This is a genomic window from Flavobacterium sp. HJJ, from assembly GCF_015351475.1.
In the GTDB taxonomy this organism is placed as follows: Bacteria; Bacteroidota; Bacteroidia; order Flavobacteriales; family Flavobacteriaceae; genus Flavobacterium; species Flavobacterium marginilacus.
Genome location: NZ_JADKPR010000007.1, coordinates 57,672 through 173,014, shown reverse-complemented (window position 1 = coordinate 173,014; position 115,343 = coordinate 57,672). Strand labels below are relative to the sequence as shown.

Here is a 115,343-nt window from a genome sequence, read left to right as displayed (position 1 = left end):
GGAGCACATGCTTTAGGACAATTCCCAGGCGGTGACGAAGTAACTTATAAAGAAGGAATTTTTGTCGGGTACCGCTGGGCTGAAAAGCAAAAGATAAAACCATTGTTCCCTTTTGGCCACGGCTTAAGTTACACGACTTTTGAGTATGGTAAAGTAACTGCAGATAAAAAGCAATTGTCAAGCGGAGACCAGATTACATTTTCGGTTAAAGTAAAAAATACAGGAAACCGCGATGGGGCTGAAATTGTTCAGCTTTATATCAGTGATTTAAAATCGTCTTTGGTTCGTCCGATAAAAGAATTAAAAGGTTTTGAGAAAATTTCGCTTAAAGCGGGCGAAGAAAAAACGGTAACTTTTACTGTTGACAAAACTGCCCTAAGTTTCTTTGACGATAAAAAACACGAGTGGGTTGCCGAGCCTGGAGCTTTTGAAGCTTTAATTGGAGCATCATCTGCAGATATAAAATCTAAAGTGAGTTTTTCACTTCAATAGATTCATTTATTTCTAAGGTGGTTGGTTGCAAAGCTGTAATTGTAAAAGTTGCAGCTTTTTAAAATTAAATTTTTATTTTTTACCATTAAGGTATTAAGTATCATTAAGTCATAAAGGCTTTATTTCCTTAATCTCTTAATGGTTTAAAAAGAAAACACTTTTATTGTTTTAAAATTTAAATAACATGAAAAAAATAGTATTATTTGCAGTTGTCTGTTTGTCATTGCAAAATCTTTCTGCTCAAAGTTTAAACAAAATGCAATGGTTTAACGAACCTGAAAAGTGGGAAATAAAAAACAATGCATTGATTATGAATGTTACTGCCAACAGTGATTACTGGCGGATTTCACATTATGGATTTACCGTTGATGATGCCCCTTTTTATTATGCAGATTATGGTGGAGAGTTTGAAGCAAAAGTGAAATTAACAGGAGATTATAAAGCTCGTTTTGATCAAATGGGATTAATGATTCGGGTTGATGAAAAAAACTATATTAAAACCGGAGTTGAATTTGTAGACGGAAAATTTAACATCAGTACTGTCGTAACGCATGATAAAAGCGATTGGAGCGTAACAGCTCTGGAAAAAGCACCGCCTTTTGTTTGGATTAAAGTCGTAAGAAGATTAGATGCTGTTGAAGTCTTTTTTTCGTATGACGATAAAACATATATCATGACGAGAAATTCTCCGTTACAAGATAACAAGCCTGTAATGGTCGGTTTAATGGCAGCTTCACCCGACGGAAAAGGTTTTGAAGCCAAGTTCGAAAACTTCTCTGTAAAACATTTGCCAGACCAGCGCAGGACGGAATGGCTTAAAAATCACCAAGAGTAATTTTAATTATTGATTGTTAATGATATAATGAAATGTTTGTATTTTGCAGTTACCATTAATCATTAACAATCAATTATCAACAATCAACTATTTTATGACAGATATTAAACCCAAAAAACATTATGAAATTCTAGACGGTTTACGTGGAGTAGCCGCAATTTTAGTCGTTGCTTTTCATATTTTTGAAGCGTTTAACGGCGGAAACCGTTTCAAACAGATTATCAATCATGGCTATCTGGCTGTGGATTTCTTTTTTCTTTTATCAGGATTTGTTGTTGCGTATGCATACGATGACCGCTGGGGAAAAATGACACAATGGGAGTTTTATAAACGGCGTTTGATCCGCTTGCAGCCGATGGTTATTATGGGAATGATTATCGGAGCCATTTTCTATTATTTTCAGGCTTCGGATATTTTGTTCCCGATGATTGCCAAAATGGAAGTCTGGAAATTGATTCTGACGATGGTTATTGGTTTCACATTGCTTCCAATTCCGCCGTCTCTGGAGATCAGGGGCTGGGGCGAAATGCATCCGCTGGATGGTCCTGCGTGGTCGCTGTTTTTTGAATATATAGCCAATATTTTATACGCATTAATTTTTAGAAAATTCTCTAACAAAGTGCTTTCTGTTTTTGTTTTGATTTTTGCCGGAATACTTGTCAATTATACTGTTTTTGGTCCAAAAGGCGATGTAATCGGCGGATGGTCATTGAATTTAGAACAGATGAATATTGGGTTTACCCGTTTGTTGTATCCGTTTTTTGCAGGAATTCTGCTTTCCCGTTTAGGAAAACTAATTCATGTAAAGGGGGCTTTCTGGGTCTGCAGTTTATTGATTGCAATTGGTCTTAGTGTGCCAAGAATTGGAGACGAAAACAGTTTATGGATGAATGGATTATATGAATCTTTCTGTATTATTCTTGTTTTTCCTCTAATTGTTTCAATTGGTGCAGGAGGCGAAATTAAAAACCCGTTTTCCCTTAAAATATGCAAGCTGTTAGGAGATATTTCATATCCAATTTATATCACGCATTATCCGCTCGTTTATTGGTATACCGCTTGGGTTGTAGACAATAAAGTTTCGCTGGAAAATGGTTATGTATTAGGTATAGGAGTTTTAATTGCCAGTATTCTAATAGCTTATTTGTGTTTGAAATTATACGATGAACCTGTACGCAATTGGCTTCAGAACAAATTTCAAAAGAAGAAACCTGTTGCAGTAGAATAAATGGATGCAGATATAATTTAAAAACAAATAGCCTTTGATTTCAAAGGCTATTTGTTTTTAATGACGTAACTCGCAATTGGCAAGGACTGGACTATTTTATTTTAGGCTTTGAGCCCATATAGAAGGTTATTTTGGAACCATTAGTTATATCAGCATGATTGATAGATAAACTATGGATAAGCTGTCCGTTCAAAAGCACTTTTTGAACATAGACATTTTTGGCACTTTGATTAATGGCTTCAACTGTAAAAGTTTTACCGTTATCCAATGTGAGTTCTGCTTTATTCACAAGAGGCGATCCCAATGCATATTGATCAGATCCCGGAGCAACAGGATAGAATCCCAGTGAAGAGAAAATATACCAGGCACTCATTTGTCCGCAATCGTCATTTCCGCCCAATCCATCGGGAGCTGGTTTGTACTGCATATTTAAAATTTTTCGGACCTGCGCTTGTGTTTTCCAAGGCTGGTCTGTCCAATTATAAAAATAAGCAACGTGGTGCGCAGGCTCATTGCCATGAACGTACCCGCCAATGATTCCTTCTCGGGTAATATCTTCTGTTTCGGCAAAAAACGAATCAGGTAAATGCATTGTAAATAAAGTGTCTAATCGAGAAGCAAACAGTTTTTTTCCGCCCATTAAATTAATTAAGGCTTCTGGATTATGCGGTGCAAAAAAGCTGTAATTCCAGCTGTTGCCTTCAATAAATCCCTGACCATTGGTACTCAAAGCATCAAATTCTTTTTTGAAAGTACCGTCTGCCAGTTTAGGCTGCATAAAACCGGTTTTTGATTCAAAATTATTTTTCCAGTTTTCAGAGCGTTTTATAAACTCGTTGTAAATTTCAGGCTGATTCAGTTTTTTGGCTAGCTGGGCGATGCACCAGTCATCGTATGCATATTCCAAAGTATTTGATACCGAGACACCGCTTTTTTCGGCAGGAATATATCCTAAGTCCATATAATAGCCAATACCTTCATAATCCCGATGTTTTGCAGTAGTAACGCAGGCTTGTAAAGCTTCATTTGGATCTCCGTTATAAACTCCTTTTATAACCGCATCGGCAATTACAGATACACTGTGATAACCGCTCATACACCAGTTATCATTGGCATAATGTGACCAGATAGGCAGCATGTGAAGACTGCTTTGGGCATAATGTGCCAGCATTGATTTTACCATATCATTGTTTCGCGAAGGCTGAATAATATTGAAAAAAGGATGCAGTGCTCTATAAGTATCCCACAGTGAAAAAGTGCTGTAATTGGTAAAACCGTCAGTTTTATGCGTGCCTTGATCCAGGCCTTTATATTCACCGTTTACATCAGTATAAACTGTAGGATTTATAAAAGTATGATACATGGCGGTATAAAAATTAACTTTGACATCATCGGGAGCAGTGATTTTAATTTTATTCAGTTCTTTGTTCCAAATGGCTTGTGCTTGGGTTTTTACTTTTTCGAAATCCCAGTCTTTTATTTCTGCCTTCATATTTTGCAGCGCGTTTTCCTGGCTTACTGGAGATATTGCAAATTTTATTTTAATTTTTTCAGCTTCATTGGTTTTAAAATCAAAATACATTCTGATTTGTTTTCCGGCTATTTCAGGGAAGTTTTTATTCTGATCAAATTTTCCCCAAAAACCTCTGTACGCTTGTTTGGCCTCATAATTCTTCTGACCGTATTGAGTGAAAGGTTTGGAAAAAGCCATAGCAAAATAAACGGTTTTTGTTCTTGCCCAACCGTTCGTCTGCCTGTAGCCTGTAACCAGAGTGTCGTTTACAACTCTAACATACGTCCAGACATTTTTATCATTATAATTATAAATTCCAGCCATTAAATCCAATATAATATGGCTTTCATCTGATTTTTGGAAAGTATACTGATGCATGCCAACTCGGGTTGTGGCGGTTATTTCGGCTAAAATATTTTCATCGTCTAATTTTACTTTATAATAGCCGGCTTCGGCAGTTTCATTAGCATGAGAAAATCCCGAACGGTAGCCATTTTTGGGGTTAGAAGCTGTTCCTGGATTTAACTGCAGTTTTCCCTGCGTTGGCATTATCAAAAAATCACCAAGATCCGAATGTCCGGTTCCGCTTAAATGTGTGTGGCTAAAACCGACTATGGTCTTATCTTCATAGCGGTATCCGGCACAGTATTTATAAACTTCGCCGTTGTATTTTCCATTCAATTCATAAGAGATTGTATCGGTTTCCGGGCTGAGCTGAATGGCTCCAAATGGTACTGTTGCACCGGGATAAGTGTGTCCCATTTTTTCAGTGCCGATAATTGGTTTTACATATTGAACCAGATTCTGCTGTGCATTGGTATGAAAGAAACTTAAGAATATGACAGAGAGAAAGAATTTTTTCATTGGATACTTATTGATAGATAAGAAAATACTTTTAAGCGTAAAAATAAAGAATAATTTTCTTTGCTGATTATTATTTTAGTTAAGCTTAAAGTGGTCATGAATAACTTCAAAGTGATTTCAATTGGCGTTAAATTCTGTCATGATTTGTTCTGAAGCATTTATTATAGCAATTTGTCAGTTTTATATCTATCTTTAGATTTTATGAATATTGAATTTTTAGGGATTAATTGATTTTCTTCAAAAAATAGTAAACAATAAATAAATATGATTTTTCAAAAGAATTATTTTCAAAGAATTGGGCTGTATGTGTTTTTATTTCTTTTTTCGAATTTAATAAATGCACAAAAGCAGTTTAAAGTTTTATTAATAACCGAAACAGCCGGCTGGTATCATGAATCGATTGAAGCGGGTGTTGTTGCAATTAATGAATTAGCGGCAACGCATAATTTTGAAGTTAACCGGCAGCAAAATTCAGAAAAGATCACGGAGAATAAATTAAAGAACTATGATGCTGTAATTTTTTTGAGCACAACTTATAATATTTTTGATGAAAGTGAAAAAACTGCATTTCAAAAATTTATTCAGTCTGGTAAAGGATTTGTTGGAATACACGCCGCATCCGATACAGAATACGATTGGGAATGGTATACCAAGCTTGTTGGAAGAATGTTTTACATACACCCAAGACAGCAGACTGCAAAACTTGTCATATTGAATCATGATTTTCCCGGATTGGAAAGTTTTCCAAAGTCTCTTTTATGGACAGATGAATGGTACGAATTTGGTCCGGAAAAAGTATCAGAGCTTAAATATCTAATTGCTGTTGATGAAAAAACATATGATCCTGCTGTAGTTTGGAAAAGAGGTTCAAATGATCTGGTTGGAAAAGGAATGGGTAATTTCCACCCCATTTCATGGTATCATGAATTTGATGGCGGGAGATCATTCTATACTGCTTTGGGACATATAGATAATGTATATAAAAATCATTGGTTTTTAGAGCATTTGTATGGCGGAATTTACTACGCAGCTACTGGAAAAGGATTATAGAAATAGAATTAAAAAAGGCTGTCCTTACTTTTAGACTGCCTCTTTTTTTGTTTCTCATTTTGAGATAAAAAAAAACAAAGCATACTATATATCTTTAATGATTTATATATTAGCATACAATATCTTTTTATGTTTATCAGCCTTGTGCTTTTTTGTGATAGATAAGCTTGGTTCTTTTTAGGTGTATAAATAAAAATGGCAGTAAAGAAAAGAAAATATCGTAATAAAAAGAACATGATGAAAATTATTCAAAAGGAAAGCTATTTCGAATATGTCAATAAGGTTTTAAAAACTTTTTTTACTAGTTCAACTAGTCTAATTTATACCAGCTTAGTATTTCTTGTAATTGCTGTTTATTGGTACGAAGATGGATTTGAAAAAATGCTTAGAGTTTTCTTTCTGTTGATAAATGCATCGTCAATAATGTTTTTTTTAGGAGAAATTTTAGCTTCAATAATTTCAAAAGAAATTAACAAATACAATGTGATTAGTCAATTGATCGTAATTTTAATTTTGACTTTTATAAGTTTTTTTTTCTACGATGAAAATTTCAGATATTGGTCATTTACTTTAGGTCTAATACTATTCATTCCAATAATTCTAAATACTGCGTTTATCAAAATCCGAATATGGCTAAATTTATAAATGGGAATCACTATTTCCAACAGCTGCAACAGATTTAAGCAATACTTTAACGGAAAGCTGTTTTTGCATATGAAATGTTTTTGTAAATCGAATAATGAGCTTAATTTAATCCCAACTCCATTAGAATAGGGGCTGATCAATAGACAATGTTAAAAAACCTAAATGAAAAGCACAATAATTTTTACGGTTATATTTCTAAATACTCTACTAAGTTATGGACAAAAACAACATCTGGAACCTGCCACATTTTATGTCGGCGGAGGCTTAGAAAATTATTATAGAAACTTAAACACATTATGTTATGAAGGTATGTCTGGTTATCCATATGCTAGATTTATTGCTATCCCTTCATTTTCAAAAGAGTATGTGTTTTCAATCGAAAAAAACAATAAAGAATATTTTGTAATTTCCATTACATTAACTGAAAGCTATTGGCGGGCTAAAAAGAAAGACAGCGTAAAGTTTGAAAGTAAAAAAAATAAAATAGATGAAAATATTTACACAAAAATTGGTTGTTTATTTCAGCTGTTAGCAAGACAAACAAAAAGTTATAGTGATGAATATCATGGTTTAGATGGCGAATCATATTATTTTTTAATTACTGATAATAATGGAGAGATCAAAATTGGAAAAACTTGGTCACCTGATGATAATTCTCTTATGGGAAGATTAATAAAAATATCAAATGATTTATATTCATTTGGGAATGGAAATAAAGTTTCAATAGCTGAAATTAACAACGAAATTGACAAATTAATAATTGATTTCGAAAAATAGGTATTCCTGATAAATGTTGTTGCAACGGTTTTGGATAACTGACTCATATTTCTTATCAAATGGTAATTGTAATCTCTTCTATGTTTTTGTCCTTTGTAAAAAAAACATAGGAACGATGAATAACAAAAGAATTTTACTCACAGGGATTACAGGATTTTTGGGTTCCCACACCGCTATTCAGCTTTTAAACAAAGGGTATGAAGTAGTAGGAACTCTGCAAAGCAAAGACCGGATAAATTCCATTCGGGAAATTATTGGCAAAAAAACGGCGAATATTGACAAACTGACTTTTGCAGTAGCGAATCTTAATGACAGTGCTATTTGGTTCGAACTGACTAAAAATATTGATTGTGTGCATCATATCGCATCGCCTTTTCCGAGAGAACTTCCCAAACACGAAAACGACTTGATTATTCCCGCAAAACAGGGAACGCTGAATGTTTTGAAAGCTGCAAGTGCCAATAATGTAAAACGGGTGGTTATGGTTTCGTCAATTGCTGCCATAGTTTACGGAAAGTCAAGAGAAGAACTGAATAAAGTCTTTGACGAAAACGACTGGACAGATGAAACCTGCAGTAATGACACTACGCCTTATTTTAAAAGTAAAGCAATTGCCGAAAAAGCGGCTTGGGAATTTATAAGACAAAACAGCACAAATCTGGAATTGGTAACGGTTTGTCCCGGAGCTATTTTAGGGCCTGTTTTGGAAAATGATTTTGGAACCTCGGCAAATATCGTCATTAAAATTTTAGACGGAAGTTCGCCGGCCCTGCCAAAAATTGGGTTTGATATTATAGATGTCCGTTCGGCAGCAGATTTGCTGATCAAAGCGATGGAAAAGCCACAGGCTGCAGGAAACCGTTATATTGCTTCTTCGGGTTATATGACATTCAAGGAAGTGGCTATGATATTAAAAGAGCAGTATCCCGGCAAAAAAATCCCTACAGCTGAACTTCCCAATTTTGCAGCACGATTATTTTCTATCTTTGAAAAATCACTGAAACCAATCTTAATTGAATTGGGAATAAAAAGAAAAACGGAAATCACCAAAGCACAGAAAGAACTTCAGTGGCAGCCTTTGTCATCGAAAGCGGCTGTACTGGCCTGTGCAGAAAGTGTTTTTGAAAACGGAATATTAACATAAATGGAAAAATTAAAATCGGTTTTGGGTTTTGGCGGTATTCTTTCGGCTGAAGACATTGATTATATCGTATCAAATTACAAAAGCAGAGCACTGAAAGCCGGAGAACATTTTCAGGAGTTTCATAAAATTTGCAATGAAATAGCTTTTATCGAAAACGGAATTGTAAGAGTGTATGCAGCTGATAAAAACGGCAATGAAGTGACTAAATATTTCGTAAGAGAGAATCAGTTTTTTGTCGATTTAGAAAGTTATTATACTGCAAAACCTTCTACAGACGCTTTTCAGGCGATGACGGATTGTGAAACCTATACCATTTCCAAATCGGTTCTTGAAAAACTGTGTGATGAGGTTCCTAATCTGTTTATTTTTATAAAAAGCCTGACCGAAACTGCTTTGCTCAATAAAATCAAGGACAATGATTTTTTGAATTTTGGCGATGCAAAAACAAAATATCTTGAATTTGTCAGACGTTATCCCGCATTGGCACGGCAGGTACCGCAGCAGTATATTGCCTCCTATTTGAAAATCACGCCACAGTCACTAAGCCGGTTGCGGAAAGAACTTGTAAAGGGGAACAATCGGTAATTCTGATCTATATCATAATTATTTTGAACTATAAACTTCTTAAGAAATTAAGGAGTTTTTTAATGGTAATAACTTCAAAAGCTAAATTTCATTTTAGATTCATTCCAAATAATTTTTTTAGGATAAAAATAAAAATCCTATTTTTACAATCGTGAAACTTACAAGCATCATATTATCACTCATTTTTCTATTGCTTTCATGCATGCCCTGCGCAGATATGGGAGCAGATGGTTCTGCACATTCGAAATCCGGATTAGTTACAGCTGATAATCATTCCCACACTGCAGGAAATGATTTATGTTCTCCGTTTTGCGTTTGCAGCTGCTGCGGTTCACAAATGACCGATTATCCAAAATTTACAGTTATTGATTTCCCTATTGCTTTCAAAAGCATTAAAAAACAATTGCCTGCTTACAAATCCATTTTTGCTTCCAATTTCTACGGAAGTATCTGGCAGCCGCCACAATTAGTATAATGAGGCCCGTCCCGATAGATATTGGGATTCGGGTTAGAAAGCTGTGCTTTGGCACGAATAAAGGCAGCTAATATACTGTCTATTTCTAATTCATTATACATTTTAAATGTTAGACAAGATTATACAATTTAGCATAAAGAACAAGTTCGTTATACTGCTCTTTACCCTCGTGCTTTTGGCATGGGGCAGTTATTCTATCAAGCAGTTACCGCTTGATGCTTTACCTGATATTACCAATAATCAGGTGCAGATTATTACCACGGCACCTACACTTGCCAGTCAGGAAGTGGAACAGTTAATTACCTATCCGTTGGAACAGGCCGTAAAAACCATTCCGAAAGTAATAGAACTGCGGAGTATTTCGCGCTTTGGGCTTTCGGTTGTAACAGTTGTTTTCAAAGAAGATGCGGATATTTATTGGGCGCGGGAACAGATTTTTCAAAGAATAAAAGCGGCGGAGGAAAATATTCCAAAGTATGCTGGTTCACCGGAATTAGCACCAATATCTACAGGACTTGGCGAGATATTTCAATATGATGTTTATGCCAAAAAGGGTTATGAAGATAAGTACGATGCCGTAAAACTGCGGACTATTCAGGACTGGATTATCATTCCGCAGTTACAGGGCGTTGAAGGTGTCGCCGATGTAGGAAGCTGGGGCGGAAAACTAAAACAATACGAAATAGCCGTTGACCCTAACATGCTCAACAGTCTGGGAGTAACTATTACAGAGATTTTTGATGCTTTAGAAAAAAACAATCAAAATACGGGCGGGGCTTATATCGAAAAAGATGAGTACGCCTATTTCATTCGCGGAGTCGGGATGGCATCAGGAATCACCGATCTGCAGAATGTGGTAATCAAAAACAGAAACGGCGCGCCGGTGTTGGTTCGTGATGTGGCCACTGTGCGCGAAGGAATTGCACTGCGTTACGGAGCATCGACAAAAGATGGTAAAGGCGAAATTGTCTGCGGATTGGTATTAATGCTGAAAGGCGAAAACTCTAGTGCTGTTGTTAAAAGAGTTAAAGAAAGAATGGAGCAGATCAACAAATCCTTACCCGAAGGAGTTGTTGCCGAGCCATTCATTGACAGAGGAAAACTAGTCAATAACGCCATCGGAACGGTGACCAAAAATTTAGTTGAAGGAGCTTTAATCGTAATCTTTGTTCTGATATTATTTCTCGGAAATCTTCGGGCCGGATTGATCGTTGCTTCAGTAATTCCGCTGTCGATGCTTTTCGCCGTGATACTGATGAATTACTTTGGCGTAAGCGGGAATCTAATGAGTTTAGGAGCGATTGATTTCGGAATCATAGTCGATGGTGCCGTAATCATTGTAGAAGCTACAATGCATCATTTGGCAAAAATCAAGAGAAAGAACGAACTGACTCAGGAAGAAATGGACAGCGAAGTCTATTTATCAGCTTCCAAAATCAGGAACAGTGCGGCCTTTGGAGAAATCATCATTCTGATTGTATATCTGCCAATTTTGGCACTGGTAGGAACAGAAGGGAAAATGTTTCAGCCAATGGCTCTGACCGTTGGATTTGCCATTATTGGAGCTTTCGTTTTGTCATTGACCTATGTGCCAATGATGACTTCTTTGTTTTTATCCAAAAAAACAGAACACAAAACCAATTTCAGTGACCGAATGATGAAGTGGTTTGAAAGTAAATATACCCCGATTCTGAATAAAGCGTTGGGAATGAAAAAAACGGTTCTATTTGTTTCAATAGGTTTGTTCGCTGTCGCCTTATTTACTTTCCAGAATATTGGAGGCGAATTTATACCGACGATTGAAGAAGGTGATCTGGCTTTTGAAACCAGAATAATGACCGGAAGTTCGTTAACGTCAATGATAAAAACGACGACCGAATGTGAAAAAATATTAAAGGCAAAATTCCCGGAAATAAAAACTATTGTGACAAAAATAGGAAGTGGTGAAATCCCAACCGATCCTATGCCTATTGAAAATGGGGATATTATTATTGTTCTAAAAGACAAAAGCGAATGGAGCAATTATGAAAACTGGGAAGAAATTGGAGAAGCAATGAAAAAGGAGATTCAGGATAATTTACCTTTTGTCAATATTGAAGTTTCCCAGCCTATCCAGATGCGTTTCAATGAACTGATGACGGGAAGCCGAAGCGATATTGCGATTAAAATCTTCGGAGACGATCTGGAAGTTTTAGACACCAAAGCCAAAGAATTAATTTCAAAAATAAAAAAAATTGAAGGTATCGGTGATTTAAAAGCGGATAAAGTAACTGGTTTACCGCAAATAACTGTCAAATACAATTATCATAAAATCGCTTTGTACGGATTGAACATCAGTGACATCAATCAGATTATCCGCTCGTCATTTGCAGGAGAAAGTGCCGGCAGAATATATGAAGAAAGCAAACGTTTTGACATTGTAGTCCGGCTGAATCAGGACAATCGTACGGATATTTCGGATGTCAGTAACTTGTTTATTCCATTGCCAAACGGACAGCAGATTCCGCTTTCACAGGTGGCGACAATCAGTTACGAGCAGGGTCCGGTTCAGGTAGCCCGTGAAGACGGAAAACGACGAATCACCGTCGGCTTAAACGTTCGCGGACGCGATATCAAAAGCGTAGTTGAAGAAATACAGGAGAAACTAGAAACCAACTTTAAGCTTCCTGCCGGTTATTATGTGACGTATGGCGGGCAGTTTGAAAATCTTATCGAGGCCAACAAAAGGCTTTCGGTAGCACTTCCTATCGCATTAGGATTAATTATGGTTTTGCTGTATTTCACTTTTAACAGTATCAAGCAGTCCTTATTGATTTTTACGGCCATTCCGCTTTCTGCAATTGGTGGTGTCTTTGCGCTTTGGTTACGCGGAATGCCGTTTAGTATTTCGGCAGGAATTGGTTTTATTGCGTTGTTTGGTATTGCAGTTTTAAACGGAATCGTACTGATTTCCTATTTCAATCAGCTTAAATCGGAAGGTATTACCGATCCGCTGCAGCGCGTTTTAATCGGAACCAAAACGCGATTGCGTCCCGTTTTAATGACGGCAGCCGTGGCTTCTTTAGGATTTATGCCAATGGCGTTATCCAACAGCGGCGGTGCCGAAGTACAAAAGCCTCTGGCAACCGTGGTTATCGGCGGACTGATTTCAGCAGCATTGCTTACGCTGATTGTATTACCGATACTTTATCTTTTATTTGAACGTGGAATTAAAAGAAAAAACAAAATGAAAACTCCAATAATTACAGTAATTATTTTACTGATAAGCGCTTTTTCTTTTGCCCAAAATACCCAGACGGTAACTTTGGAGCAGGCAGTTTCATTGGCAAAAAACAATAATGCCACTTTGAAAATAGCTGATAAGGAAATCGAAAAGCAGAACGCTTTGAAGAAAACCGCTTTTCAGCCGGATCCTCTGCAGATTCAGTATCAGGGAGGGCAGTTCAACAGTGCTGCTTACGATCATAATGTATCGGTACAGCAGTATTTCCCTATTGGAAAAATAACGAAAGCCAACAGACAGCTGCAGGAAGAACTCGCAAAATTGGCCGAAAAAAATAAAGCGATATCCGAATATGAAATTGAAAAAGCGGTGACTCTGGCCTATTATCAATATTTATACGGCATTGAACTGCAAAAACTGAACAACGAACTGAATACGATTTATACCAAATTTCTTAAGAATGCAGAACTGCGTTTCAAAACCGGAGAAAGCGGTAATATCGAAGTCATCAGTGCCAAAGCCAAAGTGAAGGAAATTGAAACCATCAAAGCGCAGATAGAATATGATTTGGTTATTTACCAAAAGCAATTGCAGTATTTTGTGCAGAGTGATAATGTTGTTATTCCCGACTCAGTTTCTTCATTACAGTACAAAAAGGCAATAAAAACTGAAGCTTCTGCAGCAGAAAATCTAGTAGACGATTATTATTCGCAGCAGATTCTGGTCAGCCAAAAAGAAACAGATGTTTTTAAGGCACAGAAAATGCCTAAACTTGGATTGGGTTATTTTGCTCAAACTATTGATACCAAATCATTGTTTCAGGGATTTACGGCGGGTTTGCAGATTCCGCTTTTTGGAGGTGTAAATTCGGCCAGAGCCAAAGCATCTGAAATCAGTGTTTTGCAGTCACAAATGGAACTCGATCGAAATAAAGCAGCGCTAAAACTGAAAAAAGAAGAACTGCAGAATGAGTTTGACAAACAGCAAAAGACACTGCAGTATTATCAAAAAGAAGGTTTGGAATACGCAGACCAGATTATCAATACAGCGCAAAAAAGCTATGCTAATGGCGATATGAGTTATTGGTCGTACATCAGTTTTCTGAATCAGGCGATTGACATCAAAAAGCAAAATGCCGAAGCGGTTAATTTGTACAATCAAAGTGCTATCGAACTGCAATTCCCATCCATTCCTAACAATTAATATATTCATTATGAAAAATATAATAATCAATAAAATATTTCTGCTCTCCATTTCTTTTTTCCTGCTGGTTTCCTGCGGTCAAAAGAAAACAGAAGATGAACATGAAGAAGAACAATCCGAAACGGAAGTTGCATTAACCAAAAAACAAGTCGAAACCATCGGGATTGAAACAGGCAGTCTTGAAATGAAAAATCTCAATACCGTCATCAAAGCCAATGGTTATACGGCCGTTCCGCCACAAAACCGAGCAGATGTTTCGACACTGATTGGCGGTGTTGTAAAAGATATTTTTGTTTTGGAAGGAACCTATGTCACCAAAGGTAAAACACTGGCAACCCTTCAAAATCTGGAAGTTTCCGGAATGCAGGAAGAATATCAGTCGGCAGCAGCAAATATTGAATACTTGGAGCAGGAATTCATACGTCAAAAAACACTGAGCGAAGAAAATGTCAATCCGCGAAAAACGTTTCAGGAAGTAAAATCAAAACTTGCTTCTGAAAAAGCCAAAGCACAGGCGGCCAAAAATAAACTGCAGGCACTGAATGTAAATCCGAAAGGCAGTACGTCTTTGGTTCCAATTGTCGCTCCAATCAGCGGTTATGTGGGTAAAATCAGCATCACCAAAGGCGCATTTGCAGACACTGGGATCACGCTTTTTGAAGTGGTCGACAACAGCCAGATGCACCTTGATCTGAATGTATTTGAAAAGGATTTGGGCAAAATCTCCATCGGTCAGGAAGTCGATTTTATATTGACGAATCAATCGAATAAATCCATCAAAGGAAAAATATTTGGCATCAATAAATCATTTTCCAATGAAAGTAAGACAGTTGATGTACACGCTAAAATCAATCCGGGTAATACTAAAGATTTGATTCCTGGAATGTATGTGGCAGCGAACATCAATATTTCGAACCAGACTGTTCCTGCACTGCCTAAAGATGCAGTTGTAAAAAACGGAGATAAGTATTTCATCTACATTCAGGAAGACCAGCACGAAGAAGTTTCTAAAAAGGAAGGTAATCGCAAAGAAGAAGCTCATAATGAAATTCATTTCAAAGCAGTTGAAGTTGCTGTAGGAACAACCGATTTGGGCTATACCGAAGTAAAACTGATTGAAGAAATTTCATCTGATGCTAAAATCGTAGTTAAAGGTGCTTATTATTTATTGGCACAATCAAAAGGCAGCGGCGAACACGCAGATTAAAAACTGGAAAAGATAATGGAAGGCATAAAATATTCGTGTCTTACATGTATTTTCACATACAGCTCTCATGATTTTATTTACAACCTGAGTTCGATTATTAATACGCTGATTTTATTGATGTTTATAATCCTGCAAGGTTTTTTTAACCTTGTAGGTATTGCTATTAATAAGTTATACCTATATGGTCATGAAAAAGACCTTGCAGGATGAATCGAAAAGAACATAAGTTATTGATTGTCTGTTTTATAGCGATAAAATATTAATCGAACTCAGGTTTACATAAAGTCTGTAAAAAATCATTGTCATTAAAGTAGTTTGAATTTCTTAACTTTGCAGAATGAAAGACAATAAAACACGAATAGTTTCCGAGTTTAACGATCAGTTAAAACTGAAAGGTTTTAAAGCATTTCAGATTGAAGATGACAGCGAAGCCACACGAAACTACAGCAGAAAAGACTTCTTTAAAATATGCCTGACAACCGGTAAAAGCAAAATTCATTATTCAGATAAAACTTTTGAACAGGACGGGACTATTTTATTCTTTGGAAATCCTCATATTCCCTATTCGTGGGAAACGCTGACTACCGAATATATTGGTTATACCTGTCTGTTTTCAGAGGATTTTTTAAAACAGATTGACCGCTCGGAAAGTCTGCACCAATCCGCATTTTTTAAAATTGACGGAACGCCGGTATTAAAAATTTCCGAAGAACAGCGTTTGTTTCTCAATACTATTTTTCAAAAAATGATCGATGAACAAAAAAGCAGCTATGTTTTTAAGGATGAACTCATTCGCAGCTACATCAGCTTGATCATACACGAAGCTTTAAAGTTACAGCCTTCGGAAAATTACAATCAAAATAAAAATGCATCTTCCAGAATAACAGCTGTTTTCCTCGAATTGTTAGAGAGACAATTTCCTGTCGAAACCAGCGAAAATCCGTTGCAGCTAAAAACCGCACAGGACTATGCACAAAATCTTAATGTGCATGTCAATTATCTGAATCGTGTGGTCAAAGAAGTTACCGGAAAGTCCACTACGACCCATATCACCGAAAGAATTGTGGCAGAAGCAAAAGCTCTGTTACAGCATACCGATTGGAATATCGCAGAGATAGCCTACGCACTCGGCTTTGAATATCCTACTTACTTCAATAATTTCTTCAAAAAAATAACGGGTACAAATCCAAAATCAATTCGCGAAGCGATGGTTTGATTATCTTAATTTTTGGTTTGATAATCTTTAGCCCGGCCATAATTTCCCGACATACCTTTGCCTTAGATTATAAAACCAAAAATCGAGAAAAAATGAAAACAGATAATAACGAATCCATTTTTCCAAAAGGAGAAAAATTACCCGGCGATTGGTTCTCCGGAAATGCCTTTTTATCGCCATTGATAAGTCAGGACAAAAATAACAATTTTTCTGCCGGAGCAGTAACTTTTGAACCTAACGCAAGAACAGTCTGGCATACGCACCCAAAAGGTCAGGTATTGCTCGTCATTGAAGGCACTGGATTGTATCAGGAAAAAGGAAAATCGGCGCAATTTATAAAAAAAGGCGATGTCATAAACATTCCCGAAAACACCGAACATTGGCACGGAGCAACAGCAGCGACTAAAATGGTTCACATCGCCATCACCAATTTTAAAGATGAAAAGCAAGTAACCTGGCTTCAGCCCGTATCAGATGATGATTTTGCAGAAGCAAACACAGCGGCATCTGAAAAATAATTAAAAACAGTCCAATTTGTTAGTTTAAGTACAGTCGGGAACTCTTAGTATATCCCGACTACGTCAATAATGGCATCTTTTGACATCCCAATATCCGCAGACTTGTGTCATTACCCCTGTGTGGGAATAACAATGTTGGGTGTACTTGCTGAGTGAAATATTGGTGCTGGCTATGATTGGACTATTTTGAATTCACTTTTGGCATAAAAATCATTAAATTTTACTATCAATGAAAAAGACATTTCTAATGGCAATGATGTTCTTGATAATCGGACAATCTTTTGCACAAAATAAAAAAACGAAAACAAATTCAAAAAAAATGAGCACAACAGAACATTATACTTTTCAGTTAAGCGAAAAAGTAACAAGAACAGCAGTAACGTTTAAAACTCGTTACGGTATTACACTTTCAGGCGATTTATATCTGCCTAAAAACGCAGAAAACATACAGTTGCCGGCATTGGCAATAAGCGGTCCTTTTGGCGCGGTAAAAGAGCAGTCATCAGGTTTATATGCAAATCAAATGGCGGAAAGAGGTTTTGCAGTTGTAACATTTGATCCTTCCTATACGGGCGAAAGCGGAGGTGAGCCACGTAATATCGCATCACCAGATATCAACACCGAAGATTTTAGCGCTGCTGTCGATTTTCTGGGACTCCAAAAAAATGTAGACAGAAATAAAATTGGCATCATCGGAATTTGCGGTTTTGGCGGTTTTGCGTTAAATGCTGCAATTGTTGACAAGCGTGTCAAAGCAGTTGCCACTACCAGTATGTACGATATGTCGAGAGTGCTTGCCAAAGGCTATTACGATAAAATGACCGCAGAAGAACGCACAAAAGCATTTGAAAAAATGAGTTTTCAGCGCTGGACCGATGCCGAAAATGGTACGCCGGCTTTTCCTGCAGTACATCTGCCAGCAAAATTAAACGGTGATGAACCACAATTTATAAAAGAGTATTTCGACTATTACAAAACATCAAGAGGCTACCACGAACGTTCATTAAACTCCAACAAAGGCTGGACAATTACCAATGCTCTGTCTTTTATGAATATGCCGCTGCTGACATACATCAAAGAAATTTCTCCGCGTCCGATGCTTTTAATTGCGGGTGAAAATGCACACTCCCGTTATTTCAGTGAAGATGTCTATAAAATGGCATCCGAACCCAAGGAACTAATGATAATTCCTAATGCAGTTCACGTAGATTTGTATGATAAAGCGGATATTATTCCATTTGATAAATTAGACACTTTCTTTAAAACAAATCTGAAGTGATAAAAACTTTTTTAATGGTCACATATACAACTAATGCTGTATATCAACATTGAAATTTTAATTCAAAAACTAAAGCCTGCAAATTGAATGATCTGCAGGCTTTTGTCTTGGTTAAACTTAAATAGTACTGTCTAATATAAGCAAGAAGAGGCTGCCTAAAAAGACAGCCTCCGCTTCGGTATTGAATTCTAAAATTAAAAGTTCAAGTTTACTGTTAATTCAAATTCATCATAGATAGCTTTGTCTCCAATGCTTTCGAAGAATGATTTAGAATTGTATTTAATGTCATATTTAGTACGGTCTACATTGAAAGCAGTAGTTGCAGTGTTTCCTTTTACAGTGATGTCAAAAGTAACTGGTTTAGTGATTCCTTTTATTGTTAAATCAGCATTTACAGTGTAAACATCTTTTCCTTTTGGAGCGATAGTTTTGAAAACTAAAGTTGAAGTTGGGAATTTATCAGTTCCAAAAAAGTCATCAGCTTTTAAGTGACCGTTTAATTTTCCTTGGTATTCACCTGTAAGATCTGTAGCTGTCAATGAAGTCATATCAACAGTAAAAGAACCTCCTGATAATACATTTTTCTTGAATACTAGAGCACCGCTTTTGAATCCTACAGTTCCTGAGTGCTGACCTGTTACTTTTTTTCCAACCCAGTTGATGTTACTTTTTGCTGCATCAATTTTTTTAGTTTGTGCAGTTACTGCTACAGTAGATAATGCTACTACGAATGCTAAGGCGATAGTTTTTAAATTTTTCATGTTTTAATTGTTTAAAATGATTGAATTCGAATTAGTAATTATTGTTATTATAAAGTGATAAATAATTCTTCTTGTGATTTTCTAACTTTTTTGTAGAATTGAGTACCGTCTTCCTCATGACGGTAGCCAATAGTTGCGATAAGCGAAGCATTTAAATTTAGTTTGTCTAAGCCTAATATTTCGTTTACCTGTGCAGGTACAAAACCTTCCATTGGAGTTACGTCAATTTTTAGCTCGGCAGCAGCGTTTAGTAAGTTGCCTAATGCTAAATACGTTTGTTTTGATGTCCAGATGTTTTTAAGTGATGGTTCCAAAGTAGAAATTTTAGATTTCATAAATTCCCCATATCCAGCCAATGCTTCAAGAGGAGTCTCTCTTTCAACACTGATGGCATTCAAAAACTCATCAATTGCTTCATCACCAATGTTTGTGTCATTTGCAAAAATGAATAAATGTGAAGCATCTACTATTTGTGTCTGTCCCCAAGCTGCTGGCTGGAGCTGCGCTCTTAATTCTGGATTTTCTACGATGATTACTTTATAAGGCTGTAATCCGTATGAAGAAGAACTCAATCGAATTGCTTCTTTTAATGTGTTTAAATCCTCTGCTGATACTTTTTTTGTTGCATCAAATTTCTTTGTTGCGTATCTCCAATTCTGATTATTCAAAAAATTGCTCATATTTATTTATTTTATTTAGTTCGGTATTTTTCTAGTAAGCTGTTCAGCTGTTCTAATTCTTCTGTGTTTAAATTTTTAGCAAAAAACTCTTCGTGTTCCTGTACTTTTGGATCTAATTCGGCCAATAAATCAAGACCTTTTTGAGTAATCAGAACTTCAATTTTTCTTCGGTTATCTGGGCATACGTTGCGGGTAACCAAATCTTTCAATAATAATTTATCTACTAATCTCGTTGTATTGCTTGTTTTGGCGAGCATTCGTTCCTGTATAATGCACATATTGGCAGGGCATCCTTTTTGTCCTCTTAATATTCGTAATACATTGAATTGTTCTCCTGATATGTCATAAGGTTTTATGATATCATTAAAGCGTTCTGTAATTACGTTTACAGTATACATGATATTCAAAACAATTTGTTTTGCTTTACTGTATTCAACCGTGCTTTTTAATTCATCTTCAATCTTCATGGCTTCATATCTTATTTGTTGGTACAAATGTAACATTATTTATATTTGTATATACAAATGTTTGAGTTAATTTTTTGTTAAGAAAATACAATGAAATCTTTTTGGAATAATTAAAATGCAGTAATAATAAGGGGAGAAGCTAGTGAAAACAAGGGTTGTGGTGTCTTTTCAAAAAAATAAAAATACATTTTTTTAGAGAAAAGATGTTTCTGTTATCTGGTTTCCTGAGCCATTATTTTTAATTTATTTTCAAGTCTGTCAAAGTTCTCTTCGTTTTTATCGACCACAAAAGGCTTTAATTTATTGCATTCTTCTGCAGAATTAAAAAGCATTTTAAAAACAATTTTTGTTTTTTCGCTAGATACTTCTTCAAACGCGGCCAATATTTGAAACAGTGGTTTGGAATGACGTTTCCATGCTATTAATGAAGGTACTTCAATTTTAATAAATTCACATTCATTAGGGTAGTTTCCCTTGTCAGGGCCATGCATGATGAAACTCCATTTTCCGCCTACCCGGAAATCAAATTCATGAAAAGTATTTGTAAAGCCGGCTGGTCCCCACCATTTTTTTAAATGTTCAGGTTCTGTCCAGGCACGAAAAACAAGTTCTCTCGATGCATTTACAATTCTGGAACTGACTATTTCACTGTCTGGAGTTGTTGTTAGGATTTCTGTTGTCATTTGCCGCTGTTTATAGTTATTACGTCAGTTAAATTAGATTGTATAAATCGGTCATTAAGCTGACACAATTTTTTTTGATGATACTAAGTTATAAAATAAGTGATGATTTTGCTAAAGCCAGTTTGTTTTTTGAATTAGTATTGGTTTTATTGAACTGACGGGGTAAATAAATCTCAAAATGTCAGTTTGTCATACTGTTTTATGCCAAATTTATTATAAACTGACAATTTACTTTGTTTTTTATAATGGCACAGTGATTGCTTTTGAGTCTTCGAGTTATGAAACTAAGTATATAATAAAAATTAAATATATTAAAAATGGGTAAAATAATCGGAATTGATTTAGGTACTACAAACTCTTGTGTTTCTGTAATGGAAGGTAATGAAGCAGTTGTTATCCCTAACGCGGAAGGAAAAAGAACTACACCATCTATCATCGCTTTTGTTGAAGGTGGAGAAATTAAAGTGGGAGATCCTGCTAAAAGACAAGCAGTAACTAATCCAACTAAGACTATTGCTTCTGTTAAACGTTTTATGGGACATACTTTTGCTGAAATCACTGAAGAAGCAAAAAGAGTACCTTATTCTGTAGTGAAAGGTGACAACAATACACCACGTGTTGATATTGACGGCCGTTTATACACTGCACAGGAATTGTCAGCAATGACTCTTCAAAAAATGAAAAAAACTGCTGAAGACTATTTAGGTCAAACTGTAACTGAAGCGGTTATTACTGTTCCTGCTTACTTTAACGATGCACAGCGTCAGGCTACAAAAGAAGCTGGTGAAATCGCTGGTCTTAAAGTTATGCGTATCATCAATGAGCCAACTGCAGCTGCACTTGCTTATGGATTGGACAAAAAAGGAACTGATCAAAAAATTGCTGTTTACGATTTGGGTGGAGGTACTTTTGATATCTCTGTTCTTGAATTAGGAGACGGTGTATTCGAAGTATTGTCAACTGACGGTGATACTCACTTAGGAGGTGATGATTTTGACCACGAAATCATTGACTGGTTAGCTGACGAATTTAAAGCTGAAGAAGGTATCGATTTGCGTCTGGACCCAATGTCATTACAGCGTATTAAAGAAGCTGCTGAGAAAGCAAAAATTGAATTGTCTTCTGGTGCTGAAACTGAAATCAACTTACCATACGTAACAGCTACTGCTTCTGGACCAAAACACTTAGTAAAAAAATTATCAAGAGCTAAATTTGAGCAATTGACAGATTCATTAGTAAAACGTTCTATGGCACCAGTTGCTAAAGCGTTGAAAAATGCTGGTTTATCTGTTTCTGATATCGACGAAGTTATCTTGGTTGGTGGTTCTACACGTATCCCAAAAATCGTTGAAGAAGTTGAAAAATTCTTCGGTAAAAAAGCATCTAAAGGTGTTAACCCTGATGAAGTTGTTGCAATTGGAGCAGCTATTCAAGGTGGAGTTCTTTCTGGAGATGTAAAAGATGTATTGTTGCTTGACGTTACTCCATTATCTTTAGGTATCGAAACTATGGGTGGTGTAATGACTGTTCTTATCGAAGCTAACACTACTATCCCAACTAAAAAATCTCAGGTATTCTCTACTGCTTCTGATTCTCAGCCATCTGTTGAGCTTCACGTATTACAGGGAGCTAGAGCGATGGCTGCTGATAACAAAACTATCGGTCGTTTCCACTTAGACGGTATTCCGCCAGCACCAAGAGGAGTTCCTCAAATCGAAGTTGCTTTTGATATTGATGCTAATGGTATCATCAAAGTAACTGCTACTGACAAAGGAACTGGTAAATCTCACGATATCCGTATCGAGGCTTCTTCTGGATTAACTGCTGAAGAAATCGAAAGAATGAAACAAGATGCTGAAGCTAACGCTGAGTCTGATAAATTAGCTAAAGAAAGAGCTGAAAAATTGAATGAAGCTGATAGTACTATTTTCCAAACTGAAAGTCAATTGAAAGAATTGGGAGATAAAATTTCAGACCAAAACAAAACAGCTATCGAGTACGCTTTAACAGAATTGAGAATGGCTCACCAATCTCAAGATCTTGAGGCTATCCAAAAAGGATTAGACAATGTGAACGCAGCTTGGAAAACAGCTACTGAAGCAATGTATGCTCAAGGAGAACAAGGTCAGGCTGCTGAGCCACAAGCACAGTCGCAAGGTGACAATGTTGAAGACGTTGAATTCGAAGAAGTAAAATAATCTTTTTTAGATAAAAGAGAATAGACTTTTAGATTATAGATAAAAACCGAGCTAAAAATGGCTCGGTTTTTTGTTTATATTTACATTGTAATTAGAAAAACAAAAGATGGAAAAGTTAATAGTTAAAAATTTTGGACCAATAAAAGAAGCTGAAATAGATTTGACTAAATATGTTGTGTTTATTGGAGATACTTCTACTGGAAAAAGTGTTTTGGCGAAGTTGATTTCTATTTTTAGGGATTTTTCTAATCTATTAAAAAATAAGTACGAGAAAGCGAATTATGAAAAAGACTTAGATTTAAATAATCAATTAAATAACTATAATATTGATTTTGATATTGATGATTCTTTTTTTGAATATTCTAATCCTGAATTGTTAGTAGTAATTGAAAAGAAGAAAATATTAAATATTAGAAATGATTTCGAAAAAAATAATTCATCTAATAAAGATTTCTTTAAAGATTTTCCAGATGAGGAAATAAAAAATGTTTTTGCACAAATTTATAATTTAAGAAGTACAGTTTATTTTCCTCCCGAAAGAATGTTAATTTCTTCAGTGGAGTCTTCAATTTATGGTTTATTGGCTAACAATGTTGCGCTCCCTATCTGTTTTAAGAATTTTGCAGCAAGGTATCAGTTAGCAAAAAATGAAAAACAAAATATGTTATTTGAAGATTTTGGTTTTGGTTATGCTAATGTAAACAATGAAGTTTTAATATATAATCTAACAGGTGAATTTCAATTAAATAAAGCTTCGAGTGGAATTCAGTCACTATTACCGCTTCTTTTGGTCTTGAAGTATGAATTAAGGTTAGAAGTTTTAAAACCAGAATTAAATTTTTTAGTAGAGGAGCCAGAGTTAAATTTGTTTCCGATAAAGCAAAAAAAACTAATTGATTATTTGATACAAAATATAAATAATACAAAACATAAATTAATAATTACAACTCATAGCCCTTATGTTCTTTCAGCGTTAGATACTTTGATGTTAGCAAAAAATACTTTTAATGAGCATAAAGAACTAAAAGATGATATAAGTAAAATAGTTTATGAAGGAAGATGGATAGATTACAATGATATTTCAGTTTATGAAGTTCGAAATGATGGAAAAGTATATTCCATCAAAAATGAAGAATTTCGTAGTATTGATACAAATGCAATTGACAGGGTTTCGGATATTATTTCGGAAGAGTTTGATAAACTAACAGAGTTACGATATGCACATTAATTTTGATGAGTTGATTGCAGCACTTCAAGATTGTTGTTCAAGAAGTAAAATAGCATTTGAGAATGGAATGAAATTCGAGATTGATTCACGTGAAGTTTTTACGCGAATTAAGATTGATAATTGTTTAATCGCTTCGCAACAAGTTCAGAAGTGTGACTTTGGATTTGTAAGGCATTCAAATGATGAGTTTTACTTTGTTGAATTAAAAGGTAAAAATATTGAAACTGCGGTTGATCAAATTATTAGTACTATTAAAATTTTTGATTCTGATTTGATTAAAATTCCACAAGGGAAAAGATTTGGATTTATTGTTAGTTCACGAAATCCTTTGTCAGATCAGAAAATTCGAAATTTAAAACAAGACTTCGCAAAAAAATATGGTCATTTTTTAGTTATAAAAAATAAATATTGTCCATATGTTCCAAAAAAACTGAGCCAGTAATTGCTCGGTTTTTTTGTTAATATGACCAGCTAAGCTTAATCCTCTTTCATTATGACAATTTCTCCCAGCATCATTAAAGTTGGTTTTATTGTGATAGTAATTTCAGGATTATTTTTAATCTTAAATTCTACAGTATTATAACCAATATAAGAGAATATTAAAACATCTCCTTTTTTTGCACTTATTGAAAATTTTCCATCGAAGTCAGTTTGTGTTATAATTTTGGTTCCTTTAACCATAACATTTGCTCCTGGTATTGGATTTTTATTTTCGTCATAAACAATTCCATGATACATTGATTTTTCTTTAGCTTCAATGACTGTAGTGGAATCATCCAATTGTTTTTTGTCTGTTTGTTCTGTTTTAATAGATTCTTGTGCCTTTGCGGTTTGGCTTCCTAATCCTAAGAAAGCAATTATTGACGCGGTTGCCAACATCCAAATTGAACTTTTTTCTTTTGGAATGAAGATAGTGTGATTAAGTTGACTGCTTGTAAATCGGCCGCATATTTTCGAATTTTGATTATAATAGTTCAATATTTCCCTGTCGGAAGCAGTAGTAAAGTCAATAACATCCTTTTGGCAGGAAGCACAAAATTTTCCTTTTTGTGAAGATGTCATTTCGTTCCAATTTTCTTTACAGGGTTTTGGAATGGAAATATTAATTTTATTAGCCATACTTTTTTGGTGTAATTTTATTCAAATGATCAATCTTATAAAAATAACTATTTTTTGTAAATGAAATCATTTTTAAATAAACTTGGGGAAATAGTTTTGTTATTTTAATGAATGATTGGTTAGTAAAATAATTCTCATTTTAAAAGATTTTTGTAATATTACTACACAAATTATTTTATGAGAAAGATTAAATACAAGAAAGGAAGACGACTGCAGCCATATAATCTTGAATATACTGGTTTACATAGAAACAAAGAAATCGAAATGCAATTGTTCGTTTATAACGATTGTTCTGTGGATGAATATGAGAATGGTACTATTGCTAATTTGGAAAAGCATATTGATTTAACTAAAATAAATTGGTTAAATATTCACGGATTAAATGATGTTGATCTGCTTAAAGATGTAGCAGCTTATTTCAAAATTGACAATTTTATGCTGGCAGATATTTTGAATACCAGTAAAAGAACCAAACTGGAAGAAGAGAAAGATGTTTTGTTTTTTAATATCAAATCGATGTTACCTTCGGAAAGCTCTGATGATATAAGGGTTGAACAAATTAGTTTCTTGTTAAAAAAAGGAATTTTGATTTCATTTCAAGAGAAGAGAAGCGATTTTTTTACACATATACGCGAACGCATTCGAACCAATTCTGGAATTGTGCGCACTAAGAAAGCCGATTATCTATTGTATATTCTGCTGGATGCCATTATTGGGAATTTCTATATAACAATTGAAGATGAAGAGGATAAAATTGAAGATCTAATTAATTGTACTAAAAATAGTGCAGATCCTGTCATTTTGGAAAAAATTGAAAAGCATAGGGATAATTTTAATTTCTTAAAAAGGTCTATTATACCGCTCAGGGATTCTTTGTATGATATTAAAAGCATCAAAGAGGATAATGTCTTTGATGAAATTGAATCGGATAATTTTAGTTTTTTTACCCGTCTGCATCAAAAATGTTTAGAACTTTTGGAGCAGATTGAATCGGATATGGGGTCATTGGAAAGTGCCTCTAATTTCTTTTTTGCAGCACAGGCTCACAAGATGAATGAAATTATGAAAACACTAACAGTTATTTCAGTTGTATTCATTCCGCTTACTTTTATTGTAGGAGTATATGGAATGAATTTTGAAAATATGCCCGAATTGCGGGAACCAAACGGTTATTATTTTGTAATCGGTTTTATGGTTTTGACAGTAGCCGGAATGGTTTTTTATTTTAAAAAAAGGAATTGGTTTTAATCCTATAAGATAAATAACTTTATTATTTAAACCTGATTTTGGTCATATTTAGAAGGAAATTAAAGATATAATTTTGCATAAGTGTTTAAAAGAATAAAAATTTTAAAAGGGTGAACATGAAAAAAGCTATATATATCGCAACGATTGAAGAAAATTGCGGTAAAACAATAATTACCTTGGGGTTATTGAGAATGCTGTTGGGGAAAACTGCAAAAGTGGGTTATTTCAGACCAGTTATTGAAGATTATGAAGAAGGAAAAAAAGATACGCATATCGAGATGGTTATATCCTATTTCGATTTGGATATTCAATATGAAGATGCTTATGCTATCACAAAAAGTAAATTAATCAAGAAAAAAAATAACGGGAAATTAGGTGATGTTGTTGATTTAATTATTGAAAAATATAAAAAACTCGAAGACCGTTTTGATTTTATTTTAGTCGAAGGGACCAGTTTTACAGGCGAAGGGACAGTTATTGAGCTGGACATGAATGTGCTGATTGCTAAAAATCTTGGCGTCCCAACTATTATTGTAGGTTCGGGAAAAGGAAAAACTCTGGAGGAATTAGTTGATAATTTGAATTTAGCTTATAATTCATTTAAAATAAAAGAAGTTGAAGTTTTGGCAGTTATTGCGAATAAAGTGCAACCTCAGAATTTAGAATTGGTTTCAACGGCACTGCAGAAAAGTTTACCGCCCTCAGTTCTTATCAATTCCATCCCATTAATTGGCAGTTTGAGCAATCCTACAATACAGGAAATTGTTGAAGCATTGGATGCCAAAGTATTGTTTGGTCAAGAGTATTTAAACAATCAGATTGGTAATTATAGTATTGGAGCAATGCAGTTACGTAATTACTTGCTGCATCTAAAAGAGAATGCACTTGTTATCGTTCCGGGAGACAGAGCCGATATTATTCTTGGAGCATTGCAGGCAAATGAATCGGCTAATTACCCTACAGTTTCGGGGATTGTTCTGACAGGAAATATAATACCCGAAGACAGTATTTTGAAATTGATAGAAGGTCTTTCATCTATAGTGCCAATTATAACAGTAGAAAGAGGTACTTATCATATTGCCAATGAAATAGGGAATATTAAGCCAAAGATTTATGCTAAAAATATTCAAAAAATAGAAACTTCGATAAATACATTTGACAAATATGTTGATTTAGATACGTTAATCGATAAATTTAATGCTTTCAAATCAGAAGGAATGACACCAAAAATGTTCCAATACAACATGGTGAAAAGAGCCAAAGCACATAGAAAGCATATCGTTCTGCCTGAAGGAAGTGATGAAAGAATTATTATTGCCGCTTCTCGTCTGTTAGCAATGGATGTTGTTGATATTTCTATTATTGGAAATAAAAAACAAATAGAAAGTAAAGTGGCAGAATTAGGTTTAGATTTTGACTTTACCAAAGTACCGATCATCAATCCAATCGAGTCTGAAAATTATGATGATTATGTAAATACGTATTATGAATTGCGTAAAGCCAAAAACGTTACCCTTGGAATGGCTAGGGACTTAATGGAAGATGTTTCCTATTTTGGAACCATGATGGTGTATAAAGGACATGCAGACGGAATGGTTTCGGGTGCTGCACATACGACACAGCATACCATTTTACCAGCGTTACAGTTTATTAAAACCAAACCAAATTCTTCGGTAGTATCATCAGTATTTTTCATGTGTCTGGAAGACCGCGTTTCTGTTTTTGGAGACTGCGCAATCAATCCAAATCCTACTGCTGAACAATTAGCTGAAATTGCTATTTCATCCGCAGATTCAAGTATCGGTTTTGGAATAGAGCCAAAAATAGCGATGCTGTCTTATTCATCTGGTTCATCAGGAAAAGGGGATGAAGTAGAAAAAGTAAGAACTGCGACTGAGATTGTAAAACAAAAACGTCCAGATCTAAAAATTGAAGGACCAATACAATACGATGCAGCTGTCGATTTGGAAGTAGGACAAAGCAAAATGCCAAATTCTGAAGTAGCAGGTCACGCCAGTGTATTGATTTTTCCTGATTTGAATACAGGAAACAATACTTACAAAGCCGTACAGAGAGAAACTGGAGCATTGGCAATCGGTCCAATGTTGCAAGGGTTAAATAAGCCGGTAAATGATTTGAGCCGTGGCTGTACCATTGACGATATCATAAATACAGTTGTTATAACAGCTATTCAGGCACAGGGATTGTAAATAAAAGTTTAATCGTTTAAATCGTTTAATCGATTAAACAAATAAACGATTAACCGTTAACCATCAAAATATAAACATGAAAGTAGTAATAATAAACTCAGGGAGTTCTTCTATAAAATATCAATTAATTGAAATGCCAGCCGGCGAAGTAATCTGCTCTGGAATGATTGACAGAATTGGTTTGGAAACTTCTAATTTTAGTTATGTAACCAAAGCTGATAAAGTAGAAGAAATCCTGCCAATCCCTAATCATAAAATTGGACTTAATAAAATAGCTCAATTGCTTATGGATGACGAAAAAGGAGTTATAAAAAGTACAAAAGAGATTGAAGCAGTAGGACACAGAGTGGTGCATGGCGGCAGTTCTTTTTCGAATACAGCCTTGATTACACCAGAAGTTAAGGAAGAAATAAAAAATTTATGCGACATAGCTCCGTTGCACAATCCTGCGCATTTACAAGGAATCATTGTTGCTGAGGAAATTTTTGCCGAAGCAAAACAAATCGCTGTTTTTGATACTGCTTTTCATCAGACAATGCCTGAGATTGCCTATAAATATGCCATTCCTTCGCATTTTTTAAAAGAGAACAAAATCAGAGCTTATGGCTTTCATGGAACATCGCACAAGTATGTGTCTGAAAAAGCAATAGAATACCTAAAAGCAGCAAATAAAGCGCACAAAAATATAATTACAGTCCATTTGGGTAACGGCTGCAGTATTACTGCTGTGAAAGACGGGAAATGTATTGATACTTCTATGGGCTTTACTCCAATCAGCGGATTGATTATGGGAACCCGAAGCGGTGATATCGATTCATCGGTTTTATTTTATATGATGAAAGCGCTCAATTATACTGTAGATGAAGTTAGTACTTTATTGCAAAAACAAAGCGGTATGCTTGGTTTGACAGGATATAGCGATTTAAGAGATATTGAATCGAATGCTGAGCAGGGAAATAAAGACTGTCAGCTGGCATTGGCAATGAATGCGTATCGAATCAAAAAATATATTGGTTCCTATACAGCGGCTTTGAATGGCTTGGATGCCATTGTTTTTACTGCAGGAATCGGCGAAAATTCTGCAAATATGAGAAAGCTGGTTTGTACCGATATGGAATTTTTTGGCATTGAATTGGATGTTGACAAAAATGAAATCCGTTCCAAAGATATCCGAGAAATTAATCTGCCGCAATCGAAAGCTAAAGTTTTGGTTATACCTACTGATGAGGAAATTGAAATTGCCAATCAGGTTTATAAATTACTGCAGAATTAAAAAAAATAATAGTAAAGGTTCAAAAAGCTTCTGTATTCAGAGGCTTTTTTTTTGTGTTTTTAATTGAATAAATGTAATTATATTTGATAAAAAACTCTACATTTTGAAAGCTAAACTATTCCTTATATACATTTTTGGGTTTATCTCACTGCAGATTTCGGCTCAGGAACTGCTGCCTTTTGTTGAAAATTACAGCAAATCAAATTATCAGGGAGATAATCAGATCTGGAGCGCTGTACAGGGTAATGACAATGCGATGTATTTTGCCAATAATAATTATTTGCTGCGGTATGATGGCGTAAAATGGGAGAAATATAAACTGCCGAATAAAACAATAATCCGATCCATAATGGTTGAAGAGGACAAGATTTATTCGGGTTCTTATCAGGAGTTTGGTTATTGGTACCGAAAAGATGCCAAGATGCATTATGTTTCTATTTCCAAAGGGAAGAAAGTCTTTGATGAAAAGAATAATAATGACGAAATATGGAAGATATTTAAGTTTAATGGTAAAATTTATTTTCAATCCTTTAACGGTCTTTTCATTTATGACGGAAAAGTCATTAAAGAGAAAAAAATTCCTTTTTTAATATCCTATTGTTTTGTTGTTGGGAATGAATTACTGATTGCTTCGGTAGAAAAAGGAATTTACAGACTGATTAATGGAGAAATAAAAAAAGTAAACGGGCTGTCGCTTTTAGAAAATAATGTAATTCATTCCATTCAGAAATATCAGGCGAAAACTTATTTTTTTACCAAAAAGCACGGAGTTTATGTGTTTGAAAATAATGTTTTGAGCCCTTGGAAAAATGATTTGAATGAAATTTTAAAATCGGCCAATATTAATGCTGCTCAATTTATTAAAAAGAATAAACTGATTATTGGTACAGCAAATAATGGCGTTTATATTCTAGATCTGACTGATGGTACTTATAAGAACATTAATAGAAATAATGTTCTTATGAACAATTCTATTTTGAGCATTGGTCAGGACAAAGAAAATGATCTATGGCTAGGTCTGGATAACGGAATTGCCCATATTGAGGTAAACTCTCCGATTTCAATATTTTATGATAATTCAGGGATTCTGGGCTCGGTCTATTCGGTGGCAAGTACTCCGGAAGGCTATCTGATGGCTTCCAATCATGGTGTCTTTAAATACGAAAACAAACATCTTTCTTTGATTCCCGGTACGCAGGGACAGGCCTGGGTTATAAGTAAAATAAACGATCAATACCTCATTGGACATAACGAAGGCACATTTATTTATAAAAATGGCTTATTCAGCAGATTGAGTGATATTAACGGAGGATGGAATCTTGCCAAAAGCGGCATTAATAATTCCTATCTGCAGGCTACTTACAGCGGTGTTGTTGTTTATAATGATGCCAATAATCTAAAGGAAAAGCAAGCTGTAAAAGGATTGCTGAAGCCAATTAAATATCTTGCTCAAAACAGGAAGAATGAAATTTGGGCAGCAGATATTAATAGAGGTTTATATCGTATTTTATATAATGATGCCTATGAAACCAAACCTGATAATGTTACCCAGCGCAGTAAAATAAGCAATGACTTTGGGGTTAAAATATTTGAGTTTAGAAATGAAATTCTCTTTTTGATTAATAATTCCTGGTATACATTCAATTCTATAACTAATCAATTGGAAGCAAATCAATTGTTTAATGATAATTTCAAAAATGTTTCAAATATTGTTTCCATCGATGAAAACCATTTTATGGTACTGCAGGATGGACTTTTGTATCATATTTATGCTAAAGGATCTAAGTTTATCAGAAACAGTATTCAGGAGAAATATTATAAAGGAAAAATTATTAATGATAATCTCAATATTTTTAAAGATAAAAATAACTACCTGCTGAATCTCGATGACGGTTTTATTTCTTTGGATTTAAAGGACAATACTAATGAAAATCCTGATGTAAAGCTTGAAGCTTTTAATAATGGCATTTTAGTTGAAAATAATTCGAAAATTAGACACAATTCAGAGTTGAGAATTGATGTGATTTCAGGTGTTTATGGTGCTTCGAAACCAGATTTGTTTTACAGACTAAATGGCACAAAGGAGTATGTGCCAATAAAAGAAGGTCTGATACTTTTGAACAATCTCACCAGCGGTTCCCATGAAGTAACGGTTTATAATAATGATGGACTGCATTATAATAAAGTTGCTGATTTTCAATTTTCGGTAGCCAATGCCTGGTATTATTCATTTTGGATGATTTGTGTTTATCTTATCGTGGCTGGACTCATTTTATATCTTTATTATAAATGGAATAAGATGAAATATATTCAGAAGCTTAAACTGCAGAAAGAAGAATTAAAGCATCAAAGAGAAATTCTTGAAATGGAATTGAAAGCCGAGAATGAGTTAAACAGACAGGAATATGAAAAACACATTCTGGAGCTTGAACTTCAGTCTAAATCTTCTGAAGTAGCTGGTAAATCGCTTTCTATTGCTAAGCAGAGTGAAATGATTGAGAATATTCAGAATATATTGGATTCCGAATCCGATTTCAATAAGTTAAAAAGCGAAATTAAAAAAGCCATAAAGATTAATGCCGTTAATAAGCATGAATGGGAGACTTTTGAAACGAATCTAAATCAGATTAATAATGAATTCATAATCAATCTTTCAAAAAAATATCCAAACCTAACTTCCAAAGATATTAAGCTCTGCGTATACTTGAAAATGAATCTTTCTTCCAAAGAAATTGCTCCTATGATGAATATTTCTTTCAGAGGGGTAGAGCTTCATCGCTATCGTTTAAGAAAAAAATTGGAGCTAAATCAGGACGAAGTACTTTCAAAATTTCTATTATCAATATAAAAAGGGATATTTATTTATTAATAATATACTTTTTCTGTGTTTTCATTATGTAATAACAACACATCATTACTACATCATTGCTCTTGGATGTAGTACTTCTTGATCTTTGTTAACTACTTAAAAACAAGGGTTTATAAAAATAAAAATACAGTTTGATGTATTCATGTAGTACCTGTGTTACGGTCACTACAACGTTGTAATTGGTTAATTTAGCTCAACTAACTAAAACGTTTGATAAACCTATGAGAAATTTTATTTTTAGCTTCTTAGCTCTTATTCTGCTTCCAGGATATATGTCTGGCCAAGCTGTAAAAGGAAAAGTATTGGATCAGAACGGACTTGCTATTCCCGGCGCATTTATTGTTGCAGGAAATGTGTCCACTGATACCGATTTTGATGGAAAATTTAGTATAAATGCCAAAGAAGGCGATATATTAAAAATTAGTTTAGTCGGTTTCGAATCTGTCTCAGTCACAGCAGTTTTGACACCAATGACTATCACTTTAAAGGAATCCCAGGACACCGCGCTGAAAGAGGTTGTTGTCATTGGTTATGGTACGAGAAAGAAGATAGACAATACTACAGCTATCTCTTCCATAAAAGCTGAGGAAATTACCAAAACCAAAGTATTGAATGCTTCGCAGGCCATTCAAGGTAAAGCGGCTGGTGTACAGGTAATTTCATCTGATTTACCGGGCAGTACGCCTTCGGTAATTATTAGAGGTATGGGAACTGCTTTAGGAGGACGGACTCCCTTATATGTTGTTGATGGAATGCAGACAGAAAACATCAATAACATTAATGCAAATGATATTACTTCTTATGAAATTTTAAAAGATGCGTCTGCGCTTGCAATTTATGGTACAAGGGCAGCTAATGGAGTAATCATTATTACGACTAAAAAAGGTAAAGGAGAGAAAATATCTGTTGAAATTGAAAGCTTTGCAGGTATGAGAGAACCTTTGAAAAAGGTTAAAATGGCTGGTAGTAATAAATTTGCTCACTATACGAATGCGGCATTACAATCGACAGTATTTTCGCAGGATCAGCCTGTAAATACAGATTGGTTTGACGAAATTACAAGAACAGGAACTTATATTCAAAATAACATTTCTGTTTCTGGAGCATCAGAAAATATAAAATACTTTTTCAGTTTAGGAAACTACCAAGAAAAAGCAGTTTTAGATGGTTTAGATTATGGACGTACAACTTTTAGAAATAATAATGAATTTAAAATTTCTAAAAAACTGACTGTAAATCAAACTTTCAGTTTTACATCTGCAAAATCTGCACCAAAACCATTGAGTGCTTTTACAAATGCATACAAACAATCACCAATTGTGCCGGTTTATTTTGCTGATGGTAAATATGGTGTTTCCCGTGTAGGAGATGATGGTTTTGCCAGCGAATCCGGATCTTCATTTAATAATGTTGGAAATCCAGTGGCTCAACTAAATTTTTATGATGAACAGCAGAGAAGTGTAACCCTGCAGGGTGGTTTAAAATTAGATTATGAAATTTTAAAGTCATTGAAATTTACTTCACAATTTAATGGTGAATATTATACTTGGAAACAGTATAATTATGATGATACTAAAAATATATGGTTAGCAGCAAACCCTAACAAGGTATCTGGTGATTATGAGAAAGAATTTCCAAATGCTAATATCAATTTATTGACAAAAGGCAGAGAGGAATATTTTAATTGGAATTTATCTAACTATTTGACTTATAATAAAATTTTTGGAAAAATTCATGATGTGGAGCTTACAGCTGGTATCGAGACTTCAGTAAGGGGTCCTAGAGAAAAGCTGACAATAGCTAGAAAAAATGTTAATTCAAATTCTAATTATTGGTCTTTGAAAGGAGATAATGATTATGAAACAAATATTACAAGTTACCAGGATGAGGTTTTTAATGAAACTAAATTGGCATCTTATTTTGGCCGATTCCAGTATAAATTAATGGAGAAATATTTGTTAACTGGAACCATTAGACGTGACGGATCTTCAAATTTTGGAAAAGATTACCGCTGGGGTAATTTCCCTGCCTTTGGTTTAGGCTGGGTTATGTCCAAAGAAAGCTTTATGCAGGATGTGAAAGTAATAAACATGCTGAAATTAAGAGGCGGCTGGGGTAGATTAGGTAACCAGAACGTACCGCTTAACAATCAATCGTATACTTCTGGTCCTAATGCTTATTTAGGAGGTTCAATTTTAAATCAGGGAACAACTATCAGCTCTCAGATAGATCCTAGCTTATCTTGGGAAATAACTGAAGAATCTTCAGTTGGTTTAGATTTTGAACTATTAGACAGCAGATTAAAAGGAACTTTTGATGTATATGATAAAAATACTTCAAATGTAATTTTAAATACTAAACCCTATTTTACTTCTGGAATCACAGCAGCTTCACCAGCACATGTTGGAGAAGTTTCCAACAAAGGATATGAGATTTCTTTGCGCTGGGATGACAAAATTACAGATGATTTCAGTTATTGGATCGGCGGTAATTTTTCGAACAATAAAAATGAGCTTACAGGTTTAAAAGATGTTATATTAACGCAGCTTATTGGAGGAGGATTAGGTAATGGACAAGATACTAAATTACTTGATAACACTACAGTTGGTCAGCCGTTAGGAAGTTTTTACATTTATGAATATGCAGGTTTTGACAGCACAAATGGTAAAATGTTATACTATAATGCAGCAGGAGATAAAGTAACTCAAGATGCTTTAAGTGCTAGTACTGATAAAAAGTATGTTGGATCCAGTCTGCCAAAATCGAATTACGGTGTTTCTTTAGGATTCAATTACAAAAACTTTGATTTCTCTGTTGATGGATACGGAACTGCAGGTGCTAAAGTTTATAATGGTAAAAAAGCACAGCGTTTTTCTGGAGAAAATATTGAAAATGCTATCGCTTCAGATTTTTGGACACCAAATAATTTAACAGCTTCAAATCCTGCACCATTCAATCAGGTGCCTGTAGCTTCTACTTATTATTTAGAGTCTGGTGATTTCTTTAGAATCAACAATATTACATTAGGATATAAACTGCCAATTCAGGGGAATAATTTTATTAGTTCCTGCAGAATTTATGTGAACGCAATAAACCCATTTATTACACAAAAATTCTCTGGTTTCTCACCAGAATTAAACGGAGATGCTAATCCTTATGGAACCCAAGGTGTCGAACTTGATGCTTATCCAACATTAAGATCATTTGTAATTGGTGCTAATTTAAAATTTTAATACAATGAAAAAGATATATATAGCAGCGTTTGTATTTTCAGCGTTCTTTTTTGCGGGTTGTGCAGACGATTATTTAGATGTAGACCAAACAGAGTCTATTTCTACAAAAGACACAGAATTGTATAACAATGATGCTGGTGCAGCTCAGTTTGTAACCGCCATTTATAATAAATTCCTGAATTGGGATATGACCTCATTTGGATGGATAGGTCTTTCAAGCATTACCTCTGATGATGCCGATAAAGGTTCTTCACCTGGAGATACCGGTACAGATAAAGATGTATTGGATGCATTGACTTATAATGCTTCAAACCCATCTGCTGAAAGTACTTTTATTGCAAATTATGATGGAATTAACAGATGTAATCAAGCCTTAAATATTATTCCAAAATTAGATAAGGCTGATCCAAATTTAAGAGCTAGATTAATTGGCGAAGCTAAATTTTTAAGGGCTTTTATGTATTTTACACTGGTAAAATGTTACGGAGGAGTTCCAATTGTAGATCATTTACCGGTTCCTGGTTCAGATTCTGATAGAATCATGCAGCTGACTCGTAAAACAGCTGCAGAGGTTTATACTTTTATCGAAAATGATTTGAATGATGCAATTGCTGCGTTACCAGATAAATCAGCGTATTCAGCAAATGAAAGATCAAGAGCTTCAAAAGGTGCTGCTTATGCATTATTAGCAAAAGTCAGTTTGTATCAAAAGAAATGGCAGCAGGTAGTTGATAATGCTAATAAGGTTACAGGGTATTCAATTGTTAGTGATTATGCTTCTATGTTTAAAGCATCAGGAAAATTTGATTCTGAATCTATTTTCGAAATTTATGCGCAGGGAGCTGCACCAGCCAAAGGAATTGAAGGTTATTCTAACACACAAGGTGCCCGCGGTGCCGGTGGCTGGGGATGGGGTTTCAACACGCCATCACAAAGTTTAGTAAATGCTTATGAGTTTGGAGATGTTAGAAAAGCTGCTACAATCATTTTTAGAGGATCGACTTTATATGATGGAAGAGTTGTTCCAAATACAGTAGAAAACGAAAGATACAATTATAAAGCGTATTCGTCAGCTTATACCGATGCTTGGGAAACAGATGTTGATATTAAATACTTAAGATACGCCGAAGTTTTATTAATGAAAGCCGAAGCTTTAAATGAATTGGGACAGACCTCTGCTGCAATTCCGCTGTTAAACCAAATCAGAAACAGAGCAGGATTAGGAAACACAGTTTTTAGTTCACAGGCAGATATTAGAACTGCAATATGGAGAGAAAGAAGAGTAGAGATGGCTTTTGAACATGACAGATTCTTTGATTTAGTGAGAACAGGTCAGGCCAAAGCAGCTTTTGCCATAGACAATAAAGTCTTTACCGAAGGAAAAAACGAATTGTTTCCAATTCCAGCTTCATTTATTAAACAGTCTGGTGGGTTATCCAAACAAAATCCAGGTTATAATTAATTTTAAAGAAAAGTAAAATGAAAAAACATACATATATTTTATTATTTGCTTCGGTTATAACCACGCAGCTTTTTGTAAGCTGTAACGAGGAAAGTATTGATAAAGTAAACGCTCCAATTCCTTATGAGTCCATTGGAGGTTATGAAAACTCAGATGAAATTGCAAAAGATCATTTATTGGCTAAATTTAGTTTTGATGGTAATATTCAAGATTCCAAAAATGCTATAACTGGCGGCGTTGGAACAGATGTTACGTATGAAACTGGGGTAAAAGGTAACGCTTATAAAGGATCTGCAAGTTCATTTATTGCATATAATACTGTTTCTAACGCTATAATTAATTTAAAAAATATTTCAGTTTCAATGTGGATAAAAACGGAAACACATACAGGAGGCGCACAATCATTATTTATGTTGCCTAAAAAAACAGATTTCTGGGGAAATATTTTTTCTTTGATTGAAGCGAATGATTCAAATACTTCGATGTTTCTAAAAAATCATATTCAGAAAGATGTAACGCCTAGTATTCCTTGGTCAGGACAATTTATTGAGCATAAAGATGATAATATTTTAAAGAATATGTATGGAGCATGGAAACATGTGGTTTGGACTTACAACGGAACAAGTTCTACTTATAGCATATATATCGATGGTGTAAAATTAGATTTACCAGCTACAATCTCGAAAAGATACGCAAGTGATCCTTCAACTGGCGGTGGACCTTATGGAGAATTGTCTAATTCTGAAGTTTCGAAATTTATTATCGGTGGTTATCAGCAGCATTTAGGAGCTCCATGGGGTAATCCTGATGGATGGATGCTTCATTATACAGGTTTAATGGATGAGTTCAGAATTTATGATACTGCACTTGCTGATAATGAAGTTACAGCTTTATACAAATTAGAGAAAGATAACAGATAAGAATTCATTTTGCACACCTGATTTGTTCAAAAATCAGGTGTGTATTTTTTTACCCATTAAAATTTATAAAAATGAAAAGTCATTTATTCATATTGATTTTTTTGAATTTCTTTAATTCATGTTCCTCATCACCTTCTGATGGAAATGGTAATAGCGGAGGTACTCCATTACCAACAACTCCAACAGCACCAATCATCGCTTTGACAGATGAACAAGCCATGGATCAGGTTCAGAAAGATGCCATAAAGTACTTTTGGGATTATGCAGAACCCAACTCGAAATTAGGGAGGGAACGCTATCATACCGATAATCCAGGATTCGAAGCTAATAAAGTAACCACTGGCGGTTCAGGTTTTGGATTAATGTCTTTGATTGTTGGAATAGAAAGAGGCTTTATTCCAAGAGCCGAAGCCGTTACCCGCATGACCACAGCAATGGATTTTCTCGATAAAGCAGATCGTTTTCATGGAGCTTGGTCGCATTGGATAGATGGATCTACAGGAAAAGCTATTTCATTTGGTAATAAAGATGACGGCGGTGATATCGTTGAAACCGCTTTTTTGTGCCAAGGATTGATTGCGGTGCGTGAGTATTTTAAAAATGGAAATACTGCTGAAAAAGAATTGGCAGCCAAAGCAGACAAACTTTGGAAAGGAGTAGAATGGAGCTGGTACACGAACGGCGAAAATGCAATGTACTGGCATTGGTCTCCGACGTATCAATGGGAAATGAAATTCAAATTAGAAGGTTATAATGAGTGTTTGATTGCTTATATTTTGGGAGTTGCTTCAACAACGCACCCAATTCCTGTAGCTGCTTATCATGAAGGCTGGACTCGAAACGGAACCATTGCAACTGGGAAAACGCAGTATGGAATCCCATTAGTATTCAAATACAATACTGTCAGCGGAAATGCAGGACCTCTGTTTTGGGCACAGTATTCGTATTTAGGATTAGATCCTTCGCAATTGTCTGATAAATATGCCAATTATTGGGAATTAACACAAAATCAGGCAAAAATTATTTACAGCCACTGCGTTGCAAATCCAAAAAATTGGAACGGTTATTCTGAAAAATGCTGGGGACTTACAGCTAGTTATTCCCGAAATGCAGATGGAACAACAGGATATGCTGCTCATGATACTGACAACGATTTGGGCGTAATTACGCCAACGGCCGCGTTGTCTTCTTTTCCATATACCCCAAAAGAGAGCATGAAATTTTTGCATTATCTATATGATGAAAATAAAGCAAAATATATTGGAATTGCAGGACCTTATGATGCTTTTTCGCCACAGTATAATTGGGTAACTCCTCGCTATTTAGCAATTGACCAAGGAACAATAGCGCCAATGATCGAAAATCACAGGACAGGTTTATTATGGAAATTATTCATGAATGCTCCCGAAGTAAAACAAGGTTTGACAAATCTTGGATTTCATTCTGGAAAATATGGATTTTAGATGAAAATAAAAGTAACGCTATTGATGCTGATGTTCTCTGTATTTGGCTTTTCACAAAGTGAAACTACAGGAAAGATAAAAACGGTTATTGAAACAAAGTATGAACTAGGTTATGTACTGCATAAACCGGCGAATATAAAAGATAAAAAACCATTGATTGTTTTTATTTCTGGAGATGGTGAAAAAGGAACTGATCTTGAAAAAGTGAAAATCCACGGACCTTTAAAGTATTTGAAAACTCACGAATTAGATGCTTATGTCTTAGCACCGCAGTGCAAAGAAGATGAAAATTGGAATATCGAATCTATTTATCAATTGATTGAAAAAATCCAGAAAGAAAACAATATTGATTCGGATCGAATTTATATTACAGGTTTGAGTTCTGGAGGATGGGCAGCTTGGAATCTGGCACTTTCATATCCTGATAAATTTGCAGCAATTGTACCAATTTCAGGATTTGTAGATCTGATTCAGCTGGAAGGCATTTGTAAAATTGCCAATATTCCAACCCGGATTTTTCATGGTCTGCTGGACGATGTTGTAAAGATAGATTATGCTGTTTCGGTTTACAAAGAACTAAAAAAATGCAGTGCCAGAGATGTACAATTAACCATTTTTGATGATGCTGGCCACGATAGCTGGACAAGAGTTTACGACAGTCCGGAGATTTATAACTGGATGTTTAAACAGATAAAAAACAAATAAATAAAAATTTCAGAATGAAAAATACATTAGTCGTACTTTTTTTAGGATGTGCTGTTTTGGGTTATGCTCAAAAAAAGAGCACCAAAAATGCGGTAAAAATTAAACCTAAAACCGAATTTGTTGCCGAGCTATTATCCAAAATGACTTTGGAGGAAAAGCTGGGCCAATTAAATTTGCCAACTTCGGGAGATATAACCACCGGTCAGGCCAATAGCTCTGATGTTGCAAAAAAAATCGAAGAAGGCAAGGTCGGTGGATTATTTAATATCAAATCGGTACAGAAAATTAAAGAAGTGCAAAAGATAGCTGTTGAAAAAAGCCGTTTGAAAATTCCTTTGATTTTTGGTATGGATGTCATTCACGGATACGAAACTACTTTCCCGATTCCGCTTGGATTGTCTTGCACTTGGGACATGAATTTAATTGAAAGAAGCGCCCAGATTGCAGCTCAGGAAGCGAGTGCTGACGGAATCAATTGGACTTTTTCGCCTATGGTTGATATTTCCCGCGATCCGCGCTGGGGAAGAATTTCCGAAGGTTCCGGTGAAGATCCATATTTAGGAAGTCAAATTGCCAAAGCGATGGTAAATGGATATCAGCAGCATGACCTTTCGAAGAACAATACAATCTTGGCATGTGTGAAGCATTTTGCATTGTATGGCGCGCCCGAAGCAGGACGTGACTACAATACAGTTGATATGAGCCATATTCGGATGTTCAATGATTATTTTCCTCCTTACAAGGCTGCTGTCGATGCTGGAGTAGGATCGGTTATGGCATCTTTCAATGAAGTGGATGGAATTCCTGCAACCGGAAATAAATGGTTAATGACAGATGTTTTAAGAAAACAATGGGGCTTCAAAGGTTTTGTCGTGACTGATTTTACAGGTATTCCCGAAATGATAGCGCATGGTATGGGCGATCTGCAGACTGTATCGGCTATGTCTTTGAATGCTGGAGTCGAAATGGATATGGTAGGCGAAGGATTCCTGACTACTCTGAAAAAATCTTTGGACGAAAAGAAAGTTACTATAGAGCAGATCAATAATGCGGTAACCTTAATTCTGAATGCAAAATACGATTTAGGATTATTTGAAGATCCTTATAGATATTGTGATGACAAAAGAGCAAAAACTGAAATTTTTACCGCTTCAAGCAGAGATGAAGCTCGAAAAACAGCAGCGCAGTCATTGGTTCTGCTAAAAAACCAAAATCAGTTACTGCCTCTGAAAAAATCGGGAACTATTGCGCTTATTGGTCCATTGGCGGATGCCAAAAACAATATGTCAGGAACTTGGAGTGTGGCGACAAACGGCGACAAATGCATTTCATTATTAGCAGGAATCCAGGAAGTGGCTGGGAAATCTGCTAAAGTGTTATATGCCAAAGGAAGCAATCTCGATTATGATGAAACTTTTGAGACCAATGCAACGATGTTTGGCAAAACCTTAAACAGAGATAAACGTTCCAAAGAAGAAATGTTAGCGGAGGCTCTAAAGGCTGCAAACCAAGCCGATGTCATTGTGGCAGCATTAGGAGAATCTGCAGAGATGAGCGGCGAAAGCAGCAGCCGAACCAATCTGGAAATTCCGCAGGCGCAGAAAGATTTATTGAATGAATTACTGAAAACAGGAAAGCCTGTAGTACTTGTTTTGTTTGATGGACGACCATTAGTTTTAAATGATGAAAATGCCACAGTTCCAGCAATTTTGAATGTTTGGTTCGCTGGCAGTGAAGCTGGTTATGCCATCGCCGATGTTTTATTTGGTGATGTAAATCCTTCGGGAAAATTAACTGCAACTTTTCCAAGAAGCGTTGGTCAGGTGCCAATTTATTATGCGCATAAAAATACAGGAAGACCTTTATCGAATACAGAGGGCAAATTCGAAAAATTCAGATCGAATTATTTAGATGAAAGAAACGAACCTTTATTCTCTTTTGGTTACGGATTAAGTTATACCAATTTTGAGTATTCAAACCCGAAAATTTCATCGGATAAAATGAATGCTGACGGAAAAGTAACTGTGAGTATAGAAGTTGCCAATACTGGAAATTATGATGGGAAAGAAACGGTTCAATTGTACATTAGAGATGTTGTAGGATCGGTAACAAGACCCGTTAGAGAACTTAAAGCATTCCAGAAAATAACTCTTAAAAAAGGAGAAAAACAAACCGTATCATTTGATATCACTATAGAAGATTTAAAATTCTATAATTCGGATTTAAAATTTGCTGCTGAACCTGGACAGTTTGAAGTTTTCGTTGGAGGAAACTCAAATGCAGATCATAAGGTAAGTTTTAATTTAGTTAATTAAGTTGGTTAGTAGTTTGGTCTGCCCTTCGTTTTTGGTTAGACGAAGGGCTTTTTTTTCAATTATTATTTAGGATAAAATATTTTAAATTCTTCCAAACTTGATTGTTTCAGATTGATTGCCGTGTGAGGATAATGTCATTAATAAGGCTTTAATTTATTCTCGCAGAGACGCGAACGCGCAAAGTTAAGATGGTTTTTTGAGTCTTAGCGTCTTTGCGAGAATATATTTGGACAAATTTTAGTTTCAAAAGAAAAATTATCTAAACCTTAAATCATTTAATATAAATAGAACAAAAATGTATAAACTGTATTCGATAACGCTTTTGTTTTTTTTGATTGGTTTTACAGCCAGTACAGAAGCTCAAAATAATGCCGTTGGCGGAAAAACAGACTGGTTTGATCCTAGTAAACCGGCTACAACTTATTGTAATCCGATAAATATTGGTTACAATTATACCACTCAAAATCACAATGGTATTCCGGAGTCCCGCCGTTCAAGCGCCGATCCTGTGATCATTACTTACAAGGGAGATTATTATCTGTTTGCCACCAATCAGGCTGGATTTTTCTGGAGTAAAGACATGTCAGACTGGAAATTTGTCTATGGCAGTTTTCAGCGGAATCCGGGTGATGATGACCAGTGCGCACCTGCCGCCTGGGTTGTAAATGATACGTTATTCTATGTAGGTTCGACCTGGAAAAAAGATCATCCGGTTTGGAAAACAGCAGATCCAAAATCAGGACGATGGACAAGACATGTAAACACGGCAATGCTGCCAACATGGGATCCTGCAATTTTTCAGGATGATGATAAAAAAGTCTACATGTATTATGGATCCAGCGGAAAACTGCCTCTTGTTGGTGTTGAGGTAGATTATAAAACCTGGCTTCCAAAAGGAAATCAGGCGGATTATGCAAAATTATATACCGCAACTGAAGTCGAAGATATTCAGAAACCGTATGGACAGGCAAAAGCAGTTGTAGGTCTAGATCCGGCAATGCATGGCTGGGAACGTTTTGGTCCTAATAATGATATGGAGCCAGCACCTTGGGGAAATTTTATTGAAGGTGCGTGGATGACCAAACACAATGGAAAATATTATATGCAGTATGGCGCTCCCGCAACTGAATTTAAAGGCTATGCCAATGGTGTTCATGTAGGAGATAATCCTTTGGGGCCATTTATTTACCAAAAACATAATCCGATGTCGTATAAGCCTGGAGGTTTTGTAATTGGTGCCGGACACGGAAATACTTTTGCCGATAATTATGGGAATTACTGGAATACGGGAACTTGTAAAATCTCTATAAAAGACCGTTTCGAACGCAGAATTGATATGTTCCCAGCTGGATTTGACAAAGATGATGTTATGTATTCTATAACATCCTATGGTGATTTTCCAATCGTACTCCCCACAGGACAGCGTGACCATACAAAGGGAGCTTCTTCGGGCTGGATGCTGCTTTCGTACAAAAAGCCGGTGACAGTTTCTTCTTCAGAAGAATGTAAGGAGGTCGAAACACATCGAATGGATAATGGAGATAAAAAAGTATTTGAAAAAATCTGTTACGACGCTTCGAATGTTACCGATGAAAATATCCAGACCTATTGGTCGGCTATGACAGCGAATACGGGTGAGTGGCTACAGCTAGATTTTGGCAGAAAAATGGAAATCAACGCGCTGCAGATCAATTATGCTGATCATAAAGCGACTCAGTATAATAAAGCGATGGATATTTACTATCAGTATAAAATCTATATGTCTGATGATGCACAAAACTGGACATTGGTAATTGATAAATCAAGAAACGATAAAGATGTTCCTCACGATTATGTAGAACTGACAAAATCGATTACCGCACGTTATATCAAAATGGTCAATATTCATAATGCTTCAGGACTGTTTGCAGTTTCGGATTTTAGAGTTTTTGGAAATGGATTGCAGGAAAAACCAAAACCTGTCTCTGATTTTAAAGTAAAAAGAAATAAAACCGATTCCCGCAACGCTATCATTTCATGGAAAAAACAGACTGATGCCGTTGGTTATACTATCTATTACGGAATTGCCCCTGATAAATTATACAACAGTATTATGGTTTATGATGATAGCACTTATGATTTTAGAGGACTAGATAAAGGGACGCGTTATTATTTTTCGATTGAAGCTTTTAATGAAAATGGTATTGGATTAAAAAATAAGATTATTGAGATTAAATAATTTCTGATTTAGAGAAAAGTCTTGGAGAAATTCCTTTTGGTTGTTTAGAATTTTGTTTCTTTGCTTTAAGTCAGGAAATGATTTTTAATAACTTAAAAGAGGAATAATTACCATGAAAAAAACAATTCTTTTAACTGCTTTAGTTTTAAATGGGTTGATGTCATTTGCACAGTCAAATGATGAAAAAAACATTAAGCTATTTTATAAAAAAGCCTTAACCGAATCCAAATGTTATTCTTGGCTGAAGTATTTATCTAATGATATTGGAAGCCGTTTGTCTGGATCTTCCAATGCTGCAGCAGCTGTTGAATATACAAAATCACAATTAGAAGGACTTGGGCTAGATAAAGTTTATCTGCAGGAAGTAATGGTGCCTCATTGGGTACGCGGTGAAAAAGAAACTGCATACATTTTAGATAATAAAATTAAAACTGCTGTTCCAATATGTGCTTTAGGCGGTTCTATTGCAACGGCAAAGACTGGTCTTACTACTGAGATTGTTGAAGTGCAGGGTATTAAAGATCTAGAGGCATTAGGAGATAAAATAAAAGGCAAAATTGTGTTTTTTAACAGACCGATGAATCCTGAAAATATTGAAACTTTTATGTCATATGGAGCATGTGTGGATCAAAGATTTGCCGGCGCAAAAGAAGCTGCAAAATTTGGTGCAGTAGGTGCAATCGTGCGTTCAATGAATCTACGTTTAGATGATTTTCCGCATACTGGAGCTCAAAGTTATGGTGACCTGCCAAAAGAAAAATACATTCCTACAGCAGCAATAAGTACAAACGGAGCTGAATTATTGAGTGAGTCATTAAAAAAAAATCCAGCATTAAAGTTTTATTTCAAACAATCATGCGAGACATTGCCTGATGTGTTGTCATATAACGTAATTGGAGAATTGACAGGAACAGAGCATCCAGAAAATATTATGGTTGTTGGCGGACATCTTGATTCTTGGGACTTGGCAGATGGCTCTCATGATGATGGTGCAGGAGTGGTGCAGAGTATGGAGGTAATCGGTATTCTGAAAAACATAAATTATAAGCCAAAAAACACCATTCGTGTAGTGCTGTTTATGAATGAAGAAAATGGTGGAAAAGGCGGTGCCAAATATGAAGAAGCGGCTAAGCAAAAGAATGAAAATCATATTTTCGCTCTAGAAAGTGATTCTGGCGGTTTTACTCCAAGAGGTTTTTCTATTGAGTCTGATGAGGCTAATGTGAAAAAGATACAGGGATTTAAAGAACTGTTTGAACCTTATTTGGTACATAGCTTTACAATTGGCCACGCTGGATCAGATATCGGGCATTTAACATCTAAAAAAATTGTCAAAGCAGGATTAAAGCCAGATTCTCAGCGTTATTTTGATTACCATCATGCTGCAAATGATAAGTTTGATGCAATTAATAAACGAGAGTTAGAACTTGGTGCAGCGACTATGACATCACTTATTTATTTGATAGATCAAAAAGGTATAGAATAATTTTAATGATTATAATTTAATGACAGCCTGCACAGAATTAATTCTTGCAGGTTTTTTGTTTAAAGTTACTATTAGAGATACTGGAATAGTTAATAATTAAAATACTAATTTTGTCATAAATAAATGTAAAAACCCAAATTTTTCAGACATACTTACTTTTTATTGCACAAAATAAATCCTATTTTAGCGTTCCATTAAAAAAGTAAAAAGATGATTACTGAAGAGCAGTTTCAAAACGAACTGAAAGTATTGATTGCAAATGCTATTAGAGAAGATGTAGGACCTGGAGATTATAGTTCATTGGCCTGTATTCCAGAAAGTGCAATGGGCAAAGCCAAATTACTGGTGAAAGAAGACGGTATTATTGCCGGCGTAGCTTTTGCAAAAATGATATTTGAATATGTGGATCCAAATATGCAGATTGAAACCTTCATTCAGGATGGAACTCCAGTCAAAAAAGGTGACGTGGTTTTTCATGTTTCAGGAAGTTCGCAGTCGATTTTAAAGTCCGAGAGAGTGGTGCTGAATTCGATGCAGAGAATGAGTGCCATTGCTACCAAAACAAATAGTTATGTACAGCTGTTAGAAGGAACAGATACCAAAATATTGGATACAAGAAAAACCACTCCTGGATTTCGTGTTGCCGAGAAATGGGCAGTAACAATCGGAGGCGGAGAAAATCATCGATTTGCTTTGTATGATATGGTAATGCTAAAGGATAATCACATTGATTTTGCCGGAGGAATTACATTGGCAATAGCCAAAACAAAAGCTTATTTAAAAGAAAACAACTTAGACTTAAAAATTATCGTTGAAGCCAGAGATCTTTCTGAAATTGAAGAAATTTTAAAAAGTGACGGCGTACACAGAATCTTGATCGATAATTTCAATTATGAAGATACCCGCACTGCTGTAGCTTTAATTGGTAACAAATGCCAAACGGAATCTTCTGGAAATATCAATGAAACAACAATGCGCAATTACGCAGAATGCGGTGTGAATTATATTTCTTCGGGTGCATTGACACATTCTGTTTATAATATGGATTTAAGTTTGAAAGCGATTTAGGGTTATGACGTTTAAGATCGAGGCAAAAATCGAAAAAATCCCAATTATCAGAAATCTGATGCATATCTTGAAGAAGATTAAAATGCCTGGTTTGGGAGGCTTTTCTTTTTATGATTTATTAGAATTGTATTTTGAAGGAATCATCGATGGAGCATTTTCTTATCATGCCAGTGCGGTTGCTTTTAGCTTTTTTATGGCGCTGTTTCCATTTGCCTTATTTATTTTAAACTTAATACCTTACATTCCTATTGAAGGTTTTCAGGAGGATTTTCTACAATTTGTTAAGGAAGGAGTGCCTCCAAATACCTTTGATGCAATAGCTAATATTGTAAACGATATTCTTAATAACAGTCATACAGGATTAGTGTCTTCGGGATTTTTTCTATCTATTTTCCTGATGGCTAATGGTATAAATGGAATTCTTGGCGGATTCGAATCTTCCCGTCATGTTTTGGAAAAAAGAGGTTTTCTGAACCAGTATTTTGTTGCCTTAGGAATTTCATTACTGCTTTCTATTCTCTTGCTTTTAACAGTCGCAATTATTGTGGTTTTTGAGGTTCTAATTCAAAGTACAGCGATACAGGATGTGTTGAGTGACCGCATTCCGCTGATTATTTTAGGAAGATATATTTTTGTAATATTAATGATATTGATCACATCTTCTGTTTTATTGCGATACGGAACCAAGCAGTCACATAAACCGCCATTCATTAGTGTTGGCTCGGTTTTTACTACAGTGCTTATAGTTATTTCATCCTATTTTTTCGGAATCTGGGTGCTGCGGTTTTCAAAATATAATGAATTGTACGGTTCGATCGGGACATTGTTGATTATGATGTTTTATATCTGGATTAACTGTATGATTTTATTATTAGGGTTTGAATTGAATGCAACGATTCGTAAATTAAAAAAGAGCAGATCGGAGAATTAAAGTTGGAGTATAACTGTTATTGTTTAAATGTAATTTTGTATTCTTGCGAAGAGTAATTCGAGGAGTTAATTTCGAATAATAAAATTTTTGCTTCAATAATTTAATAAAAAATGAAAAAAAGTATCGTATTTGGTTTGGTTTTGTGTTTTTTAATGATTTTTAATGCTCAGGGACAGACGGTTTTAGGGAAATGGAAAACTATCGATGACGAGACAGGTCAGGCCAAATCAATTGTTGAAATTTACGAAAAATCAGGAAAAATCTACGGAAAAATTATTGACATAATAAATCCGCAAAAGAGAAAAGACCTTTGCTTAAAATGTTCCGGTGAAGATAAAAATGCTCCAATTTTAGGATTGATAATTATAAAAGGCCTTGTGAAAGATGGGGATGAATATAATGACGGAAAAATTTTGGATCCTTTAAAAGGGGAAGAGTATAAATGTTTCATTACACTTGAAGGAAAAGATAAACTAAAAGTTAGAGGTTTTATTGGTGTTTCTTTATTTGGAAGAACTCAATATTGGACGAGAGTTAAGAATTAATTTTAAATATATAGAATGCGAATAGCAACATCAATAATTGTATTCTTCAGCATACTGTCGCATAGTTTTGGACAAGCTAAAAATTCGCCATTGCAAATAAGTCATCTCACAGGTGACTTTTATGTTTATAAAACTTTTCATGACTATAAGGGAACTCTGATTTCTGCAAATGCAATGTATCTGGTTACAGATAAAGGTGTTGTTTTATTTGATGCTCCTTGGGATCCAGCCCAGTTTCAGCCTTTGTTGGATAGTATAAAATCAAGATATAAAAAAGAGGTTGTAATGTATTTTGCAACGCATTCTCATGAAGATCGTGCAGGTGGTTTTGAGTTTTACAGGAAAAAAGGAATCAAAACATATTCAATTAAAGCAACTGATGAAATTCTTAAAAAGGAGAATAAAATAAGAGCCGAATTTGTGATTCCGAATGACAGTATTTTTGAAGTCGGAGAATATAAATTTGAAGTGTATTTTCCTGGCAAGGGTCATGCCCCAGATAATATTGTAGTCTGGTTTGACAAAGAAAAAGTGCTTTATGGTGGATGTTTTGTTAAAAGCACTGAAGCAAAAGATTTAGGCTATTTGGGAGATGCTGATGTTAATGAGTGGGAAAACTCCATTAAAAAAGCACAATCAAAATTTAGCGCTCCAAAATATAGTATTCCAGGACATGATGATTGGACAGATATAGAGTCTTTGAACCATACCCTGAAAATGGTTCAGGAATATAAAAATAAAAAAACATCTGATAAATTAAATAAAAAGTAAATTTACAGACTATAAAATCTTTACATGCATTTCGTAGAAGTTGTTTTACCGCTTTCTCTTGCCAAGACTTTTACATACAGAGTTTCGGAGGCTGAATTTCTTTTCATAAAAAAGGGGATGAGGGTTACGGTACCTTTTGGAAAAAACAAAATCTACACGGCTTTGGTTATTGAAATTCACAATAACACACCGGCTTTATACGAGGCCAAGGAAATTCATCAGATTTTAGATACTGCACCTTTAGTTACAGAATTTCAAATCAATCATTGGCTGTGGATTGCTGATTATTATATGTGTGCCATAGGTGATGTGTATCGCAATGCCATGCCAAGCGCCTTGTTATTGGAAAGTGAAACACTGATAACAAGTAAAAGTGATTCTATTGTTGATGAAACCCAGCTTTCCGATGATGAATATTTAATCTATGAAGCCTTACAGCAACAGAGTTCACTAAAAATACAGGATATTATTTCGATTTTGAATAAGAAGAATATTTTTCCTGTTATTCAAAAACTGATTGATAAAAATGTTCTGGTGCTTCAGGAAGAACTGCAGGAAACATACAAGCCAAAATTGGTTCGATATGTGAGATTACATTCGAAATACGATTCTAATGACGGGTTAAAAGACCTGCTTGAAATTTTAAAAAGTGCCAATAAACAAAAGGAAATAGTTCTAAATTATTTCCAATTAAGCGCTTCCGAAAAAAAGCCGATTACTGTTAAAAAATTGGTAGAAACTGCTCAATCTTCTCCCGCAATTGTAAAGGCATTGGTCGAAAAAGAAATTTTGGAAGAGTATTACCTGCAGGAAGACCGAATCAATTTTTCTGGTAAAGGGAGGGAAGATGAACTGCAGTTGAGTTCAGACCAGCAAAAAGCTTTTGAATCCATAAAAGAAAATTTTAAAGAAAAAGCAGTCTGCCTTTTGCACGGAATTACTTCTAGCGGGAAAACTGAGATTTATATCAAGCTTATAGAAGAATATTTAGCAACAGGAAAACAGGTACTTTATTTGTTGCCGGAAATTGTTTTGACAGCTCAATTGGTTTCCAGAATCAGAGCTCATTTTGGAAATAAAGTGGCTGTTTTTCATTCGAAATATAGTAATAACGAAAGGGTAGAAGTCTGGAATCAGGTTTTATTGAATGCACCAAAAGCTCAGATTGTAATTGGTGCCAGATCAGCCTTGTTTCTGCCTTTTTATGATTTAGGATTTATAATTATAGACGAAGAGCATGAGCAGACTTTTAAACAGTCAGATCCTGCGCCTCGTTTTCATGCCCGTGATTCTGCCATTGTTTTGGCAAATGCTCACAAGGCGAAAGTACTTTTAGGTTCGGCGACACCAAGTCTTGAGACGTATTATAATGCTAAATCGGGTAAGTTTGGATTTGTCGAAATAATGAAGCGTTTTGGAAATTCAAGTCTGCCTGAAGTTTTGCTGGTAGATTTGAAAGATAAGTATTTCCGAAAAAAAATGAACGGTCATTTTAGTGATCTTTTGATAGAAGAAATTATAACGTCTTTGTCTTTTGGGGAGCAGGTAATTTTGTTTCAAAACAGAAGGGGGTATTCACCTATTATAGAATGCATTACCTGCGGACATGTTCCTCATTGTCAGTCCTGCGATGTGAGTTTGACCTATCATAAACATAAAAATCAATTGCGTTGTCATTATTGCGGGTATTCAATCGCAAATCCAACGCATTGTCACGCTTGCCATAGTGTAGATTTAACTACAAAAGGTTTAGGAACTGAACAGATAGAACAGGAACTGATTACTATTTTTCCAAATGCCAAAATCGGAAGAATGGATCAGGATACAACGCGTGGGAAATTTGGTTTCGAAAAAATAATTGACAGCTTTAAGAATCGGGAGTTTGATATTTTGGTAGGAACCCAAATGCTTGCCAAAGGTCTGGATTTTGATAATGTGAATTTGGTTGGAATCATGAATGCAGATACAATGCTGTATCATCCGGATTTCAGGGCTTTCGAAAGAAGTTTCCAAATGATGACCCAAGTGGCGGGACGTGCTGGACGCTCTGATAAAAAAGGGAAAGTTATTATTCAGACCTATAATCCAAATCATAATACTATTCAGCAGGTTACGCACTCCAATTATATAGGAATGTATAATGAGCAATTGTATGACAGGCAGATATATAAGTATCCGCCATATTTCAGAATTATAAAACTGACTTTGAAGCAGCGTGATTTTGATAAACTGAAAGAAGGATCTATGTGGCTGTATCAAGTAATTAGTCAAAACCTTGCGATGCCTGTTTTAGGTCCCGAAGAACCGGCAATCAACAGAATCCGAAACGAATATATAAGGACTATAATTATAAAAATACCTCAAAATACTTCTATTGTAGGTACAAAAAAAACTATTCAGAAAATACTAAATAGTTTTGAAGCGGTTTCACAATACAGGTCTATTAAAGTAACCGTAAATGTGGATTTTTATTAAGGTATGGTTTTATGAATAAGCAAGAGCTTTTACTAGATCTTCTTTCTTATTTCTGCTCAAAGGAATTTTTGTAACTCCAATTTCTGCAAATTTGCTGTTGAAACGGTCAATTTTGTCAATGTTTACAATATAAGATTTGTGTACCCTGATAAATTTGTCCTTTGATAAATCATTTTCAAAAGATTTCATTGTAGAAAGTACCAGATTGCTGTCATCTTCGGTCACTACTTTTACATAATCGCCAAAAGCTTCAATCCATTTGATTTTGGAAGTGAATATCTTTAGTTTTTTTAGATTACTTTTAATAAAAATATGCTCTCCTTCATCCTCTTTGTTTTCTTTTTTAAGAAGAAAGTGGTCAATTGCTCTGCGGACAGAAGCGTTAAAGCGTTCAATAGAAATTGGCTTTTGCAGATAATCAGTAGCATCATAATCAAATGCCTTCATTGCGTATTCTGCTTTTGAAGTAATGAAAATAATCTGAGGCTTGGTTTTTAAACCATCAAGAAAATCAAAACCGCTGATTACAGGCATTTCAATATCAAGAAATATCAAATCTACAGTATGAACGGTCATGCAGCTTTTGGCTTCAATTGCATTCGAAAAATCTCCGATTAGGTTTAAGTTGGTATGATTATTAACTAGTTTTGCAATAATCATTCTTTGTATTGAACTATCATCAACAACAACACAGTTTAGTTTCATAGTATTAAGTTTTTGATTCGGTGGAGTAAAAATAGTTTTTTTTTTCAATTAATTTTAAAAATTCAATTTTTTTTTCTCCGTTCATCGATTATAGTTAATTTGTGCTTGCTAGTTCGAAAAAAAAGATTACTTTTGCACCCAATTTAACAAATAAATAAATTTTTTATGAATCATTATGAAACTGTTTTCATTTTAAATCCCGTTTTATCTGAGGTTCAGGTAAAGGAAACAGTAAGCAAATTTGAAGATTTTCTTACTAGTAGAGGAGCTGAAATGGTATCTAAAGAAGACTGGGGTCTTAAAAAGATGGCTTACGAAATCCAAAACAAGAAAAGCGGATTTTATCATTTATTCGAATTCAAAGTTGCTGGAGAAGTTCTTGTTGCTTTTGAAACTGAATTCAGACGTGACGAAAGAGTTATGCGTTTCTTAACTGTAAGTCTTGACAAACATGCTATCTCTTGGGCTGAAAGAAGAAGAGCAAAACTTAAATCTCAAAAAGCTTAATTATCATGGCAACATTACAACAATCTGCTTCAGGAAAAAAAGACGGGGATATCAGATATCTTACGCCTTTGAACATAGAAACGAACAAAACTAAAAAGTATTGCCGTTTCAAAAAATCAGGTATCAAATATATCGATTATAAAGATGCTGATTTCTTATTGAAATTCGTTAATGAGCAAGGAAAAATTCTTCCTCGCCGTTTAACAGGAACTTCATTAAAATACCAAAGAAAAGTGTCTGTAGCTGTAAAAAGAGCTCGTCACTTAGCTTTAATGCCATACGTGGCCGATTTATTAAAATAATTAAAAATTAATAGTTGTTGGTTTTCATTATAATGGAACCTAACTTCTCAAACAAAGGACAACAACATGGAACTTATTTTAAGAAAAGACGTTCAGAATTTAGGATTTAAAGATGATGTAGTAACTGTAAAAAACGGATACGGTCGTAACTTTTTAATCCCACAAGGATTTGCTCATTTAGCTACTTCTTCTGCAAAGAAAGTATTGGCTGAAAACCTTAAACAAAGAGCTCACAAAGAAGCTAAAATCGTTGCTGATGCAAAAGCATTAGCTGAAGCTTTGAAAGCTATCGAAATTAAAATTTCTGCAAAAGCAGGTGGTGAAAAATTATTTGGATCTATCACAAACATTGATATCGCTGCAGCTTTAGCTAACGCAGGTCAAGAAATTGATAGAAAGTTTATCACTTCCGGTATTGTTAAACGTACTGGTAAATATACTGCTTCTGTAAGATTACACAGAGATGTAATCGTTGAATTAGCATATGAAATTGTTGCTGAAAAAGCATAATTTTTAAATGTATATATTGAAATCCCGATGAAAGTCGGGATTTTTTTGTTTGATGTCATTGCGAGGAACGAAGCAATCTCATCTTTAATTCTTAATAAATAGGAACGAGATTGCTTCGTTTCTCGCAATGACTATGAAATACACGAGACTTACAAAAGAACAATTTGAAGAGTTAACGCAGGAGTTTACTAATTTTTTAGCGGCTCAGGCAATTGATAAGGCTGAATGGGATCAAATCAAAACGGATAAACCAGAAGTTGCTGAGCAGGAACTGGATGTTTTTTCAGATTTGGTTTGGGAAGGCGTTTTGACCAGGGCAACTTATTTGGAGTTTTTCTCTAAAAATCATATTTTCTTGTTTCATTGTTTTGATACCTATGTAAAATCAATTGTTTTAAAATCTTTGGTTCCTGATGTAGATTTCTTGACCAAAGAAGGTTTGCAGTGGTTGAGTGATAATATGTTCACGGAAACTATCGAAATGAAAGTAGGTAGAAAAGAATTTACTGAAGAACGTAATCTTTCTATTTTTCAATTAATTCAGCAGGGATCTATTTTGAGTGACGGACAATTATATAATCAAATTAATACAATTATTGAATCATAAATTTGATTTTTAAACTTTAAAATGGTTATTTTGGTAGATTATTAAATCGACTAGAATAGCCATTTTTTTTGTTTATGAATATACAGGATACCATTCAAACGCTCAGGGAAGAACTCAATCTTCACAATCATAATTATTATGTGCTGGATAATCCAACATTATCTGATTATGAGTTTGATATGAAATTAAAACAACTTCAGGATTTAGAAAATAAACATCCTGAATTTTTTGACGAAAACTCGCCAACACAGAGAATTGGAGGTGCAATTACTAAAAATTTTAAGACTGTAAAACACGAACATAGAATGTATTCTTTGGATAACTCGTATTCTAAAGAAGATTTGCTTGATTGGGAAAATCGAGTCCAAAAAGTTTTGGGAAATGTTCCGCTTGAATATACATGCGAACTAAAATATGATGGAGCTTCAATCAGTATTACTTATGAAAATGGAAAATTAAAGCGTGCTGTTACCCGAGGCGACGGTTTTCAGGGAGATGATGTTACCAATAATATTAAAACTATTAAAGCGATTCCTTTGCAGTTGAAAGGTGAAGGATATCCTTCTAAATTTGATATTCGTGGTGAAATTATTTTACCATTGGCTGAATTTGAAAAGATGAATCAAGAACTGATAGAAATTGGCGAAACTCCTTATTCTAACCCGAGAAATACTGCTTCTGGAAGTTTAAAATTACAAGATAGTGCTGAAGTTGATAAAAGACGATTAAGTTGTTTGTTGTATTTTTTAGCTGGAGCTAGTAATATGTGCTGGTCTTCTCAACATGAAGCTTTAGAATGTGCTAAAAATTGGGGGTTTAAAGTTCCTGATAAAGAGAAGTATCAGTATAAATTTGCTTCTGGAATGGAGGAGGTTTTTGAGTTTATAGATTATTGGGATACTCATCGTCATAATTTACCGTATGAAACGGATGGAGTTGTAATAAAAGTTGATAAATGTTATTATCAAGATGAATTAGGCTATACTGCAAAATCTCCACGCTGGGCCATTGCTTATAAATTTAAGTCAGAACAAGTTTCAACAAAATTAAATTCCATTTCTTACCAAGTGGGTAGAACTGGTTCCATTACGCCAGTTGCGAATCTTGAGCCGGTACAATTGGCAGGGACAATTGTAAAGCGTGCTTCACTGCACAATGCAGATCAAATTGAAAAATTAGACATCAGAATAAATGATACTGTTTTTGTAGAAAAAGGCGGAGAAATTATTCCGAAAATTATTGCGGTAGATTTAGATATGCGCCCAGGAAATTCAGAAGCTACAAAATACATCACCCATTGCCCGGAATGCGAAACTGAGTTGGTTCGCAGTGAAGGAGAAGCGAATCATTACTGCCCTAATTTTTATGGCTGTCCTCCGCAGATTATTGGAAGAATTCAGCATTATATTTCGCGAAAAGCGATGGATATTGAAGGTCTTGGAGGCGAAACGGTTGCCTTGCTTTATAAAAATGATTTAGTTCATAACTATGCTGATCTGTATGAATTAAAAGTTGATGATATTCTGCATTTAGAGCGAATGGCACAAAAATCGGCTGAGAATCTGGTGAATGGTGTTGAAAAATCAAAGGAAATACCGTTTGAGAGTGTTTTATTTGCACTCGGAATACGTTTTGTTGGAGAAACGGTTGCCAAGAAACTGGCGAAGCATTATAAAAGTATTGATGCATTACAGCAGGCGACCCTTATGGATTTGATTCTGGTTGATGAAATTGGCGAACGAATTGCCAAAAGTGTAATCGAGTTTTTTGAGAACGAAGAGAATAAAAAAATAATTGAACGATTAAAAAGTTATGGCGTGCAATTTGAGATTGTCGAAAAGGTAAATCCAAATGCGACCGAGAAATTCCTAGGAAAGATATTTGTGGTTTCGGGTGTTTTTTCGACTTATTCAAGAGACGAACTTAAAAAGGTTATTGAAGATAATGGAGGAAAAGTAGGAAGCTCTATATCGGCCAAAACTGATTTTGTTGTTGCCGGGGATAATATGGGGCCTGCTAAGCTGGAGAAAGCAACTAAGTTAAACGTTTCAATAATTTCAGAAGATAAATTTATAGAAATGATAAATGAAAGTTAGTACTCCGTCACTGATATTGTATTTTGTAACTTCAGCATTGGTTATACTGTTTAAGTTATTGGATTGTGAAGGTTTAGTTTTGTGTGGTAAATCAATTATAGTCCCCTCTTTGTTTATTTATTATTTTGTGTCTAATAATTACAGGATTACTTTTGTTAAAGGACTGATATTTTTGCTGCTTTTTCTGAGAGATGTTTTTGTTACGCTTAATATCAGTGAATCTGCAATGGGGTCTTTTTTATGTGTCTTGGCTGTTTATGTTTTGCTTTTGTATTTAGCGCAAAAAGAATTTAAATATTTGAAGTTTAGTTATAAAGACAGTTTTTCTGTCTCTATTTTGATTCTTGGAATTAGTGTTATTTGTTATTCCGTTTTAAACTTAGAACTCGAAAATTTAGAACTTGATTTTTCATTGTATGTTTTTTTTGGAATAATTTTGAGTGTTTTGAGTATTATTTCAATCATAAACTATATCAAAATTGGGAGTTATGCTTTCTTTAATAGTATGTTAATGTGTATTTGTTTTATAATTACGGATATTTTTTTTATTATATATAAATTTTATTTTTTTAATTATGTCTTTACTTTTGTTAGTTTAATTACTCAGTTTTTATCGTATTTCTTTATGGCAAGCTATTTATTAGAGAAAGATAAAGGAATTGAAGAATTAAACGGCTATTGATTTTCTTTGTTAATGGAAATGAAATAATCAATTCGTCCTTGATTGATTCCGTCTTTATTTCCTTATTTGCCAAAATTCTTTTTATTGCTGATTTTTATTGCATATGGTAAAGTAAAAAGCAGATGATTTCGTTGCTTAATTTTTTCGGAGTGCTTGAAATAATAAAAAACAATGTTAAGAATATAACAAAAAGTTTTAAAAAACCACTGTAGTTTTTTAAATTTGCCATCTTAAATTGACTTAAATAATTAAATTTGTAATCTTGTAAAAGTGCTATGATTTTAAATTATATAAAGAGCTTTTTATTGAAAAAAACCTTAAAAAAGCAGCTGCTGAATGTTAAAGAAGAATCTTTAAGTTCGCCAGCAGTGAGAGTTGGTTTAATTGTAGATGAAAGCCATTTTTTAGAAACTGATGCATTAAAGCAGGAAATTATTCAAAACGGAATTGTTGAGGATAATATCAAAATTGTTGTCTATCGCGATAGTTTGAAAAACAAAGAAGTATATTTTTATTCAACATTTAGTTTGAAAGATCTAAATCTAAAATGCGAATTTACAGATAAGGGAATTAATGAATTTATTTCAGATGAATTTGATTTATTAATTAGTTATTATAATGAGGAAAAGCCATTTTTACTGCTTTTAACGAATAATTCTAAAGCAAAATTTAAGGCTGGTTTTTCGACTGTAGATAAAAGGCTGAATCATTTGCTGGTAAATATAGCACCGGAAAATTATAAAGGTTTTACTGAGGAGTTATTTCGATACTTAAAAATATTAAACAAAATATAATTTAAATTATGCAATCATTAATAGGAACAGGAGTTGCCTTAGTAACACCGTTTAAAAACGATTTTACCATTGATGTAGAAGCTTTAAAATCAATTGTTAACTTTTCAATATACGGTGGGATTGAATATCTTGTTGTGCTTGGTACTACTGCCGAAAATGCTACATTGTCAGCAGAAGAAAAGGAACTTGTTATAGCTACGGTAATTGAAGTGAATGCAGGCAGATTGCCGTTAGTTCTAGGGGTAGGAGGGAATAATACATTAAAGGTTGTTGAGGAACTGCGTACAAGAGATTTATCTGCTTTTGATGCTGTTTTATCTGTTTCACCATATTATAATAAGCCAAGTCAGGAAGGTATATATCAGCATTTCAAGGCCGTTTCTGAAGCCTCTCCGATTCCTGTGATTTTATACAATGTGCCGGGAAGGACTTCCAGCAATATGCTTCCGTCAACTGTTATTAGATTGGCAAATGATTTCGAAAATATTGTTGCTATAAAAGAAGCAGCTGGAGATATCGTTCAGGCGATGCAGCTTATAAAAGATAAACCTAAAGATTTCTTAGTGATTTCAGGGGATGATATGATTGCGCTTCCAATTGTTTTGGCGGGCGGATCAGGAGTTATTTCTGTTATCGGACAAGGCTTTCCGAAAGAATTTTCCGAAATGATCCGATTAGGACTGAATAGAAAAGTTGATGACGCTTATAAACTTCAGTATTTATTAGCTGACTGTATAGATATGATTTTTGAGCAGGGGAATCCAGCTGGAATCAAAGAAGTATTTAAAATTCTCGGTCTTTCAGAGAACGTACTGCGTTTGCCATTAGTTCCTGTAGATGAATCACTTTCTGGCAGATTGGAGCTATTTGTGAAAAAAATGGTAAAAAATTCTTAAAATCTGCTCCGTTTTTTTAACTAAAGAAATATTTTGTAATAGCTAAATTAATAACTAAATTTGCTACCTAACTTTGGTGGCTTTTACTGCGTATATACTAAGCAATAAAATTAAAATCAGTGAATGAAATGAAAAAAATAATATCTGTATTGCTTGTTGTTTTGTTTTTTAGTTCTTGTGGTGAGTATCAACAGGCCTTAAAAAAAGAAGACGTAGCTCTAAAGTTTGATGTAGGAACAAAAATGTATGATGCAGGTAAATATTCAAAAGCAATACGTCTTTTTGAGCAGCTGGCACCATCTTACAGAGGAAAACCGCAAGGTGAAAAGCTTTTTTATATGTATGCGCAGTCTTTGTATAAAACAAAGCAGTATTATTTAGCAGGATATCAGTATGACAGTTTTAATTCAGGGTATCCAAAGAGTGAAAAAGCTGAAGAGTGTTCTTTTTTAGGAGCTAAAAGTTATGCAATGCTTTCTCCGGTTTACACTATAGATCAGACAGATACTTTTAAAGCAATTGAAAAGATTCAGGGATTTATTGACCGTTATCCTAATTCACAATATGCAGCTGAAGCAAATGCAATATCAAAAAAGCTGAATGAAAAGATTGAGCGTAAAGTGTATGAAAATGCATATGAATATTATAAAATTTCTAATTACAAATCAGCGTTAATTGCTTTTGATAATTTTATTGCAGATTATCCAGGTACTTCTTATAAAGAAAAGGCATTGTATTATAAATTAGATGCAGCTTATTTATTGGCAATAAACAGTGTTATTATAAAAAAACAGGACAGATTGGTTACAGCAAAAAACTGTTATAACAATCTGATTAAATTCAAACCAACTACTGAATACAAAAGCAAAGCAGACGAAAAGTTAGCCGAGATTGATGTTGAATTACAAAAATTTAATAAATAAATAAAGTCATGGATTTAAAAAAGACAAATGCTCCGGTAAATACAATAACTTACAACAAAACAGTTATTGAAGAACCTACTGGAAATGTGTATGAGGCGATAACAATTATGGCTAAAAGAGCAAATCAGATTAATTCTGAAATTAAAAAAGAATTGACTGAGAAATTAGAGGAATTTGCTACTTACAATGATAGTTTAGAAGAAGTTTTTGAAAATAAAGAGCAAATTGAAGTTTCTAAATTTTACGAAAAACTGCCAAAACCACACGCTTTAGCTGTTCAGGAATGGTTAGATGGCAAAATTTATCACAGAGATTCAAATAAATAATATATACTAATGTCAGTTTTAAGCGGAAAAAAGATTTTGCTGGGTATTACTGGTGGAATTGCTGCTTATAAAACGGCTTCATTAGTTAGACTCTTCATAAAAGCAGGTGCACATGTCCAAGTGATAATGACACCTGCTTCTAAGGATTTTATAACTCCTCTTACCTTATCTACCTTATCTAAAAACCCTGTTTTTTCGGAATTTTATAATTCAGATGAAAAAAATGAACAGTGGAATAATCACGTAGAATTAGGTCTTTGGGCTGATATTATGGTTATTGCCCCAGCTACTGCCAATACGTTATCAAAAATGGCAAACGGGTTATGTGATAATCTCTTACTTGCCTGTTACTTATCTGCTAAATGTCCTGTTTATTTTGCACCAGCAATGGATTTGGACATGTATATTCATCCTTCTACTGCTGAAAGTTTTGCAGCATTAAAAGCTTTTGGAAATACAATGATTCCTGCCGAGAATGGGGAATTAGCCAGTGGTTTATCTGGTGAAGGCCGAATGGCAGAACCTGAAAACATTGTGTCGTTTTTAGAAGCTGATCTTGAAAGTAAACTGCCTTTAAAAGGAAAAAAAATACTCATTACTGCTGGACCCACATACGAAGCGATCGATCCTGTGCGTTTTATTGGAAACCATTCTTCAGGAAAGATGGGATTTGATATTGCTCAGAGCGCTGCAAATTTAGGCGCATCAGTAATATTGATTTCGGGGCCTACACATTGCTGGATTAATAATCCTTTGGTTCAAGTTGTTCGAGTGGTTTCTGCTCAGGAAATGTATGATGCATGCCATTTGTACTATCAGGATATGGATGTTGCTGTTGCCGCAGCTGCAGTTGCTGATTACAAACCCAAAAATATAGCTAATCAGAAAATAAAAAAGGCTGCTGATGATTTTACAATAGAGCTTGAAAAAACCAAAGATATTTTAGCTTCATTTGGTGAATTCAAGAAAAAACAATTTCTAATTGGTTTTGCTTTAGAAACAGAAAATGAAATTGAGAATGCTAAAGCAAAAATTCAGAAAAAAAACTTAGATTTGATAGTTTTAAATTCGCTGCAGGATGAAGGAGCTGGTTTTGGTAAACCCACTAATAAAGTTACTTTTATCGATAAAGATTTTCATATTGAACCTTTAGAATTAAAATCTAAAGAAGCTGTAGCTGATGATATTTTGAATAAAGTAATAGCGCATTTTTATGATTAGATTTGTCTTATTTTTATTTTTAGGGTGTGGGTTTTTTATTCAGGCCCAGCAGCTGAATTGTACAGTAACGTTAAATACCCAGAAAATAAGTAATTCAAATCAGCAGGTTTTTAAGACTTTACAAACTGCCATAAATGAATTTGTAAATAAAACTGATTGGACAGGGCAGGCACTTCCGCAGAAAGAAAAGATAAACTGTTCAATGTATATTACGATTTCCAGTTACGGTTCAGATCAGTTTGTTGCAAATATTCAGGTACAGTCTTCAAGAAATATTTATAATTCTACTTATTCATCTCCGGTGTTGAATATAAATGATAAAGATTTTACTTTTAATTATACCGAATTTGAAAATTTGAATTTTATACCTACAAGTTACAGTTCTAATTTGGTTTCAGTTTTGTCGTTTTATTCGTATATAATATTAGGAATGGATGCTGATACTTTTGTTCCTTTCATTGGTGACCGTTACTTTAAAGAAGCACTTAACATTGCTAATTTGGCACAGCAAGGAGGCTATAAAGGCTGGAATCAGTCGGATGGTGTAACTAGCCGGTATTTTTTGATTTATGATTTATTATCTCCTACTTATGCTGATATCAGACAGTCTAGCTCACAATATTATTCTGGATTAGATATAATGAGCCAAGATCTAAAAAAGGCTAAAGAAACTATTAAAGGTTCTCTAATCAACTTGGCCAAGCTGAATGAAACCAAACCCAATTCTTATTTACTGCGTATTTTTATGGATTCAAAATCAGATGAGATTGTATCTGTTTTTACAGGAGGACCGAGTATTACCATCACAGATATGGTAGATAGTTTAAACAGAACCTCTCCATCAAATTCAAATAAATGGCAGTCATTAAAATATTAGTCATTTTGTAATTTCTTTTTCAAATAACCATCTTTACTTATAAATTTAATTAATGATAACTTCACTAGCTATAAAAAACTATGCGTTAATTGAGAAATTAACAATCGATTTTTCGAAAGGTTTTTCGATAATTACTGGAGAAACGGGTGCTGGTAAATCGATAATATTAGGCGCTTTAGGTTTGGCTTTAGGAAAACGTGCCGATTTAACTTCGCTCAAAAATAAAGAAGAAAAATGTGTGATTGAAGCGCATTTTGAAATATCCAAATACAATCTGCGTCCTTTTTTTGATGCAAATGATTTGGATTATGAAGATGAAACTATTATCCGCAGAGAAATTCTGCCATCAGGAAAATCAAGAGCTTTTGTAAATGACAGCCCTGTTAATCTGCAGGAACTGCAGGAACTTGGTTTGTATTTAATAGATATTCATTCGCAGCAGCAAACTCAGGAATTGTCTGATGAAGCGGTACAATTTCAAATTATTGACGCAATTGCAAATAATTTGGAAATAATCAATTCATATCAATCAGAATTAAAAAAGTATAAAGCTGATAAAAGCAAGTTAAATGCTTTGATTAAAAGAAAAACCGAAGCATCAAAAGAACAGGAATACAATGCTTTTCTTTTGGAGGAACTCGCAGGAGCTAAATTAAAGTCTGGTGAGCAGGAAGTTCTCGAAGAAAATTTTGAACAGCTGAATAATGTTGAGATTATCAAAGAATCGCTTGATAAATCTTTAGCTATTGCTAATGAAGAACAGATTGGAGTTCTGCATAATTTGAATGAAATAAAAAATACAATTCATAAAATGGCTCCTTTTTCTGCAGATTACAGCTTACTGTATGAAAGGATTTCTAGTCTGAAAATTGAATTTGAAGATATAGCTGTTGAGTTAAACAGTCATTCTGAGAAATTAATCAATGATCCAGAGCAATTAAGCCTGGTTAGTCAAAAACTGCAGCTGATTTATAATCTGCAGAAAAAGCATCAGGTTACTACAGTTGATGAGTTAATTGCAGTTCAGAATACTCTGGAAAATTCAGTATTGGAACTAGGAAACATTGATGACGAAATTGCAAGATTAACTGTTTTAACTGACGATGCGACAAAGAATCTGGATCAAATATGTGAAACTATACATAAAAATAGGGTAGATGCTATTCCTGTTTTATCACAAAAACTGGTTGCTATTTTAGAAACGCTGGGTATGCCAAATGTGCGTTTTAATATGGAAATAACTAGTACTCCGACTTATTTTGAAAATGGTAAAGATGAACTGCAGTTTTTAATTTCGGCCAATAAAGGAACTGATTTTGGGCTGTTAAAAAAAGTGGCTTCAGGAGGTGAAATGTCAAGGATTATGCTGGCGGTTAAAGCAATTTTGGCGCAATATTCAAAACTGCCGACTTTGATTTTTGATGAAATTGACACGGGAGTTTCTGGGGAAATTGCCAATAAAATGGGGGAGATTATGAAAGAAATGAGTACGCAGATGCAAATATTTGCGATCACCCATCTGCCTCAGATAGCCGCTAAGGGAACAGAACATTTCAAAGTATTTAAATCTACTGTTGGCGAAGATACTCTTTCAGAATTGAAATTACTGACTGACGAGGAAAGAGTAGTGGAAATTGCACAAATGCTGTCAGGAACTGTCATTTCGGATTCTGCCTTAAATCATGCAAAAGCCTTGTTGAACTAAATAATTGGGCTATATTTGCCAATTAAATTTAAAAAAATAAGAACATTCAATCAATTTAAAGTATTGCAATATAAATTAACGTAAGAGTATTATGATTATAGAACCAAGAATGAGAGGATTTATTTGTTTAACTGCCCAGCCGAAGGGGAGCGAACAAAGTGTCAAAAATCAAATTGAATATGTAAAATCAAAAGGAGCTATAGCTGGAGCTAAGAAAGTATTGGTTGTAGGAGCTTCAACTGGTTTTGGTCTGGCTTCTAGAATAACCAGCGCTTTTGGTTCTGATGCTGCTACAATTGGTGTGTTTTTTGAAAAAGAACCTGCAGAAGGAAAGACTGCTTCTCCAGGCTGGTACAATTCAGCTGCTTTTGAAAATGAAGCTCATAAAGCTGGTTTGTATGCAAAAAGTATCAATGGTGATGCTTTTTCGAATGAAGTAAAAAGACAGACATTAGATCTTATTAAAGCTGATTTGGGTCAGGTTGATTTAATTATATATAGTCTTGCTTCGCCAGTACGTTTAAATCCAAATACAGGAGTTTTGCACCGTTCGGTTTTGAAACCAATCGGAAGTACTTTTACAAACAAAACAGTAGATTTTCATACTGGAAAAGTTTCAGATGTTTCTATTGAGCCATGTAATGAAGAAGATATTGCTAATACAGTTGCTGTTATGGGAGGTGAAGACTGGGCTATGTGGATTGAAGCTTTGAAAGCTGAAAATCTATTAGCTGAAGGAGCTGTAACTGTAGCTTATTCATATATTGGGCCATCATTGACTGAAGCTGTTTACAGAAAAGGAACAATTGGCCGTGCCAAAGATCACTTAGAAGCAACAGCATTTACAATTTCAGACAGTTTAGCAGACATTAACGGAAAAGCGTATGTTTCAGTAAACAAAGCGTTGGTAACTCAAGCTAGTTCTGCAATTCCGGTAATTCCACTGTATATTTCTTTATTGTATAAAATAATGAAGGAAAAAGGTATTCACGAAGGGTGTATCGAGCAGATTCAGCGTTTGTATCAGCAAAGACTATATACTGGAGAGCCAATGATTACTGATGAAAAAGGCAGAATCCGTATCGATGATTGGGAAATGCGTGAGGATGTTCAGTCACAAGTGGCTGCGCTTTGGGAGCAGGCAACAACTGATAATCTTGCCGAAATTGGAGATTTAGAAGGATACAGAAATGATTTCTATAACTTATTTGGGTTTGGTTTTGATGGAGTAGATTATAAAGCAGACACGAACGAATTAGTTAAGATTCCAAGTATATCTTAATTAGTAAATCAAATTTTATAATTTTTGAAACACCTTATAGCTTGGTTTAAAATCAAGGAAATAAGGTGTTTTTTTATAACTTTATTTTAAAAAATATGTACAATTTATTAAAAGGTAAAAGAGGAATCATTTTTGGTGCTTTGGATGAAAATTCAATCGCTTGGAAAACAGCAGAACGCATTCATGATGAAGGAGGTATTTTTGTTTTGACAAATGCTCCAGCTGCAATGCGGTTGGGAACTATCGATGTGCTGGCAGACAAAATAGGTTGTCAGATTATACCTTGCGATGCAGCATCTGTTCAAGATTTGGAAATTTTGGTCGATAAGGCAGTTGAAATTTTAGGCGGTAAAATAGATTTTGTACTGCATTCTATAGGGATGTCTGTTAATGTTCGAAAAGGAAATCATTATACAAATCAGAATTATGAATTTACAGAAAAAGGCTGGAATGTTTCAGCGGTTTCTTTTCATAAACTAATGCAGGTTTTGTATAAAAAAGATGCTATGAATGAGTGGGGAAGCATTATTGCTTTGTCTTATATGGCTGCACAGCGCGTTTTTCCGGATTACAATGATATGGCTGATAATAAAGCATTTTTAGAATCTGTTGCCAGAAGTTTTGGGTATTTCTTTGGAAGAGATAAAAAAGTACGGGTAAATACTATTTCTCAGTCTCCTACAGCGACTAGGGCAGGTCAGGGAGTTAAAGGATTTGGAGGTTTTATTGCATTTGCAGATAAAATGTCTCCTTTAGGCAATGCTACTGCTGCCGAGTGTGCTGATTATATAGTAGTAATGTTTTCGGATTTGACCCGAAAAGTGACTTTACAAAATTTACTGCATGACGGCGGCTTCTCTAATATGGGGGTAAGCCAGGAAGTAATGGAAATGTTTGAATAGTCTAAAGAAGACGTTTGTTATATAAAACCATCATTTTTTATGATGGTTTTTTTATTTAGAAAGAAGTACCTTTGCCGAAATTTAATAAAAAAAAATAACTCACTACTATTATGTTGTTTTCATTGATCATTCCTGTTTATAATCGTCCTGATGAAGTTGATGAATTATTAGAAAGTTTAGCAAAATCAACTTATGATCAAATATTCGAAATTGTACTAATCGAGGATGGTTCTACAATCCGATGTCAGGATGTGGCTCAAAAATATGGTGACAAACTTGATATTTCCTATTACTATAAAGAAAATTCAGGCCCAGGGGATTCCAGAAATTACGGAATGGAGAAGGCGAGGGGAGACTATTTTTTAATTTTTGACTCCGATTGCATTATTCCAAGTAATTATCTGAATGAAGTTGAAAAAGCTCTGCAGGAAGATTATGTGGATTGTTTTGGCGGTCCCGATAAAGCGTTAGACAGTTTTTCAGATATCCAAAAAGCTATTAATTTCACGATGACTTCTTTTTTAACCACAGGAGGTATCAGAGGAGGTTCTGAAAAAATCGGAAAGTTTCAGCCAAGGAGTTTTAATATGGGGTTATCTAATAAAGCATTCAAAGCTTCCGGCGGTTTCGGGAATATTCATCCCGGCGAAGATCCTGATTTGTCTATCCGCTTATGGGAAATGGGTTATGAAACAAGACTTTTTGCAAATGCATTCGTATATCATAAGAGAAGAATCGATTGGGATAAATTTACTGTTCAGGTAAGTAAATTTGGTAAAGCCCGACCAATACTCAATAGTTGGTATCCTCAATACAATAAATTAACTTTTTTCTTTCCAACGTTTTTTATAATAGGATTTTTTGTATCTTTAATACTGTTGGTTTTTAATCAAGATATTCTTCTTAAAATTTATTTTTGTTATTTCTTGGCATTGTTTTTGTTATCTTCTATACAGAATAAGAGTATTAAAATAGGTTATTTGTCGTTAATTGCAGTTTGGAAACAGTTTTATGGTTACGGACTTGGTTTTTTAAAATCGTATATTAAAGTTATTATATTAAAGCAAGATCCAAAAACAGCTTTTCCTGAATTGTTTTTTAAAGTATAGCATGGTAAAGATAATTGGTTTGACAGGAGGTATTGGAAGCGGAAAAACTACCGTTGCCAATGAGTTTGCTTCACATGGAATACCAGTTTACATAACAGATCAGGAAGCAAAAAAAATAATGCAGTCGGATACTGTTTTAAATCAGGTTCGGGCAGAATTTGGAGATGCTGTTTTTGAGAACGGCCTGCTGATTAGAGAAAGATTATCTGAAATTGTTTTTAATGATTCTGATCGTTTAGCAAAACTTAACAGCATAGTTCATCCCGCCGTTAGGCAGCATTTTAAGCAATGGACACTTGAACATCAGAATGAACCGTTTATTATTTATGAGAGTGCAATTTTATTTGAAAGTGGCAGTTATAAAGAGTGTGATTTCATTATAAATGTAGTTGCTCCTCTAGAAATTAGGATTAAAAGAGTTATTGCGAGAGATAAAACCACACGCGAAAAAGTTTTAGAAAGGATAAAAAATCAGTGGAACGATGAAGAAAAATCATCAAAGAGTGATTTTATTATTGAAAACACCAGTATCGAGGCATTAAAGTTAGAAATTGTTAAAATTCTTAAATTTTTAAGAATTAAACAAACGAACTCTTAAATGTTAATCTTTGGTTAATGCATTATTTAGTATATTGTTAAAATATTAATTTTGCTTGAATGAATAAACTGTTTTTTAGATTGCTTGTAATGCTAATGAGTCTTTCCCTGATCGGGATAATTCTTGTGCAGGTGTATTGGTTTAATACCTCATTTCGAAATAATGATGAACAATTTAAATTCCATGTTAAACAGGTTTTAGGGAATGTCGCTCAAAAATTGGAGCAGCATGAACTCTATAGCTTTTATAATAAAATCAATAAAAAGATAGACAGTACAGGAATTGCGCCGAAAGAGGAGGATTTAATGGAGTTTTATTATGTTCAAAAAAATCCAAAAACAAATCAGACTATAGTATATTCTAATAACGTTAAATCAAAACAGTATAATATTACTTTACCCTCATTTGATAAAAAATTTGATAATAACAATAAATTTAAAAGCTTTAGTTCTAGTAGAATAACAGAGGTTTACAATAACAGTTCCATTGATAATTCTGCAGTTAATCAAAGTTTGGTTCCTGATGTTAAAAGTGTAAAGGTTGGGAATTTAGGCATTTTAGATAAATTTATTTTCGAAATTTCAAATAAGGATATTTTATCAGCTATGCCTCTTGAAGACAGGGTAACTAATGAGGAACTTGATAAATTAATCAGAAAGGAATTAGAAGAATATGGTGTAAAAACCAAATTTGAGTTTGGAATTTTAAGCAATGGAATAGTTACCAAAATAAAATCGGATAATTTTGTCTACGATAAAGCTATAACTTATTCTATACCAGTATTTACTGATAATGAAGGGAATGAAAAATATAAATTATATGTATCGTTTCCGCACAAAAAGAAGTTCCTGCTGTCACAATTGGTCAGTATTACAATATTGTCTATAATTTTTACTTTAATCATTATTATTGCTTATACATCAGCTTTAAATCAGTTAATACGTCAAAGACAGATTTCTGAAATCAAAAATGATTTCATTAATAATATGACGCATGAATTTAAAACACCAATTGCAACGATAAATTTAGCTTTGGATGCTATTCGAAATCCTAAAATTATTGAAGACAAAGACAAAGTGTTTAAGTATCTGGAAATGATCAGGGACGAAAATAAACGGATGCATGCCCAAGTAGAAAATGTATTAAGGATTTCAAAATTAGAGAAGAAAGAACTGAATATTATTAAAGAATCCAGTGATATAGAAGAAGTAATTAATGATGCTATTGAGCATGTGAATTTAATTCTGGAAGACAGAGAAGGTACAGTTACAACTCATTTTGGAGCCATCAGAAAAATAGTTTTATTGAATGATGTCCATTTTACGAATGTAATAGTTAATGTTCTGGAAAATGCAATAAAGTATACCCCTGAGATACCTAAAATTGATATTTATACGGAGAATATTAAAGATATGGTTTTAATTAAAATAAAAGATAATGGTGTTGGTATGAGTAAAATTGCTCAAAAAAGAATTTTTGAAAAATTTTACAGAGAGCATACAGGGGATATTCATAATGTAAAAGGCCACGGTTTAGGTCTGGCTTATGTAAAAAGAATTGTAGACGACCATAATGGTCAAATATATGTAGAGAGTGAAAAGGGAAAAGGAAGTACCTTCATTATAAAATTACCTTTAATAAATTAGAGTATGGAAAACACAAATAAAAAAATACTATTAGTAGAAGATGACCTAAATTTTGGTGCAGTTCTAAAAGACTATTTAATGCTGAATGATTTTGAAGTTGTTTTGGCTAAAAATGGTATGGAAGGATTTGAAAAATTCAAAAAGGATACTTATGATTTATGCATCCTTGATGTGATGATGCCATACAAAGACGGTTATACTCTGGCAAAAGAAATAAGAGAAAAAAATAATGATGTGCCTATTATTTTCCTTACAGCAAAATCTATGAAAGAGGATGTTTTAAAAGGATATAAAGCAGGAGCTGATGATTATTTGAATAAACCTTTTGATTCTGAAGTTTTATTGATGAAAATTAAAGCCATCATTCAAAGAAAAGCATCTGATGTGAAAACAGAAGTTGTTCAATTTGAGTTTAATGTTGGTAAATTTCATTTAAATTCAAAACTTCGTTTCCTGACATTCAAAGATGAAGAGCCTATTAAATTATCTCCAAAAGAGAATGAACTTCTTAAAATGTTGATTCTCCATGAAAATGATTTGATGCCAAGAGAGTTAGCGTTGACAAAAATATGGAGAGATGATAATTATTTTACTTCCAGAAGTATGGATGTTTATATCGCTAAACTAAGAAAGTATTTGAAACAAGACGAGGATGTTGAGATTTTAAACATTCACGGTGAAGGATTCAGATTAGTTGTAAAAGCTAAATAATCCGATTTTTTATGAGACAAAAAAGCTTCGAAATTATTCCGAAGCTTTTTTTATTTCCAATTGACTTGTAAAGCGTAGCAGGTTTTATTGTCTTTTGTAATGCTAAACACGACGTCGGTATCGTTTACACATTCGTGAATTATTACTTTGTCCTTGAGAGATAGTTCCTTTAAAAAGTTCATTTCAAAGCTTTTGATCTGCTGTGATAGTATTTTATTTTCATCAACAAGATCCAGGCACCATTCCAGGTATTTTACATTATTGGCGTGATTAACGATGTCTAAATCAGATAGAGAAACGGTTCTTTCAAAAATTTCTTCTTTTTCCTGTGGGAGGTTTATTTTTGAAAATCCCATTTCAGTAGCTTTTTTATCGGGAAATAATTCAAAATGTTCGTATGGTAAAGCCAAAGGTTCTGGTCTTCGGGCTTTGGTGTTGAAAACAGCCCAAAAGGTTTCAGAACCTATTATTTTTTTCCCGTTTACATACATTTCAAGCGCTCGTACAGAACGAGAATTCTCTAGAGAATTAATCCACGTTTTTACGGTTACAATGTCTCTCCATTTGGGTAATTCTGTGATTTCTACGCGCATTCTGCTAAGTACCCAGGCTTGATTGAATTCCTGCATATCGGTAAAACTGATACCGCCCACTTCAGAATGAGCAGCGGCGGTTAACTGCAGTAAATTACATAAATCGGTGTATTTTAAATAGCCGTTTGGAGTGCATTGGGTAAAATTAATTTCCCAGTCTCTGCTGAGAATGGATGTGAAATTTTTATCTATTGGCATTTTATAAATATTTTGGCTTTATTCGGTATGAAACCTTTAATATGTTTTAGGATTTGTTAAATAATTAATTTGTCTTCAACTTCTTATGAATAGGGTAGAAAGATGTTTTTAAAATCGTTAGTTTTTTAGTTGTTAATGAATTTTAATTTTATTCCAATATTTATTTGAAGCATTTTTGAATTATCATAAAAAGAAACAAATTCTGGAGCAGTATTAATATCATATTTTGAAGAAACATAACCGATTCCTGTAAAAGCTGAAATAATTTTATTTAATCTATAATCAAAATTAAAACCAATTCTAAAATCTGTCCCTGTTTGATGTCCAAAACTTCTATTTCCGTTTTTAAAATTTAAGTTTATGGAACCCAAACCTAAATATGGCTGTAAATATAATTCATTTGAAAGTTTGATTTCATAAGCCAATGTTCCATAAAAAGAATTATATCTGCTGCTTCCAACATTTCCAGCTTTGGAAAGGTCTGTTATAGAATAAAAGATATAATCATAACCCATTCCCAGTTTGAAATGCTGAACTTGGAGAAAACTGAAATTGGTACCTAATCCTACGTTCGATTTATTAGCTTTTGCTAAATAATTGTCACCAAAATTAAACGGAATTATGGCATATTGACTAAATTCTGGTTTAAAATTTACTAGAGCTTTAGTTTTTTTTTCTTGCCCATAAGATATTTTTAGACAAAATAAAATTAAGAGGATGCTATATTTCATAATTAGTATGTAATTGTATAGGTTACAGCATCATTGTTTACTGGAATAGTAATACTATACGGAGTGGTCACAGCAGAATTTGAATAATCAATAATTGTATATTTTAAAATGATATTTTGATTTTTTATTACAGTAAAATTGGTGTTTGGATAATAATAATTTGGATTGTTTGGTTCTGGATTTAAATCAATATAAGAATCGGTCTGTTTTCCTTCTATTTGAATGTCTTTTATTTGTTTGTTTTTTGAGGTGTTATTTAAAATTAATTTTAAATATGTAATCGATTTTGTTTTGTATAATGTGATTTTATTTAAATCCAGTTTGTAGTTTTCAAAATTATTTCTTTTTGCAAAAAATTCTTTTGACTGAAATTCACTACTTTCATTGATTAAATTATTTATAGCTATTGAAAAATTATAGTCTCCTTTCGGAGCAGGGAAAATCAGTGTGAAACTTCCGTTTTGGTCTGTATTACCATAAGAAACCAAATCGCTAGGAGCATAAGTGCCATCACCATATATCGTAATATCAATTTTTTTTTCAGGAATTGGAATTCCATTTTCATCAACAATTTTTCCTGTAACCACAATTTTTGTTTCTCCGTCATACTGAATTTCACAAGAAGTTAGAAAAATGAACAGGCAAAAAAACAATAGTATCTGCTTCATATTAAAGAAATTAAGTTTCTATAAATATACAATTCTCTGCAAAAAAGTTTACATTTTTAATTTTAAATAATCAATAATAAATTTTATATCAGTCAAATAATTAAACCATTGGGTATTTTCTTTGCGTTTGAACCAAGTGAGCTGGCGTTTTGAAAACCGGCGGGTGTTTTTCTTGATTTCTTCAATGGCAAATGGCAGTGTAAAATCTCCGTCAAAGTAACTGAATAATTCTCTATAACCTACCGTTTGTAATGCGTTTAATTCCTTGTTGGGATATAAAGTTTCGGCTTCCGCCAAAAGTCCTTCATTGATCATGATATCCACGCGCTGGTTTATTCTTTCGTAGATTACGTTTCTGTCGGCTTCCAATCCAATGATGATTGGCGTAAAATTACGGTTGTTTTTCTTTTGATTTAAAAATGAGGAATACGGTTTGACGGTTCCCAGACATACTTCGACAAAGCGCATCATACGTTGCGGATTTTGTAAGGTCTGTGGATTTTCGGAAGTTATTTTTTGGAAATATTCAGGGTCAAGTATCTCTAACTGTTGCTGTAAATATTCGATTCCGAGATTTTCATAATTTAAATTTACGTTTTCACGAATTGCAGAATCTATGGACGGAAATTCATCAAAGCCTTTTAAAACAGCATCGACATACAATCCTGAACCTCCAACGAGGACAGCATAATCATTGGTTTGAAATAGTTCTTCGATTTTTATGAGCGCTTCTTTTTCAAAATCGCCTACGGTATAATTATCAAAAATCGATTTATTTTGAATGAAATGATGTGTTGCTGAAGCTAGTTCTTCAGGACTTGGTACGGCGGTTCCAATTGTCATTTCTCTGAAAAACTGCCGGCTGTCGCAGGAAATGATTTCGCAGTTAAAATGATTGGCCAACTGGATGCTCAAGGCTGTTTTTCCTATGGCTGTTGGTCCGACTATGGTGATTAAATACTTCATTCGTTTTGTTGCAATGTTTGCATTTTCTTTTTTTGACTACTGCTCTCACTAGCTCAGATGGTAATGGAAACCCCGCAGTTATTACAGTTTGTTTTTCTTGGCATAAAAGAGCGACTCCTCACCCCCAGCCCGTCTCCAAAAGAGAGGGTAGCTCAAATACTCCTTTTATGTCTTGGAAAAACTACTGGAATAATGAGGAGCTGCAGTGTACAGCTGGATCAGCTGTCAATAAAATGGCTTAATTAATTTTAAAAATTAATAATTTTCTGCACTCTGTTTTTTCTTAGATATTCTTGAATATAATTTCGGGTGTTTTTGTTGTTGGGGGTTGGAATCAAGATGTTTTTTAGAATATCAGGAGTGTTAATCTGATAGTTCAAATCATAAAAAGCATATCCTTTGTAGATTCCGTTTTCTATTAATATAGCACTGTGTTCGCCGGTTTTTCGGCCACGGTCGATGATAATCATGTTTTTGTTATCGAAAAGATTTTTGTCGATAAAAACCTGAACTCGGGCATTGTATTCTTCTGGCGTTATTTTTTTTGAACAGGCTCCGTCACATGGATTGTTTTCGTTTTGCGGACAAGGAGTTTTCGAATCTGAAAGTCCTGTTAGTTTTGGACACAATTGATAGCCTGCCGTAATACGGCTGAGAGCTGATTTTGCTTCCTGCTGGCTTGAAAAAGCGGTTATTTCTTTTTTGCGCCCGTCTGCTTTTTGAAGTTTTAAATTCAAATATCCGTCACTGTCTTTTTCGGTATAGATTGCCCAATTCAGCATTTTTTTGCGAGACATTCTATTATAAATCGGACTGTTTTTCTTTATTTCTTCGGATGCTTTTAATAGTGCAATCAATTCGCTTCCGGTTTCTTCGAAAGTTACCGTGAATACTTCGGCTTGAATTTTTTTGGCACTGCTGGTTATGCCTGTAAAATGCTGATTGACTCTCTTTTTGATGTTTTTGCTTTGGCCGATGAATATTATACTTCCGTCTTCTTTGTGAATGTAATAAATTCCGGTTTTGGAAGGAAGGCTTTCGATTATGTCCAGTAATCTCGGAGAAACCCCTTTGATAACTTCAAATTTGATGAGTTCTTTTGTGATGGTTTTCTCCAAATCCTTGTCCAAAAGCATCTTGAAAAGTTTGACTGTCGCCATGGCATCACCGCTGGCTCTGTGTCTGTCGGCCATGGGAATTCCCAGTGCTCTTACTAATTTTCCCAGACTATGAGATGGCTGTTCCGGCATTAAACGCTGGGACAATTCTACGGTGCAAAGGGTTTTGATGTTGAAATCATATCCGAGGCGACGAAATTCGGTGCGTAAGATTCTGTAATCAAATGAAGCATTGTGAGCTACAAGCACGCAGTCGTTTGTCATTTCGATAATGCGTTTGGCTACTTCAAAAAATTTTGGTGCGCCACGAAGCATTTCGTTGTTGATACCCGTGAGTTTGACAACAAACGGCTGAATCGGAATTTCAGGATTAATCAAGCTGATGAATTGATCCACGATTTCATGCCCATCGTATTTATAGATAGCAATCTCTGTGATTCCTTCTTCGTTGAATTGTCCTCCTGTGGTTTCTATGTCTAGTATTGCGTACAAATTCAGTGTTCAGTTTACAGTTTTTAGTGCTCAGTCGCTAGATCTGAAATCAAAAATCGTTAATCTTCAATCAAAAATCAAATTCTTCCTCCAAAGATACTACTTCCAATTCGAACCATTGTACTGCCACATGCAATTGCCAATTGATAATCTCCTGACATTCCCATTGAAACAGTTTGCAGTTTGCAGTTTGCAGCTTGCAGTGATTGTAATCCATCAAAAATTGATTTCAGGTGCTGAAATTCCTTTTTGATTTGGTTTTGATCATCTGTAAAGGTTGCCATTCCCATTAAACCTACAATTCGGATATTTTTCATCTCTTTGAAAGCAGGCGAGGAGAGAAGCACTGACAATTCTACTTCATCAAGACCGAATTTTGATTCTTCTTCAGCGATGTATATTTGCAGTAAACAATCAATAATTCGATTGTTTTTCTTGGCTTGTTTGTTGATTTCTTCCAATAATTTAAAACTGTCCACACCGTGAATCAAACTTACGAAAGACGCCATGTATTTGACTTTGTTGGTCTGAACGTGACCTATCATATGCCATTCGATGTCTTTGGGCATTTGTTCCCATTTGTCAACCATTTCCTGAATTTTGTTTTCACCAAAAATACGCTGACCGGCATTATAGGCTTCCATTAAATCAGAAACAGGTTTTGTTTTGGAAACCGCCACCAGAGTAACATGTTCTGGAAGTGTTGATTTTATATGTAGAAGATTATTTTTTATTGACATTTTTCTATTTTTTCTTGAATCCTATTTACAATCAGTTTTTCATCTATAATTATTTTCTCTTCTTTACGGTTTTTAAATTCATTAAAGATTTCAATTATTTCTTGATCAGAAAAAGTTTGAAACCTATTTAAAGAAAATTTTTTATTTGTGTTTTTTAATTGAATATAAAAAGTGGCTCCACATATACCATGCTTAGAACTTTTACTTTTTAAAAATATTTTTGTTCCTTTTATGCTGATTGATTTTTTCCATTCTTCATTGAAAGTTACTCCTTGTAATTCGATAGTGTTTTCATGAAAAGTTATTCTATGGATATTGGTTTTATTATTATTGATAACTAATACAATAAAAATAATGAAAAGAAGTATTCCAAAGATTATTAAATATGGTTTTGCTGGTTTTAGAATGAAAATACAAGAGGCAAAAAGTATAAAATACTCTAAATATATTACGTTTATAATATTAAAAAAGCGTTGAAATAAACTTCTATATTCAGCTTCAAATGTTTTCATAATTTACAATTGAATAGTTATAAACTGCCAAAATTGATTTTAAACAAACTGCTTTGATATCTTCTCAGCCTTTTTACTTTCGCTATAATCGTAAAAACCTTCACCTGATTTCACTCCCAGTTTTCCTGCTCTAACCATATTTACCAATAATGGGCAAGGAGCGTATTTTGGATTTTTGAAACCATCGTACATTACGTTCAAAATTGCTAGGCAAACATCAAGACCAATGAAATCGGCTAGCTGTAAAGGTCCCATTGGATGTCCCATTCCCAGTTTCATAACAGTGTCAATTTCATAAACGCCGGCAACTTTGTTGTATAGGGTTTCAATGGCTTCGTTAATCATTGGCATCAAAATTCTATTGGCCACAAAACCCGGATAATCATTTACTTCAACAGGAGTTTTACCGAGTTTTTCGGATAACTTCATGATGATGTTCGTCACTTCATCGCTGGTGTTGTATCCACGGATGATTTCTACCAGTTTCATAATCGGCACCGGATTCATGAAGTGCATTCCTATTACACGCTCAGGATGTGCTACAACAGCTCCAATTTGAGTAATCGAAATTGACGAAGTGTTGGTTGCCAAAATAGTATTATGTGAACAGGCTTCGTTTAATTGCTTGAAAATATTCAGTTTTAATTCTACATTTTCTGTAGCTGCTTCGACAACCAAATCGGCACCAACCACACCGTCTTTAATATCAGTATAAGTGATAATATTGGTAATGGTTTTGACTTTATCTTCTTCAGTTATGGTTCCTTTAGAAACCATTCGATCTAAATTTGCAAAAATAGTTGCCATCCCTTTATCCAATGATTTTTCGGAAACATCGATCAGTTTTACAGTAAAACCGCTTTGCGCAAATGTATGGGCAATTCCGTTACCCATAGTTCCGGCTCCGATTACAGCAATAATTTTCATTTTTTAATATTTAAAGTTAAAAAAGTTTAAAATTTAAAATCTACATAATAGACTTTAAACCTTAAACTTTAATGGAATTTTTAGTTTTTTTATTTATTGAAACAATCAATAATCTGATAAGCCACTCTTAAGGCATCAGTGGCTTGTTCCAGTGTTACAACTGGAGTAGTATCATTATTAATTGCATCAGCAAATGTTTCTAATTCGTCAAGGATGGCATTATTGCTTTCTACATCCGGATTTTCAAAATAAATTTGTTTTTTTACACCTTCGGCATTTTGTAAAACCATATCAAAATCACCTGGAACTTCCGGCGCGTCTTTCATTTTGACTACTTCACATTTTTTTTCCAGAAAATCTACCGAGATATAGGCATCTTTTTGGAAAAATCTTGATTTGCGCATGTTTTTCAAAGAAATTCGGCTTGCGGTTAGATTGGCTACGCATCCATTTTCAAATTCAATTCTGGCATTGGCAATGTCTGGAGTGTCGCTTATTACAGCAACACCACTAGCATCAATTTTTTTTACATTAGATTTAACCACACTCATAATAGCATCAATATCATGAATCATTAAATCCAAAACTACAGGGACATCGGTTCCGCGGGGATTGAACTCTGCTAATCGATGTGTTTCGATAAACATTGGGTTTTCAATCATGTTTTTGGTAGCGATAAACGCAGGGTTGAATCTTTCTACGTGACCAACCTGGCCTTTTACATTGAATTCCTTTGCTAATGCTATAATTTCTTCGGCTTCTTCAATAGTATTGGAAATCGGTTTTTCAATAAAAACATGTTTCCCGGACTTGATTGCTACTTTGGCACATTTATAGTGGGAAAGTGTAGGTGTAACGATGTCAATAACGTCTACTGCATGGATAAGGGTTGCAATGGTATTGAAATTTTTGTATCCAAATTCTTTGTTTATTTTTTCGGCGTTTTCTAGATTGGGGTCATAAAAACCAACTAATTCATACTTTTCAGATTGTTGTAATAAACGCAAATGTATTTTACCTAGGTGTCCAGCACCTAATACTCCAATTTTCAGCATAATAATGATGTTTCCACAAAAATAGTAATAAAATAAGAAAATCCAATTTATAAAAATATTAAATTCTAGAGAAATGCTTATTATTTTGGGGCAGAATTTGGTTTTATTTTGAATTGAAAAATTGATTTAGTTTTCTATTTTTGTTCTATAATAAAAACCTTAAATTTTGAAAGATACAGCCAAGCATCAGGGACTTCGTAATCAATTAGTAAACGTATTAAAGCAAAAAGGAATTACGGATAAAAATGTGCTGGAAGCGATAAAAAAAATACCGCGTCATTTATTTTTAAATTCCAGTTTTGAAGATTATGCCTATCAGGATAAGGCTTTTCCTATTGCAGCCGGACAGACAATTTCACAGCCTTATACAGTTGCTTTTCAATCGCAGCTTTTAGGAATACAAAAAGGACATAAAGTACTGGAAATAGGTACCGGTTCTGGATATCAGACAGCCGTTTTATGCTTAATGGGAGCTCAGGTTTTTTCTATAGAAAGACAAAATGAGCTGTTCAAACAGACTTCTGTTTTACTGCCAAAACTAGGAATCCGTCCTAAACATCTTTCTTTTGGAGATGGCTATAAAGGACTGCCAAATTATGCACCTTTTGACAGTGTTATCGTTACTGCAGGTGCCCCTTTTATCCCGCAGCCATTGATGGCACAGCTAAAAGTAGGAGGAAGGCTTGTAATTCCTTTGGGAGAAGATGTCCAGATTATGACTATGCTTGTCCGAATTAATGAAACGCAGTTTGAAAAACATGAGTTTGGAGAATTCCGTTTTGTTCCTTTGTTAGAAGATAAAAATTAAAAAGCTATTTAACCAACCAAAAACTATGAAGAAAATTACTATTTTGTTTTTACTGTTTGTTTCAAATTTTATTTATTCGCAGGCAGATTATACCAATGTTTTGAATCTGCTGATTAATAATAAAAGAGATGAAGCAAGAGCTTTATTTGATAAACAGTTTGGAAAAAGCAAAACAGCTAATATTGATCTGTTGTTTCTGGATGCTTTTATAGATGAACAGTCGGGAAGGATCAGTTTTGATGAAACGATGCTGAAAAATCTTGAAAAACTTCCTAATTCCCAGTATTATATCGCTCCTTTTATTAACAGGGACATTATACTCAGCGATATTTCGACAGATGCCTGCAATGATTTAACTTATAATAAAATCGACTATTTAGCGTCATCTCCAAAGTTTAAGGATTTACCCATTGTAAAGTACAGAAAAGCAATATTTGAGCGCAAAAGAATGAAATTTGAAGAGGCTCAAAAGTCATTTGCTGCTTTAGGAGTTATAACTCAATGGCAGTTTTGCGGTGTTTTTGAAAATCTGAACGGCAGCGGTTTAGGCATTGAATATGAGGCTGAAATTTATGCCAAAAACGATAAACTTTTTGATGCCAACAGTAATGGTAAAATTGGCTGGTACAATCCCAAGTATGTAGAAAATGATGCGTATCAGTTTTTTACAAATGAAGGAGAATACGGCAACGGAATTATATATGCCCAGACTTTTATTGATTCGCCGGAAAAGAAAAGTTTTCTGTTGCGCTTTGGTGCCAGCCAGGGATTGAAAATATTTTTGAATGACAAGGAAATCTATTTAAACGAAGAGATTAAGAGAACAAATCTCGATGCTTATACTCTGAAAATTGATTTAGAAAAAGGAGTAAACAGACTGCTTTTCAAACTATCTGTTACCAGCGGAGGGGATTACTTTTCTGCCCAGGTGAAAAATCTGGACTATAGTGATGCCGGCGATTTGAAATTCAGTAAAGAGTATCTGCCGTATACTGTTTCAAAATCGGATGCAGCGGAGGCTGAAGTCTTGAAATTAGATTATGAAGCTTATTTTGATAATCTGGTAAAAAAGAATCCTAATAATCTTCTTTACAAATTATTTCAGTATTCGGCTTATGAGTCAAATGGTAAATATATTGACGCGTATGAAGCTATTGAGGGGCTGGATGAAAAATATCCGAACAGTTCTTTTATTGCAAGTTATTTTCTTCGGTACTATGATTTAGCGGGCGATGAAGAACAAAAGAAACAGGAGATTATAAAAAATATTGAAAAAAACGACATCGATTATTATTATGTCAACTTTATGAAGATATTAGACGGCAAGTGGCTTCAAAATTCTTCTATTGCCGAATTAGAGGCTTACAGAGACCGTTCAAAAAAATACAAACAGCGTTTTTGTGAGCTGATGTTTGATTTTTTAATTGCATCCAAAAAAGAAGATGTTGAGGAAATGTTCCGATTATTGAAAGATATTGATAAAGATACGCATGGCAACGAAAAGTTTAAAATTGCATCGGCTACTTTATATTTAAAATTAAAAAATGACAAAGCCAAGACAATTGCTCTTTTGGAAGAATTAGCAAAAGATAAAATAATTAATGAAGTAGATAATTTACTGATTAACTATTATAATGAACTCAATGATAAAGCTGCAGTCGAGAGAATTGTAAAAAGACGGATTAAAGAATATAGTTATATAAATTTATTCAGGAATGACTATATAACAATCTTGTCCAATGAAAATAAATACGATGAAGCCTTAGCGGTCATAGATGAAAATCTGAGCAATTTTCCTTATTCGTTTACAAATATGGAAAAGAAAGCTGCAATTTATAATCTGATGAAGAATAATAAAGAAGCAGAAAAGTACATCCGCCAGTCATTGTTATACAATTCAGGTAATGAAAAACTGAGAAAACAGCTGTATGATATTTCTAAAATTCCGAACGAAATTGATGAAGTTGCGACAAAGGATGTTTACAAATTGGCTAAAACCAGAAGAAATTCCGGTTTAAAGAGTGATTACGGTGTGGTATTATTATTGGACGAATACATTGTAAATGTTTTTCCGGAAGGAGGAAGAAAATCCAGAGTTTCCTATTTATACGAAGTGACTTCTGAGAATGGAATCGAAAAAATGAAGGAGTATTCGATAAGCTTAAGTAATAATACGGTTTTAAAATCTGAAATCATTAAACCGGACGGAACAATTGTCCCTGCAGAACAAGGAAATGATTTATTAGTATTTTCAAATTTAAAAGTTGGGGATGTTATTTATATAGAATACGAACGCATTGAAAATGGTACTGGCCGTTTTTATAAAGATTTTAATCTTTCCTGTTATTTTGACAGCGAATATCCGTCTACCGAAGCCATTTTTGCATTGATAAGCCCGGAAGACTGTAAGTATTATACTGATTTTAACAATGGCGATATAGCCGCAGTCAGCAGAAAAATAAATGGCAAGAACTGCAGTATCTGGAAAAGAACCAATATACCAGCTTTATCGCTCAAAGAGGATTATGCCCCGATTTCGACAGATCTTACCAATACAATTGAAGTAGGAACTATAAAATCATGGAGCGATATTTCGAATTGGTATTCTGATTTGGTAAAGAAAAATTTAAAATTGGATAAAATTACCAAAGAGACATTCAATACCATTTTTCCAAAAGGAACTGCTAATCTGAAAGATGATGAAAAAGCAAAAGCTATTTATACCTATATAGAAAAAAATATCACTTACAGTTCGCTGGATTTCAGACAAAGCGGTTATGTTCCTCAAAAGCCTTCAAAAACAATTACAACAAAATTAGGAGACTGTAAAGATGTATCTACCTTGTTTGTGGCATTATCAGAGTATGCAGGATTGAAGTCTAATTTGGTATTGGTTTCTACCAATGATAATGGCTTTAATTCGATGCGGCTTCCATCAAGGGATTTCAATCATTGTATAGTACAGACAAAGATTGACAACAAAAATGTTTTCTTGGAACTTACAGACAGGTATCTGCCTTACAGAATGCTTCCAGGGTCATTATACAGCGCAAATGCATTAGTTATTTCATTTGATAAAAAAGAAAATGAGGCTTCAAAACTAATAAATATTCCTTTTGATACAGCGATTCAAAACAGCTTGAAAACATCATCGATTGTTACCTTAGACGATAAGTCCAAAGTTTTTGTGAACACGCATACAATTGAAGGAGCTACAAAATCATACTATAATGAATTGTTTTCGGATGCTACTACAAAGGAAATCAGAGAAAAAGAGATAGAAAAAGGATATAATAAACAGCTGCAAAAACTGGTTACTCTGCAGTCGGTAAAGCTTTTATCTAATGAAATATTTGACAAAGCGCTTACTTATGAAACTAAATTTTCAATAAATGAAAATCTGCAAAAAGTGGGAACACTTAAGATAACCGAAATTCCTTTTATCGATAAAGTATACACAAGAGATATTATTGCCACTGAAAGCAGAAAATTTGACATCAATTATTTCAACTACGAAAATAACAACAAATATGAATCGGAAGTTGTCTTGAACATACCCGAAGGAAAGAAATTCTCAGAAATACCAGAAAGCAAAAAGTTTTCATTTAAGAATCAAAATTATACCTTACAGTTTGAACTTTTGAAAAATAATTCACTCAAGGTAAAAAGAGAGGTGACTATTCTTTGGGATAATATAAAACCAACAGATTATTTGGAATACAAAAAATTCGTAGAAGAAGTTATCGCCGCCGAAGAACAGATTGTAGGGTTTAAATAATCTAAACTTGATAATTATTTTGGAGCAGAAAAATTTGGCATTTTCAGGAAGTATCGGTTCCGCTCCGCTGCAATCTTTTGTAGAGACGGGTTTCAAACCCGTCTCTACAAAAGGATTTTCACTGCAATCGAGGCTAAAAAGTAAATATTTTGCTTTTTTGTAAGTATTTAAAATGCAAGAGGTATTATACAGAACAGTAAAAAAAAGCAGCTCGATTTTGAGCTGCTTTTTTTGGATAATATAAGATGGTTAGTTTATTTTCTAAATTGATTGCTGGTAATTACTGCATTTATCTTTGCTTTTAAATCTTCGCCGGTATCATAAACCATTTGTTCGCTTGTAGGAAACGGAACAATTTTCTTGTCAAAATAGGCATAATAATTATCATCTGCAGCACGGCGGTCCCCTTTGTAAGTCGAATAAATATTTTCGAATACAAACTCGCTGGCAATAGGAAAAGATTCTAGCTGCTGATTAGTGTTTTTGTCAAAATAATCTACTTTGGCAGTGATTTGACAGGATTTAAATTGCCTTACTTCATAAATTCTCACCGTTGCATTTATGGTATTGTCTATCATTACAGGTTTTCCCAGCCTGTCTAGAACTACTTTTCCGTTAGAGTCAATTTGTTTTTTCTGTCCATCAACTATTTGTCGTTCTTTTACGAACTCCCGTTCTTTAATCTGCTCCGGAGAAATTGAAATAGATCTAAAACTGATAAGCATTCCATAATCGTAATGAATATCTTTTTGTTTGGCATTATGATAAATTGTCCATTTGTCATTCATTTTATAGCTTTTGAAGTCCAATAAATCATTTTGCAATTGTACTGGAATAAGCATATTGGTTTCATTTTGAGTAGTCACAATAACAAAATCTGTTCCTCTAAACTGAGCTTCATCGATGATTTTACCTGCATCTTTGTAATTCGGATTTATTTTATCCAGATAAACTAAATCGTCATAAGCCCTGCGGTAATTCATTTTGTTTTTGGTAAGCATTAAGGCTTTAGCATTGGTGTATAGATAATTTGACAAAGCATTTTTGCTGCTTATTATTTGATCGTTATAATTGTCAAACGGAAAAATAGCATTTCGGTTTTCTTTGATTAATTTCAGCGGAAGCAAAGGCTTTATTTTTTCCTGGCGGTCATTTAGCGTCAGATAAGTATTGTAAATTTTCTCCAGATTGCTTGGGTTGTTTTCCTTGCTCAGAAAGCTGACAGTGTTTAAGTCTCTTTCTTTAGCTTTGGCGAAAGCTTCTTCAAGCAGATAAACATAATCCTGTTTTCCTTTTTTGTCTTTGTTGGAACGCAGATTGGAAAGTGCAATATCGATGGCTGCGTCATAATTTCCTGAAGCTAAATTGTTCTGGGTCTGTTTTACGCCACAAGAAGCAAGTATGGTAAAAAAAGCAATTAGAATAGTAGTTTTTTTCATTTTATGGAGATAGTAGTTTAGGTCAATAGCAGGTTAAAAATATGTTTGCGAATTTACAATAATTTTGAAATGATGAACTGGTTTTTAGAACCGTTTATTCAAAAATAATGCCAAAAAAAATCCGACAGATTATAAAAAAATGTCGGATAAATGAAAAAAAATGATTCAATTTGAATGTTTACTTCACAATAACCTGATGGCTTTCTGATTTTCCGTCCATGTCTATTTTTAGAATGTAAACACCTCTGTTTAGACCGCTGGCATCTATTTGGACATTATTATCTTTTATTGTAACCTTGCGTTTTTCGATATTATTTAAATCGTATAGTTTTCCAGTGATAACTGCTTTTTTAGCAGGAGCATTAGTTTCGTCTAATAAAGCAACGTTTATAGTTGTAGTTGCTGGGTTTGGATAAATAGTAAATGTAGTGCTATTTGTTGCTGTTCTAAAATTACTGCATTCGTAAGCAACAATTGGAAAATCACCAGGTCTTGTAATTTGTTGCCCGCATTGATTTGTATAGGTAATATTGTAAAATATTTGCTCTCCAAAAAGTGTACTTGGAACATTAATTAAATATTTGCGGCCTAATCCATCAGCACTTAAACCATTAGGCATATAATATATCAAATTATCTTGACTTGGAATTGAACTGCTAAAATTAGAAAAATGAACACCACTTGTTGCTCCATATATTACCATACCATCATAATTAGCATTCTGAAAACAGATATCATCTTCTTCAGCTGTCAACATTGTTATATCTGGTGCTTGTAAAATTTTGGTTAGAGTTTGTCCATTCTGAAAAGTTGCTGTTATTGAACCTTGAGTGTTCCAAATTTGGTTAACTGTAACAGAATAACCTGTAGATGAAATTATTTGAAGATTAGGGCTAACTGACCAAGTTGCAGTACTTGGTATTTTGCAAATGTCTGAAAATGAAAATGTTGTTGTGGAGCAAATTGAATCAGGACCTGTTAGTGAATTTTCATCTATTGGGAAATATGGAGCTTGAGGAATACCATCTAATTCTTTAAATAACCAATCTATACTTTCTTTTGTAAAAGACGTATGCTCTGTGTTGTTTGCTGTGCCATAATAACTATCAAATGGAGTTAGTTTATTTGACGGACAGGTTAAATTAGTATTTAAAGGATTGCCCCAATTTTGATTTGGATTTAAGTGTCCTAATGCTGAAAAAGTTGAAATAAATGAGTGGTTTTCAATATAGTCTCTAGTTTCTTGTCGTATTCCAGCATCACTTATACCATCAGAAACAGCTTCTTGAATTAATTTTGCTGTTTTAAAGTAACCGCCAGGAACAACATCTAAACTTCCTTTTATACTATTATTATTTACATTTAAAGTATATCTTGGATGTGAAAAATCAATATACCAATGATTAAATCCAATATTGAATGTACTGTTTTGTCCATCACCTTTAAAAACTGTATTAGTTTGACCATAAGCAGGCATAAAATTATCCTGCAATCTTAATAATGTAATTGTTGAATTTTGAAAAGGCCAAAAACCCCTAATATAACCCCGCATATACAAAAAAGTTTGTTGCTCTGTTGCGTCTTTTGTTCCGGTTAAGGAACCATTTGCCATTGCAATTTTTCTAAAGCTTGAATTAGAAACAGGATAACCACCTGAACCAGCTACCCCATTAGTATTTAAATTATTGTAATAGGTTGTAAAAAAACTATTTCCACCCAAATATCCAGTTTCTTTAGCGTTTTTGAATTGACTAATAATTTGTTGTTTACCTGCTACTGAATTTAATTCTTCATAATATTGAATTTTTGCGGGTTCTTTTCCTAATTTATCTGCCATAAACCAAATATTAGCTTGCGCACCTACAGGTATATTAGCTCCTAAATGCGGACTATCTACACTTACCCATAATCGAGCATTGTGTTGCCATTTTGGATCATTAGTTTCTGCAAATTTTTTCTCCATATAAGCCAATGCATAACGAGTAATTTGCCCACCCATGCTTGGACCAAGTAATACTAATTTCTCTGTACTGCCTGCTATAGCTTGTTGCCCTTTTACAGATTGCATATACGAAACTAATGTCATTGCATTGCGTTCTATATAGTCGGCTCCTCCATCAATAGTTACAGTTTGTCCCGCTACATTGGTAGTGGTATAGGTTGGATTGTTTATAATAATAACATCATAGCCTTTTGAACGTAGTTCTTGAATTAAATTTTTCTGCACATTATTTCCTGCAATGACTTCATTATAATTCATCAAATCTTCTAATGATTCGTGTTTTGCAGGGTCAAAAATCCCATTATCATCATCATCATTGTTAAGGACACATACTGGGTCTTGTGCACAATCGCAATCTTGCACTTTTCTTTTGTCTTTTGGGTCAAAACCATCAACAATAATTATTGGTTTGACCATTTGTTTTGCATTATTGCTATTGCCATAAAAAATGGTGTATTCTGTTTTACCATACACAGCCGAGGTTTCGGCATAACCCTGAAATGGTATAGTCGATGTAAATTCACCCTTGTCTTTTAATAATTCATAGCAAGCCGAATTTGTTGTACTAGCCGATGATCTTTGAGCAATTGAATTATAATTCACATAAATTTTACCATAAGTTATCAAAGTGGTATTATCAGAAAAGGTAATTGTGAATGTTAGCGTTTTCATTCCACTGGCAGAGTAATTAACTAATTTGTTTGGTGTCACAATAGCACTGTTTGAAATAATGGTAGCAGCCACATTTCCATCTTCAAAATCAACAACCAATGTTTTTATTGTAGTAGTTTCATTGTTTAAAATCAAAGTGTTTTTAAAATTAAATTGAAAACTGCTACCTGTTATAAACTCCTTCAAAGGAGAAACCATAGTTATTTTCTTATTAATATAGGATTGTTGTCCGGCAATAGAAGACAATTTTCCAGTACTTTGGTTAAAAGTAAGCCCTCCTGCAGCTGGATTTTCTTCGTTAAAATTTAGTTTATGAAACGTAGTATTAATTATTCCTACATCTACAGTATTTTCAGAAGTTGTGTTGGCAGTCCTGTTAGTAAGCTCAGTCAAACTTATTAACCTTGTTTGGTCAGAAGCACGATACAATTCACTTAATGCCTGATTAAAATGTTTACTATTGGAGGCGTTTTTTTCGGTAGTATTATAGTTTATAAGGTTAGCAAAAGTAGTTATTTTATCAATTAAAATACCTGATGTAATTTGGGCTGTATTCAAATTAGAAAGTAGAACAGGCCAATTTGGATCCTGTTGTGTTTCTTGAATAGTAGCATTGTCTTGGGCAACTACCAGTGATAGTTGCAGACAAAAAAAGAATGTAATGTAGATTTTTTTCATACTTTTGAAATAGAGTTAAACTTAATTTTGAACGGTTATTTTTAATTTATTAAAGACGGAGAGGCAATTGGCGTTGCCTCTTTTTTAATGTTTATTTAGAGATAATTTATCGCCATGGAATATTTGCATCGTCACTATAATAATTAGGTTTAAAACTTGTTAATGCAATAACAATTAAAACAGGAGGAACAACTACAGCAATAACTTTTGCTATACTAAATTTATTGATTTTTAGTATTTCATTTTTGTTTATCTGCAATTCGGTATTTTGATATATTCCTATTATACTTTCATTGGTTTCGTTTTTAAACTTAAAGTGTCTAATTGTGCCCTTACTTTTCGTTTTGATTATGTATATTTTGTTTTCTTTTAGAACAGAATAATCATTTTTATGATTCGTATTTACTTTAGTTGAAACACAAGAGAAAAACAAACAGGCAAAAAAACAAATGGGAATTATTTTTTTTATAACTTATTAAATTTCAAAAGAATGAATGATTTTGCAATGTAAAGGTGTTTATGTCAAATCTGCCATCAGCTATTGTTATAAATTCGTTTGGATTATCATAACGAACAAATTTTCCAGAAAATTTCCCCGAAACTATTCCATTAGAATTTCTTAATACATCTATAAAGCCTTGATTTTCAACAGACCCATAGTATGCGTAATTTTTAATATTACTATCCCAAATATTAAAATAAATATGATTATTGGGTGTGCTATCTATCCCTTTATGAAAATTACTTTGTTTGAGAGTATATTGTGCAACTCCTGTTGCATTAAAATTTTGCAAATGAATAATAATTTGAAAACTAGGAGAACTTGCGCCATCTACAACTTCAATTTCATTCCAAGAAACATTATCTGGAGCACCCCAAAAAATCATTCCTTTGGCACTTGGCCCCACACTAACACCAGTGGGGTCTCGTGGTACATAAACTTTTCCGTTTATGGTTACTCCAAAAGTATTGGCTCCTGTTTGAGTTTCGGGCGGCAGTGAAAAAGAAGTATCTTTTTTTGCTTTGTCATCTTGGCTACAAGAAACAAAAGCAAATAATGCTAAAATGTAAATTATTGTTTTCATAGTGTGAAGTGTTTAAATAAGTGTTTTTTGTAAATTTATACATATAAAATGATCTTAATGTTTTTTTTATGTTAAATTTCTTATTTTTTTTAATTTAGGTAATTGAAATACTAAATAATTGCAAGAGTGAATTAATAAGTTTCAAAATAATTTTTTTGAGGGGTAATAAGTTATAAAAATTGTAGATGTGGTTATTTTACCAATTAAAATACCTGATGTAATTTGGGCTGTTTCAAATTAGAAAGTAGAACAGGCTAATTTGGATCTTGCTTCTGTTTGTGTTGCAGGAGGCAATTTTTCTAACTCTGTTTTAGGTTTGTTATTATCTTTATCGCAACAGATTAAACTAAATGTAGTGATAAAAATTAATGAATTATGATGTCTTTTGTTTTTTTAAATGTGAATTTTTGTGTAATTATTTGTAAGAAAAAAACAGTCTAGTTAATGAACTTCTTGATATAAGGGCATAAAAAAATCCGACAGATTATAAAAAAATGTCGGATTTTATATAGTTGAAATAAAATTCTATTGCCTTACAAAAGGAGGGAGCAGCTTGCTGGAACATTCACCAAAACCAATACGTACCTGTCCGTTTTGACTGTGTCCTTTTATGATTACAGTGTCGTTATCATTAATAAATTTACGTTCGCTTCCGTCATTTAAAGTGATTGGATTTTTTCCGCCCCATGATAATTCCAGCATGGAACCGTAGCTGTCCGGCGTTGGTCCTGAAATAGTTCCTGAGCCCATCATGTCGCCTGAGTTAACACGGCATCCATTAGAAGTATGATGTGCTAACTGCTGGCTCATGCTCCAATACATGTATTTAAAGTTGGTTCTGGAAACAATAGTCGGCTCTCCGTTTTCTGGTGCAATGGCAACTTCAAGATTAATATCAAAGGTGTGTTTTCCTTTTTGCTGCAAATAAGGAAAAGGCGTCGGTTCCTGCTTTGGACCTTTAGTTTTAAAAGGTTCTAAAGCATCCATAGTGATAATCCATGGAGAAATAGATGTAGCAAAATTTTTTGCTAAGAATGGTCCCAGCGGTACATATTCCCATTTTTGGATATCACGCGCACTCCAGTCATTCATTAAAACCATCCCGAAAATATAATCTTCGGTTTCGGCAATGGGAATAGTTTCGCCCATAATATTGCAGTCGGTAGTGATGAAAGCCGTTTCCAATTCGAAATCTACTGATCGTGACGGACCAAAAACAGGTGAAGTTTCACCGTTTGGCAGAATCTGCCCCATCGGTCTGTGAACAGGAATTCCAGACGGAATAATAGAAGAACTTCTTCCGTGGTATCCTACAGGAACGTGAAGCCAGTTTGGCAGTAAAGCATTTTCGGGATCACGAAACATCTTGCCTACATTGGTAGCATGTTCTCTGCTGGAATAAAAATCAGTATAATCGCCTATCAGTACAGGAAGCTGCATTTCTACATCTTCCATCTTGAAAATAACAATGTCTCTATGCTTGGTATTGTCTCTTAATTCAGGGTTTGTGGCATCAAAAATTTCTGCAATTCTGTTTCGGACTAAACGCCATGTTTTCTGCCCGTCGGAAATGAAATCATTCAAAGTATCCTGCATAAACATATCATCTGTCAATTCAATTCCTTCGAAGTAATTCAGTTGCTGCAATGCACCCAAGTCGATTGCAAAATCACCAATTCTAGAGCCTACTGTCACAATGTTTTCCTTGGTAAGGAAAACTCCAAACGGAATATTTTGGATAGGGAAGTCGCTGTCGGGCAGTACCTCTAACCATGATTTTCTACTAGTGTCGTTGGCTGTTATTGGCATGATAATGGTGTTGTTTTGTTGAAAATTACTTGTCAAATATATTATAATCTAATTGTTTACCAAACGTTTTTTTGTATTTTTGCGTCAAATTAACGAAAATCAAAGAAATGCAACGCGACAAACAAATTTTTGACCTTATTTTAGAAGAACAAGACAGACAGATTCATGGACTGGAGCTTATTGCTTCAGAGAATTTTGTAAGTGATGAAGTAATAGAAGCAGCTGGTTCTATTTTAACAAACAAATATGCTGAAGGCTATCCCGGCAAAAGATATTACGGAGGATGCGAGGTTGTGGATGTTATTGAGCAGATTGCTATCGACAGAGCTAAAGAATTGTTTGGTGCTGCGTATGCAAACGTACAGCCACACTCTGGATCTCAGGCAAATGCTTCTGTTTACCATGCTTGTTTACAGCCAGGTGATAAAATATTAGGATTCGATTTGTCTCACGGTGGTCACTTGACTCACGGTTCTCCTGTAAACTTTTCAGGACGTGTTTACAATCCTGTTTTCTACGGTGTAGATAAGGAAACAGGAAGATTAGATTATGATAAAATTCAGGAAATAGCGACTAAAGAACAGCCAAAAATAATCGTTGCGGGTGCTTCGGCATATTCACGTGATATGGATTTTGAGCGTTTTAGAGTAATCGCAGACAGCGTTGGAGCAATTTTGATGGCTGATATTTCTCATCCAGCAGGACTTATCGCAAAAGGTTTAATGAATGACCCAATTCCTCACTGTCATATTGTTACAACTACTACTCACAAAACATTACGCGGACCAAGAGGAGGTCTGATTTTGATGGGTAAAGATTTTGAAAATCCATGGGGATTGAAAACTCCAAAAGGTGAAATCAGAATGATGTCTTCTTTATTAGATCTAGCTGTTTTTCCTGGAAATCAAGGAGGTCCTTTAATGCATATTATTGCAGCAAAAGCAGTAGCTTTTGGAGAGGCTTTACAAGATGAGTTCTTTACGTATGCTATGCAGTTGCAAAAAAACGCAAACGCAATGGCTGATGCTTTTGTAAAAAGAGGATACAATATTATTTCTGGAGGAACTGATAATCACATGATGCTGATTGACCTTAGAAATAAAGGAATTTCTGGTAAAGATGCTGAAAATGCATTGGTAAAAGCAGAAATCACTGTAAATAAAAACATGGTTCCATTTGATGATAAATCACCATTTGTAACTTCTGGTATCCGTGTGGGAACTGCTGCAGTTACTACTCGCGGTCTTGTGGAAGAAGATATGGAAACTATCGTTGATTTGATCGACAGAGTTTTATCAGATCATACAAACGAAGATGTTATCGAAGCGGTAGCAAGCGAAGTTGACGAAATGATGAGCGAAAGAGCAATCTTCGTTTTTTAAATTTAGTTTAAAAGTTTAAAGTTTAAAAGTTTAAGGTTTTGTGTATGTCTAAAAGCATTTCAAAACTTTAAACTTTTTTTATTTTAATTGAACTTTAAACCTTAAACAAATTTTAAACCTTTAAACAAAAAAAAATGGGCGTATTACGATTACAGCTGCCAACCGATCCTAGATGGGTCAATATAGTAGAGAAAAATATAGAAGAAATCCTTACTGATCATGCTTGGTGCGAGCAGAAAGCAGCTACCAATGCTATTACGATTATCACCAATAATTCGGAACATCAGGATTTGGTAAAGGATTTATTGGCTCTGGCCAAAGAAGAAATCGATCATTTTGAGCAGGTACACAATATCATTATCAAGCGCGGACTGAAATTAGGCCGTGAGCGTAAAGACGATTATGTGAATGAATTATATCTGTACATGAAAAAAAGTGGTGATGGGAGCCGGGTTTCGGGTCTTGTTGAACGATTGCTGTTTTCGGCTATGATTGAGGCCAGAAGTTGTGAGCGTTTCAAAGTTTTATCGGAAAATATTAAAGATGAAGAACTCGCTGTTTTTTACAGAGAACTGATGGAAAGCGAAGCGGGACATTACACAACGTTTATAACTTATGCGCGAAAATACGGAGTTGGAATTGATGTCGAAAAACGCTGGAGAGAATGGCTTGCTTATGAAGAATCGATTATTGCCAATTATGGAAAAGGCGAGACCATTCACGGATAAGTTTTTTTGTTTAAAGGTTTAAAAGTTTAAGGTTTAACTTTTGCCAAAAGCAATTCCAAAGTTTCAATTTAAACAATATTAAACTTTAAATAAATTTAAACCTCTACATTTTGTTGATAAAAGGATTATTAGTTTTTGCCTGTTTTTTACGGGTCAGCTTTCAAAATGGCTATATTTGAGAGTAACCAAAAGCTATAGCCATGAGAATAGAAACTGACTTAAAATTAGGATTTAAAGACGTTATGATCAGACCTAAAAGATCTACTTTAAAAAGCAGATCTGAAGTTTCACTGGAACGGAATTTTAATTTTCTGCACAGTACAGGTTCGTGGACAGGAATTCCAATTATGGCTGCCAATATGGATACTGTCGGGACTTTTGAAATGGCAGCAGTTTTGGCCAAAGAAAAGCTCTTTACAGCCATTCATAAACATTATTCTCCGCAGGAATGGAATGATTTCCTGCAGAAAGTTTCTCCGGATTTCTATAATTATATTGCAATAAGTACAGGAACCGGAAAAGAGGATTCTGTAAAAATTAATACAATTATAAAAGCAAATCCGCTGCTTCGATTTATCTGTATTGATGTAGCCAATGGATATTCCGAACACTTTGTTCAGTTTTTAAAGCAAACCCGAAAACAATATCCCGATAAAGTTATTATTGCCGGCAATGTAGTCACTGGCGAAATGGTTGAAGAACTATTATTGGCTGGAGCTGATATTGTAAAAGTCGGAATCGGTCCCGGCTCAGTCTGTACCACCCGTGTAAAAACAGGAGTTGGATATCCGCAGCTTTCGGCCATTATAGAGTGTGCTGATGCAGCGCACGGTTTAGGCGGACATATTATCAGCGATGGAGGCTGTGCAATTCCAGGCGATGTTGCCAAAGCTTTTGGTGCAGGCTCTGATTTTGTAATGCTGGGAGGAATGCTGGCCGGACATACTGAAAGCGGCGGTGAGCTAATCGAAATTGATGGTCAAAAATTCAAGCAGTTTTACGGAATGAGCTCTGCAACTGCAATGGATAAACACGTTGGCGGTGTTGCTGAATACAGAGCTAGCGAAGGAAAAACTGTTCAGATACCTTTCAAAGGCAAGGTTATCAATACACTGCTGGATATTTTGGGAGGCTTGCGCAGCACTTGTACCTATGTAGGCGCTTCAAGACTAAAGGAACTCACTAAACGAACTACATTTATACGAGTAAGCGAACAGGAAAATCAGGTTTTCACCGATTAATTATTTTAAGGATTTTTTCTGGTTGGATACTTTTGACTTTACGACATTTAAACTTTCGACTTATTAAATATGATTACAATTTTAGAAGCTGTAAACAGCGATATAAAAACAATTCAGGATATTGTTTATAAAACCTGGCCTATAACGTATGGCGAAATTTTATCCAAAGAGCAATTACACTACATGCTGGATTTGTTTTATTCTGACGAAGCATTAACAGCTCAGTTTGATGAAAAACAACAGCTGTTTTATTTAATTACCGAAGAAGAAACAGTTTTAGGATTTATCGGAATTGAGCATTATTATCAGAAAGAGAATAAGACAAAAATTCATAAGATTTATATTCTGCCCCAAACCCAAGGCAGAGGAATAGGAAGAATTGCTTTTGAAGCTGTCGAAAAACTGGCTTTAGAAAATAATTCCGATTCTCTTTTACTCAACGTAAACCGATTCAATAAAGCTTTGCACTTCTACCAGAAAATTGGTTTTGAAGTTTTTGATGAGGTAAATATCGAAATCGGGAATGGTTATCTTATGGAGGATTATATTATGATTAAAAAGCTGTAATCAGCAGTTTTTTGCCTGATTCAAGACGAATCTGACCCAATTCAAGAACCCCGGATTTCTTAGCAATAGTGCATTTACATTTGCTTTATAAAAATGTATTATTCACTAAAAAATCAAAACCATGAAGAATTTCCTTTATTTATTATTGTTTGTTTCTTCTCTGAGTATAGCTCAATCAAAAGAGACAATTGAGAAGCCAGCTACTAATGCTTATTTTGTTTTAAACAAAACAACAGTTCGAGTTGAAAATAATTTTATTCGTAATAAATATATTTCGTCTAATGAAAGTAAAGATCCATATTATAATTCTGCAATATTTAATAATTTATCAAATAAAGAGTATCATTTTATAGTCTTAGGAGAGAAAATCAATCTTAAAATAACGGATCCAAAAGTGTTTGATAATTTATTTATGATAGGAGTCAGAGGTATTGATACTCTCAAAATAAATAAAGATTTATATCGAATTACAGATCTGGAAATTCAAATTGTAAAAAATAATAAAATCGTAAAAAATTGGACTTTAGTTACAGAAACAAAAAAGTATACTGAAACTAATCTTCTTGAAGGGAAAAAGCGTTTTGAAAATGGTTATTTTCCTTACACAGATTCATTAGTTAACGGAGATAAACTGTTAATTTTATTTAGACAAAAAGGAAAAGAAAGTTTTTTGAAGCTGCATTTTGAGAAGAAAGAAGGTGCCAGAAAGCCTTTTATTATAATATCAAATTCCAATGATTTAAATAAAACGGTAAGTTTTGAAAATTTTATTCAGGAATCTATAGATAAATTGCATAAAGACAGTTTTTTTGATAAATCAAATTTTCATGATTCCTGGCCTGAAGATTTTGCTCCAAGAATTATAGGAAATAGAAGCAGACACTTCAAAGGTGAAAAATATTGCTTGGTTTTTAGAAAGCCCAATGGTAAAAAAAGAATTTATGATAGTTTTGAATACCGCAACAGCGTAAATTCTAAAAAAGGGGAATGGACTAATTCGAATGGTATCATTTTTCTGGATTTGAATGAATCTGGTGCCGAGTATAAGCTTGAAATCCGTTATAAGGACGATCCGAAATATGTTGCTGTCTATAAATTCAATACTGAACCCGATTGGTACCAGACACTATGGTTTAAAATTGTCATTGGAATGTTTTTTCTATTAATTTTTTCAGTTGTTTACATCATTTGGATGAGAAGAATGACTGAAAGAAAACGATTGGAACAAAAGTCAAAAATAAAAATGCTTTATGCACAGCTTAATCCTCATTTTGTATTCAATGCTTTGGGTTCTATTCAGGGGCTGCTTAATGATAATCAGATAGAAAAAGCAAATCAATATTTGGCTGGTTTTGGTTCACTGCTTAGAAATGCGCTTACTTCTAGTGAAAATGAAACACAGAGTATTGAAAATGAAATAAAAAGCATTAACAATTATATTGAATTAGAGCAGTTGCGAAATCCTTTCTCATATCGTTTAATCATCGATGAAAAGGTAAATGTTCACGAAACGGAAATACTTCCTCTTTTGATGCAGCCTTTGATAGAAAATGCGATAAAACACGGAATTTCAAATAAAGAAAAAGCAGAAATAACAGTTACCATTTCAAAAAAGGCAGATGATTTACTATTTGAGTTAGCTGATAATGGAAAAGGTTTTGATATTTTAGCAGAGCAGAAAGGTTTTGGTTTAAAACTCGTTAAAGAAAGAATTGAGTTATTTAATCAATCAACGAAAAAGATGAAAGTTGATATGAAAATCGAAAGTAGTTCATCTGGTACACACATTATTATCCGTTATAAAAACTGGCTGAAAAATGATTAAAGGAATCATCATCGACGACGAACAAAACAATATTACCAATCTACAGCGGTTACTGGAAAAATATTGCCCAGAAGTAACGATTATTGGTTCGTCGTCTGATGCTGACAAAGGAATAGAGCTTATTAAAAACAGTCATCCTGATCTGGTTTTTCTGGATATTCAAATGCCGGAGAAGAATGGTTTTCAGGTTTTACAGGAACTCAATTCGTATGATTTTGAAGTAATATTTGTAACTGCTTTCAGCCAGTATGGAATTCAGGCGATTAAATTTTCGGCAATTGATTATCTTTTGAAACCAATCGATATTGAAGAGTTAAAAAAAGCAGTTGCAAAAACAAGCGAAAAGCTGAAACATAAAAATCAAAATCTACAGCTTCAGAATTTACTTCATCATCTGAAAGAAAACAATAATAGTTCCGATCATCGCATTGCTATTTCATCGCTTAAAGAAATCCGTTTTGTCTATGTTAAAAATATAGTCCGCTGCGAAAGCGAAAACAGCTATACATTATTTTATACCGATGAAGGTGAAACGATAATTTCTACTGTGCCTCTTTATGAATACGATGAAATGCTTTGTGTTTATGGGTTTATTCGCTGTCATCAGTCCCATTTGGTGAATAAAAAATATGTAAAAAGCCTGCTTAAAGAAGATAATTATACTTTGTTGCTTTATGACCAGAATCGGATTCCCGTTTCCCGTAATAAGAAAGATCTGGTCAAAAAAGCTCTAGTCTGATTTTTGTCAAAAATAATATAAACCGAAGCCGTAAATCTTCGGTTTTTTTTAATTCAAAATTGTCTTAAAGCTTCAGCTATAGGTGTTTTGAATTTGTATTATAAATGTCTCCTGTTATATAATTTACATATAACTGCAGATTATAATTTAGAAAGAAGTAATTTTAATGTATTGATTATCAAATAGTATGAATTAAAAACATGAAATTTATGGAAACATCACACATTTATCCGGGGGCTTATTCATTGAATGCTTATATAGCAGTAAAAGGATGCAATGAGGCTATAGAATTTTACAAAAAAGCTTTTGGCGCAATAGAGCTGGGCAGATTATTAATGCCCGACGGAAAAATTGGCCATGCAGAAATAACTATCGAAGGCTCTTTATTGATGCTGTCTGAAGAGAACAGCGATTGGGGAAATGTAAGTCCAAAAACTATTGGCGGTAATCCTTTAACTTTTGGTTTGTATGTTAAGGATTCAGATGCGGTGTTTCAGAAAGCAATTGATGCCGGCGCAACAGTTTTAATGCCTATGAAAGATGAGTTTTATGGCGATAGAGGTGGGCAGTTATTAGATCCTTTTGGGTACAAATGGATGATAGCCACTCATAAAGAAGATGTAAGTTTTGAAGAGATGCAGAAACGGTTTGATGAAATGTTTCAATAAGATATAGGTCGGTATAATGTTTTGAAAATGAATTAAAAAGAAAGAATTTTTGTGTATTTGTAAAGTTAATTACCGCTGTATTTACCGCATTAAATGGTAACTTTATTATGGATAGTATGATATAAATGAAACGTTATAAGTAACTTAAAAAGTATCTATTATGAAATCACAAATTGCAGTTTACGACACCCATGACAAAGCAGTCAGTGCTATAAAAAGATTGAGTCAGGAGAATTTTTCTATGGATCATGTTTCACTGCTGGGCAAAGCTGAAGTGATTGAAGATCATATTCAAGTTAAGTCACTCGATACGATAAAAAAAACTCCGGCTGTCATTGGGATGGGTGCGGGTACACTTCTTGGCCTGCTTTCGGGAGTAGGTGTGTTTGCAATTCCCGGTTTTGGGTTTCTCTATGGCGCAGGTGCACTTGTCGGGATTATTGCCGGTCTTGATTTAGGTCTGATTGCGGGAGGTGCGATTTCGCTTTTGTCTTTTACAGGACTTAAAGAAGAAGAGGTAGTCAAATGTCAGGAACATCTAAAAGAGGGAAAATTTATGGTAATCGTAAAAGGAGCCCAAGAAGAAATTGAAAGAGCAAAACACATTTTGCATACTGATGGAGATCATCTGGAGATGATCGCTTAATTTTTTTACATTATTTAAAAACTGAAATATTTTAATGAGTTTCTTTAACAGCTTTTATTTATGGCTGCTAAGGGAACTTTTTTTGCAGAATCAGTTTACTATTATGTCATGTTTATAAAGCAGTCCTTTTAGTCCTTCCAATGAGAAAATGGCTTTCTTTAATTTGGTCGTTTTTGGATCAATTGTATAATGTCTGCTGGTCTTGAAATTGGCTTTATTTGCATTGGCTTTCGCAAATTCGGCGCGGTATAAATCACAGTTTTCAAAAAGCACTTCCGTCAGATCTGCAGCCATAAAATCGACTGCAATCAAGCTGCAGTTGATAAAAGGCGTTCCTTTTATTTTCAGCGTATAAAATTTAGAAAAATCCAATACGCAGTCAAAAAAACGGACTTCAAAAATGAGTTTGCTGCACATCGCAAAATTAACTTCCTTGATTTCACACCGGTAGAAAGTTACTGTTCTCAAAGCTACATGATTTATTTTGCTCTGGCTGAAAATACAGTCGTTAAAAACGCAGTCGATGAAAGTAACATCTATAAAACTGCAGGCAGAAAATGTGCAGTTATTAAACGTACAGCTTTCAAATTCCTTGAAATTGACTTCATCTGAGCCATAAGTATAACTGTTATATTCTTGATCGAAAAAATATTCGGGCATGAAGGAATTAATTTTATGAATTATTAGCAAAGAAACGATTTCTATTGCTTAAAAAAAGCATAGGAATTAATATTTGTCTGATGAAAATTGAAATATTTTTGCAGGTCCCCAGCTGTTTTGTATGTAAAATTTTTGAAAAAACAGATTGTTAAAAGCAGTATTTATAGGTTTTAAACTACTAAAATTGCAATTAAGAGTGTTAATAAAGCATAAAATATTGCAAAATATTACTTTAAGAAAACGATTTCGCTGGCTTTTTTGAATGGGTATGGTCAAAAAAAAGTTTTTTTATTTTAATCTTTTATTACTTTTGGGGTCATTATGAGAGGAGTCACTTTATATTTTATGTATTTATTTTTTCTGCTGTTAGGCGGCGGACAATATATTCATGCAGAAACTGCTCCTAAAATAATTGAAAACGAATCACCTTCTTTTGATTTGGTTAAAAAACATCAGGTAAAAGTAAAAAAAGCAGAAGCCGGAAGTGTTTTAATTGAAGAAGCTGATGTAGATCTGGATGAGGAACTGCACAGTGCTGACAATTCAGTTAAAGAATTAACTGCTGGTAAAAGTTTATTAGCAAATTGGTATTTGACATTCTCCAGTCAAGCCTACAAGGATAACTCCAAACAATTCAATTTTTTTGCACCATATTATGGGCATGATAATCCTATTTATCTTGAAATAGGAGTTTTAAGAATTTGATTCCATTTCACATCAATTACTAATGGTGTGACTTATGGATGTCCAATGTTTATATAATCTTGTATAATGTTGGTTTATTAAGTATTTTCATTCTGGACAGTTTAGTTTCACCTTAGTAGCTGATGGTCATTTTCTGACCTTGGGAATTTTCTGTATTCCTAAATTTTCCATTCGCTTAATTACCAATTTTATACTATGAAGAGAATTATCGTTTTCACGGGCTTAATTGCCGTGTTGTCCCTTACAAGCTGTACAAGCAAGAAAGAAGAAAAAGAAGAAGCCGAAACTTTTGAAGTTACTAATCCTGTAAAGATTGACACTTCATTTACGAAGCAGTATGTTTCCCAAATCCGCTCTGTCCGAAACATTGAAATCAGAGCTCAAGAGAAAGGATTTCTGCAGAATATTTATGTTGATGAAGGTCAGTTTGTAAAAGCCGGCCAAGTATTGTTCCGCATTATGCCAAAAATCTATGAAGCAGAATTATTAGGTGCACAGGCAGAAGAAAAAGCGGCTGAAATTGAACTTAAAAATGCTAAAACATTAGCAGATAAAAATATAGTTTCAAAAAATGAACAGGCTGTTGCCCAAGCCAAATTAGATCAGGCAAAAGCCGAAGTTGCTCTTGCAAAAGTGCATTTATCATTTACCGAAATCAGAGCTCCGTTTGACGGAACTATCGACAGAATTCCAAAGAAACTGGGAAGTCTTATTGATGAAGGCGAATTACTTACCAGCCTTTCCGACAACAGTCAGATGTTTGCTTATTTTAATGTTTCTGAGCCTGAATATCTGGATTACGAAACCAATGTTAAAGGAAGAGCTCAAAACAGAGTTGGTCTGCTTTTAGCTAATGGTACTACATTTAAAGAAAAAGGAAATGTTGAAGTTATCGAAAGTGAATTTGATAATGAAACCGGAAATATTGCTTTTAGAGCAAGATTCTCTAATCCAGGTAAATTATTGAAACACGGACAAACCGGAAAGGTACTGATGGAATCTCCGCTTCATAATGTAATTGTGATTCCGCAGAAAGCTACTTATGAAATTCAGGACAAAAAATATGTTTTTGTTGTAGATAAAAATGATGTGGTTAGCTCTAGAGAAATTATAATTAAAGGAGAAATTCCAGATTTATATATGATTGACAGCGGGATTACTGTAAATGATAAAATCTTACTGGAGGGTGTTCAGAAGGTGAAAGATAATGATAAAGTTCACTATAAGTATGTTGCGCCTCAGGAAGTTATTACTCATTTGCGTTTAAAAGCAGAATAGTTTTAAGTAATCAGTTTGCAGTAGTTTACAGTATTCAATAACAGTTTAATGTAAAACACGAATTTGGTTTAATCATAAAAAAATAGAAACAAATGTTTGATAAATTTATACAAAGACCAGTTATGTCGATAGTAATATCGCTTATAATTGTCTTTTTAGGGGTGCTGTCGGTGATGAATCTGCCGATCACCCAATTTCCGTCCATATCACCGCCAATGGTGAATATTACCGCAGATTATCCTGGTTCTAATGGTGAGCTGATGATCAAATCGGTTGTTATTCCGTTAGAAAGAGCACTAAACGGTGTTCCGGGAATGAAATACATGACTTCTGATGCAGGAAATGACGGTGAAGCCAGTATTCAAGTGGTATTCAACTTAGGAACTGATCCTAACCAAGCCGCTATTAACGTGCAGAACCGTGTGGCTTCGGTTACCAATAAACTGCCACCGCTGGTAGTAAGGGAAGGTGTGAAAATTACCCGTGAAGTTCCGAGTATGCTTATGTACGTGAATCTTTTCAGTACAGATAAAAATACAGATCAGAAGTTCTTATACAATTATGCCGATATCAATGTTTTGTCTGAATTGAAAAGGGTAAATGGTATTGGTTCCGGAGATATTTTGGGAACACGTGAGTATGCAATGCGTATCTGGCTGAAACCGGACCGAATGCTTGCTTATAAAATTTCGGCAGAGGAGGTAATGGAAGCATTATCCAGCCAGAGTTTGGAAGCTTCGCCAGGGAAAACAGGTGAAGCCTCAGGAAAACGTTCTCAGGCATTTGAGTATGTATTGAAATATTCAGGAAGGTTTACTACCAAAGAACAGTACGGTAATATCATTTTGAAATCCAATCCGAATGGCGAAATTTTGCGTTTGAAAGACGTTGCCAACATTGAATTTGGAAGTTCGATGTATGATATTTACTCGAACTTGAACGGAAGACCATCAGCAGCTATCGTGCTGAAACAGTCTTTTGGAAGTAATGCCAATCAGGTTATTGAAGATTTGAAAGCCAAATTAGAAACCATCAAGAAAAAATTCCCAAAAGGAATGGATTATGAAATTTCGTATGACGTTTCTAAATTCCTTGATGCTTCTATCGAAAAAGTAATCCATACCTTGATTGAAGCGTTCATTTTGGTAGGATTAGTTGTGTTTCTTTTCTTGGGTGACTGGCGTTCTACCGTTATTCCTGCGATTGCAGTACCGGTTTCGTTAATCGGAACTTTTGCGTTCATGCAGTTTTTTGATATTTCGCTGAACTTAATTACGTTGTTTGCATTGGTTCTGGCAATCGGAATTGTCGTCGATGATGCGATTGTGGTTATCGAAGCCGTCCATGCCAAGATGGAGGAAAAACATCTCTCAGCTTTGAAAGCAACTAAAGAAGCAATGCACGAGATTTCGGGAGCTATTATTGCGATTACATTCCTGATGGTGGCCGTATTTATTCCTGTTACATTTATGTCTGGGCCTGTTGGGATGTTTTACAGACAGTTCTCTATTACAATGGTAACAGCGATTGTTCTTTCTGGTGTTGTGGCATTGACATTAACTCCGGCACTCTGCGCGATGATGCTGACCAATAATCACGGAGCACCAAAAAAGAGAACACCAATAAACCGATTTGTGGATGGTTTTAATAATATGTTTAATCTTACGCAGACAAAATATCAAAATGTACTTGGAAAAATTGTAAACAGAAGAGCTGTTACTATTGTGGTGCTTTTAGGATTCTGTGCAGGAACTTGGTTTGTGAGCAGTACTGTTCCTTCAGGATTTATTCCAAATGAAGATCAGGGGATGTTTTATGCTATTATTCAAACGCCTCCAGGTTCATCATTGGAAAGAACAAATGACATTTCTGTAAAACTTCAAAAAATTGCCGAAACTGTAGAAGGCGTACAGTCCGTTTCTTCATTGGCAGGTTATGAAATTTTGACAGAAGGTACTGGATCGAATGCAGGAACCTGTTTGATCAATCTTAAAAACTGGAGCGACCGTAAGCATTCTGTGCAGGAGGTTATGACCGAATTGGAAGAAAAATCAAAAGACATTCCAGGTGCTAATATCGAATTTTTCCAGCCGCCAGCGGTACCAGGATATGGAGCTGCGGGAGGATTTGAGCTTCGTTTATTAGACAAAACGGGTTCAGGCGATTACAAGAAAATGGAGAAGATTAACAGCGATTTTGTTAAAGAACTCAACAAACGTCCTGAGTTATCGAATGTATTCAGTTTTTACAGTGCCAGTTTCCCTCAGTTTATGATGAAAGTCGATAATGACTTGGCACAGCAAAAAGGTGTATCTATCGAAAACGCGATGAATACCTTATCTACGCTGGTGGGAAGTAACTACGAAATCAGTTTCATTAAATACGGAATCAACTATAAAGTTATCGTTCAGGCGGCTCCGGAATACCGCGCTCTGCCAGAGGATATTTTAAAACTGTATGTAAAAAACAACCGTGATGAAATGGTTCCTTTCTCAGCTTTCATGAAATTGGAAAAAGTGTACGGTCTTTCGGAAATTACGAGACATAATATGTATACTTCTACAGAGATCAGTGGTGCTGCAGCTCCTGGATACAGCTCGGGAACTGCGATTAAAGTTATTCAGGAAGTGGCAGCCGAAAAATTGCCTAGAGGATATGACATTGATTGGGCAGGTATTTCTGCCGATGAGGTGGCACAGGGAAATCAGGCAATCTGGGTATTCCTTATCTGTTTAGGTTTCGTTTACTTGGTTTTGGCAGCACAATACGAAAGTTTCATTCTGCCTTTCTCAGTAATCTTGTCATTGCCTGCAGGTATATTTGGTGCTTTCCTTTTACTGAAATTTACAGGTTTGGAAAACAATATTTACGCTCAGGTTGCGATGGTAATGCTTATTGGTTTACTGGGTAAAAATGCTGTTTTGATTGTAGAATTTGCCATTCAGAAACATGCGGCAGGAAAATCGGTGCTGGAAGCGGCTATGGAAGGTTCCAAAGCAAGGTTCCGTCCTATCTTGATGACATCATTTGCGTTTATTGCCGGATTGCTTCCGTTAGCTTTTGCGACTGGTCCAGGTAAAATTGGTAACAGAACCATTGGTACTGCAGCAGCAGGAGGAATGCTTATAGGTACAATCTGCGGTGTATTCATAATTCCTGGACTGTATTATGTTTTCGGTCGAATAGCTGAAAGATTTACCTATGTAAAAAATCAAAAAGAAAATCCATTAACTGAAGAATTTGATGATAATCATGCAGTATAATAAGTCATTTAAATATATTGTCCCGCTAGGTATCTGCCTGGCGGTGGCAAGCTGTACACCGGTTCTTTCGCCTTTGGCAGAGAAAAAAGCCGTGCCGCAGTCTTTCGATAAAAGTACCGATACAACTAATATTTCTGCCACACCGTGGAGAACTTATTTTAAAGATCCAAACTTGGTAAATCTGATTGATACTGCTCTGAAAAATAATCAGGAGTTACAGATTACCCTGCAGGAAATTGAAATTGCCAAAAATGATATCCGTGTAAAAAAAGGACTGTTGCTGCCACAGGTTGGACTAGCAGCAGGAGCAGGAATTGAAAAAGTAGGACGTTACACGAGCCAGGGTGCTGGTGATGCTTCGACTGAAATCATGCCTGGAAAAGAAATGCCGGATCCATTAGGAGATCTTAAAATTGGAGCTTACGCAAAATGGGAAGTAGATATCTGGAAAAAACTGCGCAATTCTAAAAAAGCTGCAGTAAGCCGTTATTTAGCAACAGTTGAAGGTAAAAACTTTGTGATTACCAATCTTATTGCCGAGGTTGCCGATTCGTATTATGAATTATTAGCCTTAGACAATCAGTTGGAGATTGTAAAGCAGAATATTACTTTGCAGAGCAATGCGCTGGAGATTGTTAAAATCCAGAAAGAAGCTTCGAGAGCAACAGAATTAGCGGTTCAGAAATTTCAGGCTGAGGTGATGGCTTCGAAAAGCATGGAGTTTGACATTCTTCAGAACATAAAAGAGACGGAGAATAAAATCAATTTCCTGCTAGGGCAGTATCCGCAGGAAATAAAGAGAGACAAAGCTAACTTTGCCAGTTTAGTGCCATCGGCAGTAAATTCAGGAATTCCGTCACAATTGCTGGCCAATCGTCCTGATATTAAACAAGCTGAATTAGAACTTGAAGCGGCAAAACTCGATGTGAAAACAGCCCGTGCCGAGTTTTATCCATCACTTGATATTACTGCTGGAATAGGATTTAATGCCTTTAAACCGTCTTATCTGTTTACGCTTCCAGAATCGTTATTGTACTCATTAGCGGGAGATATTACAGCTCCTCTGATTAACAGAAATGCTCTGAAAGCCGAGTACAGCTCTGCCAATGCAAGACAAATTCAGGCTTTGTATAATTATGAGCGTACGATTTTGAATGCTTATATCGAAGTTGCCAATCAGCTTTCTAAAATCAATAATTTAGAAAAAAGCTATGATTTAAAATCACAGCAGGTTGATGCTTTGAACCGTTCGATTGATGTGGCAGGAGATTTGTTCAAGTCGGCCAGAGTCGATTATTTTGAAGTTTTAATGACACAGCGCGATGCTTTAGAATCAAAACTTGAACTAATTGAGACCAAAAAAGAACAGCTTAATGCTTCTGTATATGTGTACAGAGACTTAGGCGGAGGATGGAAATAATCCTTCAGTGATATTGCAGTACAACTTTATAATACCATTTTTTTAGTTGCCAAAAGCCCCAAACATGTCAAAGTGTTTGGGGCTTTTTTTGTGATTGTACCAGTCTAGCAAACAGCAGAATTTTTATTAGTCAAGGGCTGGCTATTCTATCATTTCAGAGAGTTATTGGATAATCAATTTTTTATACAGTGAAGTAATTACCGTTAAAAATTACAAGACAATAATCGAATTTATTGGTCTAAAAAGGAAAAATTCCAGATTGGAGAATTAATCGTTTTCATTTATATATTTTTTTTGCAGTTCATGAAAACGAAAATAAAATTTCTTACATTTGAAGACTATTGATTATTAATATTAACACAAATTATTAAATGAAAAAAATTGTTTTTGCACTGTTGTTTGTTTCTTCAATTATGACCGCTCAAGACATGGATGTTGTAAAAGGAGATTTTAAAAATCTTAAAGGTATTACAGAATACAATCTAACCTTTGATTATTCAAATTTAAAAGTTGATAAATTTGATACTGAAGAGGCTTTCTTATTAGATAAAATGAAAAAAAGAGAAGAAAAAGGAACAGATGATGATTTCAAAAAGTCTTGGTTTGCGGATAGAGAAAACAGATACGAACCTAAATTTATTGAATCCTTCAATAAAAGATTTGATAAGGGCGAGGTAAAAGTAGGTAAAGACCTAACGACAGCCAAGTATACAATGAATGTTAAAACGAGTTGGATTTATCCTGGTTATAATGTTGGTGTTATGAGACAAAATGCAAAAATAGATGTTATTATCACTATTTTTGAAACCGCAAATCCAAGTAACGTTTTGGCTTCAATTCAATATGAAAAGGTTCCTGGAAATGGAGCAATGGGATATGATTATAATTCGGGTTACCGAATATCAGAGTCATATGCTAAATTAGCTAAAGAAATTGCGACACATATCAAGAAAAAAGCAATGTAATTTTTTTGTATAAAATGAAGGAAAACCTAGTTTTAAACTAGGTTTTTTTCGTTTTTTTGCTTTCCATTTCGAGTATATGTGCCATGTTTTTGATTAGATTGTCATGTTTTTTCACAAAAGGATTTTCTTCATCCCAAACATAACCCGCCAGTACAGCACATATTTTTCTTTTTACATCGGGATTTTCGGGCTGATGAAAAAACAAAGTCTGAAGATTTCCAGTGTACCATTCCTTTACATAAGTGGTAAATACCGCAATTCCTCGTTTCATGTAAGCCGTAAATTCTTCTTCCCAGTCTACTGCTATGCCTTGTGATTCTTTTAGAAATAATTTAGCAGCAAGCATACCTGACTCCGTTGCAAAAGCAACCCCAGATGAAAACACCGGATCCAAAAACTCTGAGCTGTTTCCAGTTAAGACAAAACCGTCTCCGTACATTTTTTTGACAGAGCGGGAGTAATTTTCTAATTTAATTGGTTCGAATAAAAAATCGACACCTGCAAAACGTTTAATATAATAGTCCGAAAGCTGAATGGCATTTTTTAAGGCTTCGGCGTTGTCTTTATTAGTAGAAAGCGAATTGATAAAATCTGTTGGGCCTACAACTCCCAAACTGGTATTTCCATTGGAAAAAGGAATAACCCATAACCAGACCTGAGTTTCAAGAATGTCAAAAGAAATCATTGTTCCTTCCTCACCTTCTGGACGGTTTTTGTCGACAACGTGGGTGAAAATCGAGGAATGCGGATCCAGTTTTGAAGGAGTATCCAAGTCTAATAATCTTGGTAAAACCCTTCCATAACCACTGGAATCGATAATGAATTTGGCATGGATTTCTTTTAAAACACCATTTTTGTTCTTAACAACTGTCGTTGAATTTTTTCCTTTAAAAGCAACCGAGATTACTTCTGACTCAAATTCCAGATCAATACCTTTTCGAATTACTTCCTGGGCCATGGTGTTGTCAAAATCGGCTCTGGGTACTTGCCAAGTCCAATCCCAGCCTTCAGAAAATTTATTGCTAAAATCGAAAACACAAATTTCTTCACCTCTAATGAATCGGGCACCCAGTTTTTTCTCAAAGTTCATGGCGTCGAGACTTTCAAATAATTCTGCTTCGGCAAAATGATCCATTACTCTGGGAATGAGGCTTTCGCCTACAACAATTCGAGGGAATTTTGTTTTTTCGACAACCTTGATCTTGATTCCTTTTTTATGAAGATAGGAAGCAGAAACACATCCGGATGGTCCCGCTCCAATGATTAAAACATCTACGAACTCTTGTAACATTTATTATTTTGGAATTAAAATTTCTAAAAATAAAAGATACTATTTTTACTGATAGCGTCTTTGGATTGTGCAAATTTAAATATTTATCATTCTATACGATTCTTTTTTTTACATTTAATCAAGGTGTGGCTCATTCCGATGATTTCATGTATTTCGTCTACCTCAAAACCTACTTTTTCGATGATTTTTAAAATATCTTTCGAATGAAACATTTGACTGTTTCCGTTGGCAACAGCTGTAAAATATAGTGAAGTTGCGTGCAGGCTGTATGTTGAAGATTGGAATCTTTGTAAATCCCAAAAGGTTTCCAAGATATAAAAACGGGTGTTTTCAGACATGGCAGCATGAGCTTTGCTGAAAATTTTTTCTATTTCTTCCAAAGAAAAACAATCAATGAACTGACTCATCCAAATGGCATCAAAATCTTTTGGTAAAACGCTGGAAGGATCAAGAAGATTAATATTTTTAGTGAAAATTCTATCTTCGAGATTGTTTTCGGCGATATTTTTTTGAGCCATTTTGGTCTGCCCTGGTAAATCGAGAATAGTAATTTTTACAGTTGGATTGTATTTCGCACATAGCATAGCAAATTTACCAGTGTTACCCCCAACATCCATAATGGTTTTAGGATTGGAATTAAATAGAATAGGCAGTACATCGGGAAACGTATAATCTGAATAAAAATGATCAAAATCGAACCAGCTTTTCTTGGCTTTTTCTGGCAATTCTGATAATCCTATGTAAACTGTATCCCAATTTCCTAATTCTTTTAGCCCTTTTGGCTTACCCTGTACTATAGATTCCTCGAGATGATTCATTGCAAAATAATTAACATCCTGCGTGAAATCCATATTAATATTGGTTGCTTTGTCTCTTAGGATGAAGTAGCCTGTTTTTGTTAATATAAATTCGTTGTTCCTCAGATAAACCAGTTCTAAGCTTAGACCGGCTTCGAGTAGTACCTTTACACCGTAAACAGATAAGTTTAATGATTTTGCAATGGTTTCTGTATTTGCTTTTGTGTGATGAAACAAATAGTCTAAAATTCCTAGATTTCGAAGTGATTTCGCCGCCTGAAACATTATGGGGGCAAAGGCAATTTTTTGGGCATCTAAGTTAGCCTGAATAACGGTTTTTTTATCCGAACCAAAATCTTTCATTTATTTTGATTTAAAATTATATATATGTGTTTGTTTTTGTTGTAGTTAGATATTTTTTGAAATGATAATTGTAAAATAAAACATCGTTTTGCATATTTTAGCGATATTATGCTACATTTGCTCATTCAAATTAACCACATTAAATCCTAAATAAAAACAAAATTTTAATATATTTAATGTAAAAAAATAAATACAAGTTAATGAATACTTTAAAGGAATATTTAAGTCTAAAAGAGTTCGAATCTGTAATTTTTGATAATAATAAAATAGATATCAGTCAGGATGTTTTAGACAGAGTTAATGAAAGTTTTGATTTTTTAAAGGAATTTTCAGTCAACAAAATTATTTATGGTGTGAATACTGGTTTTGGTCCTATGGCCCAATATCGTATTAAAGACGAAGACCGGATACAGCTACAATATAATTTGATTCGCAGCCACGCTTCCGGTACAGGAAAACCATTGAGTGCTGCTTGTGTAAAAGCGGCAATATTGGCTCGATTAAACACGCTTTCCTTAGGTAATTCAGGGGTTCATCCGTCAGTAATTCATTTGATGAAAGAACTTATTAACAAAGATATTACACCTTTAATTTTTGAACATGGCGGAGTAGGAGCGAGCGGCGATTTAGTGCAATTGGCGCATTTGGCCTTGGTTCTTATTGGTGAAGGAGAGGTTTTTTATAAAGGAGAAAGAAGAGCTACGGCAGAAGTTTTTGCAATAGAAAAATTAGAACCTATTCAGGTAGAAATCAGAGAAGGTCTGGCGTTAATGAACGGAACTTCGGTAATGACTGGAATAGGAGTTGTTAATGTACATAATGCCAATAAATTAATAGATTGGTCTATAAAATTTTCGGGTGCTATTAATGAAGTTGTACAAGCGTATGACGATCATTTCTCTGAGGAGTTAAATAATACAAAACGTCATCAAGGACAACGGGAAATTGCTTCCAGAATGCGTTCGAATCTTGCCGACAGTGCCTTGATTAGAAAGAGGGAAGATCATCTATATTCTGGCGAAAATACCGAAGATGTTTTTAAAGAAAAAGTGCAGGAATATTATTCATTGCGCTGTGTTCCCCAAATTTTGGGACCAATATTGGAAACGATAAATAATGTGGCTTCCATTCTCGAAGAAGAATTTAACTCTGCAAATGACAATCCTATTATAGATGTAAAAAACCAGCATGTATACCATGGCGGGAATTTTCACGGAGATTATATTTCGCTGGAAATGGATAAATTAAAAATTGTTATTACCAAATTAACAATGCTTGCCGAAAGACAGCTGAATTATTTATTAAATTCAAAAATTAATGAACTTTTGCCTCCATTTGTCAATTTGGGAACTTTAGGCTTTAATTTTGGAATGCAGGGAGTTCAATTTACGGCGACTTCAACCACTGCCGAAAATCAAATGCTGTCGAATCCGATGTATGTTCACAGTATTCCAAACAACAATGACAATCAGGATATTGTAAGTATGGGTACAAATGCGGCCGTGATTACCTCCAAGGTTATAGAAAATGCTTTTGAAGTTTTGGCAATCGAACTGATAACTATTGTTCAGGCAATTGATTGTCTGGAGCAAAAAGATTTAATTTCATCTGTAACTAGAAAAATATATGATGATGTTAGATTAATAATCCCAAGGTTCGAAAAGGATCAGGTTATGTATCCTTTTGTACAAAAGGTAAAAGATTATTTGATGAGTAATTAGTAATTTGTTTGTTTTTAATATTTTAAAATTATAAAACATGAAAAAATCAGCATTGTTTTTTATTCTATTTTATCAATTTATAAGTGCTCAAGAACTGGCTTTAGTGAGAAAAGACGATAAGTTTGGTTATATTTCAAAAACGGGGGAATTTAGTATTCAGCCAAAATATAAAAATGCTAAAAACTTTTCAGATGGTTTAGCCGCTTTTGAAGATAATGGGAAATGGGGTTTTATAAATGCTAAAGGAGAAATAATAATACCAGCAGCATTTGACGATGCCAAATACTTTAATAGCGGAATTTGTGTAGTATCGAAAGATAAAAAATGGGTATTTATTAATAAAAAGGGAGAAGTTCAAACACCTCCAATTACAGAAAAATTATACGATTTTGAAGATGGAGTTGCATTCATCAGACAAGGAGATAAAATTGGATTGATAAACAATAAGATGGCAATTGTTGTTGAACCAAAATATGATATGATTAAATCATTTGAAAACGGTTTTGCAAGAGTTAAAAATAATGACCGTTGGGGAATAATTGATAATACAGGTAAAATTGTTGTAGAAATAATTTATGACGAAATTGGAAATTATTTTAAAAATGTTACTTGGGCAAAAAATGGTACTGCTTTTGGTTTAGTAGTATCAGGGAAATTCAGAGCAATTGATGGAGTAGATAAAATCTGGGATTTTTTGGTTCAAGACATTACTTATGCTAGAAAAAATGATAAGATAGGATTTATTGACTTAAAAGGGAATTGGGTTATAGAACCTAAATTTGATAAAGCCAAATCTTTTAATAAAAATCTAGCCCCAGTATTAGTTGGTAAAAAATGGGGATATATTGATATGAAGGGAACTTTAGTTATTGACCCTGTTTATAATGATGCAGAAATGTTCAGTGCGGATGGTTTGGCACCGGTTAAAGATAAAAATTGGGGTTTTATAAATACAACCGGAAAATTGGTAATTCCAACGCAGTATGGTATTACAGCTGGAGGTATTTTTTCGATTTTTAAAGATGACCAAAAAGGATTCATTAAGGGAACAGCAAGAGTTAAGAACGAAAATAAGTGGGGGTTTTTAAAACCAGATGGTTCTGTCTTAGGAAATCAATGGTTTGAAAACGCAGAACCTTTTCAAAAGTAATTATATTTTAGATTGAAAAATTACTTTCTGAAAAAGGGTTAATTAACACAGCAATCTAAAATCTACAATTTAAATTTTATATATGAAGTGTGCATTGGTAACAGGAGGTTCAAGAGGAATTGGCAGTGCTATCTGCGAAAAATTGGCACTGGATAGTGATTATCATATTTTAATTAATTACCATTCCAATAAAAAAGCTGCTGAAGAAACTTTGGAATCTGTAGTGGCAAAAGGTGCTACTGGGGAAATTCTGCAATTTAATGTTGCTGATTTTACTGAAGTTCAATCGGTATTGACACAATGGCAAGAGGCAAATCCAAAAGCGGTTGTCGAGGTCATTGTAAACAATGCAGGAATTACAAAAGACGGTTTGTTCATGTGGATGAGCCAAGATGATTGGTCAAGTGTTATAAATACCAGTTTGAATGGTTTTTTTAATGTGACTAATTTTTTTATGCAAAAAATGCTTCGTAATAAATATGGACGCATTGTAAATATGGTGTCTTTATCGGGAGTGAAAGGTACGGCAGGGCAAACCAATTATTCGGCTGCTAAGGGTGCAATAATAGGTGCTACCAAAGCTTTGGCGCAGGAAATAGCCAAAAGAAACATTACTGTAAATGCCGTTGCTCCGGGTTTTATAAAAACAGATATGACCAGCGAACTTGATGAAGCCGAATTGACAAAAATGATACCTTTAAATCGTTTTGGTGAAGCTGATGAAGTTGCGGATCTGGTTAGTTTTCTTGTTTCGAAGAAAGCCAGTTATATTACTGGTGAAGTGATTAATATTAATGGTGGAATTTATTCATAAAAATAAAAGTTATCAATGAATAATAGAGTGGTCATAACGGGAATGGGAATTTATTCCTGTATTGGAACTTCGCTTGATGAAGTAAAAGATTCTTTATTTGAAGGAAAGTCTGGAATTGTATTTGATCCAGAACGCAAGGAATTTGGTTTTAGATCAGCTTTGACGGGTACAGTACCTAAACCGGATTTAAAAAATTTACTTTCCAGAAGACAAAGAATAAGTCTTGGAGAGGAAACGGAATATGCATATATGGCAACTATTGAAGCCTTAAAAAATGCCAATATTGATGATGCTTTTTTTGAAAAAAATGAAGTTGGCGTTATGTATGGTAATGATAGTGTATCTAAGGCTATTATTGAGGCAACAGATATTATTCGTGAGAAAAAAGATACTACTTTAATAGGTTCGGGGGCTATTTTTAAGTCCATGAATTCGACTGTTACCATGAATCTTTCGACAATTTTTAAGCTGAGGGGGATTAATTTGACAATTAGTGCTGCCTGTGCGAGCGGTTCTCATTCTATTGGGATGGCATATTTTTTAATTAAAAGCGGTTTTCAGGATATAGTTATCTGTGGAGGAGCTCAGGAAATTAATAAATATGCGATGAGTAGTTTTGATGGTTTGGGTGTTTTTTCTGCCAGAGAAGATGAACCGGCCAAAGCTTCAAGACCTTTTGATGCCAATCGCGATGGATTAATTCCAAGCGGTGGTGCTGCCACTTTGATTTTGGAGTCTTATGATTCGGCAATAAAAAGAGGAGCCACTATCTTGGCAGAAGTAATCGGATATGGATTTTCATCCAATGGAGGCCATATCTCTACTCCAAATGTCGAAGGCCCTTCTACGGCAATGCAAAGAGCTTTGGATGAAGCAGGCATAAAGTCAAGTGAGGTTGATTATATTAATGCCCATGCAACGTCAACTCCCGTAGGAGACGATAATGAAGCAAAGGCTATTTTTGAAGTTTTTGGAGAGAATAATCCTTATGTAAGTTCAACAAAATCAATGACAGGACACGAATGCTGGATGGCTGGAGCGAGTGAGGTAATTTATTCTATTCTGATGATGCAGAATGATTTCATAGCACCAAATATTAATTTGGAAACACCAGATGCTGATGCTGCAAAATTAAATTTGGTTAAAACAACGTTAAATAAAAAAATTGATATATTTTTGTCGAATTCCTTCGGTTTTGGAGGTACGAATTCAGCATTAGTAGTTAAAAAGTATAAAAAAAAGTAATGAAATAAGCATTCCTTAAAATTGGTCATAAAGACTAAAGTTAATATGCGATTACATGTTTCCCATAAAAAAATATTAAATATTACATGAATAAAGAAGAAATTATTGAGAGAGTAAACGGGTTTTTAATTGATGAATTTGAGGTGGATGGTGATGATATCCAGTTTGAAGCAAATTTAAAAGACACTTTGGGACTGGATAGTTTAGATTATGTAGATCTTGTTGTATCCATCGAATCAAACTTTGGAGTAAAATTAGTTGAAGGAGATTTTGTAGGAATAGACACTTTTCAAAGTTTTTATGATCTTATAGAAAATAAAATTAAATCAAAGGCTTAATGTAATGAGTCAATGGGATGGAAAATCTAAAGGTACTGTTCTTGGGTACAAAATTTTTGTTTTCTTCATTAATAAAATTGGAGTAAAAGCAGCCTATTTTGTACTTTATTTTGTAGTAGCGTATTATTTTATTTTCCTCAAAAAAAGCAATGACTCGATCTTTTATTATTTTAGAAAAAGGCTGGGGTATCCGTATTTAAAATCTAAAACGATGGTTTTTAGAAGTTATTATACATTTGGACAAACCATTATTGATAAAATTGCAATCGGTGCTGGTCTAAAGGA

At 34.3% G+C, this 115,343-nt stretch carries 96 protein-coding genes (2 of these 96 cut by a window edge); 73 read left to right on the top strand and 23 right to left on the bottom strand.

All coding sequences use genetic code 11. From position 1 onward, the window contains the following. The 3 genes from IRZ80_RS08050 to IRZ80_RS08040 all read left to right on the top strand — a co-directional run. Nucleotides 1–492, top strand: partial view of a glycoside hydrolase family 3 C-terminal domain-containing protein gene (locus IRZ80_RS08050; RefSeq protein WP_194641041.1) — the end only. It extends 1,725 nt beyond the left edge of the window; the window shows 492 of its 2,217 coding nt (coding positions 1,726–2,217); its start codon lies off the left edge, out of view; it ends in the stop codon at nucleotides 490–492. A gap of 184 nt (nucleotides 493–676) precedes the next feature. Then, nucleotides 677–1,327 (top strand): DUF1349 domain-containing protein, encoded by a 651-nt coding sequence (locus IRZ80_RS08045; RefSeq protein WP_194641040.1) that lies wholly within the window; start codon nucleotides 677–679, stop codon nucleotides 1,325–1,327. A gap of 94 nt (nucleotides 1,328–1,421) precedes the next feature. Next, nucleotides 1,422–2,555, top strand: a complete 1,134-nt coding sequence (locus tag IRZ80_RS08040) for an acyltransferase family protein (RefSeq protein WP_194641039.1) — start codon at nucleotides 1,422–1,424, stop codon at nucleotides 2,553–2,555. A gap of 91 nt (nucleotides 2,556–2,646) precedes the next feature. On the opposite strand, the gene IRZ80_RS08035 is transcribed toward IRZ80_RS08040, so the two are convergent. After that, nucleotides 2,647–4,932 carry a GH92 family glycosyl hydrolase gene (locus IRZ80_RS08035; RefSeq protein WP_194641038.1) on the bottom strand — a complete coding sequence of 762 codons (2,286 nt, stop codon included), beginning with the start codon at nucleotides 4,930–4,932 and terminating at the stop codon, nucleotides 2,647–2,649. 264 nt (nucleotides 4,933–5,196) lie between these two features. On the opposite strand from IRZ80_RS08035, the gene IRZ80_RS08030 reads away from it, so the two are divergent. The 10 genes from IRZ80_RS08030 (at nucleotide 5,197) to IRZ80_RS07985 (ending at nucleotide 18,254) form a co-directional block, all read left to right on the top strand. Next, a complete protein-coding gene (locus tag IRZ80_RS08030) occupies nucleotides 5,197–5,982 on the top strand; it encodes a ThuA domain-containing protein (RefSeq protein WP_194641037.1) in 786 nt (261 codons plus the stop codon). 807 nt (nucleotides 5,983–6,789) lie between these two features. Then, the gene (locus IRZ80_RS08025; protein WP_194641036.1) at nucleotides 6,790–7,404 is read left to right on the top strand and encodes a hypothetical protein; all 615 of its coding nucleotides are present in this window, start codon (nucleotides 6,790–6,792) and stop codon (nucleotides 7,402–7,404) included. 115 nt (nucleotides 7,405–7,519) lie between these two features. Next, nucleotides 7,520–8,548, top strand: a complete 1,029-nt coding sequence (locus IRZ80_RS08020) for an SDR family oxidoreductase (protein ID WP_194641035.1) — start codon at nucleotides 7,520–7,522, stop codon at nucleotides 8,546–8,548. Next, entirely contained in the window at nucleotides 8,549–9,133 is a 585-nt protein-coding gene (locus tag IRZ80_RS08015; RefSeq protein ID WP_194641034.1) for a Crp/Fnr family transcriptional regulator, read from the top strand. Nucleotides 9,134–9,284: 151 nt separating this feature from the next. After that, entirely contained in the window at nucleotides 9,285–9,608 is a 324-nt protein-coding gene (locus IRZ80_RS08010) for a DUF6660 family protein (protein ID WP_317174745.1), read from the top strand. A 106-nt stretch (nucleotides 9,609–9,714) separates the two neighbouring features. After that, nucleotides 9,715–14,034, top strand: a complete 4,320-nt coding sequence (locus IRZ80_RS08005; protein WP_194641033.1) for a CusA/CzcA family heavy metal efflux RND transporter — start codon at nucleotides 9,715–9,717, stop codon at nucleotides 14,032–14,034. Between the two features lie 10 nt (nucleotides 14,035–14,044). Continuing rightward, nucleotides 14,045–15,241 carry an efflux RND transporter periplasmic adaptor subunit gene (locus IRZ80_RS08000; protein ID WP_194641032.1) on the top strand — a complete coding sequence of 399 codons (1,197 nt, stop codon included), beginning with the start codon at nucleotides 14,045–14,047 and terminating at the stop codon, nucleotides 15,239–15,241. Nucleotides 15,242–15,578: 337 nt separating this feature from the next. Continuing rightward, complete coding sequence (locus IRZ80_RS07995) at nucleotides 15,579–16,457, top strand: helix-turn-helix domain-containing protein (protein WP_194641031.1); 879 nt, start codon at nucleotides 15,579–15,581, stop codon at nucleotides 16,455–16,457. 92 nt (nucleotides 16,458–16,549) lie between these two features. Then, the gene (locus IRZ80_RS07990; RefSeq protein ID WP_194641030.1) at nucleotides 16,550–16,975 is read left to right on the top strand and encodes a cupin domain-containing protein; all 426 of its coding nucleotides are present in this window, start codon (nucleotides 16,550–16,552) and stop codon (nucleotides 16,973–16,975) included. A 229-nt stretch (nucleotides 16,976–17,204) separates the two neighbouring features. After that, nucleotides 17,205–18,254, top strand: coding sequence for an alpha/beta hydrolase (locus IRZ80_RS07985; protein WP_194641029.1), 1,050 nt, complete (start codon nucleotides 17,205–17,207; stop codon nucleotides 18,252–18,254). Nucleotides 18,255–18,448: 194 nt separating this feature from the next. Here the strand turns inward: IRZ80_RS07985 and IRZ80_RS07980 are convergent, their stop codons facing one another. The 4 genes from IRZ80_RS07980 to IRZ80_RS07965 form a co-directional block, all read right to left on the bottom strand. After that, entirely contained in the window at nucleotides 18,449–19,015 is a 567-nt protein-coding gene (locus tag IRZ80_RS07980; protein ID WP_194641028.1) for a YceI family protein, read from the bottom strand. 47 nt (nucleotides 19,016–19,062) lie between these two features. Then, entirely contained in the window at nucleotides 19,063–19,695 is a 633-nt protein-coding gene (locus tag IRZ80_RS07975; protein WP_194641027.1) for an NAD(P)H-dependent oxidoreductase, read from the bottom strand. An 11-nt stretch (nucleotides 19,696–19,706) separates the two neighbouring features. Continuing rightward, a complete protein-coding gene (locus tag IRZ80_RS07970) occupies nucleotides 19,707–20,162 on the bottom strand; it encodes a MarR family winged helix-turn-helix transcriptional regulator (RefSeq protein WP_194641026.1) in 456 nt (151 codons plus the stop codon). 212 nt (nucleotides 20,163–20,374) lie between these two features. Beyond that, entirely contained in the window at nucleotides 20,375–20,845 is a 471-nt protein-coding gene (locus tag IRZ80_RS07965) for an SRPBCC family protein (protein ID WP_194641025.1), read from the bottom strand. Between the two features lie 317 nt (nucleotides 20,846–21,162). On the opposite strand from IRZ80_RS07965, the gene dnaK reads away from it, so the two are divergent. The 3 genes from dnaK (at nucleotide 21,163) to IRZ80_RS07950 (ending at nucleotide 24,713) form a co-directional block, all read left to right on the top strand. Further along, nucleotides 21,163–23,043: a molecular chaperone DnaK gene (gene dnaK, locus IRZ80_RS07960; protein ID WP_194641024.1), complete on the top strand. Its 1,881-nt coding sequence runs from the start codon at nucleotides 21,163–21,165 to the stop codon at nucleotides 23,041–23,043. 106 nt (nucleotides 23,044–23,149) lie between these two features. After that, a complete protein-coding gene (locus tag IRZ80_RS07955) occupies nucleotides 23,150–24,271 on the top strand; it encodes an AAA family ATPase (protein WP_194641023.1) in 1,122 nt (373 codons plus the stop codon). Further along, a complete protein-coding gene (locus tag IRZ80_RS07950; RefSeq protein ID WP_194641022.1) occupies nucleotides 24,261–24,713 on the top strand; it encodes a hypothetical protein in 453 nt (150 codons plus the stop codon). Before IRZ80_RS07955 ends, IRZ80_RS07950 begins: the two co-directional genes overlap by 11 nt. 35 nt (nucleotides 24,714–24,748) lie before the next feature. Here the strand turns inward: IRZ80_RS07950 and IRZ80_RS07945 are convergent, their stop codons facing one another. Continuing rightward, a complete protein-coding gene (locus tag IRZ80_RS07945; protein ID WP_194641021.1) occupies nucleotides 24,749–25,390 on the bottom strand; it encodes a carboxypeptidase-like regulatory domain-containing protein in 642 nt (213 codons plus the stop codon). 177 nt (nucleotides 25,391–25,567) lie between these two features. On the opposite strand from IRZ80_RS07945, the gene corA reads away from it, so the two are divergent. From corA to priA, 17 genes are all read left to right on the top strand, one after another. After that, nucleotides 25,568–26,638: a magnesium/cobalt transporter CorA gene (gene corA / locus IRZ80_RS07940; RefSeq protein ID WP_194641020.1), complete on the top strand. Its 1,071-nt coding sequence runs from the start codon at nucleotides 25,568–25,570 to the stop codon at nucleotides 26,636–26,638. 116 nt (nucleotides 26,639–26,754) lie between these two features. Continuing rightward, complete coding sequence (pta, locus tag IRZ80_RS07935) at nucleotides 26,755–28,848, top strand: phosphate acetyltransferase (RefSeq protein ID WP_194641019.1); 2,094 nt, start codon at nucleotides 26,755–26,757, stop codon at nucleotides 28,846–28,848. 76 nt (nucleotides 28,849–28,924) lie between these two features. Continuing rightward, nucleotides 28,925–30,121, top strand: coding sequence for an acetate/propionate family kinase (locus IRZ80_RS07930; RefSeq protein ID WP_194641018.1), 1,197 nt, complete (start codon nucleotides 28,925–28,927; stop codon nucleotides 30,119–30,121). A 103-nt stretch (nucleotides 30,122–30,224) separates the two neighbouring features. Beyond that, nucleotides 30,225–32,969 (top strand): histidine kinase, encoded by a 2,745-nt coding sequence (locus IRZ80_RS07925; RefSeq protein WP_194641017.1) that lies wholly within the window; start codon nucleotides 30,225–30,227, stop codon nucleotides 32,967–32,969. Between the two features lie 242 nt (nucleotides 32,970–33,211). Further along, nucleotides 33,212–36,223 carry a SusC/RagA family TonB-linked outer membrane protein gene (locus tag IRZ80_RS07920; protein ID WP_194641016.1) on the top strand — a complete coding sequence of 1,004 codons (3,012 nt, stop codon included), beginning with the start codon at nucleotides 33,212–33,214 and terminating at the stop codon, nucleotides 36,221–36,223. 4 nt (nucleotides 36,224–36,227) lie between these two features. Beyond that, on the top strand, nucleotides 36,228–37,685 hold the full coding sequence (locus IRZ80_RS07915) for a RagB/SusD family nutrient uptake outer membrane protein (RefSeq protein WP_194641015.1): 1,458 nt from the start codon (nucleotides 36,228–36,230) through the stop codon (nucleotides 37,683–37,685). Between the two features lie 17 nt (nucleotides 37,686–37,702). Next, nucleotides 37,703–38,605: a LamG domain-containing protein gene (locus IRZ80_RS07910; protein ID WP_194641014.1), complete on the top strand. Its 903-nt coding sequence runs from the start codon at nucleotides 37,703–37,705 to the stop codon at nucleotides 38,603–38,605. A 71-nt stretch (nucleotides 38,606–38,676) separates the two neighbouring features. Beyond that, a complete protein-coding gene (locus IRZ80_RS07905; protein WP_194641013.1) occupies nucleotides 38,677–40,068 on the top strand; it encodes a glucoamylase family protein in 1,392 nt (463 codons plus the stop codon). Next, nucleotides 40,069–40,773 carry a prolyl oligopeptidase family serine peptidase gene (locus IRZ80_RS07900; protein WP_194641012.1) on the top strand — a complete coding sequence of 235 codons (705 nt, stop codon included), beginning with the start codon at nucleotides 40,069–40,071 and terminating at the stop codon, nucleotides 40,771–40,773. A 14-nt stretch (nucleotides 40,774–40,787) separates the two neighbouring features. Then, entirely contained in the window at nucleotides 40,788–43,088 is a 2,301-nt protein-coding gene (gene bglX, locus IRZ80_RS07895; protein WP_194641011.1) for a beta-glucosidase BglX, read from the top strand. A gap of 295 nt (nucleotides 43,089–43,383) precedes the next feature. Beyond that, on the top strand, nucleotides 43,384–45,306 hold the full coding sequence (locus tag IRZ80_RS07890) for a family 43 glycosylhydrolase (RefSeq protein ID WP_194641010.1): 1,923 nt from the start codon (nucleotides 43,384–43,386) through the stop codon (nucleotides 45,304–45,306). A 112-nt stretch (nucleotides 45,307–45,418) separates the two neighbouring features. After that, the gene (locus IRZ80_RS07885) at nucleotides 45,419–46,792 is read left to right on the top strand and encodes a M28 family peptidase (protein WP_194641009.1); all 1,374 of its coding nucleotides are present in this window, start codon (nucleotides 45,419–45,421) and stop codon (nucleotides 46,790–46,792) included. A gap of 210 nt (nucleotides 46,793–47,002) precedes the next feature. After that, nucleotides 47,003–47,860: a carboxylating nicotinate-nucleotide diphosphorylase gene (nadC, locus tag IRZ80_RS07880; protein WP_194641008.1), complete on the top strand. Its 858-nt coding sequence runs from the start codon at nucleotides 47,003–47,005 to the stop codon at nucleotides 47,858–47,860. Nucleotides 47,861–47,864: 4 nt separating this feature from the next. Beyond that, nucleotides 47,865–48,791: a YihY/virulence factor BrkB family protein gene (locus tag IRZ80_RS07875; RefSeq protein ID WP_194641007.1), complete on the top strand. Its 927-nt coding sequence runs from the start codon at nucleotides 47,865–47,867 to the stop codon at nucleotides 48,789–48,791. Nucleotides 48,792–48,901: 110 nt separating this feature from the next. Continuing rightward, nucleotides 48,902–49,336 (top strand): DUF2147 domain-containing protein, encoded by a 435-nt coding sequence (locus IRZ80_RS07870; RefSeq protein ID WP_194641006.1) that lies wholly within the window; start codon nucleotides 48,902–48,904, stop codon nucleotides 49,334–49,336. A gap of 15 nt (nucleotides 49,337–49,351) precedes the next feature. After that, complete coding sequence (gene bla-B1-FLAV, locus IRZ80_RS07865) at nucleotides 49,352–50,107, top strand: subclass B1 metallo-beta-lactamase (protein WP_194641005.1); 756 nt, start codon at nucleotides 49,352–49,354, stop codon at nucleotides 50,105–50,107. 24 nt (nucleotides 50,108–50,131) lie between these two features. Next, nucleotides 50,132–52,582 (top strand): primosomal protein N', encoded by a 2,451-nt coding sequence (priA, locus tag IRZ80_RS07860; protein ID WP_194641004.1) that lies wholly within the window; start codon nucleotides 50,132–50,134, stop codon nucleotides 52,580–52,582. Nucleotides 52,583–52,591: 9 nt separating this feature from the next. Here the strand turns inward: priA and IRZ80_RS07855 are convergent, their stop codons facing one another. Further along, nucleotides 52,592–53,287 (bottom strand): LytR/AlgR family response regulator transcription factor, encoded by a 696-nt coding sequence (locus tag IRZ80_RS07855; protein WP_077370383.1) that lies wholly within the window; start codon nucleotides 53,285–53,287, stop codon nucleotides 52,592–52,594. 165 nt (nucleotides 53,288–53,452) lie between these two features. Here IRZ80_RS07855 and rpsF point away from each other — a divergent pair, with 165 nt between their 5' ends. The 19 genes from rpsF to IRZ80_RS07760 all read left to right on the top strand — a co-directional run bounded on the left by rpsF (nucleotide 53,453) and on the right by IRZ80_RS07760 (nucleotide 70,981). After that, nucleotides 53,453–53,794 (top strand): 30S ribosomal protein S6, encoded by a 342-nt coding sequence (gene rpsF / locus IRZ80_RS07850; protein WP_035634940.1) that lies wholly within the window; start codon nucleotides 53,453–53,455, stop codon nucleotides 53,792–53,794. A gap of 5 nt (nucleotides 53,795–53,799) precedes the next feature. Further along, entirely contained in the window at nucleotides 53,800–54,096 is a 297-nt protein-coding gene (gene rpsR / locus IRZ80_RS07845; RefSeq protein ID WP_007138295.1) for a 30S ribosomal protein S18, read from the top strand. Between the two features lie 66 nt (nucleotides 54,097–54,162). Continuing rightward, on the top strand, nucleotides 54,163–54,606 hold the full coding sequence (rplI, locus tag IRZ80_RS07840; protein WP_194641003.1) for a 50S ribosomal protein L9: 444 nt from the start codon (nucleotides 54,163–54,165) through the stop codon (nucleotides 54,604–54,606). A gap of 133 nt (nucleotides 54,607–54,739) precedes the next feature. Next, entirely contained in the window at nucleotides 54,740–55,213 is a 474-nt protein-coding gene (locus IRZ80_RS07835; RefSeq protein ID WP_194641002.1) for a DUF6495 family protein, read from the top strand. Between the two features lie 74 nt (nucleotides 55,214–55,287). Continuing rightward, nucleotides 55,288–57,309, top strand: a complete 2,022-nt coding sequence (gene ligA / locus IRZ80_RS07830) for an NAD-dependent DNA ligase LigA (RefSeq protein WP_194641001.1) — start codon at nucleotides 55,288–55,290, stop codon at nucleotides 57,307–57,309. Next, nucleotides 57,299–57,991, top strand: a complete 693-nt coding sequence (locus tag IRZ80_RS07825; RefSeq protein ID WP_194641000.1) for a hypothetical protein — start codon at nucleotides 57,299–57,301, stop codon at nucleotides 57,989–57,991. The genes ligA and IRZ80_RS07825 overlap by 11 nt, the downstream gene beginning before the upstream one ends. Nucleotides 57,992–58,296: 305 nt before the next feature. Further along, nucleotides 58,297–58,785, top strand: a complete 489-nt coding sequence (locus tag IRZ80_RS07820; protein ID WP_228520837.1) for a DUF6913 domain-containing protein — start codon at nucleotides 58,297–58,299, stop codon at nucleotides 58,783–58,785. Nucleotides 58,786–58,793: 8 nt separating this feature from the next. Then, a complete protein-coding gene (gene dapA / locus IRZ80_RS07815; protein WP_194640998.1) occupies nucleotides 58,794–59,681 on the top strand; it encodes a 4-hydroxy-tetrahydrodipicolinate synthase in 888 nt (295 codons plus the stop codon). Nucleotides 59,682–59,809: 128 nt separating this feature from the next. Further along, complete coding sequence (locus tag IRZ80_RS07810; RefSeq protein WP_194640997.1) at nucleotides 59,810–60,604, top strand: outer membrane protein assembly factor BamD; 795 nt, start codon at nucleotides 59,810–59,812, stop codon at nucleotides 60,602–60,604. Between the two features lie 8 nt (nucleotides 60,605–60,612). Further along, nucleotides 60,613–60,930 carry a DNA-directed RNA polymerase subunit omega gene (locus IRZ80_RS07805; RefSeq protein ID WP_026709525.1) on the top strand — a complete coding sequence of 106 codons (318 nt, stop codon included), beginning with the start codon at nucleotides 60,613–60,615 and terminating at the stop codon, nucleotides 60,928–60,930. A 9-nt stretch (nucleotides 60,931–60,939) separates the two neighbouring features. Next, nucleotides 60,940–62,151 (top strand): bifunctional phosphopantothenoylcysteine decarboxylase/phosphopantothenate--cysteine ligase CoaBC, encoded by a 1,212-nt coding sequence (coaBC, locus tag IRZ80_RS07800; protein WP_194640996.1) that lies wholly within the window; start codon nucleotides 60,940–60,942, stop codon nucleotides 62,149–62,151. Beyond that, on the top strand, nucleotides 62,144–63,028 hold the full coding sequence (locus tag IRZ80_RS07795) for a DUF4835 family protein (RefSeq protein WP_194640995.1): 885 nt from the start codon (nucleotides 62,144–62,146) through the stop codon (nucleotides 63,026–63,028). The genes coaBC and IRZ80_RS07795 overlap by 8 nt, the downstream gene beginning before the upstream one ends. Before the next feature lie 52 nt (nucleotides 63,029–63,080). After that, on the top strand, nucleotides 63,081–64,733 hold the full coding sequence (gene recN / locus IRZ80_RS07790; RefSeq protein WP_194640994.1) for a DNA repair protein RecN: 1,653 nt from the start codon (nucleotides 63,081–63,083) through the stop codon (nucleotides 64,731–64,733). A gap of 91 nt (nucleotides 64,734–64,824) precedes the next feature. Next, complete coding sequence (gene fabV / locus IRZ80_RS07785) at nucleotides 64,825–66,015, top strand: enoyl-ACP reductase FabV (RefSeq protein WP_194640993.1); 1,191 nt, start codon at nucleotides 64,825–64,827, stop codon at nucleotides 66,013–66,015. Nucleotides 66,016–66,110: 95 nt separating this feature from the next. After that, nucleotides 66,111–66,917, top strand: a complete 807-nt coding sequence (locus IRZ80_RS07780) for an enoyl-ACP reductase (protein WP_194640992.1) — start codon at nucleotides 66,111–66,113, stop codon at nucleotides 66,915–66,917. Between the two features lie 110 nt (nucleotides 66,918–67,027). Beyond that, the gene (locus tag IRZ80_RS07775) at nucleotides 67,028–68,026 is read left to right on the top strand and encodes a glycosyltransferase (protein ID WP_194640991.1); all 999 of its coding nucleotides are present in this window, start codon (nucleotides 67,028–67,030) and stop codon (nucleotides 68,024–68,026) included. A gap of 1 nt (nucleotide 68,027) precedes the next feature. Further along, nucleotides 68,028–68,624 carry a dephospho-CoA kinase gene (coaE, locus tag IRZ80_RS07770; protein WP_194640990.1) on the top strand — a complete coding sequence of 199 codons (597 nt, stop codon included), beginning with the start codon at nucleotides 68,028–68,030 and terminating at the stop codon, nucleotides 68,622–68,624. Between the two features lie 59 nt (nucleotides 68,625–68,683). Then, complete coding sequence (locus tag IRZ80_RS07765; protein WP_194640989.1) at nucleotides 68,684–70,270, top strand: sensor histidine kinase; 1,587 nt, start codon at nucleotides 68,684–68,686, stop codon at nucleotides 70,268–70,270. Nucleotides 70,271–70,273: 3 nt separating this feature from the next. Further along, nucleotides 70,274–70,981: a response regulator transcription factor gene (locus IRZ80_RS07760; RefSeq protein ID WP_194640988.1), complete on the top strand. Its 708-nt coding sequence runs from the start codon at nucleotides 70,274–70,276 to the stop codon at nucleotides 70,979–70,981. 50 nt (nucleotides 70,982–71,031) lie between these two features. On the opposite strand, the gene IRZ80_RS07755 is transcribed toward IRZ80_RS07760, so the two are convergent. The 9 genes from IRZ80_RS07755 to IRZ80_RS07715 all read right to left on the bottom strand — a co-directional run bounded on the left by IRZ80_RS07755 (nucleotide 71,032) and on the right by IRZ80_RS07715 (nucleotide 78,981). After that, nucleotides 71,032–71,772 carry an acyl-[acyl-carrier-protein] thioesterase gene (locus IRZ80_RS07755; protein WP_194640987.1) on the bottom strand — a complete coding sequence of 247 codons (741 nt, stop codon included), beginning with the start codon at nucleotides 71,770–71,772 and terminating at the stop codon, nucleotides 71,032–71,034. Nucleotides 71,773–71,897: 125 nt separating this feature from the next. Continuing rightward, nucleotides 71,898–72,503 (bottom strand): outer membrane beta-barrel protein, encoded by a 606-nt coding sequence (locus IRZ80_RS07750; RefSeq protein WP_194640986.1) that lies wholly within the window; start codon nucleotides 72,501–72,503, stop codon nucleotides 71,898–71,900. 2 nt (nucleotides 72,504–72,505) lie between these two features. Continuing rightward, complete coding sequence (locus IRZ80_RS07745) at nucleotides 72,506–73,171, bottom strand: carboxypeptidase-like regulatory domain-containing protein (protein WP_194640985.1); 666 nt, start codon at nucleotides 73,169–73,171, stop codon at nucleotides 72,506–72,508. A 48-nt stretch (nucleotides 73,172–73,219) separates the two neighbouring features. After that, nucleotides 73,220–74,137, bottom strand: coding sequence for a tRNA (adenosine(37)-N6)-dimethylallyltransferase MiaA (gene miaA, locus IRZ80_RS07740; RefSeq protein ID WP_194640984.1), 918 nt, complete (start codon nucleotides 74,135–74,137; stop codon nucleotides 73,220–73,222). A 248-nt stretch (nucleotides 74,138–74,385) separates the two neighbouring features. Further along, nucleotides 74,386–75,747, bottom strand: a complete 1,362-nt coding sequence (locus IRZ80_RS07735; protein WP_194640983.1) for an exonuclease domain-containing protein — start codon at nucleotides 75,745–75,747, stop codon at nucleotides 74,386–74,388. A 77-nt stretch (nucleotides 75,748–75,824) separates the two neighbouring features. Then, complete coding sequence (locus IRZ80_RS07730) at nucleotides 75,825–76,487, bottom strand: YggS family pyridoxal phosphate-dependent enzyme (protein ID WP_194640982.1); 663 nt, start codon at nucleotides 76,485–76,487, stop codon at nucleotides 75,825–75,827. Continuing rightward, nucleotides 76,478–76,999 (bottom strand): hypothetical protein, encoded by a 522-nt coding sequence (locus IRZ80_RS07725; RefSeq protein ID WP_194640981.1) that lies wholly within the window; start codon nucleotides 76,997–76,999, stop codon nucleotides 76,478–76,480. The genes IRZ80_RS07730 and IRZ80_RS07725 overlap by 10 nt, the downstream gene beginning before the upstream one ends. A 39-nt stretch (nucleotides 77,000–77,038) precedes the next feature. After that, on the bottom strand, nucleotides 77,039–77,926 hold the full coding sequence (locus tag IRZ80_RS07720; RefSeq protein ID WP_194640980.1) for a 3-hydroxyacyl-CoA dehydrogenase family protein: 888 nt from the start codon (nucleotides 77,924–77,926) through the stop codon (nucleotides 77,039–77,041). Between the two features lie 89 nt (nucleotides 77,927–78,015). Beyond that, nucleotides 78,016–78,981, bottom strand: a complete 966-nt coding sequence (locus IRZ80_RS07715; RefSeq protein WP_194640979.1) for a Gfo/Idh/MocA family protein — start codon at nucleotides 78,979–78,981, stop codon at nucleotides 78,016–78,018. 166 nt (nucleotides 78,982–79,147) lie between these two features. On the opposite strand from IRZ80_RS07715, the gene IRZ80_RS07710 reads away from it, so the two are divergent. Next, nucleotides 79,148–79,789 carry a protein-L-isoaspartate(D-aspartate) O-methyltransferase gene (locus IRZ80_RS07710; protein ID WP_194640978.1) on the top strand — a complete coding sequence of 214 codons (642 nt, stop codon included), beginning with the start codon at nucleotides 79,148–79,150 and terminating at the stop codon, nucleotides 79,787–79,789. Between the two features lie 25 nt (nucleotides 79,790–79,814). Beyond that, a complete protein-coding gene (locus tag IRZ80_RS07705; protein WP_194640977.1) occupies nucleotides 79,815–83,567 on the top strand; it encodes a DUF3857 domain-containing protein in 3,753 nt (1,250 codons plus the stop codon). 254 nt (nucleotides 83,568–83,821) lie between these two features. Here IRZ80_RS07705 and IRZ80_RS07700 read toward each other — a convergent pair whose 3' ends face one another. The 4 genes from IRZ80_RS07700 to fahA all read right to left on the bottom strand — a co-directional run bounded on the left by IRZ80_RS07700 (nucleotide 83,822) and on the right by fahA (nucleotide 91,252). After that, nucleotides 83,822–85,006 carry a hypothetical protein gene (locus tag IRZ80_RS07700; protein WP_194640976.1) on the bottom strand — a complete coding sequence of 395 codons (1,185 nt, stop codon included), beginning with the start codon at nucleotides 85,004–85,006 and terminating at the stop codon, nucleotides 83,822–83,824. Between the two features lie 178 nt (nucleotides 85,007–85,184). After that, the gene (locus tag IRZ80_RS07695; protein WP_194640975.1) at nucleotides 85,185–88,358 is read right to left on the bottom strand and encodes a T9SS type A sorting domain-containing protein; all 3,174 of its coding nucleotides are present in this window, start codon (nucleotides 88,356–88,358) and stop codon (nucleotides 85,185–85,187) included. A 482-nt stretch (nucleotides 88,359–88,840) separates the two neighbouring features. Continuing rightward, on the bottom strand, nucleotides 88,841–89,443 hold the full coding sequence (locus tag IRZ80_RS07690) for a hypothetical protein (RefSeq protein WP_194640974.1): 603 nt from the start codon (nucleotides 89,441–89,443) through the stop codon (nucleotides 88,841–88,843). 525 nt (nucleotides 89,444–89,968) lie between these two features. Further along, nucleotides 89,969–91,252, bottom strand: a complete 1,284-nt coding sequence (gene fahA, locus IRZ80_RS07685; protein WP_194640973.1) for a fumarylacetoacetase — start codon at nucleotides 91,250–91,252, stop codon at nucleotides 89,969–89,971. Between the two features lie 107 nt (nucleotides 91,253–91,359). Between fahA and glyA the strand changes: the two genes are divergently transcribed. The 8 genes from glyA to IRZ80_RS07645 all read left to right on the top strand — a co-directional run bounded on the left by glyA (nucleotide 91,360) and on the right by IRZ80_RS07645 (nucleotide 99,048). After that, nucleotides 91,360–92,634 carry a serine hydroxymethyltransferase gene (gene glyA / locus IRZ80_RS07680; protein WP_194640972.1) on the top strand — a complete coding sequence of 425 codons (1,275 nt, stop codon included), beginning with the start codon at nucleotides 91,360–91,362 and terminating at the stop codon, nucleotides 92,632–92,634. A 134-nt stretch (nucleotides 92,635–92,768) separates the two neighbouring features. Continuing rightward, nucleotides 92,769–93,362, top strand: coding sequence for a tRNA-(ms[2]io[6]A)-hydroxylase (locus IRZ80_RS07675; RefSeq protein WP_100430265.1), 594 nt, complete (start codon nucleotides 92,769–92,771; stop codon nucleotides 93,360–93,362). Between the two features lie 200 nt (nucleotides 93,363–93,562). After that, nucleotides 93,563–94,603 carry a GMP reductase gene (locus IRZ80_RS07670; RefSeq protein WP_194640971.1) on the top strand — a complete coding sequence of 347 codons (1,041 nt, stop codon included), beginning with the start codon at nucleotides 93,563–93,565 and terminating at the stop codon, nucleotides 94,601–94,603. Nucleotides 94,604–94,672: 69 nt separating this feature from the next. Further along, nucleotides 94,673–95,170, top strand: coding sequence for a GNAT family N-acetyltransferase (locus IRZ80_RS07665; protein ID WP_194640970.1), 498 nt, complete (start codon nucleotides 94,673–94,675; stop codon nucleotides 95,168–95,170). A gap of 121 nt (nucleotides 95,171–95,291) precedes the next feature. After that, complete coding sequence (locus tag IRZ80_RS07660) at nucleotides 95,292–96,995, top strand: sensor histidine kinase (RefSeq protein ID WP_194640969.1); 1,704 nt, start codon at nucleotides 95,292–95,294, stop codon at nucleotides 96,993–96,995. Continuing rightward, nucleotides 96,988–97,734, top strand: a complete 747-nt coding sequence (locus IRZ80_RS07655; protein ID WP_194640968.1) for a LytR/AlgR family response regulator transcription factor — start codon at nucleotides 96,988–96,990, stop codon at nucleotides 97,732–97,734. Before IRZ80_RS07660 ends, IRZ80_RS07655 begins: the two co-directional genes overlap by 8 nt. Nucleotides 97,735–97,943: 209 nt before the next feature. Next, nucleotides 97,944–98,402 (top strand): VOC family protein, encoded by a 459-nt coding sequence (locus IRZ80_RS07650; RefSeq protein ID WP_194640967.1) that lies wholly within the window; start codon nucleotides 97,944–97,946, stop codon nucleotides 98,400–98,402. 160 nt (nucleotides 98,403–98,562) lie between these two features. Continuing rightward, nucleotides 98,563–99,048 (top strand): DUF1269 domain-containing protein, encoded by a 486-nt coding sequence (locus IRZ80_RS07645; RefSeq protein WP_194640966.1) that lies wholly within the window; start codon nucleotides 98,563–98,565, stop codon nucleotides 99,046–99,048. Between the two features lie 90 nt (nucleotides 99,049–99,138). On the opposite strand, the gene IRZ80_RS07640 is transcribed toward IRZ80_RS07645, so the two are convergent. Beyond that, nucleotides 99,139–99,708, bottom strand: a complete 570-nt coding sequence (locus IRZ80_RS07640; protein WP_194640965.1) for a pentapeptide repeat-containing protein — start codon at nucleotides 99,706–99,708, stop codon at nucleotides 99,139–99,141. A gap of 345 nt (nucleotides 99,709–100,053) precedes the next feature. On the opposite strand from IRZ80_RS07640, the gene IRZ80_RS07635 reads away from it, so the two are divergent. From IRZ80_RS07635 to IRZ80_RS07615, 5 genes are all read left to right on the top strand, one after another. Next, nucleotides 100,054–100,413, top strand: coding sequence for a hypothetical protein (locus tag IRZ80_RS07635; RefSeq protein ID WP_194640964.1), 360 nt, complete (start codon nucleotides 100,054–100,056; stop codon nucleotides 100,411–100,413). 195 nt (nucleotides 100,414–100,608) lie between these two features. Further along, complete coding sequence (locus tag IRZ80_RS07630; protein ID WP_194640963.1) at nucleotides 100,609–101,691, top strand: efflux RND transporter periplasmic adaptor subunit; 1,083 nt, start codon at nucleotides 100,609–100,611, stop codon at nucleotides 101,689–101,691. Between the two features lie 92 nt (nucleotides 101,692–101,783). Then, nucleotides 101,784–104,954 carry an efflux RND transporter permease subunit gene (locus IRZ80_RS07625; RefSeq protein WP_194640962.1) on the top strand — a complete coding sequence of 1,057 codons (3,171 nt, stop codon included), beginning with the start codon at nucleotides 101,784–101,786 and terminating at the stop codon, nucleotides 104,952–104,954. Then, on the top strand, nucleotides 104,935–106,374 hold the full coding sequence (locus IRZ80_RS07620; protein WP_410504219.1) for a TolC family protein: 1,440 nt from the start codon (nucleotides 104,935–104,937) through the stop codon (nucleotides 106,372–106,374). Before IRZ80_RS07625 ends, IRZ80_RS07620 begins: the two co-directional genes overlap by 20 nt. A 371-nt stretch (nucleotides 106,375–106,745) precedes the next feature. Continuing rightward, on the top strand, nucleotides 106,746–107,339 hold the full coding sequence (locus IRZ80_RS07615; protein ID WP_194640960.1) for a hypothetical protein: 594 nt from the start codon (nucleotides 106,746–106,748) through the stop codon (nucleotides 107,337–107,339). A 37-nt stretch (nucleotides 107,340–107,376) separates the two neighbouring features. On the opposite strand, the gene IRZ80_RS07610 is transcribed toward IRZ80_RS07615, so the two are convergent. After that, a complete protein-coding gene (locus IRZ80_RS07610; RefSeq protein ID WP_194640959.1) occupies nucleotides 107,377–108,630 on the bottom strand; it encodes an NAD(P)/FAD-dependent oxidoreductase in 1,254 nt (417 codons plus the stop codon). An 86-nt stretch (nucleotides 108,631–108,716) separates the two neighbouring features. Then, nucleotides 108,717–109,790, bottom strand: coding sequence for a methyltransferase (locus IRZ80_RS07605; protein WP_194640958.1), 1,074 nt, complete (start codon nucleotides 109,788–109,790; stop codon nucleotides 108,717–108,719). A 200-nt stretch (nucleotides 109,791–109,990) separates the two neighbouring features. On the opposite strand from IRZ80_RS07605, the gene hutH reads away from it, so the two are divergent. The 6 genes from hutH to IRZ80_RS07575 form a co-directional block, all read left to right on the top strand. Next, nucleotides 109,991–111,511 carry a histidine ammonia-lyase gene (gene hutH, locus IRZ80_RS07600; RefSeq protein WP_194640957.1) on the top strand — a complete coding sequence of 507 codons (1,521 nt, stop codon included), beginning with the start codon at nucleotides 109,991–109,993 and terminating at the stop codon, nucleotides 111,509–111,511. 37 nt (nucleotides 111,512–111,548) lie between these two features. After that, a complete protein-coding gene (locus IRZ80_RS07595; protein ID WP_194640956.1) occupies nucleotides 111,549–112,661 on the top strand; it encodes a WG repeat-containing protein in 1,113 nt (370 codons plus the stop codon). 82 nt (nucleotides 112,662–112,743) lie between these two features. Then, nucleotides 112,744–113,475, top strand: coding sequence for a 3-oxoacyl-ACP reductase FabG (gene fabG / locus IRZ80_RS07590; RefSeq protein WP_194640955.1), 732 nt, complete (start codon nucleotides 112,744–112,746; stop codon nucleotides 113,473–113,475). Between the two features lie 15 nt (nucleotides 113,476–113,490). Further along, nucleotides 113,491–114,720, top strand: a complete 1,230-nt coding sequence (locus IRZ80_RS07585; RefSeq protein WP_194640954.1) for a beta-ketoacyl-[acyl-carrier-protein] synthase family protein — start codon at nucleotides 113,491–113,493, stop codon at nucleotides 114,718–114,720. An 86-nt stretch (nucleotides 114,721–114,806) separates the two neighbouring features. After that, nucleotides 114,807–115,058: a phosphopantetheine-binding protein gene (locus tag IRZ80_RS07580; RefSeq protein WP_194640953.1), complete on the top strand. Its 252-nt coding sequence runs from the start codon at nucleotides 114,807–114,809 to the stop codon at nucleotides 115,056–115,058. Nucleotides 115,059–115,062: 4 nt separating this feature from the next. Continuing rightward, nucleotides 115,063–115,343, top strand: the start of a protein-coding gene (locus IRZ80_RS07575; protein WP_194640952.1) for a lipid A biosynthesis acyltransferase. It continues 604 nt past the right edge of the window; the window shows 281 of its 885 coding nt (coding positions 1–281); it begins with the start codon at nucleotides 115,063–115,065; the stop codon falls past the right edge of the window.

What these genes read in the sequence shown, in the direction of transcription:
- IRZ80_RS08045 (WP_194641040.1), top strand. Translation starts at nt 677, where the DNA reads ATGAAAAAAATAGTATTATTTGCAGTTGTCTGTTTGTCATTGCAAAAT.
- IRZ80_RS08040 (WP_194641039.1), top strand. Translation starts at nt 1,422, where the DNA reads ATGACAGATATTAAACCCAAAAAACATTATGAAATTCTAGACGGTTTA.
- IRZ80_RS08035 (WP_194641038.1), bottom strand. Translation starts at nt 4,932, where the DNA reads ATGAAAAAATTCTTTCTCTCTGTCATATTCTTAAGTTTCTTTCATACC.
- IRZ80_RS08030 (WP_194641037.1), top strand. Translation starts at nt 5,197, where the DNA reads ATGATTTTTCAAAAGAATTATTTTCAAAGAATTGGGCTGTATGTGTTT.
- IRZ80_RS08025 (WP_194641036.1), top strand. Translation starts at nt 6,790, where the DNA reads ATGAAAAGCACAATAATTTTTACGGTTATATTTCTAAATACTCTACTA.
- IRZ80_RS08020 (WP_194641035.1), top strand. Translation starts at nt 7,520, where the DNA reads ATGAATAACAAAAGAATTTTACTCACAGGGATTACAGGATTTTTGGGT.
- IRZ80_RS08015 (WP_194641034.1), top strand. Translation starts at nt 8,549, where the DNA reads ATGGAAAAATTAAAATCGGTTTTGGGTTTTGGCGGTATTCTTTCGGCT.
- IRZ80_RS08005 (WP_194641033.1), top strand. Translation starts at nt 9,715, where the DNA reads ATGTTAGACAAGATTATACAATTTAGCATAAAGAACAAGTTCGTTATA.
- IRZ80_RS08000 (WP_194641032.1), top strand. Translation starts at nt 14,045, where the DNA reads ATGAAAAATATAATAATCAATAAAATATTTCTGCTCTCCATTTCTTTT.
- IRZ80_RS07995 (WP_194641031.1), top strand. Translation starts at nt 15,579, where the DNA reads ATGAAAGACAATAAAACACGAATAGTTTCCGAGTTTAACGATCAGTTA.
- IRZ80_RS07990 (WP_194641030.1), top strand. Translation starts at nt 16,550, where the DNA reads ATGAAAACAGATAATAACGAATCCATTTTTCCAAAAGGAGAAAAATTA.
- IRZ80_RS07985 (WP_194641029.1), top strand. Translation starts at nt 17,205, where the DNA reads ATGAAAAAGACATTTCTAATGGCAATGATGTTCTTGATAATCGGACAA.
- IRZ80_RS07980 (WP_194641028.1), bottom strand. Translation starts at nt 19,015, where the DNA reads ATGAAAAATTTAAAAACTATCGCCTTAGCATTCGTAGTAGCATTATCT.
- IRZ80_RS07975 (WP_194641027.1), bottom strand. Translation starts at nt 19,695, where the DNA reads ATGAGCAATTTTTTGAATAATCAGAATTGGAGATACGCAACAAAGAAA.
- IRZ80_RS07970 (WP_194641026.1), bottom strand. Translation starts at nt 20,162, where the DNA reads ATGAAGATTGAAGATGAATTAAAAAGCACGGTTGAATACAGTAAAGCA.
- IRZ80_RS07965 (WP_194641025.1), bottom strand. Translation starts at nt 20,845, where the DNA reads ATGACAACAGAAATCCTAACAACAACTCCAGACAGTGAAATAGTCAGT.
- dnaK (WP_194641024.1), top strand. Translation starts at nt 21,163, where the DNA reads ATGGGTAAAATAATCGGAATTGATTTAGGTACTACAAACTCTTGTGTT.
- IRZ80_RS07955 (WP_194641023.1), top strand. Translation starts at nt 23,150, where the DNA reads ATGGAAAAGTTAATAGTTAAAAATTTTGGACCAATAAAAGAAGCTGAA.
- IRZ80_RS07950 (WP_194641022.1), top strand. Translation starts at nt 24,261, where the DNA reads ATGCACATTAATTTTGATGAGTTGATTGCAGCACTTCAAGATTGTTGT.
- IRZ80_RS07945 (WP_194641021.1), bottom strand. Translation starts at nt 25,390, where the DNA reads ATGGCTAATAAAATTAATATTTCCATTCCAAAACCCTGTAAAGAAAAT.
- corA (WP_194641020.1), top strand. Translation starts at nt 25,568, where the DNA reads ATGAGAAAGATTAAATACAAGAAAGGAAGACGACTGCAGCCATATAAT.
- pta (WP_194641019.1), top strand. Translation starts at nt 26,755, where the DNA reads ATGAAAAAAGCTATATATATCGCAACGATTGAAGAAAATTGCGGTAAA.
- IRZ80_RS07930 (WP_194641018.1), top strand. Translation starts at nt 28,925, where the DNA reads ATGAAAGTAGTAATAATAAACTCAGGGAGTTCTTCTATAAAATATCAA.
- IRZ80_RS07920 (WP_194641016.1), top strand. Translation starts at nt 33,212, where the DNA reads ATGAGAAATTTTATTTTTAGCTTCTTAGCTCTTATTCTGCTTCCAGGA.
- IRZ80_RS07915 (WP_194641015.1), top strand. Translation starts at nt 36,228, where the DNA reads ATGAAAAAGATATATATAGCAGCGTTTGTATTTTCAGCGTTCTTTTTT.
- IRZ80_RS07910 (WP_194641014.1), top strand. Translation starts at nt 37,703, where the DNA reads ATGAAAAAACATACATATATTTTATTATTTGCTTCGGTTATAACCACG.
- IRZ80_RS07905 (WP_194641013.1), top strand. Translation starts at nt 38,677, where the DNA reads ATGAAAAGTCATTTATTCATATTGATTTTTTTGAATTTCTTTAATTCA.
- IRZ80_RS07900 (WP_194641012.1), top strand. Translation starts at nt 40,069, where the DNA reads ATGAAAATAAAAGTAACGCTATTGATGCTGATGTTCTCTGTATTTGGC.
- bglX (WP_194641011.1), top strand. Translation starts at nt 40,788, where the DNA reads ATGAAAAATACATTAGTCGTACTTTTTTTAGGATGTGCTGTTTTGGGT.
- IRZ80_RS07890 (WP_194641010.1), top strand. Translation starts at nt 43,384, where the DNA reads ATGTATAAACTGTATTCGATAACGCTTTTGTTTTTTTTGATTGGTTTT.
- IRZ80_RS07885 (WP_194641009.1), top strand. Translation starts at nt 45,419, where the DNA reads ATGAAAAAAACAATTCTTTTAACTGCTTTAGTTTTAAATGGGTTGATG.
- nadC (WP_194641008.1), top strand. Translation starts at nt 47,003, where the DNA reads ATGATTACTGAAGAGCAGTTTCAAAACGAACTGAAAGTATTGATTGCA.
- IRZ80_RS07875 (WP_194641007.1), top strand. Translation starts at nt 47,865, where the DNA reads ATGACGTTTAAGATCGAGGCAAAAATCGAAAAAATCCCAATTATCAGA.
- IRZ80_RS07870 (WP_194641006.1), top strand. Translation starts at nt 48,902, where the DNA reads ATGAAAAAAAGTATCGTATTTGGTTTGGTTTTGTGTTTTTTAATGATT.
- bla-B1-FLAV (WP_194641005.1), top strand. Translation starts at nt 49,352, where the DNA reads ATGCGAATAGCAACATCAATAATTGTATTCTTCAGCATACTGTCGCAT.
- priA (WP_194641004.1), top strand. Translation starts at nt 50,132, where the DNA reads ATGCATTTCGTAGAAGTTGTTTTACCGCTTTCTCTTGCCAAGACTTTT.
- IRZ80_RS07855 (WP_077370383.1), bottom strand. Translation starts at nt 53,287, where the DNA reads ATGAAACTAAACTGTGTTGTTGTTGATGATAGTTCAATACAAAGAATG.
- rpsF (WP_035634940.1), top strand. Translation starts at nt 53,453, where the DNA reads ATGAATCATTATGAAACTGTTTTCATTTTAAATCCCGTTTTATCTGAG.
- rpsR (WP_007138295.1), top strand. Translation starts at nt 53,800, where the DNA reads ATGGCAACATTACAACAATCTGCTTCAGGAAAAAAAGACGGGGATATC.
- rplI (WP_194641003.1), top strand. Translation starts at nt 54,163, where the DNA reads ATGGAACTTATTTTAAGAAAAGACGTTCAGAATTTAGGATTTAAAGAT.
- IRZ80_RS07835 (WP_194641002.1), top strand. Translation starts at nt 54,740, where the DNA reads ATGAAATACACGAGACTTACAAAAGAACAATTTGAAGAGTTAACGCAG.
- ligA (WP_194641001.1), top strand. Translation starts at nt 55,288, where the DNA reads ATGAATATACAGGATACCATTCAAACGCTCAGGGAAGAACTCAATCTT.
- IRZ80_RS07825 (WP_194641000.1), top strand. Translation starts at nt 57,299, where the DNA reads ATGAAAGTTAGTACTCCGTCACTGATATTGTATTTTGTAACTTCAGCA.
- dapA (WP_194640998.1), top strand. Translation starts at nt 58,794, where the DNA reads ATGCAATCATTAATAGGAACAGGAGTTGCCTTAGTAACACCGTTTAAA.
- IRZ80_RS07810 (WP_194640997.1), top strand. Translation starts at nt 59,810, where the DNA reads ATGAAAAAAATAATATCTGTATTGCTTGTTGTTTTGTTTTTTAGTTCT.
- IRZ80_RS07805 (WP_026709525.1), top strand. Translation starts at nt 60,613, where the DNA reads ATGGATTTAAAAAAGACAAATGCTCCGGTAAATACAATAACTTACAAC.
- coaBC (WP_194640996.1), top strand. Translation starts at nt 60,940, where the DNA reads ATGTCAGTTTTAAGCGGAAAAAAGATTTTGCTGGGTATTACTGGTGGA.
- IRZ80_RS07795 (WP_194640995.1), top strand. Translation starts at nt 62,144, where the DNA reads ATGATTAGATTTGTCTTATTTTTATTTTTAGGGTGTGGGTTTTTTATT.
- recN (WP_194640994.1), top strand. Translation starts at nt 63,081, where the DNA reads ATGATAACTTCACTAGCTATAAAAAACTATGCGTTAATTGAGAAATTA.
- fabV (WP_194640993.1), top strand. Translation starts at nt 64,825, where the DNA reads ATGATTATAGAACCAAGAATGAGAGGATTTATTTGTTTAACTGCCCAG.
- IRZ80_RS07780 (WP_194640992.1), top strand. Translation starts at nt 66,111, where the DNA reads ATGTACAATTTATTAAAAGGTAAAAGAGGAATCATTTTTGGTGCTTTG.
- IRZ80_RS07775 (WP_194640991.1), top strand. Translation starts at nt 67,028, where the DNA reads ATGTTGTTTTCATTGATCATTCCTGTTTATAATCGTCCTGATGAAGTT.
- coaE (WP_194640990.1), top strand. Translation starts at nt 68,028, where the DNA reads ATGGTAAAGATAATTGGTTTGACAGGAGGTATTGGAAGCGGAAAAACT.
- IRZ80_RS07765 (WP_194640989.1), top strand. Translation starts at nt 68,684, where the DNA reads ATGAATAAACTGTTTTTTAGATTGCTTGTAATGCTAATGAGTCTTTCC.
- IRZ80_RS07760 (WP_194640988.1), top strand. Translation starts at nt 70,274, where the DNA reads ATGGAAAACACAAATAAAAAAATACTATTAGTAGAAGATGACCTAAAT.
- IRZ80_RS07755 (WP_194640987.1), bottom strand. Translation starts at nt 71,772, where the DNA reads ATGCCAATAGATAAAAATTTCACATCCATTCTCAGCAGAGACTGGGAA.
- IRZ80_RS07750 (WP_194640986.1), bottom strand. Translation starts at nt 72,503, where the DNA reads ATGAAATATAGCATCCTCTTAATTTTATTTTGTCTAAAAATATCTTAT.
- IRZ80_RS07745 (WP_194640985.1), bottom strand. Translation starts at nt 73,171, where the DNA reads ATGAAGCAGATACTATTGTTTTTTTGCCTGTTCATTTTTCTAACTTCT.
- miaA (WP_194640984.1), bottom strand. Translation starts at nt 74,137, where the DNA reads ATGAAGTATTTAATCACCATAGTCGGACCAACAGCCATAGGAAAAACA.
- IRZ80_RS07730 (WP_194640982.1), bottom strand. Translation starts at nt 76,487, where the DNA reads ATGTCAATAAAAAATAATCTTCTACATATAAAATCAACACTTCCAGAA.
- IRZ80_RS07725 (WP_194640981.1), bottom strand. Translation starts at nt 76,999, where the DNA reads ATGAAAACATTTGAAGCTGAATATAGAAGTTTATTTCAACGCTTTTTT.
- IRZ80_RS07720 (WP_194640980.1), bottom strand. Translation starts at nt 77,926, where the DNA reads ATGAAAATTATTGCTGTAATCGGAGCCGGAACTATGGGTAACGGAATT.
- IRZ80_RS07715 (WP_194640979.1), bottom strand. Translation starts at nt 78,981, where the DNA reads ATGCTGAAAATTGGAGTATTAGGTGCTGGACACCTAGGTAAAATACAT.
- IRZ80_RS07705 (WP_194640977.1), top strand. Translation starts at nt 79,815, where the DNA reads ATGAAGAAAATTACTATTTTGTTTTTACTGTTTGTTTCAAATTTTATT.
- IRZ80_RS07700 (WP_194640976.1), bottom strand. Translation starts at nt 85,006, where the DNA reads ATGAAAAAAACTACTATTCTAATTGCTTTTTTTACCATACTTGCTTCT.
- IRZ80_RS07695 (WP_194640975.1), bottom strand. Translation starts at nt 88,358, where the DNA reads ATGAAAAAAATCTACATTACATTCTTTTTTTGTCTGCAACTATCACTG.
- IRZ80_RS07690 (WP_194640974.1), bottom strand. Translation starts at nt 89,443, where the DNA reads ATGAAAACAATAATTTACATTTTAGCATTATTTGCTTTTGTTTCTTGT.
- fahA (WP_194640973.1), bottom strand. Translation starts at nt 91,252, where the DNA reads ATGCCAATAACAGCCAACGACACTAGTAGAAAATCATGGTTAGAGGTA.
- glyA (WP_194640972.1), top strand. Translation starts at nt 91,360, where the DNA reads ATGCAACGCGACAAACAAATTTTTGACCTTATTTTAGAAGAACAAGAC.
- IRZ80_RS07675 (WP_100430265.1), top strand. Translation starts at nt 92,769, where the DNA reads ATGGGCGTATTACGATTACAGCTGCCAACCGATCCTAGATGGGTCAAT.
- IRZ80_RS07670 (WP_194640971.1), top strand. Translation starts at nt 93,563, where the DNA reads ATGAGAATAGAAACTGACTTAAAATTAGGATTTAAAGACGTTATGATC.
- IRZ80_RS07665 (WP_194640970.1), top strand. Translation starts at nt 94,673, where the DNA reads ATGATTACAATTTTAGAAGCTGTAAACAGCGATATAAAAACAATTCAG.
- IRZ80_RS07660 (WP_194640969.1), top strand. Translation starts at nt 95,292, where the DNA reads ATGAAGAATTTCCTTTATTTATTATTGTTTGTTTCTTCTCTGAGTATA.
- IRZ80_RS07655 (WP_194640968.1), top strand. Translation starts at nt 96,988, where the DNA reads ATGATTAAAGGAATCATCATCGACGACGAACAAAACAATATTACCAAT.
- IRZ80_RS07650 (WP_194640967.1), top strand. Translation starts at nt 97,944, where the DNA reads ATGGAAACATCACACATTTATCCGGGGGCTTATTCATTGAATGCTTAT.
- IRZ80_RS07645 (WP_194640966.1), top strand. Translation starts at nt 98,563, where the DNA reads ATGAAATCACAAATTGCAGTTTACGACACCCATGACAAAGCAGTCAGT.
- IRZ80_RS07640 (WP_194640965.1), bottom strand. Translation starts at nt 99,708, where the DNA reads ATGCCCGAATATTTTTTCGATCAAGAATATAACAGTTATACTTATGGC.
- IRZ80_RS07635 (WP_194640964.1), top strand. Translation starts at nt 100,054, where the DNA reads ATGTATTTATTTTTTCTGCTGTTAGGCGGCGGACAATATATTCATGCA.
- IRZ80_RS07630 (WP_194640963.1), top strand. Translation starts at nt 100,609, where the DNA reads ATGAAGAGAATTATCGTTTTCACGGGCTTAATTGCCGTGTTGTCCCTT.
- IRZ80_RS07625 (WP_194640962.1), top strand. Translation starts at nt 101,784, where the DNA reads ATGTTTGATAAATTTATACAAAGACCAGTTATGTCGATAGTAATATCG.
- IRZ80_RS07620 (WP_410504219.1), top strand. Translation starts at nt 104,935, where the DNA reads ATGATAATCATGCAGTATAATAAGTCATTTAAATATATTGTCCCGCTA.
- IRZ80_RS07615 (WP_194640960.1), top strand. Translation starts at nt 106,746, where the DNA reads ATGAAAAAAATTGTTTTTGCACTGTTGTTTGTTTCTTCAATTATGACC.
- IRZ80_RS07610 (WP_194640959.1), bottom strand. Translation starts at nt 108,630, where the DNA reads ATGTTACAAGAGTTCGTAGATGTTTTAATCATTGGAGCGGGACCATCC.
- IRZ80_RS07605 (WP_194640958.1), bottom strand. Translation starts at nt 109,790, where the DNA reads ATGAAAGATTTTGGTTCGGATAAAAAAACCGTTATTCAGGCTAACTTA.
- hutH (WP_194640957.1), top strand. Translation starts at nt 109,991, where the DNA reads ATGAATACTTTAAAGGAATATTTAAGTCTAAAAGAGTTCGAATCTGTA.
- IRZ80_RS07595 (WP_194640956.1), top strand. Translation starts at nt 111,549, where the DNA reads ATGAAAAAATCAGCATTGTTTTTTATTCTATTTTATCAATTTATAAGT.
- fabG (WP_194640955.1), top strand. Translation starts at nt 112,744, where the DNA reads ATGAAGTGTGCATTGGTAACAGGAGGTTCAAGAGGAATTGGCAGTGCT.
- IRZ80_RS07585 (WP_194640954.1), top strand. Translation starts at nt 113,491, where the DNA reads ATGAATAATAGAGTGGTCATAACGGGAATGGGAATTTATTCCTGTATT.
- IRZ80_RS07580 (WP_194640953.1), top strand. Translation starts at nt 114,807, where the DNA reads ATGAATAAAGAAGAAATTATTGAGAGAGTAAACGGGTTTTTAATTGAT.